This window comes from Paenibacillus sp. GM2FR (assembly GCF_002803325.1).
GTDB classification, from domain to species: domain Bacteria; phylum Bacillota; class Bacilli; order Paenibacillales; family Paenibacillaceae; genus Paenibacillus_AQ; species Paenibacillus_AQ lautus.
Genome location: NZ_MKZM01000011.1, coordinates 403701 through 519043 on the forward strand (window position 1 = coordinate 403701; position 115343 = coordinate 519043).

Here is a 115343-nt window from a genome sequence, read left to right on the forward strand (position 1 = left end):
GTCTGCACCGGATGGATGATATAACGAAAATTCTCCATGGCCTTCGCCGGCGCCTCCGAAACACGGTTCCAATGATGATAGAAACTATATGGGAATTTAAAGAGATGGCCGAAGTCCCAGTCGATTACAGCCCCGTCGATACCTGATGCCCAGTACTCCGGCTGATCTGGCAAATAAGACGATCTTGCAGCCTCCACGAGAGGCAGCCGATCCACGGGCGATACGATTCGAATCGGCTCTTCTGGGTCCAGCTGGCGGCTGGCACGGAGCACCTTCGCGATTTTGAGTACACCCGGCATGCCTCTGCGAAAATAAGCATGGTGGCCAAGATCATACAATATGTTTAAGGCATGGGAGTAGGTCAGCATATGCCCCATCAAATCATGATGGGCTTCCGCTCGGTAGATTACCGAATAAGTGGCCAGTTCATTCAAAATAAAGGCCGACAGCTGATCGCCGTCCGTTATTTCAGGCATCCCGTCATGTTCATCCAGGGTCAACCGTTTAACCTCGGCTGCAGAATATCCGATCCAGGACCTTCCCGGAATTGTCTTCGCGAAAGAGGAGACCAATTCCGCAATATCGGCTGCTTCATGGCGGAGACCACCTCCAAGCTCGTGGAGTGCAGCCAGACTTATTGCGGCATAGATCACATTGTGCCCGACCCAGTGCAAACCATCGATCGTACCGTCAAGGGCTGCAAGAATCCGTGATTCGGCGCTGTCTACGCTCAGGCTTTCCTCTGGCACCGTTCCCGGCTGCAAATACTTGCCGATCATCCTCCGATTCTCCGCTGCCACAGCCTCTTCAACCTTCCCGGACAAATGGTTTTCTTTTATAAAAAAATAACCCGCGATCGCTGCCGCTCCGTAATGGGCCTGCCAAATATCTCCCGTTTGCCGTCTACTCTGCGACAGTATGGATAATCCGTCAACGAGAATCGCCGTATTCTTATCTCTCATCACGAGTCCTCCCCACACCCCTCTTGACATTCACTTAACACCTATGTAATGATACTCTTCAACTCATCTTGTTCTCTCTTCAGATTCGAAAAGAGCTGCGCAGATGAATTTAAGAACAACATACCACACGGCGATGAGAAGAAATAGTAGCTTATCTCTCGGGGTCCAAGCGAACCGGCGAATGGTGCGAGGCCCGGTACTCCGGAATAAGTGAATGGATCTTCTCGCTTCAACCCGAACCTCCGAGCTGTGCCGGAGCAGTAGGCCTTGACGGCTCTCCACCGTTACTTTGGGAGATATGGCAGGAATCATGGTGCATTTCACCATTTCCACGTCATGCTAAAGAGCGACCGTACAGTCGAATTCGGGTGGTACCGCGAAGTTACACTTCGTCCCATAGAGGGATGAGGTGTTTTTGTGTTGTTCGCAAACTATCAGGGAGGTGTTTTTTATGCAACGATTATTGTCAGGCATCAAGCCGAGCGGGGATTTGAATATTGGCGGATATGGAGGTGCCCTCCGTCAATATGTGAAGCTGCAGCATGAGTATGAATCCTATTTCTTCGTGCCGGATCTGCATGCGATCACGGTCTATCAGGATCCCATGGAGCTGCACCAGCGCACGCGGGACATTGCCGCGCTGTACATTGCGTCGGGCATTGACCCCGATAAAGCGACGATCTTTCTGCAATCGCAGGTCCCCGCACATGTAGAGCTCGGGTGGTTGCTGGAGACGCAGGCGCATTTTGGTGAATTAAAGCGCATGACCCAATTCAAGGAGAAATCGGACGGAAAAGATGCCGTGAGCTCCGCGTTGTTTACGTATCCGGTCCTGATGGCTGCCGATGTGCTGCTCTACCAGGCAACGCATGTGCCTGTCGGTGACGACCAGAAGCAGCATCTTGAATTGACACGCGATCTGGCCGAGCGCTTCAATAACCGGTATGGCCGCACGTTTACGGTGCCTGAGCCGATCATCCAGGATATTGGCTCCCGCGTCATGGGGCTTGACGATCCGTCCAAGAAGATGAGCAAAAGCAACCCGAATAAGAACAGCTGCGTCCACATGATGGATACGCCGGAGGATATCCGCAAGAAGTTCTCCAGGGCCGTTACCGACTCCGATGGCCAGGTCCGGCATGACTGGGAGCAGAAGCCGGCGGTCAGCAATCTGATCGAGATTTATTCCGTATTCTCCGAGGAAGCCATCTCCGTCATCGAGAAACGGTATGAAGGCCAAGGATACGGTGCGTTCAAGAAGGAATTAGCCGAAGTGGTCATCGAGAAACTTCAACCGATCCAGGAGAGGTTCCATCAAATCGTGAATTCCTCCGAGCTTGATCGCATTTTGATGGACGGAGCGAAGCGGGCTTCCGAAACCGCAGTCCCGACACTGCTCGCCGCCAAGAAAGCGATGGGATTGGTCATGTTCTGAAAGAACCGAGAGGGCGTCCCCTTGATTACTGTTCCTTATCGGGAATCAGAACAAGGGACGCCCTGCCTATTTTTGTCGGCTGGCCTTGTTATGTTGCACACAAGCGTCTACACCGCTTTAGTCTGTCCTGCCTCGCTATACCCCATGGTTCTTCTGATTCCCGACTTATTTATTGAGATGCCTGCCATGTCGCTGTCGCCCCCTTGACATCATCTCCCTATCGTAACCGTAATCTTATTCCCTTGATCAGGAATGGTGATCGCCAAGAGGCCGCTCTTCGAATCCGGGAAAGGGCGCAGCTCGATTTGATAGGCGTCCGTACCGGCAACCGCCACGTCGCTTCTGGATATCGACTCCAAATGGGGGTGGTAAATCAATGTCTCTCCAACGGACGAAACGAAATCTATACTTAAGCTGCCGTTTTCATGATCATAACGGTATGCTGAGAGCACGCCGGCTGTCGCTTGCGGATACGCGCGATTCAACGCCTTGGCATATGGGGCTTCCTTGAAGCCGTCACACCAGCACCAGTATGTATTGCTCCAAAGATACCGCTCGAATATCGCAATGATCTGCCTGGAAAGCTGAAAGGTTGCCGGATGATTGGAGAATGCTCCCCATTCCCCGACCAGGACCGGGACGTTCAACCGTTCCTGCACCTTGCGATGGGTAGCAAAAATCAGCTGGACGCGATCCTGATTGTAAATGTCATAATGCTCCGTATCGACCACCAGATCATAGCCGTGCGGTGCGAACACCTGATGGTGTAAGGTTTGACCGGCTGGATCCTGCACAAGCTGCAAGCCGGACTCGATCCCCATGTTCGAAAAATAGCTCGTTTCCAGCATCAAAAATCCGTCCGGGGAAACGGAGCGAATGGCTGCCGCCGTCTTGCTGAAAAAGGGCGCGAGAACCTCCCTTTCGAAGATTTGCGATACTTCTCTGGCGCTGTCGACGAGTATGCGGTACGTATCCATCTCCGCCATCCCGGCAAGAACCTCCAGCCTCTTTTCCTCGTCAAACCAGAGTCCGGCAAGCTGCTCCATGTTCGGGTCGGCTATTCGCATCACATGCCCCGCATATGCGGCAATGATGGTGCCGAGCACCTCCTGTCCGCTTGTTCCGGGGTACGGCTCGTTCATCATGTCATAACCGATAATATTCGGACAATCAGCCATAAACTGTGCGGCATGCTTCCACATCGCTGCATAGTGATCCTGCAGGCCGATCCCGTCGGAAGCGGACGTATTCCGCCAGAAGTGATCCAGAGCGCGGTTCACAGCCGGACTTTCCAGGTAGGCGTCACTCCAAATATGTCCGGTAACATGAGGAAGATCATCGGAGAGGGTCGCCCACGCTGGTGCCCCGTCGCCGTAGTGCACGCTGTACAAATCCTGATGCATATCCAGAAAAACATAGAGATCATTCTGCTCAGCCCATACAACCTGCTGCTTGATTCTGCTCAGATACGCATCGTCGTAGACCCCAGGCTCCGGCTCGACGCCATCCCATATTAAACCTAGACGGATAACGTTAAAGCCTTGTTCGCGAAACCAGGCGAACAGAGCTGCATCACAGGGCTCAACATATCCTTTTGCCTTGTCCTTGCATACGAGATTGATGCCGTTCAGGATCACTTGAGCGCCGTCTTCATTTAAGAATCGTTGTCCGTCGACCACTAATTTTTTCATGTCTGCTTCCCCCTACCGTTCTTCTACCGGAATGTAAATTTCAATGTAATGATTGTCGTACTGGTTATAAAGATTGACTTCAAGAGAATGGCCTGCGATCTGTAGTCCGCGATTGCGAATGAAAGCTTTCATCTGATCGTAGTGATCATCCATCTTGGCATAGTCGTCCCTGCCGATAATCACGCATTTTCTGGCACAGTAGCGAGGCTCTAGTCTCTGAAAGACGGAAGAGTCATCCTCCATCGGGAAGGTGGACAGAATGCCATTGTACAGGTAATTGTGATAACGGCCTGCGTTAAGGTTATCTTGCGACACGATCGATATGGTATGGCAGAATGCAAGCCATTCCCTGGCATTGATTCTGCGAACCTGTTCCTGTACTTTTCCCCCGAGTCCTTGATCGGCGCTCTCCATGATAGAATCGGTAAGAAGCACCCAGCACGGGTGGCTTAGTACAAGCTCAATGACCTCCGTGTTATCGAACCGTTGCAGCTGAACATCCAACACGTCCAGCTTGTGATACAAATGCTTCAAATAAGTCCGTTGGCGATCGATGTCTTGCCGCTTGTCGGAGAGCAGTCTGCGCATAGCGTTTAGGCTGTTGTCCCGAAGCAGCGCTTGGATTCGCTCGATCGACACATCCATGGCCCGCAGCATTCGAATCGTGATGAGTGAATCGAACTGTTCAAGATCATAATAGCGGTACTTGTTCGCGTCCCGATTGCGGGAATGAAGGAGTCCGATCTTATCGTAATAACGCAAGGTATCGATCGGGATATCCAAAATTTTGGACACTTCGCCAATCGTAAAATTCAAATTTAACGCCGATTGCTTCACATCTTCACCCCCCCTCTTCTGGCATTATTGCTGAACGCGGAGATGTCATCCTCTTTTTTCTTATCAAAAGGGTACAATGCCAGCGGAATTAATCCGAGGAGAAAAGCGGCCAGCGGAATCAACCCGGTTGCTACCCGAATGCCTAGCATGGCGGACTCGGACTGTTCCGCCGCAAGACCGTCATATCCGTATGCCCCGATGACATTAATGAAGATAACCGTTTGCAGGCTGGAGAAGGCAACCGTGAATAACGAGAACAATCCGTTGAACAGCCCGGTTTTCCGCACGCCGGTCGTGCGTTCATTTTCGTCGATGAGCAGCGCCCCTACAGGAGATATTGCCGTTCGAAGATAGTTCACAGCAAAAACGATTAGGACGTAGGATGCCGCCGCGCTCCATATGCCGTCAGCAAGAAAAATCCCGCCGTATCCGAGCACCACGAAGATGGTCCCCAGGTATACACTCTTCTTCGTTCCATTTTCCTTGACGATGGATCCCATGACCGGCAAGAACAGGAGCGCGATCACATGCGTACTCACATCGATGACGGTAGCTTCGATACCCGTTGATTGCACTACGCTGTCCATGTAGTAGAGAAACGGCGTAAAGTAGAAAAACACGGGGCCGGTGACGATGGTAAATGTAATAAAGGTGAGGAAAGGCCTGGATTTGATGATCTGCCAGGCTTCTTTGTAAACCTCTTTTGTATCGATATGCTGCTTATCCAGTGATTCGTACATTTGGGCATCTTCTCTCAGTCCCCTCAGGGCCCAGGTAAAGAATATCGCTTCTGCCACAATTACGGCAGAGAAGATCGGGATGATAACCTCCTGCTTTCCGTCCCCAACGAGCAGCAGCGTCGGAATCAAGGTGATCAGAAATGACATCGCCTGGGATACGTAGTTCTGGATCACACCAACATCGATGCGCTCCTCCTTGGTTGGCGCTGCGATCAGCACAAACGATTGATAGGCTATGCTGTAAGCGGTTGCAGCCGTGTCGTAAATAAATAGCAACCCGGTATACAGCAGAAAGATCAACCACTGATCCCAAGCCGGATTCGACAGCATCATGAGGAAGGAGGCAACGATCATGAACGGCACCGTCACTCTCATGATATAGACGTATTTCCCACGGTGCGCGCGATGCCTCATTCGGTCAATCCATACGCCCAGCACCGGGTCGTTAATCGCGTTCCAGATGTTATAGATAATGTACACCCATGCGACATACTTCGGACTAAGACCGATGATATCCGTGTAATACTTCAAGAACACATTGTGGATGAGCACTCCTCCGACTGACAGGATCGGACCAGGAAGAGCCAGACGCCATTTCTCCCCTAGAGTCAGTCCGGCAGCAGTGAAGCGAAAGGCTTGCCGCAAGGCACTTCGCGCTTTACCTAACATTTACCATCCCCCGATCGTTCAACGATTCAACCAGATCCTGGATCCTGAACTCATTGTAAACCATGGAGTAACTCCAGATGAAATAGCTTTGTTCATTTTTTTCTAATCGTTTTTTCCCCGAAAGAGCGGATTTGATTGTGTCATATTTCTGGTCTATTTGGATCACCAGAGACTTCTGGAATTCACTTGAATAGCGATGCTTGGGGCCTGCGAAAATATTGCGAACCCGAGAAAATTATGTTTCTTGCTATCCAAATCGGGACGCGACTATCATTGGAGATGCGGAAGCGGGCCCGAAATAACCGAAATCGCCAAATGGAAGGGGAAGATCATGAAAACAATCGATCCACCCAGAAAACGCCGATCATTTCACATCCGTGATAATGTTCAGCTTTACCTGATAATGCTTCCCGTTCTGCTTCAAATTTTTATTTTCAGCTATATACCCATGTATGGCCTTGTTATTGCGTTTCAGGATTATTTCCCAGGAAAACCGTTCTTCTCATTTACGGAAACGAACTGGGTTGGATTTAAGCATTTCATCAATTTTTTCAATGGGCCTTATTTTGGAAGGTTGATGCGGAACACGTTTTTACTTAGTTTCTTTATTCTGGTGTTTGGCTTTTGGGTGCCTATTTTATTCTCATTATTGGTAAACGAACTGAGAAATGGCTTCTTTAAAAAGTTTGTGCAAACAGCTAGTTACTTACCGCATTTTATTTCGAACGTCGTTGTAGCGGGTATGGTGTTGTCCTTTATCAATGTTGATGGCATCGTTAACGTTATTATCAAAATGTTTGGTGGCACAGCAATTGCGTTAAACACGGAACCGGCTTATTTCCCGGCCATTTATACCATCTCGAGCATATGGAAGTCATTCGGCTGGAGCAGTATTTTGTATCTGGCGGCCATGTCTTCCGTTGATCCTCATTTATATGAAGCAGCCAAAATGGACGGGGCCAACCGCTTTAAACAAATGCTGCATATTTCGCTGCCATCCATTCGTCCGACCATCTTTATTCTGCTTATTTTCGCGGTTGGCGGTCTGTTTTCGGCAAATACCGAGTTTATTCTGTTGATTTACAATCCAATTGTGTATGAAACAGCGGATGTTATTGGCACCTATTTGTACCGCGATGGCCTGCTTGGCGGCAATTTCAGCATGGGAACAGCAGTCGGGCTATTCATATCGATTCTTAACTTCACGCTGCTGTATATCGCAAACTCGCTAAGTCGAAAATTTGCAGATTTCGGCTTGTGGTAAGGGGGAGTATCATGGCCTTGGTCCGTAGAAAACCGAACAAGATCAAGGAAGGCTCTGTCGTGGTCGACATCATCCTTCTAGTGATTGCATTAATTCTCTGTATAATCACACTATATCCGTTTTATTTTGTCATTATCATGTCCATCAGTTCGCCTTCAGAAGTAGCGGCAATGAATGTCTTTTGGTTCCCTAAAGGCTTCAACCTCAGCTCTTATGAAGTGATTGTGAAAGATCTGAAAATGTGGTGGGCATATTCCAATACGTTGATTTACGTTGGAGTCGGTACCATATTGAACTGCTTGATGGCTGTGTTGGGGGCCTACCCGTTAACGGTGCGAAATCTAAAGGGGAGAAAATGGGTGGTCGCGTTTCTACTGATCCCTATGTATTTCGGAGGTGGCTTGATTCCTTCCTTCCTGCTGGTGAATAAACTAGGGTTGTACAATACGATGTTGGCGATCATTATACCTGGGATGGTCAGCATATGGAATATCATTTTGGTAAGAACGTTTTTCACCACCATTCCGGATGGACTAAAGGAATCCGCTTTTATCGATGGCGCTTCCCATCTGCAGCTGCTGTTTAGGATCATCATACCGATTTCCAAACCTATTCTTGCGGTTATCGCTATTTATTCGATTGTCGGCATTTGGAACAGCTGGTTCGATGCGCTCGTATATTTGCCGAATGAGAAGCTTCATCCGCTGCAAATGTATTTATACCGAGTCATCGTGCAGCAGTCCGTGGATCTGAAGATGCTCTCGATGGAGGATACCAAAAATGCGGTAGCGAACATGCTGTCCAACATTCAACTAAAATATACAATCATCGTCTTTACAACGTTACCGGTCATTTTTACGTATCCATTCTTCCAAAAGTATTTCATCAAAGGAGCGCTTCTCGGTTCTTTGAAGGAATAGATCTGAGGATAAAGCTAGCTTACATTTTTGTGAAAGCGATTACTTAATGAGATTATTCAAAAGTGCTGAAAACCACCCTTTCTGAACACGCACTTGTCTAACGAAGGAAACTGTATCAAAAGTATCTGGTAGCGTTATTACATTTTAAGGGGGAAGCTTAGAATATGAAACGTTGGAAAAGATCATTGATGTCCATCATGGTGGCAGTTCTTGTCATCGGGACCTTCACTGCATGCGGAAGCTCAGGCTCCAGTAATGGAAACGGTAATAAGGAGGAAGCTGGTGGCTCTGCTTCCGGGACAACAGCAAGCAAACTTAAATTGCTGGGTCCAACCGGTAGCAACAAATACATCAAATTCGAAGACAGAGATAAATACCCTGTATGGAAAGAAATGGAGAAGATGATCCAGGATGCCAATTTGGATCTGGAATATGAACTGGTTCCAAATGAGCAATACAATGTGGTCATCCAGACGAGAATGGCGTCAGGTTCATCTCTACCTGGTATAGTCAACATTTCGGCTTTGGATAACACGACCGTGCTGAATTTGGCAAAGCAGGGGGTTCTGCTTGATCTGAAGCCACTGATTGAGAAGTATAGCAACGGCAACATTAAAAAAATGTATGATGAAGAATTCCCTTATGCTAAGAAAACGACAACATCCCCTGACGGTAAGATGTACTGGTTCAGTAATCTGCATAAAAAAACATATCAGGACAAAGATCCGGCTCCGGTAGCCCGGACCGTGTTGATCCGCAAAGATTGGCTTGATAAGCTGAGTCTTCCGGTACCGACAAATGCTCAGGAATATTTAGAAACGTTAAAAGCGTTCAGAGATCAGGATGCGAACGGCAACGGTAATAAAGACGAAGTTCTGGTTTACGATACAGGTAAATTTGAGGACGCTATAGCTCAATGGTTCGGACTTGGTACAGACATCACAGCGGTGGATGTAGAAAATAAAAAAGTCGTTTCCCCATGGTACCAGGAAGGGATCAAGGATTACTTTCAATATATGCAGCAGCTTGTAAAAGAGGGGATCCTCGATACGAGCCTAGTTGGTGCGACCATAGAGCAAAGACAACAGAAAATGACGGAAAACAAAGTCGGTTCTGTAACCGACTACAATTTGGAAACATTTTTAGAGCCGACCATCAATGGCGGAGGAGAGTTTCTCCCATTGATGCCACTCAGTGCAGTTGACAATATTACTCCAGCCGTACAGGTCGAACCGCCATTCCTGGTATGGCAGAAATATGCAATTACGAAAGACTGCAAAGACGTGGAAGCAGCCATCAGATTTTTCGATATGATTTATTCGGACAAATATGCTGATCTTCTTTATTGGGGAATCGAAGGGCAAACTTATAAAAAGGATAGCAATGGGGCGAAAGTATTTATCAACAGTACATCGGATGCAGAAAAGGCCGAAACAGGCCAAACTGCCGGACGTCTGTTATTTGGGGATACGGTGTTCCCTCGCGTTCAATTTGCTAACCTGGAATTCGAGTTGTCCGATGTGTCTAAAGAAAAAGCCGACCATGAGATGAATATACTGAAATACAAACCATATTTCGTCAATATGAACGGTAACTATCTGGCAATTCCGGATGAAAAGCAGCTTGAAGCGAAAACAAAAATCTTAACGAACCTCAGGACTTATTCGGAAGAGCTTGCAACCAAGCTTATTCTAGGTCAAAAATCGCTCGACAATTGGGATGAATATATCTCCGAAATGAAAAAGCTAGGACTTGATGATTTAATTGCAATTGATCAGCAACTGCTTGACAGATATAACAGCATCCAGTAACGCATGCATTTGGGAAAATGGACGTTCTCTCCGACAGCAAGGGGAGTTCGCCATTTTCCCCTTCTGCTTCATGATGGAGTGGAATTCAACCTGAGGAGGGGTGCCTTTGAGACATGGAAACTTTGGAAGTGGCACGCTTAGAAAGACCTTTTTGTCTTACACCGCAATCTTGCTGATTCCAATCATCGTGTTCAGCACCTTGAATGTACAGCGGAACATCAAGGAGGAACGGCAGCAGTTACATGACAAGCACACCTCGGATGCCAACCGGATTGCAGCGGTCGTCGATAACAAAGTAAACGAGCTTAAAAATATGGGCAATCTGTTGAGCAGTGAATCATGGGTTAAGAAGATGATGCAAAATACGAATGTGTATGATAATGAGTTTGATTTGATAAGAATGCTAGAAATCCGCAAGAATTTCGAAAATTCAGTCAGCTCTTTGAACATTCTGTCTTTCGGGATGATTATGTTTCCGGAGAAAAAGCAGATTTTTTCTTCATGGGGGGCCTTTGCGGAAGATGACTTTTTCTCTAGCATCGCAGTATTTGATAACGACATACGGCGAATGATCCAAAATACGACTCTTGAGCAACAATATTTCAAGATTATGCCGCCGACAGCGGTGAAGTTGTGGGGAAACAACAAACGTGTGATCCCGATCTTTCAAAGCTTGGAGGTTGTAAATCATCCGCGGGGAGTGCTTGTTCTTTTTATTGATAGCGCTTACTTCACGGATTATATGCACCGTTTCGGAGGGATTGAATTCAAAGAAATTCTAATTACAACCCATGGAGAACCGATTTACAGCCAGACCCGGGGTGTAGCCGTGGAGGGAGGTGAGGACCGTCAAAGTTATGAGTTTGTAGTGCCTTCGAAAGAAAGCGATCTGGAATATAAAATATCCTATATTAATACTAGTGTGATCGGTATTAATAATCTCTTCAGTTCGCTGCTGGCCATTTTAATTTCTGTCGCTATTGGTACCTTAATGGCCTTTTTGTTGGCCAAAATCAGTTATCGTCCGCTGGGGGCTTTGTTGAGTAAGCTTTCTGCATCGATCCGTTATGATGACGTCAAAGACAGCACGACCTTCTATTCCGAATACAATTACATCGAAAAGTCGTTTGACCGGCTGCTCCATGAAAATGAAAAGCTTCAGCGATCGATGCAGGATTATGAAAAGGCCGCTAAATCCAACTTGTTCCATCGCCTGCTCAAAGGTTATTTTACAGATGATCAGCAGATCAATGGATTAGAAAAATTCGGCATCGGTTATAACGATGAAATGTATTATTGCACATTGCTGATCAGCTTCCACGCCATTCGCGATATCTCTAATTACGATAGCTTACGCAAAATCGAAATGATGACGATTGTGATTGTCGAAAAAGTTATGAACCGGTACGGGTTCGATTATGAACTATTTGAAGTGACCAATGCGGATAAAGCGCTGATTTTATCCTCCGAGAGCAACTTCGGGCAGGAAGGCATAATGGAGAAAGTGGCCGTCAGCATTACGGCGGAGCTCGAACAGACCTGCGGATTTCATCCTTATGTATTGTCAGGAACCGTTGAGAAAGGGCTTGTCGGTATCAGTAAATCGTATTATGCGGCCAATGAAAACCTGCAGTATATTTTGTTTTCGCGAGATCGTCTTCCCGTATCACAGGAGGAAGCTGTCCAATCCATTGTCGACTATTATTATCCGACAGATTGGGAGGTGCAGTTAATTAATAATCTGAAGATCGGGAACTTGGATACATCGATGCAAATCCTGCACGAAATCAGTACTGAAAACGGAAAACGCAATTTGTCCAAAGCAAGTATGAACAATCTGGTTTCATTGTTAATGGAAACGATGCTGAGAGTATTATATGAGCTTAACCTCGATATAGGCATTTACTCCAAACAGTTTGCTAATAGAGTTAAAGGAGAAGATATCGGGGAGATGTGGAGCTATGTATATGAATTGGGAACATTGATTTGCGAGCGGAACCGGTATTCCAACACATCATTGACAATGGAAGCAGGCAGCCAATTACTGCAGTATGTCAACGAAAATTACACCAGCGCCGACATTTCATTAAAGCAGCTCGCTGAAATATTCCAAATGTCGGTATCCAAGGTATCCAAAATCTTTAAAGAAGTTTCCGGAATCAATTTTTATGATTATTTATGCCGGCTTCGTATGGAAATGGCTAAGGAGTTGTTGAGAGAAAGAAAATGCGGCATCGATGACATCGCCCGCCGTGTAGGCTATGAAAATGTATATTCCTTCAAACGCGCATTTGCCCGTTATGAAGGCATCAAGCCGGATGAATATATGGATTCGGCGATGTGATCATATCCAATCTGAGGAGGAATCATAATGAAATTTAGGCGAATCGGAAGCTATCTTCTATCTGCATTGCTGTTGACGGGCATTCTGCCGCCCGTCGCTCAAGCTGATTCATCGCATCCGCAGTTAACATCGACCGGCAATAATGGAGATGGAGGTTACGAAATGAATGTAGCGCTAGGCAAGCCTTATACTGTCTCGGAGCCGGCGAATGATCCGTACCCCGATACGGGCGGCGAATTGACCGACGGCGTACTGGCAAGCGACGACCCTGCCGACGAGGCATGGACCGGATTCTACAAGGGTTCCAGCCGAGTCATCACGATTGACCTTGGCAGCGATCAATCGGTCTCGTCCATTCGCGCGAACTTCTTGCAGATCCCATCCGCAAAGATCCAATATCCGAACGCGGTGTCGATCTATACCTCGAAAAACGGGAAAGACTGGACGGCGCTGAAGCATGCCGGACCACCTGTGGCATTCTGGATCGGTGTTAACCCTCCCCAATACACCTTCGAATGGGACGCTGTGAAAGACGGCGTTCCGGGGGGAGGAGATAAGTCGTCGTCAGCGGTCTTCTCCCGTTATGTTAAAGTCCGGTTTACGACCAAGGATTGGGTGCTTCTTGACGAAATTCAGGTCATGGGCCAGGATGGACATATCAAAGGGGCAACGGTTCCCAATGAGAAGGAACTATATCTGCAGCCTGGCGCCCAGACCGGCGGTATCTCCAATTTGGCTCTTTTGTATAATGGACATTACAATAAGGGATTAGGGGACTGGACAACGGAGAAATTGATTCCTTATCTCGCGCATGTAGATCAGAACGGAACGCCGAGTGATTGGTTATTCGATGGCATTCTCTATTTGGGTCTCGGTTCGCCTGCTGGCCGTTCATTCGCCATGTCCTTTAACGGGTCCAATTGGGACGATTGGAAATGGTATCTGGATAAGACATTCGCCACCGACGGAGATCTGGATGCCTTGAACGTTGCAGTGGGAGAAGTAATGAAGGAGCTCGGCAAGCCCGGCGGTAAATCCACCGACAAATACCCGGTGGTTCTTATGGTTCCCTACCCGGCTGAACCACAGACTAATTTTGGAGACGTAGATGGTGACGGTATTACGGAGAACTTTAACGCCGCTCAAGTAGGTGCCGATGCTTCGCTCGCAAGCAAGAAGAAAGCGGTCGACTGGTATATCGATCAGTTGATCCAGCGCTGGGACGCGAAGGGTTACAATAATCTTAACCTTGCCGGATTATATTGGCTAAACGAAGAAGTAGCGCCGGACGGTACGAATGATGCAAAGTTGATAAAACACGCGTCTAACATCGTTCATGACAACGACTTGTTATTCTACTGGATTCCACATCTGCGTGGCTATCAATTCTTCACCTGGAAAGAATTAGGTTTTGATGCCGTGGCCTATCAGCCAAACTATTTCTTCCAAGCGGATAGTCCGCTGGATCGTGTACGGGATGCGGCTGATTGGGCTAAATCACTCGGGATGGGGATGGAGATGGAGTTCGATGAGCGTATCCTGACAGATGCCAACTTCCGGCAGAAATATTATGACTATCTTAACGGTGCTATCCAACTCGGTTATGCAAAGGATACTTTTAGAGCCTACTATCAAGGGAATGACACATTGCTCCAAGCGGCACGATCTGATGAACCGGCAGTTCGCGCCACCTATGATGACATGTATAGGCTCATAAAGGGCAAGTACAGGCCATAAATAGCCCGGGCCATTCATACCATTTTGAGTTATACACAGGCCATCCCGATTGGGACGGCCTTGCTTTATTTAATTTAATACTTCAAGAACACATCAAGCCCCTGATCGCTTATAGTCGGCCATCCTATGTGCAGTACAAGGAGACCCCACCATTAAATTTTTAAATATAGCTCTGTGTATCTCTATTTCTTGCGAACTTGTAGGTAGCAACCAGCGATAAGGCCAAGGCAAAAGCCAGCAGAATCGCCACATTTAGCATAATATCGCTTAGCCCGCTTCCTTGCTGAAGCTTGCCGAACGTATCGAGCAGCCAGTACTGCGGCAGGAAGTCGGCGATTCGCTGAATCGCTTCCGGCATCACGGAGATCGGGAATAAACACCCTGCCAGCAGCGAAGTTGGCATAATCACCATCGTCTGGATTCCGTTCGCCATCATGGTGCTGTCCGAGAATGCAACAATGACCTGCGATAAACTGACCGCGACCAGAGCGAACAGCGACAGAATCAGAAACATCTGCCATAACGGGATGCCTGGCTCGATATGAAAGAACCGGGTCAAAACAAACAAGGTGGCCGCAATCTGAATCATCATCAGAACGAGGTTCACGATGGCATTAGAGAAGACGTAGCTGCGGGCCGTAATTGGTGACGATAATAGCCTATAGTACGTACGATTCTCGCGATCCCGGATCGTCAATGCCGATAGATTCACGGCGGAGAATAACATGAACACAACCAAGTAACCGATCGTCCGGTTGGTGACATCATGATTGGCCGATTGATCCGCAACCGTAGCCGTAGACAAATGAAACGTTGAATTCTGGTAACCGCTGTATAGGTCGTTAAACGCGGCGGCATCGCCACCCGCTATCCTCCCCATGGATGAAATATTCTGGACGTATGCGTTCAGATATGACTTTACATACCCCGTAACCTGAGCTCCCTTAATCGATTCGATCCGAACCGGCTCGGGTGTCCCTAGCATTACGCCTCGCGCAAACCCCTCCGGGAAGACCAGCACCGCGTCGAGCTCACCCGACAGAATCAAGTCATCCGCTTCCGATTCCCTAATGATCGAAGTCTCGGTATGTTCTAATTGAGCCATAAAATCGATCGTATCTTGCGTGACCTTCTGTTCAACATCGTGATTCACGATGCCAATGGTGACGGAAATCACTCCGGAACCCTTGTAGATTAAAGTGGATAGCAGAATGCCGACAATAGGAAGCGCGATCACAAGCAGCAGATTTTTATAATCCTTCGACGAGGTCAATATCGTTTTACGAATGAGCCAGAGCATATCCTTCATCATTACAGCCCCTCCCTTCTTCGCATTGAAATCATGGCTACAGCTAATAGCAGGATGGAAAAACCGACGTTTAGCATCATCGCATTCATGGCTGCCGACCCGTTACCGGAATAGATCAACTGCAGCAGAGCTTCATTGGACCAATGCAGGGGAGAATACGTTGCGGCCTCCCTCATGAATCCCGTTGTGCTCGCAACCGGCGTATACCCTCCGCCAAAGAACGCAGCCAGTTGAATAATGACCATGATGACAGCCCCGGCGGCATTTCCCTTCAGCACGTAACTGATCCCGAGCCCGAGACTGAGCGCAAACAGAATCTCGCTCAACAATACTAGGAACACCATGACCGGATGATCCCCCCAGTAAGCATTGAACATATATTTGCTGATCAGCACAACGATAATGACAAATACGGCATTGATTGCGAGCGTGCCCAATATTTTTCCGACAAAAATCTCGGCTTTCGTTACCGGTGAGGCCAATAGGCGCTGCGCGGTATTTCGCTTTCGCTCACTATCGATTAATCCGCCTGCCGTCAAGGCGCTATACAGAATGATCATCGTAGTCACCGCAATCGCAAAATAATCAAGTGAACCCGGCTGCCTCGCTCCCTGAATGGAAGACTCAACCACATAGCTCTCTCCATCATTAACAAGCAGCTTGTTCTTATATTCCGGATCCATCTTCGCGGCTTCGGCTGACAGCCGGTACCGGTCGGCAAATGCGGACAGCATCGCCTGCACAATCCCGTTCTCCATACTGTTGCGGCTGTTTCCATCATACCGGATCCCTTGGCCGTCCATTTCCACGTAACCGGTGTACCGGTTGTTTCTCACTTCCTGCCCTCCGTCCATGCCTTCCCTGACTTGCTCAAAGACGATGCCCGATGAGCGCTCCGCTTCCTGCATGAATGCCTGCCATTGTTCCGTAAGCGCGGGTTCCGTTCCGCTGTTATGGTATAACACCCGGATGTCTCCAATCGCCGTACTCCCGTTAAAAGCATTCGAAAGCGCCGTCCCTAGGATCAGAATGAGCAGCACCGGGGTTGCCAGCATAAATACCAGCATCCGCGGCTCCCGGACGATCTTCATCTCCTTCAGCGCGATTCTTAGTACGTTCATGTCCTTCCACCTCCCCCTTCCCTGGTCTGTTAATCCCGGAGGCTCCTGCCGGTCAGCGTCAGGAACACCGTTTCCAAATTCGGCTCGGAGGCTTGAACGGAACGAATTTCAATGCCTTGCGCCGTGAATTGTTGAATGATTTTATTCAGGTTATTAACCTCTGCATCGGAGCTGATGTGCACGATATTTTCCTTCACTTCTACCGTTTTGACGCCTGCAATCTCCTCCAACTTACTCACTTCGAGATGGGCAGCCGATTGCACTTCAATTCCGATATCCTTTTGGTCCGTGATGATAGCCTTCAGCTGTGCCTTCGTGCCCTCCGCTATGATCTTGCCGTGATCGATAATGGCAATCCGGGTGCAGAGCTCCTCCACCTCTTCCATATAATGGCTCGTGTACAGGATCGTGCTGCCCATCTCGTTCAGCTTCCTGACCGAGTTCAGAATATAGTTCCTCGATTGGGGATCGATGCCGACGGTCGGCTCATCCATGATGATCAGCTTCGGTCTGTGGGCAATCGCGCAGGCGATATTCAGTCGTCTCTTCATGCCTCCGGAGAAGCTCTTCGGGTACATCTTGTGTTTGTCGCTAAGTCCGACGAAGGCAAGCGCCTCTTCGGCCCTGCTCCTAAGCTCCGACCCTCTCAGTCCATACAATCCGGCAAAAAAATGAACATTCTCATAGGCGGTCAGATCCTCATATATCGCGACCTCTTGTGGAACCATGCCGATCTGCTGCTTCGCGAACTTTCGATGCTTTATCAGATTCTTGCCCAGGACATGAACCTCTCCCTTGGTCATGGGCATGAGCGACGATATGATATTGATGGTTGTGCTCTTGCCTGCTCCGTTCGCGCCGAGGAAGCCGAAGATCTCGCCTTCCCGTATATTCAACGACAACTGGTCTACCGCTATGAAATCCCCAAACTTCTTCGTGAGCCCTTTGATCTCCAGCACGTTCATACGTTTTTCGCCTCCATATTCATCCACGCATCAACCGGTGGACTTGATCTGTATGTATCGTACGAAAAAAGGATGCCCTTGCGATAGTGCACAAGTTCATCCTTATCCATGAGAATCTTCATGTTGTTGAGGACCCAAATCCTCACCCTTTTGGGGAGAGGAAATTCCCTCGGCCCAATCTCCATAGTCCGCCAAATCAAGCCTACCGGGTGTTAGCTGTAAGGAATCAAAGTGGTCACCGAGAAGCCGCTGGAGCCATCTACGATCACGGTTCCATTCACGACCGCGGCGCGCTCCTCCATGCCTACGATCCCAAGACCCTTGATGACCTTCTGCATGCCCTTGCCATTGTCGCTGACCTTGGCCTTGATCATGGTACCCAGAACCTCAATATGTAACGAGACTGCCGTTGCATGAGCATATTTCATCGTGTTGGTTAACGCTTCCTGAGTGTTATCCTGAATGATTTTCCACTGCAGCGGCGTGATTCGATCGACATTACCCTCATGCGTCAATACGGTCTTGATCGAATGCTGAGCGGAGAACTCCTCCAGAAATAAACGCATCCGGTTGATGCCGAGCTGTTCCGTAGGCGGCTTCACATTCTTCAGGACCAGCCTGATGCTCTCAATGCCTTCTTTGGAGATCGAGATGGCATTCTGCAGCAGCTCGGCGGACTTGTCCGGATTCGCTGCCATCAAGCGCTTGGCCGCTTCCATCTGAATCAATGCACCCGTCATGGAATGCCCGATTTTATCATGAATCTCCTGAGACAGCCGGTTTCGCTCTTCCAGCTTGAACATGTATTCAAACTGCCGGATGTACTCATTATTTTCGCTCAGCCGCTCGGTCAGCCGATCCAGTTCAAGATGCATGTGCTCATTCTGCTCCTGATAGGATGCGACTCGGCTTACAAAAGTTCTTAGCATCGTGAGATAGATATAGGATAGAACGGATATAAAGACATAGGTAATGACAAGTTCGTGAGGCACCATAAGCGCTGGAACCAACAGGGGGACCAGGATCATCCAGCTCCTGCGAAGGTATAAAGACAGCAGCTCATACAGGTTCGCCGGAAGCAGCATGAACAACAGCGGATGGATGTAGAATGAGGAAGCCGCAACAACAAGAACAGCCAGTACCATGAAGAACGGCTGTACATTCCGGCTCTTGAAAATATAGACGGATACATTCACGGACAGGTAGAGCAGAATGACAAGGATATACCACGGCGTTATCGCAAGATCAGAGGCATAAGATTGGCCGATCACATACAGGAATAGAATCGTTTTAAAGCCGATGATCCACGATTCGGCATAATTTCGGCGTTCGCTCACTTATTCACTTCCCCCGTCAGATAAAAAATCGCAATCTGGGTTCGATGCTCAAGACCTGTCTTGCTGAGAACCGAAGTGATGTGATTGGCAATGGTGCCTTCGGAAATAAACAGCTTCTTCGAAATTTCCTTGTTGGCCAGCCCTTTGGCGATAAGCGCCATAATATCCAGTTCCCGTTCGGTGAACAGACTCCGGTCGAACTTGGTACCGCTGTCTTCCTTGTCCGGCTTCAGCCCGGATTTGATTTTATCCAGCACGACGTCCTGCAGCACATGATGGCCGTGGTACACGGTTTTGATCGCATCGCGAATCCGTTCCGGATCGTTATTCTTCAGCAGATAACCCTTGGCGCCGTTTAGGATCGCGTCGGTAATGTATTCATCGTCGTCGAAGGTCGTCAAGATCAGCGTTTTGGTCTTGGTACGCTCCGTGAGCTGTTTCGTGGCCTCAACGCCGTTTAGATTCGGCATCCGGACATCCATCAGTGCCACATCCACTTCATGGGCTTCGCAATAGGCCACCGCTTCCTGGCCGTCTTCAACCGTTGCTACCACGTCGAACTCATCAAACGTGGCCAGAATGATTTTCATGCCTTCCCTGATAAAAGAGTTATCGTCCGCTATGATCACTTTAATCTTCAACTTACGCTCACGCTCCCTTATTCAGGATTATACAGGCTGTCATCATGAAGAACGATAGTATTTTATTCACCTGAAGAAAAGGGTGACCGTCACGTTGCTAACCTTTGCCATGTCATGTACCCAGCCGCAGGGACCAACCTTCTTAAGCAAAGTAAAAAGCAGTGCGGGTGCACACCCCACACTGCCCATTCACTAGCTATTCTATTAAGAAGCGATCATCGACTTTCTTTTATCGGAAGGGCTCCCCTTCTTCAGCACCGAGGCAAGCAGCAGAACAAGGAAACCTCCGGCAATAGACCATAGTACGGCAGCATTCGCGGAAGATGCGGAAACTCCATCAAAATACATCACATCTCTTAGAGCCGAAGCAGCAAAGCGGAGCGGCGTCCACGAGTACAGCCAATCCTGCGTTGCCTGCGGCAGAAACTCCGGTGCCATATTGAGAAGCGGCATCGAGAAGAACATCAGGAGCACCAGAATCCCCATTGCCGGGATTCCCATCCAGTTGAGCAGGGTCGACTGAAGGAGGAAAAAGGCGGAACCCGCCAGCCACAGCATCAACCATACACCGCCCTCGTCCGCGAGCTCCATGCCATACCAGGAGGATGCCATCCACACCAGAAAACTGGAAGCCAGACCGGCCAGCAGCAAACCTGCAGCGCCCTGCAGCACGATCGAGGTTCCCCTGCTGCTGCCATCGGCCACTGCCTTCTGCAGCGCCTGGAACAAGAATACGCTAATGATCAGACACCCGATCCATAAAATCTGTACCAGCATGCCCGGCGCATTGCCGCTTGCATGGTTAACCCCGACAGGGTGAACAACCTCCTCATGAACCTCAAACGGGGCAAGGAGAGCCTGTGCTGTTGTTACCGGCAGCATATCCGTCTGCACGCTGATCATGGTCAGTGCCTGCTTGGAGAGCTGCGCTCCCGCCATCTTCATCGCTTGCCCGAGCATCTGTTTCACTGCAGCGGATGCCTGCGTGCTCATCCCCTCGTTCACCAGCACTTGAACCACAGCGGGCTTCGGAGCAGGCGACTGCAGCGACAAGATGCCCGCGCTTAAGTCCTCAGGCAGTACGAGGGCTCCATAATACTTCTGGCTGTCGAGCCCTTCCCGTGCCTCCGCTTCCGAATTCACGATCTCCCACTGAATGGGCATCTGCGAGTTTCCCTGCAGCATCCCCTTTATCATGTCGCCAACAGCAAGGGGTTCGCCGTTCGGTAACTCCGCTGGTTGATCCAAGACGACCAGTGCAACGGGCAGGGACTTCGGCTTCGCTCCCACGATCGATCCCATCATGGCTACGCCGAAGATTGACAGCACCAGAATGACAACCAATGCGCCGATCCACAGCGCTTTTTGTCTTAAGAAACCCATATCTACCACTCCTCGTTGTTAATGAACAAACTGTTGATTAATGATCACAGCGTTAATTATAATGAAGAGAGAAATATGTTCAATCATCAGCTTTCAGCGGAGTGTTCATTACTCATCAGTGTACGAGCCTTCTGTTGATTAAGTGTTCAAATTGTACTGGAGGGGAATTCCTTGACCAAGAAGGCGGATCGCCGGCAAATCCGGACGAATCAGCTGCTGCGGCAAACCTTGTTTGAGCTCATGGGCGAAAAAAACATAAGTGCGATTACCGTCACCGATATCGCCAATCGCGCAAATATCAACAGGGGTACCTTCTATCTGCATTATCGGGATGTGCCGGATATGCTGGATAAAATCAAAGAAGAGGTGCTTCAGAAAATTGAGAACATCGTGATCCATATCGATCCCAGGGATTCCAGAGACTATGCGGTAAAGGGGGAGCCTTATCCGGCGTCAGAACAAATATTCGAGGAGCTCATCCGGCATGCCGCCTTCTTCCGGGCCATCGTCGGCCCGAATGGTGACATATCCTTCGTTCGCCAATTCAGGGAGTTCATGAAGGAGCATATGTTTGCTAAGCATGCGTTCAGAATGCCAGCAGGCGAGAATCAAATCATTCCGAGCGATTACCTGATTGCTTATATGACCTCGGCCAATATCGGCTTAGTTATACACTGGATCGAGTCCGGCATGAATAAATCCGCAAGAGAAATGGCGATCATGATGACGCAGCTGCTCAACTACGGCCCGTTGATTACTTCAGGGATTATCCCAAAACCGTAAAGAAACGCAAAAAAGAGAAGCGGGGATCCCCTCGCTTCTCTTCGTTCTTAATGAGATCTATTCGCTTTGCTGCAAACGCTAATTGATCAATTGCTTCACTAATTCGCGATTGCGCTCCTTGAACATCTCGTTATGCGAAGAGACCATCGCGTACTTTTTGGCATCCGGTTCAATGAACTGCTTCGCGCTGTTCACCGCGTTCGCGGCATCCTGGAAGGCGCCTGCAATCAGGTGCAGCTTCCCGTCAAAATGCAGGATATCGCCGGCAGCATACAGTCCCGGTATGGAAGAATTGCAGCTTGCGTTGCCCGCGATATAGTAGTCATCCACCCGGTGAATATCAAGCTCGCTGTTCTCCAGCAGCGACATATCCCGTTCATAGCCATGGTTAATAATGACTTCGTCAACCGCCAGATAGGAAATTTCCCCTGTCGCATTATTGGTCAATTCTACCCGCTCAATTACCTCATGATTATCCGAAGCAATGAGCTTCGTAATCGATGTATTAAGTTGGCACGTGGCCGTGCTGTTCATCAGCTGCTCGACTTGGGCTTCATGGCCTGACAATTCGTCCTTGCGGTAGGCCAAGTATACCTTCTTCGCTACAGGCTCCAGCTCATTCGCCCAATCCACGGCTGAATTCCCTCCACCGGACACAATGACGGTTTTGCCCTTAAAATGCTGGAGGGACTTCACCGTATAGTTCAGATTCGAAACCTCAAACCGCTCGGCTCCTTCAATCTCCAGCTTCTGCGGATTCAGGATGCCTCCTCCAACCGCCACGATAACCGTTTTAGACAAATGCACGCCGGAGCTCGCCGTATGTAATTCGAACAGCCCTTCCTCATTGCGGGCGATCGATTCAACCTTCTCGTTCAACAGCACTTCGGGATTAAACGTCAGACCTTGCTGAACCATCTGTTCGATCAGCTTCGCGCCCGGAACGGGCGTCAGTCCGCCGACATCCCATATCATTTTCTCCGGATAGACGTGAACCTTCCCGCCAAGCATGGGTTGATATTCTATAATCTTGGTCTTCATTCCGCGCAGTCCACTATAAAAAGCAGAATATAATCCTGCTGGTCCTCCACCAATAACCGTTACATCAAATATCTCTTTCCCACTCATGCATTTCACTCCCGGTCTATAGATTAAAAGGCTGCTTGTGATCACCTTGTAACGTAAATGATTATCATTATCAATTAGTATACGTTGCCTTCAACCTTTTTACAATCAAACATTTAGAAAAAATTCATATTGTCACAATTTCGCCTATATATAGGCATGTAACACCCAGCCAATCTATATATGGATATAATTCGGTTGAAACATGAATATTATTTAAAATTTCCATTAAGATATTTATTGACAATGACGCGGCCCCCCATTATATTTATGGATGAAATTGAGAATCATTATCGTTTGATAGCTAACTACTCTGGAGGTGAAATGATGATTCGCCTAAGTACAGATCGAATAAGCGTCGGTTACGGCGAGAATCTGATATTGAATCGTCTTAACGTAGATATTCCCGATAAAAGAATCACAACCATTATTGGGCCTAACGGCTGCGGCAAATCCACTCTTTTGAAAGCTGTTACCCGCATTATTCCTTACCAGTCCGGTGCTGCCATTCTCGATGGGGAAGAAATCGCCAAGATGAACACTAAGCTGCTGGCGAAAAAGCTGGCCATTCTGCCCCAGACTCCGGAAGGACCGGGCGGATTGACGGTTGGCGAGCTTGTCTCCTATGGCCGATATCCTCATCAACGCGGTTTTGGCCGCTTGACCAAGCAGGATATGGAAGTAATTGACTGGGCGCTGGAGGTTACCGGAACCCAGGATTACAAATATCGTTCGGTGGATGCTCTGTCCGGTGGGCAAAGACAGCGGGTATGGATTGCGATGGCACTGGCTCAGGAGACCGAAATGATCTTCCTTGACGAACCGACCACGTATCTGGACATGGCGCATCAGCTTGAGATCCTGGAACTGCTGGAGAGGCTTAACATCGAGCAGGAGCGTACCATTGTTATGGTTCTGCATGATTTAAACCAAGCCGCCAGATTCGCGGATTACATTATCGCGATGAAGGATGGAGATATCATTCAGGCCGGAGATCCGGAAGCCGTCATCTCACATGACGTATTAAAGAAAGTATTCCATATCGATGCCGAGATCGGCCGCGATCCGCGCACGGCAAAACCGATCTGTATCACATACAATCTTTTAAAAGGGGAAAAAGAGGATGTACTCAAAACACAGCAAAACGACACCTACGAAGAAACTACTCATCCCATTTATAGCGCTGCTGCTCATTCTTAGTGCTTGCAGCAGCAAGCCTGCGGAGACAAGCAGCAACCATACAGGTACGGCCGAAACACCTAAAACGGAACAAAGCGAAGCCCCATCCGGGACCATTACATACGAGTCCGAGAACGGACCCGTTGAGGTGCCTGCCAATCCGCAGCGCGTCATTGTGTTGTCCTCCTACGTAGGCGACCTGCTTGCACTCGGCGTCAACATGGTGGGCGTGGATTCCTGGTCCAAGGCCAATCCCGCATTTGCGGACAAAATCAAGGATGCCGAAGAAGTAACGGATGAAAGCCTGGAAAAAATCATCGAACTGGATCCCGACCTCATCATCGGCCTGTCCAATATCAAGAACGTGGATAAGCTGAAAGAGATTGCCCCAACCGTTACCTTCACCTACGGTAAAGTTGATTATCTGAAGCAGCATCTTGAAATCGGCAAGCTGGTGAACAAAGAAAAAGAAGCCCAAGCCTGGATCGACGATTTCAAGCAGCGGGCGCAAAAAGCCGGCGATGAAATTCGCGCGAAGATCGGCGAAGACGCAACCGTGTCCGTGATCGAGAGCTTTGATAAGCAGCTTTATGTATACGGCGATAACTGGGGGCGCGGTACGGAAATCCTGTATCAGGAAATGAAGCTGAAAATGCCGGAAAAAGTGAAAGAAATGGCATTGAAGGACGGCTATTATGCCCTTTCTGCGGAAGTGCTGCCGGAATATGCCGGCGACTATGTCATTCTCAGCAAATTTGCCGATGCCGCTACGTCTTTCCAGCAAACCGAGACGTATAAGCAAATCCCGGCGGTGAAAAATGGCCGCGTGTTCGAAGCAGACGGAAACCGTATTTATTTTAATGATGCAACCACGCTGGAGTACCAGCTTGAGTTCATTACGGAACACTTTTTGGGCAACTAGGACATAGGCTGCCATTACTCCGATTTATTTAGATTGAATACTCCAACTTTAAGATGAAAAGATGATTCCATGACAATGCCTACGAAACGGTCCATTCCTTTTTCCGTCAAATTGATTGCGGGCATCATCGTATTTATGGGCATGTTTGTCGTTGCGATGGTGTTCGGCGCAGCTGAAACCAGCATCCAGGATGTATGGTTTGCCCTTACCACCTCGATGGAGGGCGAGAAATTATCCGTTCTTCGCGAAATTCGCCTGCCCCGCGAGGTTGCCGCCATTCTGGTCGGAGCCGCGCTCGCGGTCTCCGGTGCTATCATGCAGGGCATTACCCGTAATCCGCTGGCGGATCCCGGCCTGCTCGGCCTTACCAGCGGGGCGAATGCAGCGCTGGCCTTCACACTGGCTTTTCTGCCGGCTGCCAATTATTTTGGCATGATGGTGGCCTGCTTCATCGGAGCAGCGGTCGGTGCTGTGATGGTCTTCGGCATCGGAGCCATGCGAAAAGGCGGCTTCTCTCCCTTGCAGATGGTGCTGGCTGGTTCAGCTGTATCCGCATTCCTGTACGCCATCGCCGAAGGAATCGGCATTTATTTTAAAATATCCAAGGATGTGTCCATGTGGACAGCAGGCGGTGTGATCGGCACTTCATGGGGGCAGCTGCAGACGATATTCCCGTTTATTCTTATTGGAATTATGATTGCCATCGTGTTATCAAGACAGCTGACCATCCTTAGCCTGAGTGAAGAAGTCGCCGCCGGTTTGGGACAGAACATTGCTGCTATCAAAGGCATCCTGTTTGTCGTGATTGTCCTCCTGGCAGGAACCTCTGTGGCCTTGGTGGGGAATTTGGCCTTCCTCGGCCTGATGATTCCCCATATCGTCCGCGGTATCGTCGGAACCGACTACCGCCATGTCATTCCGATGTCCGCCATGGTGGGCGCCATCTTCATGCTGTTTGCCGACACGGTCGGACGAACGCTGCATGCTCCTTACGAAACGCCCGTAGCCGCTCTGATCGCCATCATGGGGTTGCCCTTCTTCCTGTTTATCGTACGCAAAGGAGGCCGGGGACTGTCATGATTCATCCGTCGTTATTAAGAAAACAGCGTATTACGTTTCTGGTCTTGTTGATCCTTACAGTGGTGACTATCCTCGTTGGTCTGGGTCTCGGTTATTCGTCCGTAAGTTATGATCGGATTATTCCAACCCTGCTGGGCCAAGGCAGCTTCAAAGAGAAATTCATTATCTTCGATGTGCGCCTGCCACGCATGCTCATTACTTTGCTGGCCGGAATGGCGCTCGCCTTATCAGGTGCCATTCTACAGAGCATTACCCGAAATGATCTCGCGGATCCAGGCATTATCGGAATAAACTCGGGGGCCGGGGTCGGCGTGGCCGTATTTTTCCTGTTCTTCCCGATCGAAGCCGGCTCCTTTATCTACATGCTGCCCTTGGCGGCATTTATCGGGGCTGTGCTAACGGCCGTGGGCATCTACCTGTTCTCTTTCCGGAAAGGCGAAGGCCTGCAGCCCGTTAAATTGGTGCTTACCGGTGTCGGGTTCTCCATGGCACTCTCGGGCGTCATGATTGTGCTCACGTCGTCTGCTGAGCGGACCAAGGTCGATTTTATCGCCAAGTGGCTGGCGGGCGGGATATGGGGCACCGATTGGCCCTTCATTGTGGCTCTGCTGCCCTGGCTGATCATCCTGGTCCTGTTCACCCTGTACAAAGCGCAGCGCATGAATCTGCTGGGGTTAAGCGATCCTGTAGGCATCGGTGTCGGCGTCTCGATTGAGAAGGAACGCATTGTGCTGCTTCTGGCCGCCGTCGCGCTTGCAGCATCCGCGGTGTCGGTTACGGGCGGCATTACGTTTATCGGACTCATGGGCCCTCATATTGCCAAAGCGCTGGTTGGCCCGCGGAATCAGATGTACATTCCGATTGCTATATTGATCGGGGGCTGGCTGCTGCTGCTCGCAGATACGATCGGACGCAACATCGTGGATCCCGACGGTATCGCAGCAGGCATTATGGTTGCTATCATCGGCGCGCCGTATTTTGTGTATTTGCTGCTTAAGAAAAAATAATGGTTATTCTCTTTTCAACTGAACGCTTAAAGCCCTCATTGCACTCTTTCAGGTGTAATAAGGGCTTTTTTTTATATACAGTGAATGGCTTCATCTCATACATAGAGTTCATAAATAAGGTAATATAAGGATAATTAACTCGGTAAGCAAAAGGGAGGTACTATGGCAAAATCAAAGGAAGTGATCGATTCAGCTGCAAAGCGATGGATGTTAACATTTCCTCTATGGATCATCGTGACGATCAGTTTACTATGCATATTCTGGATATTCGGCCTCTTGATCGACCTCGGGCTGCCTCGACAGAATGCAGGCTGGATCAACATCGCCATCGTAGGAACGTACCTCATAGGTTACCTTGCCGGCGAGTTGTATGTCGATCTGGATCGAACAGATGTAGTTGGAGAGCAAGCCTACACCCCCGGTGACGACATAAAGTCCGGATCCTTAAAGAAACGAATCCTCCATCCCTCGGGCTATCCTCATGGGATGCCTATTACCTGCATATGTCCTTCCTGTTCTTGTATTGGTTTGGCTATGGTTGCCGTCTTGTCCGAGCTTATCTCCTAAAAAAATAAAAGGGCACCACATGGATGCCCTCTATGTCGCGCAGGTAATAAAAAAACGTTCCGCCTCGCCCTTATCTTCACTTCCTGTCCCGGTTGGCCGCTTCCTCCAGACGGCGGAACCGTTTTAGATCGGCCTTCCGAATCGGAATCGGCTCGCGTCTCAGCAGCTTCACCACGGCAATGATCAACAACAGCAGCAGCACCGTGAATGGCAAGGCCGCGATCAACGAAGCCGTCTGCAATGCCTCCAGTCCGCCTGCAAACAGCAGGACGCCGGCAATGGCTGCCATGAGCGTGCCCCACACGATTTTTGCCATTTGAGGAGGGTTCAGGCTGCCGTAGGTGGTCATGCTGGATAAGATGTAGGTTGCTGAGTCGGCCGATGTCACCAAGAACGTCAGAATGAGTATAATCGCCAGCACGTTCATGACGGATGAAAACGGCAATTGGTTGAACAATTGGAACAGTGCCGACGTGACATCCGCATTAACGGCTGCCGCAATCCCGGTGTTCTCATGAAGATCAAACCAGATGGCGGTCCCGCCAAACACAGCGATCCACAGACAAGCAATGACCGGCGGCACGACCATCACGCCCACAATGAATTCGCGAACCGTTCTTCCCCTGGATACCCTCGCCACGAAAGCTCCTACATACGGCGACCAAGCAATCGCCCAAGCCCAGTAAAAGATCGTCCATTCCCGTACCCATGTGCCTTCGGCGTAGGGTTGAAGCCGCAGGCTGTACGATACGAAGTTCGTAATGTAGTCGCCCAGTGCCAATGTAAAGGTCTCCAGAATAAAAACGGAGGGGCCACTAACAAACACAAACAATAAAAAAATGAGCGCCATCGCGAGGTTCAGGTTGCTTAAGTATTTAATCCCTTTATCCAGCCCCGTTGTCGACGAGATCATATAAGCAACGAAAATAAGCCCCAGCATCATTAACTGCAACCCGACACCGTTGTTCACCCCCATAATGGTGTTCAAACCACCGCTCATCTGCAGAACGCCAAGTCCTATGGAGGTCGCGATGCCCATGACAGTTGCAATCACCGCGAGGATATCAATCGTATTCTTCACACTACGCTTCGAGCCGGTGACAGGCTCAAGCGCTGTAGACACCAGCCCATCCTTCTGCTTACGGAACTGAAGAAACGCGATCACAAGTCCGACAAGGGCAAACACAGACCACTGACTAATGCCCCAATGAAAAAAGGAATAGCCCATAGCCACACGTGCCGCGTCCACACCTTGTGCTTCGACGCCGCCGAAGGGTGTCTTAAAAAAATGGCTCATAGGTTCAGCCACGCCCCAAAATACCAGCCCTACACCAAACCCCGCAGAGAACAGCATTCCGATCCAGGTGAAGAACGGATACTCGGGCTTCTCCTTATCTCCGCCAAGACGAATCGTGCCGTATTTACTGGCTGCCACCCAGATCAGAAAAATAATAATCACAAAGATCGAGAGCAGATAGAACCAGCCGAACGTATTCGTTGTGAACCTGTACAAATACCCTGCCACTTCACCGAAAGCTCCGGGCATAGCAGCCCCTAGAATAGCAAGAATGGCAATGATAACGGCCGAAACCGTAAACACAATGTTCTTGAATAAACTCCCTTTCATAATGCTCCACCTCAGGCTATTAAGTCATCCATTCCTATACAGTATTTGTATTTAAACCAGAATTGATGTACTTAATCGGTAAGTGTGTGCAGCATGGGGTAATTCTTGATCAAGGCTATCTTGAAGTACTATTCGTTATTTGGGACTTGTTGAGAATCAATATACAATTGGCCTAGATTGACCATTTGCTCAAGCACTGCTTTAAAATGGGTACCGAACTCCGTTATCGAGTACTCCACCTTGGGAGGTACCTCTTGATACACCGTCCGTTTTACGATGCCGCTCTCCTCTAACTCCCGCAATTGCACAGTAAGCACATGCCTTGATACTTCAGGTATTCTCCGATGCAGCTCACCAAAACGCAGGGTTTCCTGAAACAGTTCATACAGTACTCGGGGCTTCCACTTCCCACTAATCATGTGCAAGCCCACTTCAGCCGGGCACCCATACCTCTCATCCTGATATGGCATATGTATTGCTTAACCCCCTTGGTCATTGTCATAAATAGATGACTATGTCATAAAATTGTGCGTACTTATCACAGCTTTCATTTTCAGATAGGCTATTGCTATCATCATACAGAAAGAGGAGATTCAATGAAACCATCCATTCCCGCAATCCGAGTCTGGAAGCCCGAGGATATGAATGCTGCATTTGCTGACGCGTATAACTCAGGGGACATCGATCAGGTGTTGGCGTTGTATGAACCGGACAGTATTCATGTCCACAGCAATGGAAGCTTGGAGATCGGAATTCATTCCTTTCGTCATACTTTGGAGGAACTGCTGCATCTGAAGGGTACGATGATCTCCACCAATTTATACTGTATCCCGTTTGAAAATATCGCTATGATGCGTGCTCGGTTCACCCTGCAGACGACAGACCCGGATGGCCAACCGCTGGTGCTGCAAGGACATACCTCCGAGATCGTGAGACAGCAACCTGACGGAAGCTGGCTGTATATCGTGGATCATCCGTTTGGTTCGGATGAAGTGAAATGAATAGTAAGAGCCATTATTTCAGCGATACAAAAAAAGCAATCCGCCCTTGTCGTAAACAAGCGGATTGCTTCTTGAGATTCATTACATTATTCCTTCACGAATTCCTTCGTGCTGCGAACGGTATCGATTGGACGCACCATACGCTCGATCTGCTCGCGCTTTGGCTCCAGGAACGGAGGCAGGGACAACTTCTCGCCCAGCGTTTCATATGGCTCGTCACCCATAAAGCCCGGACCGTCGGTTGCGAACTCAAACAGAATTTGCGGTGCAACTCGCGCATACAGGGACTGGAAGAAATAGCGGTCTACAAAGCCTGACGTATGGAACTGGAAGTCGTCCAGACGCTTGATCCAATGTTCCAGCACCGAGCGATCCTCGACCCGGAAGGCCGCGTGGTGTACAGTGCCGAAGCCCTGCTGGGCTCTAGGAAGCACGGCGTTGTACTCGACAACCACCTGTGCGCCATTGCCCCCTTCACCCACCTCAAACAGATGAAGCGAACCTTCCTTGCCGATTTCAGTAAATTGGAGTACTTTCTCCATCATTTCCTTGAAATGATCGAAGTTGGACACCCGTACAAACACCGGGCCGAGTCCTGTAATCGCATGCTCCAGCGGAATTGGTCCCTTCTGCCAAGGAGTTCCTGAAGCCACACCCTCGTTGTTCTCATCGGAGATGAGCTGATACTGCTGATCGTCAAAATCCACAAAGGCGAGTGTCTTTTTGCCAAACAACTCTTGAATGCCTTGATGCTTCACATCCATCCGGTCAAATCGCTTGACCCAATATTCGAGCGCTGCATCGTTAGGGACACGAAACGAGGTTTTGTAAATCTCGTCTGTACCATGTCTGCCCTGCGGGATCCCCGGAAAATCGAAGAAGGTCATATCTGTGCCGGCACTGCCCTTGTCATCTGCAAAGAACAGGTGGTATGTCTGAATATCGTCCTGATTAACCGTCTTCTTCACGAGCCGCATTCCAAGCACATAGGTGAAAAACTCGTAGTTCTTCTCGGCACTGCTCGTAATGGCTGTTACGTGGTGAATTCCTTTTAATCCGTTCATGATTAAATTCCTCCGTCTCTTCTATTTAGAAAGTGTTTGCCCAACCTTCATGAATTATTATTTTGATTTAAAACATCTTTAATTTAAGATAATAATATCACGACAATTCTGTTCCGTCAACCTTCTAAATTTATGACCCCAGTATAGCCGTGCATGATATACAAAAACGGCCGGATATAAAAACAACCGGCCGTTCTATTTTTTCTCATAAGAGAGTCTACATGTCCGTTATGTCCCTGTATTGGATAACCCAATGACAGGAAACAGCTCGATACGTTGATGGGTCTCCTCATGATACAACCATCCATCCCGTACATGGTCCACAAACAATATGCCGTTCAGGTGATCAATCTCGTGCTGCATACATCTGGCCAGATAATCTTCGCCTTCCAGAATCACCGTCTCGCCTTGACGATTCCATGTCTTTACCTTAACCTTATTGGCTCTCTTCACATATCCATAATACCCTGGATAAGAGAGACAAGCTTCGGGGCCTATCTGTTCCCCGTCCATCTCTACGATTTCTGGATTAATCAGCTCGATCAATCCTTCTCCGCAGTCCATGACAATAAGTCTTCGTAATATACCGACTTGTGGTGCGGCAAGACCAGCGCGCCCTTCGCTGTCATACAGCGTCTCAGCCATATCATCCAGAATCTTCAATGCTCTGGCATTTACGGTATCGACTGGCCGGGCGATCTTTCGCAAGATCGGATCACCGAATGGCACAATAGCTTTTACCGTCATTTCCTTAAGCCCCCTTAGTTCTAGAAGGAGGTGTATGCACCCATAAGTCACCTGGAGTACACTCTAAGGTTGTGCAAAGGGCATCTAACGTCTCTGCCTTCATCTGCCTGGGCTGGTTCGTCAGCAAGGCACTAATGGAAGCAGCTGACAGGCTGTAATTCGCCTTTTCTTTCATCAGCCGCGCCAAAGCCGCTCCCGACCATATCCCTCTCTCCGCCATCACATTACGTAGCATCCATTCGAGCAAAGGGTCCCCCTCCCGTTCCATTCAAATATTAGCTCACACCTTATTTTATTAGGTACTGCCTAATATCTCAAGCCTATTTTTTAGGGGTCTAACGAAAGTAGTTCTCTACAAATCTTGATGACCCTTCGGGACACTTAAGCAGGTTTGGATTCGTTCCGTTCGAGCGATTTCCGCCTAGCGCTCTTGGCTCTCCCTGCAAGGCTGGTTCCGATCACGCCGATAATGACGAGCGCTGCCCCGATGACATGATAATAAGCCAGCTCTTCATTCAAGAAGGCGACACCTCCAAAGATCGTGACCACGGTGGCCAGATTGTTAAAGATGCCCATCCGGGATGCCTCCATCTGGGACAATGCGTAATTTGACAGTAGCGATGTTCCAAGGGAGGACAACACGCCAAGATACAGAACGGCCCATACGAAGGACGGATGCAAAAACGGATCAAAATAATGTACGATCGTCCCCTGCGCAGCATGTTGAGCGGCCGACATCAGGTTAAACAGCACGAATCCGATCAGTGACATGATGAACGTAATATCCAGTACCGACTGCTTCTGCGTCAACTTGCGGGCCATCACGCTGTATATCGCGTTGGAAAGCGCCGACAGCAGAATTAATACAATCCCGAGCGTACTTGATGTCTCGAAGGAAACGCCCTTCAGCACGAATATAGAGATGATCCCTGTCACTGACAACACGGTAAACAGCTTTTGTGCCCAGCTGGAGCGTTCCTTCAAAAACAGTGACGCCAAGAGCAACGTAAAGATCGGTACGGTAGCGTGTATGATCCCGGCCTCGGCCGAGGAGGTGTAAACCAAACCGAAGGTTTGCAGCGTAAAGAACAGGAACGGATAGAATATGGCCAGCGGCACGATGGTCAGCAGCCGTTTCAGATCCAGCTTGACCTTTCTACGGGCCATGAGGAGCGCAATCGATGCAACAATGAACGAAATGGTGAACCGGTGTGCCAGCGTATCCAGCGGGTTAGCAACGATCAGCGCCAACTTCACAAACATAAACGAAAAACCAATGATAGCCGTATATCCTAACGCAGCGGCATAGGCACGGCTTGTATGCGGTGTATTCATGATATGTGTTCTCCTTCATCTTCTCTTTTGCATGACAACCAGAAGGCTGATGCATTTGCTACTTATCTTACGGCAGGAAGAACTCCGTTACGATTTGAAATAATACCAATTGTACCGGTACAGTTAAATCCGATGAAGGAAGTATAATGACAAAAAGGCTGTTTCCATCATCCCAAGATGATAGGAAACAGCCCCCTACTTTAACTTGTATACGTTTCGTAACAGGCATACCTAGGCATGCCCGTTACCAATAACCATCATCATTAATCACGTTGAACCGAAATCCAGCCGTCGCCCTCCAGATGAAGCGTTGCACCGAGCGCTTCTGCCATAAACCGGAGCGGAACGTAGGTAGATCCATTGCTATGAACGAATGGAGCTTCCTGCAGCGTCACATTTTTACCGCCGACGCTGGCTGTTTTGGAGCCTACGGTCAATACGATTTCTTCCCCTGTCAGATCATTGATGACTGTAATTTTCTTCGAGCCTTTGACCCACTTTACTTCGGCATCCAACTGATCTGCCAGGTAACGAAGCGGAACGAAGCTCTGATTGTTCTTCTTGATGACACCATATCCATAATCATCGCTCGAGGGGCTGAGGAACATCATTTTTTGCGTAATCTTCAGGTCATCCTTCAACACGTTATAGATGATGGAATCCTTCTCGAAGTTCCGCAGCACTTGGCCTGGCGTCACCGTTCCGTTCAGGACGTCCAGCACGCCTTTGGACGTGTCTACCTGATTCGCTTTTACCGCACCGCCGATGTTCCATGCTTCACTCTCAGAATAAACCTTGAAGGACTTCAATGGCAGTTCCTCGGAAGCCGGAAGTGCAACGTTCAGCTCCAGCGCACTCTTGCGTGTGTTCAGCTGGTCATCGAAGAAATAGTCCAGTTTGAGGATGGTATCCTTGCCAAATACGGTTTCGGATCCCGGAAGCTCCTCCAATAACTGTTTCTTCTGTTCATCATAGTTCTCCGTGAATTCGATCAGTCCGCCATGCACGATATCGTAGAGCGACGCAACGACCTCTTCCTTGGATTCCTGCGGCAGGAGCTCTACGTCTTCGCCGTAGGCCTCGCCGATGCTGGTCATCATCGGATAAATGGCATCATAAGCATCGCCGATCACCTGCTTCAAACCGGCTTCGTCTTTAAGCAGACTTTCGGCGAAAGGTTTAACCATGTTCAAGATCTCTTCGCCCGTCAGCTCCATATGGAGATGCGTCAGGTTCAAGCTTTCCCCGTTCACCTTCTCCTGAGCGGACTTCACCGTGATTGTCGATGGATTCGGGAAATGCTTCAGCACAAGCCCTGCCGCCTTCTTCACGACATCTTGAATCGCCTGCTCATACTGACTGGTATCAGGCAGCCCGGGAACGGTCGTATCCATCGATAGATAGAACGGCTGCTTGGCGCCTTCCAATTGAATCGCCATTCCTTTGGAATCCATAGATATATGAAGTGGAATCTTCTTGTCCGAATATTGGACACTGCCCTGAATGGACACCGTTTTGCTATCCTGTACGATGGCATGATCCATATTCAGGGATAACGAATTGATGAGATCAATCGCTTCTTTATCTTCAGTCGATAGGGCCTTGTCTGATGGCACCACCTCGAATCGAATACTTGCCTTGGATTCACTGGATTTAACATCAAGACTTGTAAGCAGCGCCTTGTTGATATCCAGTCCCCCGACTGCCTGACATCCTGTCATGACAACCAGCACAGCTGCAACGAGTACAGTCAACCATTTGAACTTCTTATACATAACGATATTTTTCCCCTCCCAGGTCATAGGCTCATTTCTATTATGGGAAGGGAGGAAATGTTTGTAAATAGGTATTTAAGCCTCGTCCTATGCGCACAGCGGAAGGGTGCCCACTGATAGCACATATCGACATTTTGCTATACACTGGGAATGAAATGCTGATCCTAAAGTGCAAGTTCAACAGTCAACTTTTCAGCCGGGAAGGTTTGCAAAGTGGCTTTGAACAACCTGAACAACCTTATAAAGCGTGGTGAATCTCTTGTTTAAAATTATGTTAATCGAAGACGACGTGACCCTATTCCATGAAGTGCAGGAGCGCCTTGCGCAATGGTCGTATGACGTTTACGGCGTCCGCGATTTCAGCGCCGTACTTCAGGAATTTACAGCGGTTCAACCCGACCTGGTCATTATCGACATCCAGCTGCCGAAGTTTGACGGGTTCCATTGGTGCCGAATGATTCGCTCCCACTCGAACGTGCCGATTATCTTCTTGTCTTCCCGCGATCATCCGACCGATATGGTTATGTCCATGCAGCTTGGAGCCGATGATTTCATTCAGAAGCCGTTCCACTTTGATGTCCTGATTGCCAAGATCCAGGCCACGCTGCGCCGGGTATACAATTACAACACCGAACGGACCGAGCTAAGAACATGGCGTGGAGCCACCGTCGAATTCGGTAAAAATACGATTAGCAGCCCTCAGGGGACCGCTGAACTGACTAAGAATGAAATGTTCATTCTGAAAATCCTTATGGAGCGAAAGAATCAAATCGTCAGCCGGGAAGATCTGATCAAAAGCTTATGGGACAACGAGCATTTTGTCAGCGATAATACCTTAACGGTCAACGTCAATCGGCTGCGCAAGAAGCTGGAGCCCCTCGGTCTTGATCCTTACATCGAAACGAAGGTGGGACAAGGTTATATCGCCACGGAAGAGGCCCATGCATGATGATGGCCTACATCCGGGAAAGACTAAGCTGGATTCTGTTCTTCCTGTTTCTGAAGCTGCTGTTTCTGTTCATAGCCGCCGTGGACTCCCAGATCCCTTTTCTGTCCATCCTCTATATCGTTTTTTTGTCGACATTGTTCTTCATCGTGTTTCTGGTCGTCAGATACAACCGGGAAACCAAGTTCTACAAAAGCCTCCGGGCGTGGGATGACACCTACGATTTAGCCGCCATCAGCGAACCGGAGCGTCCCTTTGAAGCGATTGCCATGGATATTCTCTCCCTTCAGACCGAGCGCTTCAAGAAGGAATCCTCCACGCGTCTGACGGAGATGCAAGGGGAGAAGGACGAGCTGTTATCCTGGATTCACGAAGTGAAAACGCCGCTCACCACCATGCAGCTGATGATCGAACGCATGGAAGATGAGACGTTAAAAGCGCAGCTCCAGTATGAGTGGCTCCGCATCCATCTGCTGCTTGACCAGCAGCTGCACCAGAAGCGCATCCCCTTTATCCGGAATGATCTGTTGATCGAGGTAGCCGCGCTGGAGCCGATCATCTTCCAGGAAATACGTGCGCTCAAGTCCTGGTGCATGCAGAAGGGCATCGGATTTGACGTTTCCCTTGAGGTAACGGAAGTGCTCAGCGATGCGAAATGGCTGGGCTTTATCGTCCGCCAGCTGTTGACCAACGCGGTCAAATACAGCAACGCTTCGGACATCATCATCGAGAGCGATCTCAAGGATGATCATGTCAGGCTCACCATCCAGGATTCCGGACGCGGCATAGATCCGAAGGACATGCCCCGGATTTTCGACAAAGGCTTCACGTCAACCACCTCGCATCAGGACAGCGCCGCAACCGGCATGGGGCTCTATCTGACGCAAAAAGTAGCCGATGCCCTGCTGATTCGCATCCAGGTGGAATCGAAGCCGGGGATCGGCACCACCTTCACCTTGATCTTTCCGAAACGGAATGATGTCGTAAGCATTACCGGCATGTGACAACAATGTCACATGCTTTTGAGCTTTGTTCGGCGAATCGAAGGAAAAGGCCCCTCGACTCCTTTATGATAAGGACAGATAACAAAGGAGTGAGTGAAATTGGCAATTCTTGAAGCAAACCAAATTCATAAAAGCTACGGCAACAAATTCAATAAACAGGAAGTGCTGAAGGGCATCGACATCCGCGTGGACAAAGGCGAGTTCGTCAGCATCATGGGCGCTTCGGGCTCAGGGAAAACCACGCTGCTGAACGTGCTCTCCTCGATCGATAAAGTAAGCCTCGGCAGCATCAAAATTGAGGGTAAAGAGTTTACGGGCCTCAAGGAGAAGGAGCTGGCGGAGTTCCGGAAGCACCATCTGGGATTTATTTTTCAAGAGTACAATCTGCTGGATACACTAACTGTCAAGGAAAATGTACTGCTGCCGCTCTCCATTAAGAAGGTATCCAAAAAGGAAGCCGATCAGAAGTTCCAAAGAATCGCGACCGAGCTTGGCATCTATGAGCTCAAGGATAAATATCCCAACCAGATCTCGGGAGGACAGAAGCAGCGGACCTCCGCGGCCCGTGCATTCATCCATGATCCGAGCATTATTTTTGCGGATGAGCCGACGGGAGCGCTGGACTCGAAGTCTGCATCCGATCTGTTGAATAAGCTAAGCGAATTAAATCAGAAGATCGACTCCACGATCATCATGGTTACCCATGATCCCGTGGCCGCCAGCTATTGCACTAGGGTGGTCTTCATTAAGGACGGACAGATCTACACCCAGCTGAACAAGGGCGAGCAATCCCGGCAGGCCTTCTTCAATGACATCATCAAGACTCAAGGCGTGCTAGGCGGTGTTCAGCATGAACATTAATTATCTGATCTACCGGAATTTGAAGAAAAATATCAAGAATTATTATCTGTATGTATTTGCGCTCATCTTCAGCGTGGGTCTGTACTTCGCGTTTGTCACGCTGCAATATGATCCGGCGATGGATGAAGCGAAAGGCTCCGTTAAGGGGGCGGCTGCGCTCGGCGCCGCCTCCGTGCTGTTAGTAGTCATCGTGGCGATATTCCTGCTGTATGCCAACACGATTTTCATTAAGCGGCGCAGTAAAGAGATCGGACTGTTTCAGCTCATCGGACTGACCAAAGGCAAGATATTCCGAATCCTTAGTGCAGAGAACCTGATTCTGTATTTCGGCTCGATGGTCATCGGCATCTTTGCCGGCTTCGCGGCTTCACGGTTAATCTTGATGATTCTGTTCAAGGTCACCGGCGTTGATACCGAGGCGGCTCTATCCTTCTCCAGCGAGGCGATGATCCAAACCGTCATTGTGTTTGCCGTCATCTACGTGCTGATTATGATCATGAATTATACGTTCATCAAAAGACAGAGCATTCTGTCCCTCTTCCACGCGGTATCGACAACCGAGAACCAAATTAAGAAAATGTCCTTCGCCGAAATGTTGTTCGGATTGCTCGGCATCGGACTCATACTTCTCGGTTATTATGTGTCGACCAAGCTGTTCAGTGGTGATTTCACCACCATGAACGAGCTGTTCATGGCTATGATCCTAATCTTGGGATCGGTTATCATCGGGACTTATCTGTTCTATAAAGGGTCGGTCAGCTTTCTATTCAACGCCATCCGAAAGAGCAAGGGCGGTTATTTGTCCCTGAACGATGTGCTGTCCCTCTCCTCCATCATGTTCCGCATGAAATCGAATGCGCTGCTGCTGACCATCATTACGACCGTATCCGCACTCGCGATCGGACTACTGTCACTCAGCTATATTTCTTACTATTCTGCGGAGAAATCGGCCGAGCAAAGCGTACCCAACCATTTTGCGGTAGCGGACCAGAAGGATTTTTCTGCCTTTATCCAGGCACTTACGGATGAAGATATCGAATTTAAGAAGACCGAACGGGACGTAATCCAGGTAAATGCGGACCTATCCGACATTATCGGGGCCAGCCTGGAGATATCTGGGCAAGTGGATTCCAGTTCCATGATCATCCCGGTAATCAGTGATGCCAGCGTGAAGGGCAAGGATGTTTCCCCCGGAGAGACGCTGTTCACGGGATATAGTGACGCGATCCAGCAATTTATGGCGATTCAGACCACAGGAGAAATTGAACTTATAAGTCCTAAACAAAGCTTTAAGCAGAAGCTGATCGGCTTGGACAAGGAAGCCTACGTATCCTATTATTATGCAAGCGGCGGGCTTCCGACAGCGATTGTGGATCAGACCGTATTTGATAAGCTGGCTCAGGATTTGGATCCGAAGATCCAGAAGAAGACTAATGTCTATCTCGGCATTGATATTGTGGATCCAAACGCTGTAGATCAGGCCAATCAGATCTTTAAGAGCCTCGGCATTAGCGAGGAAACAGGGAACCTCTCTCAGACTGAAATGGCCTTCAACCAGAAAAGCAATATGGGCTTGATGATGTTCATCGTGGGATTCCTGGGACTTACCTTCCTGATTACTTCAGGATGCATCCTGTACTTTAAGCAGATGGATGAAGGTGAAGAGGAGAAGCCGAATTATACCATTCTCCGGAAACTGGGCTTTACTCAAGGAAACCTGCTGAAGGGGATTCAGATCAAGCAGCTGTTCAATTTCGGCATTCCGCTGATCGTCGGGTTGTCCCACAGTTACTTTGCCGTTAAATCCGGCTGGTTCTTCTTCGGAACCGAGCTGTGGCTGCCCATGGTCATGGTTATGCTGCTGTATACGGCGCTGTATTCCATATTCGGATTGTTATCGGTCATGTTCTATAAACGGGTAATTAAAGAAGCGTTGTAAGCGAGGTGCATGGTTGGGCCCAGAGATGATTCGGGTTCCATCCATGCATTTTTCGTGTGCAGGTGTAAAAAACCATAGATTACCATTCCAAAGCTTTACAGCTCTTCTGCAGCTTCCGGATATATACAATCTGACCGATATGATAGGCATTGTGTGTAGCAGCATTGCTCACGATCTCCCACCACTTGGCCGGCTCCGGAAACCCGTTCACTACCTGCTCCAGCTTGCTCTCTGTCAGCAGCTCCTGCCACTGTAATAAGACCGCTATCAACCGGTCTCTCAACTCTGTAAAGGTTGCGTTATCCGGAATGATAAAGCTTTGATGATTGTCTCCAATCGAGGGCACGGCATCGATCCGCGATTCGCGGTACCGGGACTGCCACGTTTCATTCCAATACAGCAGATGCTGTATGATCTCGACAATGCTGTGACTATCGTTGGCAGGTGTCCAAAACGCTTCATCCTCGGTCAGATGTTCCACGGATTGCTGGAATGGGATATGCCAGCTGGGATCATTCGCATTCGCTAACAGTTGATTCATTAGAACATCATTTGCATGCGCCATAGGTCATTCACTCCTTCATAGCCTTGTAACAAGCAGCATCACAAATCATGACTAATTTTACTATAGGTTGAAGCTCTGTGATTCGCAGAAAATGATTAAAATCATTCTTTCTGGGCTAGTCATGTCAGCAGAAGGAGTCTACCTTACATGGAACAAGTCCAAATAATACTGCGCCGTTGGCGTATCATTCTTGAAACGCAGCTCGATCTTCTCCCCGCTTCCCTTGCATAGGCCCACCGTAATCTCAAAATAGCTAGCCCCGTGCATCGCATCAACCGGACTTGCATGATGGTCATCCTCCGTCACCGTTGTCCGCTCGTTGATGGATAGAATCCGTTCGCAGCCAAAAGAAGGATAGGTCTCGTGCAATATATCCTGAAGTGCTGATCGGATAACCGGGTATAACTGCTGCAGCATGGCCTTCTCGAGCTGCTCCTCTCTAGGCTTTCCTTCTGGTTGTGCATGCGCTGGGCTTTCCGAGGCTGAGATGAGGAGGCCGCATAGAAGGAGCAGACAGAAGGTTAAACTTGACTTCACGTGCATTCACCTTTTTCGTTTTCTACTTAGGATTTCCTTCCTCATCTTATTTAGTCCACCTTGCCTATCTGTTCATGACTACACAAAAAAGACTGCCGCAAAGGCAGTCTTTCCTCCGTTTATATGGTTGATGATTGCACGACAGCATGCCCATCGTTTCCGTCTTTTTCTGTTTTCCCAACTAAGAAGTGATACAGTACAATACCCGCAGCGAGTAGGATCGCCATCGCGATGTACATGCCCCGGAAACCGACAAGCGGCGTCAGGAAGCCGAGAATAAAGGGACCGAACCCGATGCCTACATCTACGAAAATATAAAAGGTCGACGTCGCAAGTCCGATCCGGTGAGCCGGTGAACGCTTGATGGCTAGGGCCTGAGCGCTGGACTGCGTCGTACCGTAGCCCAGACCGACGAATACGGCCGAGAGCAGCAAGGTCGGACCATGATGGGCTTGACTGAGCAGCACCATGCCAATCGCGAACGAAAGAATCGCGGGGTACATCACCACGTTGGCCCCTCTCTGGTCAAACCACCGGCCCGTGAACGGTCTCGACAGAATGACCACAATGGCATAGACAATAAAGAAATAACTGGCTACTTGAGCCAAACTGATCTGCCCGGCAAAGATCATGAGGTACGTTAAAATGCTGGAATATCCGAAACCCATGACGAAGCTGACCAGCGAAATCGGCAGTGCTTTCGGTTCAATAAAGTTGGATAGCTTCAAGCCTTGCAGATCCTTCTTTTGTTCAGCGGTCAGCATCAGTTTCGGTATATTGATAAAGAATGCGGACAGCAAAGAGAGAACACCCAGTACCGCGCACAGCGTGAAGTTAGCCGTCATCGAAGCATGTTCGTTAATCATCAGGCCAATAAAAGGGCCTATGGCCGATGCGATAATGATACTCACCCCATAATACCCCGTGCCTTCCCCCCTTCTGGAGTTCGGTATCAGGCTGGCGGCAATCGTGCCTGTAGCCGTTGAAGCGAGTGCAAAGGCCATACCGTGGAAGAACCGGACAATGAGCAGCACGCTCAAGCTGTTTACGATGAAATATAACCCGATAAGAACGCTGAAGGCGATCAGACCGGTAAAGAGAAGTTTTTTGCGCCCGACCCTCTCAATGATGCTGCCCCCGATCAACCGTCCAATCAATGCGCCCACGACAAAAATGCTGGAAGCCAGGCCAGCCATTCCTGTTGATGCATGAAACTCATTTTTCGCATACGAGGACATAATCACCACTAATAAATAAAAACATAAAAAGAGCAGGAAGTTGACGCCAAACACAATCAAAAAATCCTTGCTCCACAATCGTTCTCGCGAGTCTGCTTGCTCCAAGTTAATCACCTTTTCTAATAATGTTGTCTCTGACCGTCTCCATCACACGGATAACCGTGGCCTGATCCTCCGTAGAGACGCCTTCCATAATCTCCTGTTCATATTGGTCGAACACCTTGCGGACTTGCTGGACAACGCCAACTCCCGTCTTGGATAACTGAATGCGCTTCTCCCGTTTATCACGCACCGGAATTTGCTCCACATAGTCGAGTTTGATCAGCGCGTTCACGGTTCTGGTAACCGTGGGCTTCTCCACGTACAGCATTTTGGATAGCTCCACCAAAGTCATCGACTGGTAAACATCCAGATAGTACATAATGGACCACTGGGCATAATACAGGTTATAGTCTTCAAGCTTACGGTTCAGCTCATTGACGAAAGGGCGATACAGCGTAAAGTATTTATGGAAAAAATGTCTGTGGGCGTCCATACGAGACCTCCGTTCAAAATGGTTACCTTCGGTAACTATTTATTGATTATAAAGAAGATCTTTTGCCTTGTCCATCCCAATTGATTTCCAATTACAAGTGCTAGCTGCTTGCGAATCAGCATAACGACGCTTATTCTCCCTGTTTCAGAAGTGATCTATTCGCTTCTTGCCGCCTTTCGGGAGCGAACATCGAACAACAAAAAAATCGCCCTTGGGCGATGGAAAACAAGCCAGCCATCTAAGGACGATTTTATGCAAGTGGATTGATAAGGTTCTAGCCAATATCACTGACCGAATCGGAGACAGTCCCCGACACATCGAACAGCCTGCCCATATAATCACTCAGCAGAATACCATCCGGGTCCAGCTCTTCCCGAACCGCACGGAATGCTTCCCACATCGGATACAGCTCCCTCAGGTGGGCAGCCTCAAGATGATGCATTTTTCCCCAATGCGGCCGGCCGCCATACCGGAGAAAGATGCGCTCCATCGCATGGAAGTAGTCTTCATACGGCATGCCTTTGTACATATGAATCGCAATGTAGGCGGAATCCCGGCCATAAGCGGGGCTTAACCAAATATCATCGCTCTTGGCATAGCGGCATTCCACAGGAAAATGCACGTGAAACTTGCCACGCGACAGTTCTGTACGCATGTCTTCAATAACCGCATTCATCGACTCTGCCGGAATGTTATACTCCATCTCGTTGAAACGGACGAGCCGCTGGGTCGCAAACAAACGATGGCTGTAATTCACTTTACGCCCGAGCGGAACCTGTGACGCCGAGAAACGGCTGACATACGGGCTTACCTTCGGTACCATCCGGCAAAGCTCCGAGATTAGACCGAAAAGGGTATTCTCCACCAACACTTCACTGATATAATCCCTGACCCGATGTTCCGTCACTTCTTGATCCGTCTTATTCATCAGCTTGATCTGGCACGGCTCCGCATAAGGGAACCAATAAAACTCGAAATGACGGTTCTCCTCCGCTAATCGAGCCTGCTGTTTCAAACACTCGTCGAAGGTTACTCTCCGGCTTTCATATTCGATTTTGTAAGCCGGCTCCAGCCTCAACGTCACTTGCACGATAATGCCGAGTGACCCAAGGGAAACCTGCAGCGCCTTGAACTTATCGGGGTGCGACTCCCTACTGCACTCCAGCACCTCGCCTGTACCGGTCACCACCATAAGTCCGACAACCTGCGTTGATATATTCCCGAATTCCCGGCCCGTACCGTGCGTCCCCGTACTAATAGCCCCCGCAATGGATTGCACATCAATATCGCCGAGATTCTCCTGTGCCAGCCCATGCTGGAACAGCAGCTCGCCGAGCAGCTTCAGCTTCGTCCCCGCCCACACGGTGGCTGTTCCGGCTTCAGCGTCGACATGGACCAGTCCCTGCATGGCGTCCAGGGAGACCAGGCAGTCTTCGGATGCAGCAATGGGAGTAAAAGAATGTCCTGAGCCGGCCACTCGCAGCCGCCTGCCCTCCTGCCGGCACATCTGGACCATTTTCACGACTTCCGGAATGGATGCAGGATACAGCACCGTTCTTGGATTGGTTCGTACCGACCCTGACCAATTGGACCATTGGACCTGCTTCATAGAAAACACTCCCCCATTCCACGGTAGGTGGCATATTCACCCACGATACGACCTTGCGACACCGCATACAGCAGCTTGAATCGTTCGCACAGTTCCCCGGCCTTCGCATGACGGAAGAACACCGGATCTCCCAGGCCGAGCTTCACATGGGCAGGCAAGCGCAGCGGCGTTTGCACCTCACCGGCGCCCTCCAGCGAGAACAGCTCCAGTCCTTCAGGCAAATAAGGCTTCGCCAGCTTATCCTTATCCGCTGTTCCCGATGCTGTGTATCCCCCGCCCATACAGGTCACGATCCCTGCCTTCGGTATGCGTACCACCTCTATGGCATAAGCTGCTGCCGGCTTATAACGGAATGACGCGTAATGGTCGAACAACCCCGGCGCATAGAAGCCCGATCCGGCCGTAATCTCGGTTACCCACGCTTCCTTCCGGGAGCTGTCCAAACTTCCGGTTCCCCCTGCATTGACGAAACGGAGCCGGATTCCCATGGCGTTAAGCCGCTCCACAACTTCCTGCCTCCGCTTGGCAACCTCGACGATGGACCGGCTCTTCAGCCACCGGACCATCGTATTCTTTACATATTTTCCGGCGGCATGATCACCCACGCCCGCTACCTGAGCCTCGTAACCCATGATGCCGTCCAGACGAAGCCAAGGGGAGCGGATAATCCGTTCTACAATGGGATACATGCTCTCCCACGAATCGACGGGCGATCGCCATACACCGAAGTGGAGGCCGGGATAATGAACCGACATATCCAGATCGATGCATAGCGGAGTAACGGTTCTCTGTTGTTTGGCGAACTGTTCGATGTGCTCAACATGCTCCACACTGTCCACCATGAAGGTAATCGAGCGGCCTTCGCTGACCAGATCCACGATGGATCGAATGGCTGCCGGCTGCCACTGCGGATAGCCAAGCAGCAAATCATCGAAGCCCTGCCCTGACAGAAATACGGCTTCCGCTGCGGTATAACACATAATCCCTTGAAACATGGAATCCGAATTCAGGATACGATGCAGCACGTCCACGGAGCGGATCGATTTGCTGGCCAGCCGTACCTTCTTGCCCCCAGCAGCCTGCGCAATCGCCCGTACATTGTCATCCAGCATGTCCAGATCCACCAAGGCGAACGGCCTCGGGATTTCCGCGAATATCTTTTTATAATACTCGTATGTCGACATCCCTCTATCAACACCTTCCCGTTTCCCCTCACGCCTATGCCACATGATATTCTCGAAGGTTGCGGATTATCCTTCTGCGTACAACCATCCATACAAATAAAAAAGAGCCCAGCCGGTGGTTGGCTGAACTCCCCTTCTAATCTACTGCACCCTGTCTCAAAATCCTTGAGCTGCTTCTGCAGCTTGCCGCAGTCCCTGCTCGATAATCTCCTCACTCCGGTCGCGGAATTGATTATGCCCTTCAATCACAAGGGTCGTCACATTCGTGATGCCGAATACATTCAGGTGATTCTTAACGAAGCTTACCGCCATCTCGGATGTGTCTCCTTCCGCATATACGCCGCCTCTAGCATTCAACAATGCCGCCTTTTTATCGGATAAGAGCCCCACCAAGCCTTGTTCCGTATACTTGAAGGTTTTGCGCGGATGGTGCATGTAGTCCAAGTACGAATGCAGAACGGCGGGAACGGTCAGATTCCATAGCGGAAATGCAAACACGACCTTGTCTGCGGCTATGAACTGCTCCAGATGTTTTGTGACAATATCACTCATCGCCTTTTCTTCGGGTGTAAGGTCCATTCCCATAGCAGACTTGAAATTCCCGTTTATCATCACATCATCCAAGTACGGGATATGCTCTTTATACAGATCCACTTCAATTACCGTATCCTTCGGATGGGCCGCCTGATAGCTCTCCAGGAATGCGTCGTATAGTCTCCCCGTTACGGACCCTTGGCGGTTATTGGCTTTGATAAATAAGGTCGTTGTCATGTAAATCTCCTCCATAATGTATGATAATGTTGCATGAAATGCTTAATTTGGACTTTCCAATCCAATCCCCTTGGACTCTCTTTGACCGAACTGAACATAATAGAACAGCATGATGGCTATCAGCAGCACAGCCAAAGCGAGGTATATGTTGCTATAGAGATTCCCTTCCGTGTAGAGATGGACGGGATTCCAGTGGATGCCGGACTTGATATCCAGCATCTTGCCGTACACGACTGAGGCCATGCCTGCCGATATAAAATTCAGCATCTGCATCAGTCCCATCCCGACTCCCGCTTGTTCCTTGTGCAGGCTGAGCGAAACGGAATTGGATAACGCAATCATCGCAAACGTCTGCCCCACATGTCCGAAGATTAGGAAGATCGCGATCAGAACAGGCGATATGCCAATGAAGGAAGACAGCAGCGCAAAGCATGCCAGCAATAATCCGACGGCCACAAGGAAGAGATACGTGTCCCCCCTCCCGTCCGCAAGTCTTCCGCCTGCCTTACCCAGCAAGGCTGATGCGATTGCAGCCGGTACCATGACAAATCCGATCCACCCCGGTGAAAGCCCCTGCACCTCCGACAATAACAACGGACTTAGAAAATGCAGAGAGAACCCGATGCCACTGACGATAAACATCACGATTAAGCGGATGGTATAGCTTTTGTTCCGGAATAAGCCTGGATCTACAAACGGTGCGGCAGCCGTGCGAATGCGTATGATCAACAGCCCTATAGCCAGCACCCCAAGAAGAGGCTGCCACCAGGATCCGTTCGTGACGCCAAGCAGGAGAAAGGTGACCGCCGCCGCTAACAATCCGCCTCCTAACCAATCGAATGGGCCGGAGGACTGAAGTTCTTCTTCCTTCAAATATTTCCGATATAAAGGAATCGTAATTAAGATCAGCAGCGGAATACTGAATAACCAGCGCCAGTCCGCAATACTGGCTACAAGCGAAGACACAATGGGACCCAGCGCACTGCCGATGGACAATCCCACGAATGCCGTAGCCATAGCCGAGCCCCTTCGCTCGGGTGCAATGTAGCGTACCGGAATTAACATCGCCGTTGCCGGAATCGCCGCAGCTCCAACGGCCTGCAGACTTCTGCTGACCAACACCATCCAGAACACCTGCGAGAACAGGCCGACCAGCGATCCGACCGCGAACAAGAGCAGACCGATCGTAATCAGATTTCGAAGTTGAATCCGCTCCGTGAGCTTCCCATAGAGGACCGTTCCAACACCATAGATCAAGGAGTATGAAGAACTGACCCAGCTGACTTGAGCTGTCGTCAGGCCGAATTCCTCCCGCATGTCCGGGAGCACGAAGTTAAACATCAATCCGCTCATGGCGGACAGACATAATGTGAACATCACGACGCGCATTAATCTCTGTGTTTCCATCTCCTGAACCACCTCTCATTACCTTGTTATGAATTCGATAGGCAACCATATTGACTGTCAGTACTTACTGACATAACGCTTGAAAAAAATACTAGGGGGTTAACGCCCTAGCAAAAATCCGTACACTTTCCTCGATAAAGGCATCCAGCGTCACGGAAGAGAAGAGTTCCTCCGAGTCGAGCTCATTCATAAACGCCCCGAAGTTCATCATCATGAACGAAATGGCCCGCAGCTCCGGATCCCCTGCGATCACTTTGCCCTTCTCCGTCATCACGGTAAAATACTTCGTCAATACATCCATGTATTGTTTGGGATGTTTACTGGTAATCTCCCGCAAGCCCGGTAAATTATCGTTCTCCTTCACGCTGATCGTGATCAGCTTCCGATTCCGAATCATCAGCTCGTGATACGTCCGGCTGATAAGCAGCAGGTCTTCGCTTAAGTCTCCTACCAGCTTCTCTTCAAACAGCTTTGTCATTTCTTGACCATAATGATAGCGTTCAAAAGCCGTTTCCAGGAGGTTCTGCTTGCTGCCGAATTTACGAAACAAGGTTTTCTCGCTTAAGCCGGCAGCCGTAGCGATTTCCATCGTGGTTACCCCGTTGTAGCCCTTCCGAGAGATGAGGTCGATCGCGGCCAGCAGCAGCTTATCATCCGTGGTCAGGTTGTCACTATGCTCCATGAAGGCCCTCCCTCTTTCTACAGGAATGTCAGTACTTACTGTCATTTGATGAGCTTATCATATTCCTCTTGGGTATGCTCTGTCAAGCATTTAACAAAAAATAGGCCCCTTTCCCCCGGCATCTTCTTCTCGTTGCTCTTATCATGGCAGTTGATCGTATAATGAGAAGGACATTTGTCCAGAAGAGAAAGGAGCAACCCAACGACATAGAGGCGGCTTCGAATGGTATCCGCTATAAAGAAGATCGCCCGGCTAAAACTTTTTTCTCAAGTTCTTGTAACGAATCGGCCACGGCCCGGTCATATAGGCAAGGAGGTGAACAGGTGGCGGATTTGCACCAGATATACCATCAACACTTTCAAGATGTGTATCTGTTCCTGCTGTCGCTTAGCAGAGATGAACATGTTGCGGAAGAACTCACACAGGAGACGTTTTTCAAAGCGCTGAAGCATATCGATTCGTTTCAAGGTACGTGCAAACTAAGCGTTTGGCTCTGCCAAATCGCTAAACATACATACTTCTCCTATCTTGATAAGCAAAAGCGATATGAGCCGGCACCGCAGGTCGAGCACAGCAGCGATTTGGATATCGCATGGCAAACCGTCGATAAAGCAGAGGCTTTCCGAATCCACCAGATTCTGCACTTGATGGACGAGCCGTATAAAGAGGTGTTCACGCTGCGGGTATTCGGGGAGTTGTCTTTTGGCGAAATCAGTCAGCTGTTCGAAAAAACCGAGAGCTGGGCAAGAGTCACCTTCTTTCGAGCCAAGCAAAAAATTCAAAGCCTGTACAAGGAGGAGAACCGACCGTGAGCCGAGTTTCGTGTGATATTATTCAGGATTTGCTGCCCTTGTACTATGATGATGTGTGCAGCGCGGACACCAAAGCCCTGGTAGAAGGGCATCTAGCGGATTGCCCGGATTGCCGTGAGGTGCTGAGCCATATGAGTTCCCCTATGCCCTTGCCGGCCCAAACAATCGAGCAAAACAAACAGGAGGGAGCCGGTTTGCAGCAAGTTGCCGCCCAGTGGTCGCGCACCAAGTGGATCTCGTTTTCCAAGGGTTTATTGATTACTTGCCTAGCGGTTGGACTCCTGTTCCTCGTGTATGTCGGTCTGTTCAAATGGAACATTACGAGCGTGCCTACCCGCGTTATGCAAGTATCCGATATCAGCCAGCTGAAGGATGGGCGCATTGTCTATCATGTGAAGATGACCGACGGCTACAACGTCAATCAAGCTAGCATCGACTCGGATGCCGACGGAAACTTGTATATGACACCCAAGCGTCCCATCATCAAGTCGAAAAAGTTCGCGAATATGGGATTATCCAACATGTACTATTTCAATGATATTAAAGAGCGGAATGCCTATGAGAAGAGCTTTGGCGAAGGCGTTCAGATCAAGGCCCTTTATCTGGGGACGCCGGATGACCGGATTCTCATCTGGGAACAAGGCATGGAGCTGCCTGCGGCAAGCGAGTCCGTCGAGATGCAGTTTAATAGCGAGGAGAATGACAGCAAGAGACCGCCAGGGTAGCCCTTTGGGCCCCGAAGCGGTCTCTTGTTGAACCTCAAACCGTCGTAACAAATCTATGCAATAATCTCCACTCGATCCAAGCGTAGACCGAGCCGACCACCCCGAACAGAATAACTGCGGTGCTGACATGGAGCTCATATTCCTGTATGAATCGAACCTGATAGAATTCGTAAAACAGGAAAGCCCCAGCCCCGGCCCATAGCACGGCATACAGCAGAGCATACAGGATGAGTGAAGTCCTAACCCGTCGAATCATGCCGATTAGCCACGACAACGGGAGCACGATCACCGGATATAGGATCGATGATAAGAAGATCGGGATGATCACCAACACCAAACCCATATTACGAAGGCCGTAATATTCCGTCGTTGCAATCTTATATCCTTCGATATACTCCAAGCCTACGATCGCACCGGTAAACATCCATATAAATACGAACCACAGCACAAAATATTTGGCCACCCGCAAGATGTACACCACCTTGTCCGTTTAATTCATAAACGGTAGGGTCCGAAAAAAAGTTACGTTTATTTCCGTTTCATCGCAATAAAAGTGCTGCCAGCTTATTCCGCAGGTTCACCAGCCGCTTCCCAGCGGTCGATTTCCTTGCGCACCCGAGGGGCGACTTCGGTTCCCAGCAGTTCAATGGCTCGCATGACTTCATCATGAGGCATCGTTCCGACGGGCACGTGCAGCATAAAGCGGGTAATGCCCACATGCTTGCGCAGGTGAATGATTTTTTGGGCGACCGTCTCCGGGTCCCCCACATAGAGCGCACCTTCGAAGCTTCGTGCCGCATCGAATCTTGCGCGGTCATAGTATCCCCAGCCCCGCTCCCGTCCCAATACATTCATGCTGGCTTGGGTGGATGGGAAGAACTTGTCCGCTGCCAGCTCGGTTTCTTCCGCAATGAATCCATGGGAATGCGAGCCGATCGGCAGCTTCGATACATCGTGCCCGGCATGAGCTGCCGCTTCTTTATACAGCTTGACCAGCGGCGCGAACTGCAGGGGACTGCCGCCGATAATCGCCAGCACCAGCGGCAAACCGAGCAGGCCTGCCCTTACGGCCGATTCCGAATTGCCTCCGCTGCCAATCCACACCGGCAGCGGATTCTGAACCGGCCGCGGGTAGACGCCTAAGTTATGAATCGCAGGGCGATGCCCCCCCTGCCAGGTTACTTTTTCCGACTCGCGGATTTTGAGCAGCAGCTCCAGCTTCTCCTCGAACAGCTCATCATAATGGCTCAGATCATAGCCGAATAACGGGAACGATTCGATGAACGAACCTCTGCCCGCCATAATCTCGGCACGGCCGTTCGAGATGGCATCCAAGGTGGCGAAATCCTGAAACACCCGCACCGGATCAGCGGAGGACAGCACCGTCACCGCACTGGTCAGCCGAATCCACTTCGTCTGCGACGCAGCCGCAGCGAGCACAACCGCAGGCGAAGATGCCGCATAATCCTTACGGTGATGCTCGCCTACCCCATACACATCCAATCCCACCTGATCAGCCAGCACGATTTCCTCAACAACCTCGCGCAGCCGCTGTGCATGGCTCATCACTTCGCCTGTCGTCACATCCGGCCAAGTCTCTACGAACGAGCTAACTCCAATCTCCATCATGATTTCCTCCTATTATGCTTTGCCGCAGGGTTAGAACCGCAGGCAAAAGGTTATCGTTGTTTCATGCCTTAGGACAGTCAACATCGTTATCTATCATTCAATTATCTTTATATTGAACTTTTAACAGGGATTTTTCAAGTTACAAGTTAACTGATAACGAGAATCCTGTGGATTCGATGCATAAGAAATTCAAAAATGGCCGGCATCCATGCGGATTCCGGCCATTTCATGTTTCCTTTTAACCCTGTATTTGAGCTTGGCTTATTGCTTTGTTGCCAAGTATTCCTCCAGGCGATCCCAAGTTTGGGTAATGCCTTCTTCCATTCCCATATCCAGCACGGTTTTGAGAGCCTCCGGAGAATCGTACACTGCCCGGTTGATCAGCTTGGTCTTCCCATCCTGCTCTACAAAGGTCATCGTAGAGATAGGGGCAGGCATTCCCTCAGCAATGGTGCCTTCCGCATCGGAAAAATAATCGATAAGAACAATTTTCTCCGGCTCTTCGATCTCCTGGTACACCGATTTGCCCCAGGATTCCATGCCGTAGAAATCCCCCTGGTTCTTATCCAAACACTTCATGCAGTAATGCCACGAGCCGCCCGGACGGAAATCCATATTGGATACGGTAACCTCCCATCCACGAGGCCCCCACCACTGCTTAAGATGCTCTCCATCCGTAAACACCTTGAATACCAGCTCCCTAGGTGCATTAAACTCACGCTCCAATACAAGTACTTCCCCTTCAACCCGCGTAATCATTTGGTTTGTCATTATCCATTCCTCCTCATATTAGGTGTTAATCCTGTTTCTTACCTGTTCCTTCCGATTGCAGTTTCTCTAAGTAGTTATCCAAGTTGTCAAAGCGCTCGTTCCATATGCTTCGGTAATTATGGAGCCAATGGTCCAGTTCTACAAACGGCTCCGACCGCAGCATGTAGTTCCGCCGGTTCGCCTCCGCCCTTACCTCCACCAGCCCGGCTTCCAGCAGCACCTTCAGATGCTTGGATGCTTGTGGCTGCCGAATATCAAGACGTTCAGCGATTTCTCCAACCGTTAAAGGCCCCTTCAGCAAGAGATCCACAATACGAAAACGGTTCGGTTCGGCTAAAGCGTTAAATGTTGTTAGTTCCATCTTGTTGTGATGACTGGTACAGACCCGCTGCTATAGCGTTTACGGTGATGGTCTGTTCTCTCTGTCCATGTCACCATCATCACCTCTTTTTTTTGCTGATTTAATGGTGCCGTACTTCCTGATAACAATATACCACGATAGGAATATTCCTGTAAAGGAATATTTAAATATTTCTTTAATTTTTTTTCACAACACAAAAAAAGCAATAAACGCGGGGCTTTACTCGGGCCACGTCTATTGCTTCTTGTTTTTTTATCCTTCGTATTCCTTACTTAAAAAACACCTTGTCTACATTATATTTGGCCTTGAATTCATTAATGATATAGGTTTCATAGATCTCTCGATGAACGGCGTCTTCAATGACGCAGACCTCGATTCTTGTCACCTCATCCCGATGCTCCTTCATCGGAGAGACGTTATCTTCAAAATGCTTCTTGATCCGCGGTCTTAGCTTTCTTGCTTTGCCAACAAACAGGAGTTCCTCCTTGCTGTTGTAGAACATGAAAATCCCGCCCCGATCTCTTGGAATCAGGTGAAAATCCGTAAATCCGTAAATGTGGCTCAACTCCGGAGCAGCCTGCTTGGTAATGGTAATGTCCACCTTGGGAATGGTTATATTGATCACGACTAACGCTCACTTCCTCAATTCATATATTGATCTAAATCGTATCACTAATCTGCTTATTTGCCCATGCGGGAAATTTAAGAGCACCCCTCTCTAGGCATCCGCATAGGATGGAAACTAGGTATGACTAATAACGATGGGGGTCTTTTTCAATATGAGCATTCAATATCCCGGACACCAGGAACAAACCTTGTATCAAGCTGAACCCAACATGATGCACAACATCAAATCGGTTCGCGATCATATTCACCGTCTTTGCAAGCAGCATGCGAATCAGATGGTTCGCGTCGAAACGCTCGACGGTGATGTTTTTGAAGGGACGATCATGCATTGCGAGAAGGGGATTCTGTATTTGAGTCTGTCCGGCTACGAAAACCAGCGCGGCTTCGGCCCCGGTTACTACAATAATGTCATCCTGCCCCTTGTCCTCTTCGAATTGCTTGTCATCACGCTGCTGTACACCTAAACCCATATAACCCGATTAAGGAGTGAACCCAATATGGCATTTATGCCGCCGCAAGGACCTCAGGGACCACTGCAAGGGCCCTTATCCCCGCCTCCAACCACGATCCCCCAACAACCTATGGCGAGTGCCTTTGCTGTTGACCCGGGAGCGATCAGAGGATGTTTGTTTCGCATCACCTATATTTGGCCGAGATTCGGGCCCGGCTTCTGGTTTTTTCCGACCTTCGTCGGCCGCACCTCGGTCGCCGGTTTTCGATGGACAGGAAGAAGATGGGTCTACTCGGGGTTCGATTTAAGAAGAATCCAGTCCTTCACCTGTTTTTAACCCTAATATTCAAGGGACGGAGTCGGCAGGTACAATGGCCCCAATGATCTGCCCGCTCATCACGAGAGTGCCCCTGCGGCGCTCTCGAGTTCTTGCATAATGGACAAGCTTTCCTCAGTAGAGGCTTCCCTTTTCAGGGTATCCATTTTCCCCAAAAAATAAAGTTCTTGATTATCCTCCGACAACATTAAATAATATGTAACAGTCCCTCTTTAAAACCGATAATGGAGATTGGGATTATAACTATAACCAACACAGCAGAAAGGTTGACTTGAACACCATGGATCTATCGCAACACGCTACTGGGAAAAAAGGCGCCAGAGAGCCCTTTCCCATCTCTATACTGTCTCTCACCGTTGGCGCTTTTGCCATTGGCATGACGGAGTTCGTTATCATGGGAATACTCCCTAATGTCGCGGATGATCTGAATGTCAGCATTGCATCGGCTGGGCAGCTGATTACGATGTACGCCCTCGGGGTAGCCGTAGGGGCCCCTATTCTAACGGTTCTAACCCACCAAATACCGCAGAAAAAACTGCTCCTGCTGCTCATGGGCCTGTTTATTCTGGGTAACGGCATTTCGGTCTTCGCTCCGAGCTATGCCGTTCTGATGGGTGCCCGAATGCTGACCGCGCTGACGCACGGTACTTTCTTCGGTGTGGGAGCTGTCATCGCTTCGAACCTGGTGCGGCCGCACAAGCGTGCCGGGGCGGTGTCCATCATGATGGCCGGATTAACGATAGCCAATATCATCGGGGTTCCGATCGGCACCTTCATCGGCCAGACGATGGGCTGGCGCGCTTCATTCGGCGCGATTGCCGTTATGGGGGTGTTGGCATTGATCGGCATCCTGATCTTTATTCCGAAGCTACGGCAGGAACAAGCTTCAAGCATCGCTCAGCAAATTACAGCCCTTATCAGACCACAACTCCTTCTCTTCCTGCTGATCGGAGCGCTTGGTAACGCCGGCCTGTTCGCCGTCTTCACTTATATTGCGCCGCTGCTGATTGAGATCACCGGCTTTGCCGAACCCAGCGTCACCTGGATTCTGATCCTGTTTGGTATCGGCGTAACCGTCGGTAATATCGTGGGCGGAAGACTGGCCGACTGGAAGCTGCTGCCCTCCATTCTCGGCGTTTACTTTGCGACGGCCGTCATTCTGACCATCCTTACCGTGACGATCCATAACCCGGTCACGGCTGTACTGACCATCGTGTTGTGGGGTGCTGCTTCTTTCGCCGTTATGCCGGGAATGCAGGTGCGTGTAATGAGTCTGGCCCAGTCCGCTCCCGCTCTTGCCTCCACCGCAACCCACTCTGCGGGCAATCTCGGAAATGCGGCGGGGGCTTTTATCGGTGGGTTGGTCATTACCCATCTAAGCTTAACGGCCCTGCCTTGGGTGGGCGCTGGATTGGTGGGACTCGCCTTCATTCTGGGAGCAGCCTGCTATATGTATGAGCGCAAGGCCGTAACGGCTAATGCTTAATTTCCAATAGCTGCAAAACTCTCGTTGCCATACGGAGCACGAACCATGTTGAAAAGGCGTAACCGGACATTGCACCCCGGTTACGCCTTTATTTATATATTCATTTATCCCTCTGCGATTACAGAGCTTTGATCTCCAGCAGCTCGTACTTGACGATACCCATCGGCGCTTCCACGTTGACTTGATCGCCTACCGCTTTGCCCATTAGTGCTTTGCCAAGCGGACTTTCATAGGAGACCTTATTGTTCAATACGTCTGCCTCGGCGGGTCCTACGACCTGATATTCAAGCTTCTCTGCAAACTCGATGTCGTTCAGGACGACATTCGAACCAACATTCACCGTTTTCGAGCTTACATGCTTGGCGTCGACAATCCGGGCGCTGTTGAGTGTTTTTTCCAGGATGATGATGCGCGTTTCCATAAACGCTTGGTCGTTCTTGGCCGAGTGGTACTCGCTGTTCTCTTTCAAGTCACCATAGCTGATCGCGAGCTTGATCCGTTCCGCTAACTCTTTGCGTTTTACATACTTGAGGTCATCAAGTTCTTCCTGGAGTTTATCATAGCCCTCCTGGGTCAAGATCAGTTCTTCTGCCATGTTCATCACATCCACTTTTTAATTTCTTATTTCTAGTGTACTCTTTATTTCGAAAATAAGCGAAAACTTTCTGAAAATCGATGGATGGAATATTTGGGATTTAATTACAATGACAGGATTGCCTCTGCCAAGATTAAACCACTTGGACAGCTACATGAAGGATTATTTTGAACAAATCAGGATCGTTGTATACCCCGAGTTAGAACCATAATAGCCCCTGATTTCTCTGCAAGGAGAACCAGGGGCTATATAAGATAGATTGAATGCCGTGGCCTATCGGCACGTGCATCTTACGAACTCGCTTCGATATCAGCCTTCAACGCTTCATACTGCTCCATCAGCTCACCCAGAATGGGATGCTCACCGGCAATGCCGGTATATTGGGAAGCCGTGTCGCTTGCACCGATATCCCGGACCGATGCTTGCAGCTCCACGCTTTCGGGATCTTCCGGAACATCGAACATCAGAGCCGCTGCCATGGATTTCGCCAAGCTCTTGTACGCTAGCCCGCTTTCGAATGCCAGCATCGCTGGCGACACCAGGCGGTCGCCCGGGGACAGCTTCCGGATCGGAGAGCGGCCTACGCGGGACACCTCGTCAGTTAGTGCCGGGTTGCGGAACCGCTCCAGGATGGTATCGATATAAGCTCCATGCTCGGAAGAGTTGAAGCCGTGTTTATGCACGAGCGCAGCCCCCGTCTCCTCCAGCACAGCACGGACATGACTCGCTACCTCTTCATCCTTCATGGCGTCCTGGATGGTCTCGTAGCCTTTTAGAAACCCTACATACGCGGCCGAGCAGTGTCCGGTATTCACCGTAAACAGCTTGCGCTCGATGTACGGCTCTAGACGGTCCACGTAGTGAATGCCTTCCACAGGGACATAATGCTCAAACATCTGCGAGCGATCCACCGCCCATTCATAGAACGGCTCCACCACGACCTTCAGACGGTCCTCATGCTGCTGCAGCGGCACAATCCGGTCTACGGCCGCATCCGGGAAAGCCACGCGCTGGTCGGCCTTCTGCTTCGTCTCGTCATCAAGCTTCCCGTAGACGTGCTCTTTCAGCTGCGTACTGCCGCCGATGGCATTCTCGCATGCAATAATATGAAGGGGGGCAGCAGACTCCGCTTGCAGCCGAAGCTTCAGCCCCTCGGCAATAGTGCCGGCGATAAACTTCAGAATGTTCACGCCTACCGCAGTCGTCACGAGATCCGCTTCCGCTACTGCACGTGCGGCAGCTTCGGGCTCCGAGGCGCTGTTGAGTGCGGTGATGCCTTTAACGATCGTGGTCTCCTGCCCTTCGCTGGCCAAGGTGACGGGATACTCCCCGCGTGCTTTCAGCTCCGATACCAGCTCTTCGTTCACATCGATAAAACAAACCTCATAACCGGCTTGTGACAGCAAGAGCCCTATAAAACCGCGCCCGATGTTACCTGCTCCGAAATGGACTGCTTTCATGCGCCCATTCCTCCTTCGAAGATCGCCAGAATCTCCTCTTCGCTGGAAGCGTTCATCACCTTCTCAATGCTTTCGTCATCCGTGAAGATCATCGCCACATTCGTCAGAATCTCCATGTGATCACCGCCGGCAGCCGCAATACCAATAACAATAAACGCCGGCTCATCCCCTCCGAAATCTACGCCTTCCGGGAAGCGGACGATCGACAATCCCGTGGAGAGGACCATGCCTTTCGCCTCTTTCGTGCCATGGGGAATCGCGAGTCCTCCGCCCATATAAGTGGACGCAATCTCTTCGCGTTCCAGCATTTTATCCACGTAATCCTCGGATACATGGCCTGCCTGTACAAGCAGATTTCCCGCCATGCGGATGGCTTCGCTCTTGCTGTCAGCCTTTGCGTTCAGTATGACTTTATCTTTGGACAGTATGTTATTCATGTTGATCTCCCTCTTTCTATGGTCTGTGATTGAAAAAATGCTGAAGCTCTTCCGCCAAATAGGATCGGATTTCTTCCTCGCTACCCCGCTCCATCAGCTCAATCAGCTCGGAGTGAAGCAGCATTGCGCTGATTTCACTGAGCACCTCCAAGCTCTCCTTCGGAAGCTGCTTCGGTGCCAGCATCAGCAGAATGACACCCGCCTCCGCCCCGTCCTCCAGCGGCGCTCGGTGCGCCAGCCGGAACAAGGTTAGAGACGGCCAGGAAATATAGCGGCTGCGCGTATGGAACAAGGCCAGCGTCGTATCCGGAATGAGCTGGGTGCCCATCCGTTCGCGCTCAAGCAAACGCTCCTTCACCTTCTCCGCATCACGGACAGCCCCGCGTTCAACCACCTTAGCCAAGGCTTCGTTCAATGTGCCCTGCAAATCATCCTGCCGATTATCCAGGTGGTATACATGGAAGCCACCCAAAAGCGTTACGATCTCGTTCATCAGGGCAGCCTGCATGCGTAGACGCTCGAATGATGCGACCCTATGCTCTACCTCGATTCGCTTATCTGCAGCCATGCCTCCGGCCGGTGTCAAGGATGTGCTCTGGATGAATTGCAGCAGCGCCTCTTTATCATCCGCCGTGAGCAGCGGACTTAATCTCACATACCGATCCTTCGGCAGCGGAAGATCAATGGTCGAAATAATGAGATCATATTGCTCCTTCGGTATCCGGGCCGCTTCATACCACGAGACGTTGCCGAGCACCTCAATCTGCGGCATCTCCTTATTCAGTCGTGTCCCGAGAAGCCTTGAGGAGCTAAGGCCGCTGGAACATACCAGAATGGCCTTCAAATGGTGCCCCAGCTGGTTCAGACGTTCGCTGGAAGCACCGAAATGCATAACCAGAAACCCGATTTCTTCATCCGGGATGGTCAAACCCAGCTTCAGCTCGTCAACCGAACGACGGACGATTCCAAACAGCTCCTCATAATCCTTCCGAATCGGGCTCAGCAAGGGATTCCGGATCCGGGTCCCTTCCCGAATCCGTTTCATGGCAGCCCCGATGTGTTCCACCAGACCTGCCCGCAGCGTGCGGTCCTCCTGATACGGAATGCCGGTGCGCCCCTGAACCCGTTCGATAAGACGTTGGGCGATTTCCACCATCTCCACATCCGTGTGAGCCAGTTCGCTGACCTCGGACATGTCCTTCGCAGATTCGAACAAATGAGCGATATATTTCATTTCAGGATCGTGAAAGTCAATCTTCAAGGTTTGACCAAGGCGACTCGCGAAAGCCTTTGCCTCCTCCGCTGAAGCGGAGGATTTGCCATATCCCGCAATATCCCTTGTCTCTATGCTCCGCCCCTGCTTGATCCTGTTTACGGAAACCGATAACGCTATGAGCATGGCAGTATAGGCACTTTCGCTAAGCCCCTCGGTCCAATCCCAGTTCATATCCCATAAACATTTCTCTACATCCAGCAGCACCGGTTTATCAATCATGGAGAGCAGACGGGCGGTCACAGGCTCGCTTTGATCACGATATCCATCCCCGACAAGATCGGAATAATCCAGATATTCCTCAACAAGCCGACAAATCGCCGATCGCCTTACACCTTCCGAGCCTTCAATCTCGATACCATAGCCTCTGCGGCGAATAAGGTTAAGATTAAACCGCTTCATCCATGGCTCCAGCTCATCCAGGTCATTACTGACGGTCGGCACGGTGACCTTTAAACTATGAGCCAAAGCAAACAGTTTGATGGGTTCATTCGCCTCAAGCAGGGCGCACAGCATAAGGATTTTGCGCTCTTCCACGGAATAATCGGCCGGCTTTCCTGCAAGCAGGCGCTTCCGCAGCTGAGCCATCTCCCCAAGCGTCTCCTCTTCCAGCCGGATACCCGTTCCCGACTTTTTATGAAGCAGAACGCCCGTACCCTGCAATTCCTTCTCAATCTCCTCCATTTCCCGGTGAACCGTCCTGACGCTGACCCCGACCTCAGCGGCTATTTCTGCAGCCGTCATGCCCTCGTTCCTGCTCATCAGGAGCAGAAGGATTTGTCGCTGGCGGGCAGTGATGTGTCCCAGACGCATGGCCCCCTTCTTCATGAAATGAAAGACAACGCCGGCGTAATACGCCAGCGTGTCATATGGTTTTAGGCTTATGTTAGTCTTTGAGTCGTTCCACCAGCTCATCATATCTCGGACTCTTCAGGAAGTTGTCGATGGAGATATGCTCCGCATTCGGATTCTTCGCGATGGCCCGCTCGGTGAGTGTCTTCTGGGTAATGACGATATCCGCATCATCCGGTATTTCACTGACCGCCGAGTTCACAACCGTAATGTCGACGCCCGCTTGCTGCAGTTTCTTTCTTAATACCGAGGCGCCCATTGCGCTGGAGCCCATGCCGGCATCGCAAGCAAACACGATTTTATTCACATTCTCTTTGTCCAGATTAGCTACAGCCGCCGAAGCAGGGGCGACTTGGTCGTTCATGCCGCCGGTTTTCATTTCTCTCATCTTGGCGGATGCTTCTTCCAAATTCGGCTCTTCTTCGGTCTGTTTGCCTGTTTTTAGCAGTAATGCCGCTACAGCAAAGGAGACCACCGTTGCAACAATAACACCGGCCAGGACCGCAATCAGACCACCTTTAGGCGCCATGGCGAAGTAAGCAATGATGCTGCCCGGCGACGCAGGGCCCACCAATCCGGCTCCAAGAATCTGGAAGGTGAAGGTGCCGGCAACACCACCTGCAATAGCAGCCAGGATCAGAACCGGCTTCATCAGAATATACGGGAAGTAAATCTCATGAATACCGCCCAGGAAGTGAATGACAACCGCCCCCGGCGCGGAAGACTTGGCAGATCCACGTCCGAAGAACCAATAGGCAAGAAGAATGCCTAGGCCCGGACCGGGATTCGACTCCAGCATATACAGAACCGATTGGCCGATACGTGCTGATTCCTCTGTGGCGATCGGACTGAAAATCCCGTGGTTGATCGCATTGTTGAGGAACAATACCTTCGCCGGCTCAACGATAATGTTGACCAGCGGAAGCAGGTTGGCATTGACCAATACGTCAACACCGGCTGACAGCGCTTGGGTAATGCCCTGTACAAGCGGCCCGATTCCGGTGTACGCCACCAATGTGAGCGCGCCGCCAATAATGCCGAGCGAGAAGTTATTCACCAGCATTTCGAAGCCGGATTTGATTTTGCCTTCAATCAGCTTATCGAACTGCTTCAATACCCATGCAGCCAGCGGACCGACAATCATAGCCCCGAGGAACATCGGAATCTCCGCTCCGACGATAACCCCGACCGTGGCAACCGCGCCGATAACCGCACCGCGTTTGCCGTGGATCATCTGCCCGCCCGTGTAACCGATCAAGAGCGGGAGCAAGTACTTGATCATCGGGTCAACCAGCGATCCCAGATTCTCGTTCGGGAACCAGCCGGTCGGGATGAACAGAGCCGTAATCAGACCCCAAGCAATAAACGCGCCGATATTCGGCATCACCATACCGCTAAGGAGACGGCCGAGCTGTTGTACCCTTACGCGAATGCCTTTGGAAGCGTTTGTATTTGTCTCGTTGGACATCGTATAGACCTCCTAGTCATATTTGAAAATAAATCGGAATGTTGTTGTGTCGCTATCATCTGACATCTCTATGTTAAGTCAGCCCGGCAAAAGGCTCAACGAAAGGAAAAGCGAGTTTCGTCAAGAATATTGTTGACAACTTTTAAAAGGATCATGTCGTTTTTTTGAAAATACCGCTGCACCGCGGTTTCATTCGTAGAGCAAGCCCGTCCCTTGATTCTGTAATTTCCAAGCTTTCACGCCTAAGCCACGTAATTTCACGGATTGCGTACATCCCCGTCATAAGTTCACAACATTCCTTCGGTAAACTGAACCTCATAACGGATAACAGCGTGAATCCGAACTTACAACGATGGAGGTTTTCCCGCAAAATGAACACCCCAGCAAGAAATCACATCGGCCTATCGATGTTTACTATCATTCTGTTGGCTTTGCTCGGTGTGCCCCGCGTGATTGCCCATGATTTGCAATGGGTCGATCCCCATGGGTTCATCAACCGGCTGCTTGTCTTTATTCCCCCGATCATCTGGATTCTTTATGTACTCGGGAAGCGGCATAGCGTAAAACATCCTTTTGTACCCTTAATGGTCATCGGCGCAGTCTATGGATTGCTCTTGGGCATTACCCATCAGCTATTGTGGAATATGGCATTCGAAACGCCGCCGGCCCTGGGCGACAACCTGGCTGATCTACCGGCAGCAGCTAACAGCTTTCTGACCAGAGCCTTTGCCTTCATCAGCAGCATGGTGACAGGTACAGTGGTCGGCATCGTCTCAGGTATGGTAGCCACGGTGCTTCATCCGCTGGTGAAGGGGCGATCAAGACGCTAACCATGAACGGGTCGATACAAAAAAAGAAGCGTCGAGAATCTCTCGGCGTTTCTTTTTCTTTAGCATGCTTTATGCTTCTACACAAAATGAGATAACACGAACACAGCCGGCGAATTCCAATAGATGGCCACCTCGTTGGTAGAATAGCTGTCCATCACATCGGCAAAGGAGGCTGCGGGTGCCTTGCCGGCCAAGTGCTCACGCGCGTAATCGTCATGAAGTCCCTTGTTCGGACCGCCAGAGAGTAGACCCGGGACTGGATCTTCCACGCCATCGCCTTCGGAAGGACGATGATGCGGGTGCAGGATTGGCTTAGCCCCATACCCTGTTACGTAGCTCATCCCCACCACGTTGGCCCCGAACACATAGTGTATGTGCTCGTGCACATGACGCTCATAGTCTTCAGAGCCAGACAGTCTTCCCGCCACCAGCAGGAGCATCGCATGATTCAATACCACCATATTGCTGCCCCAAATATATTGATCCGGCAGCAGCGAGATCCCATAACCGTCCCGAGCACTGACAGCGGCAAGCGCATCCGCACGCTGAAGCAGGCCCGTCATCAGTTCCTGCGCGAGCTCGGGCTCTTCTTCCCGCTCCGACATCAGATAGGCGAAGGTTCCATAGCCGCCCATGTCCGCCCATCCCAATTCGTATTTTTCGAAAGAGTCCTGCTTGGCTAAAGCTTGAAAAGCCTCATGATACCTCGCCTCCCCCGTTGTACGGTATAGCTCTGCCGCGGCCCAGTACCGTTCATCCTCATCCTGGGCGTCACCGTACTCACCTGTAGCGATATCAGCCGGATTGCGGAAGCCCGGCGCGTTCGGATGTTCCTCCAGCCATGCCCAAGCGCGCTCCGCTGCTCTCAGACAGCTCCCAGAGAAGGTTTCGTCGTAGGGAGAATATACCCGCGCCGACATCGCCATGGCTCCGGCAAAACAACCGGTTGCCGTTGCGGAGATTGGCGACAGGTACAGCGGGGCCGTATCGTCTTCCGGCATCACGTCTCCCGCCGGAAACCGCAAGGTGGTGAGTTTATGGAACACGCCTCCCGATGCCTCATCCTGCATGCGCTGCATCCATTCCAGCTCATACCGGCATTCATGAAGCACGTCCGGCAGGCGGCCGTCGCTTTCCGGCAGTGGGAGCGGCTGAGCAAACGCCTCCGGGTAAAACTCGAAAGCCAGCAGCAGGTCGGCTACCGCTTTGGCACCAGGCACGACATACTTGCCATAGTCGCCGGCATCATGCCATCCACCCCAGGCATCCACCTGTCGCGATTCGTCTCCATGAACGAAGGCAGGCGTAAGATGACATGCTCCGTGATGCCAGAGTCCGGCATGCAGCTCATCGAGTTTCGTCCCGCAGCGGAAATAATAAAACGCTTTCAATAACGCGCGGTGCGCATCCTCGTATACCTCGTCGGCTATTACAAAAGGAACGGACGCTTGCCCATTCTCCGCCTCGATCCGATAAGTGCCTGGCATTGCCCATGCGGTGAAATCGCCCCGGCTTACGATCTGCCCGCTGGCAGCATCCTCGATGGCCGGAGAGGTTTGCCCCTGCCAAACCACCTCGCCATTCAGGGAATCGACGACGTGAAACCGACCGCCCTGACCGGCAATAACGGCAATCTTTGCGTCCCGGCTCCGATAACCCAACTGGTTAACGGCAATGCCGTTTTGCTGTACGTGCTCCTTGTTCATCTCCTCTGCTCATCCCTTCCGATTGTCAATTCGAAATTCCCATGCTTTACAACTTCGATAGCTATGGTCATTTCCCTCTTATCCGCTGATAAATAGAACTGGAATGAAAGCAAGCCCTTCCTGCCGGTGAGGAAGAGCTTGTCTCTCATGTTATCATCTTGAGTTCATCGTGTACTTACGATCACGTTTGTCCATCCGCTTGTGTTTGCAAAATATAACCCTTTCCCCGGATGCTTTCAATGTCCAGAATGCCTCGCGTCTTCTTACGCACCCGATAGATCAGCGCATTCAGCTCCTCGGAGCTGACATCGGGCACTTCATCCGTTCCGCAGCTTCGCTCGGGCCAAATGTATACCTTAAGCTGATCCTTGGACACGAACTGCCCCTGGTGGTTGACCAGCAGCTCCATGCATTTGTACTCTTTTTCCGAAAACGCGTACACATCCTCGCCGTATACCAGCTCCTGCTTGAAAGGATTCAGCCTAAGCCCGCCGGAGGCCTCAACCGCCGCGAACTGCTTGATCAGCGGGGTAATGTCCATCGTCTCATCCATGCTGAGGATGGAGAAGGACAACACGATCAGATCTCCAGCGAGTACAATGGTATCTCCATGCTGAAGGGGAATTTCATCATGGGGATCCAGCCGTTTCTGATTGACGAAGGTACCATGCTTGCTGTTTAGATCCTTGATGCTGAACTTCCCGTTTCGATACAGCAGCGCTGCATGCCGCCGGGATACAAAAATGTTATCAAACGCGATATCCGGATCAAAATGCTGGCCCTTGCGGCCAAGCACTGTTATGGGTTTGGTCAAAGCTATGACGTCTCCACGTTCATAGGGGTTCCCCCGCTCCACCATCAAAAAGGAGGATTTGTCCATCATGCTCCCTCCCGTTCTTATTATAACTGCTCATTGTGTTTATCAGTTCGCTATTATGCAATTGTTATGGTCCAGCTATTGAGTATGCGCCCAAAATCACTAAGATTTAGGAAAGAAGGATTTAACTAGAGAACTTAAATAGAGATATAGATAGAGATAAATATAATCTACTACTGCATATTGTATACGATTTTGGGGGATTGGATCATGCGAAAACTAAAAAGATGGAAGAAGATCATACTGTTTGTTCTTGTGCTGTTTGTATTTCTGTTTGTAAATAATACATCCCTGTTCACCAAAGACCGGGACGCCCAGCCGCTGCTGCTGGCGCACCGCGGGCTTGGCCAGACCTTCTCGATGGAAGGCATTCAAGCTGACACTTGCACCGCCTCCCGCATCTATGTGCCGGAGCATGCTTACCTGGAGAATACCATTCCGTCCATGAAAGCCGCATTCGAAGCAGGCGCCGATATCGTGGAACTGGACATCAAACCAACCAAGGACGGCCAGTTCGCCGTCTTCCATGATTGGACCCTGGAATGCCGCACCAACGTGGAGGGCTCGGTCAAGGATTATACCATGGAGCAGCTAAAAAACATAGACATCGGGTATGGCTACACGGCCGATCAGGGAGCAACTTATCCTTTTCGGGGAAAGGGATTCGGGCTGATTCCGTCGTTAGACGAGGTATTAGAGGCATTCCCTGACGGCTCCTTCCTGATCCATATCAAAAGCACCGACCCCGAAGAGGGAAAACTCCTGGCAGAGTATCTCTCCGGACTGCCGGTGAAGCGTCTCAGCCAGCTGACCGTTTACGGAGACGATGAGCCGATTCGTGCTTTAAAATCACAGCTTCCCTCCCTGCGCGTCATGTCGATGGGTACGCTGAAGAGCTGTCTCGTATCCTACGCCGGAGCCGGCTGGAGCGGCTACCTTCCATCGGTTTGCCGAAACACCCAGCTGCATATACCGGAAAAATATGCCCGTTACTTGTGGGGATGGCCGGATAAATTTCTGAACCGGATGGACAGCATCAATACACGCGTCATCCTCGTCGCCGGGGACGGCGGCTGGTCGGAAGGCTTTGACTCCGCAGCGGATTTGGAGCGACTGCCGGAAGACTACAGCGGCGGGATTTGGACGAATCGGGTTGACGTTATCACCCCCGAGCTGACCATCAAGAAGAATGAATAATCGAAGGGTCCCCTATGTCATTCAACTCATCCATACGGGCGTGTTGATAACCCGCGTAAACCGGAATATCCGCCCGCTAAAAAGCTCCTGCCCCGCTGCGGGGCTTTTTTTATTTTCACGGGGTGAAAGGCAAAGTTTTTGGGACGTTTTTACCGATTACTATTAATAGGGGTCTTTTAGCCTAATTACATACTAGAATCATTGAATATATAGGAGTTGATATTTTGGCCAGGGAAACAGAGAAAAAAGGAATGGCGTGGTTTAAGAGTGCCCGCTCGAATCAGAACCAGCCCGAGAAGAACAGTACCGAACAAGAGGATATTGCCGTAGCGGCAGAAGAAGAGGCGGCTTATTCCGCGGAGCCTGAACTGCCCGCTGCAGAAGGAAACAAACAGCTATTCTCCAAGGATAACCAGGACAAGATCGGCCTCGATGTCATTGTTTCGATCGAGAACATGCTGAAGGAACGGCAACTGTTGACCTATAAGAATAGAGGCCTGGAGGATCAGCTCTTTACCGCGAACGAAACGATCAACCGGTATAAGCATGAGCAGATCAAGAGAGATCAGCTGGTTCAGGAGAAGAACAAGGAAATCCGCGAACTCGAGAACGTGCTGACTAACAAACAGATGACCTACGACCAGCTGCTGGAGGATTACAAGGAATACCAGCTAACGTCGAACCTGGCGTATGAGAAGCTCTCCAACCAGTTGGAAACCGAGACCGCCAAGTACAACAAGCTCTATGAGGAGTCTAACAATACGCAATATCAGAGCATGCTCAAGATCAACTCCCTTGAAGAGAAGGTCCGGGAGCTGGAGATTGCCAACCAGAAGTACGCGGAGCAATACCAGAACATTCTGGATGATAAAGCCAAGCTTATGCAGACCATCAATGATTTTACCGAGAAGATGTCCTTCTCCTTCTCACCGAAAACCACGGCTTCCAATACACCATCGGAATAATCATATCCGCATGAACAGCTAGAGAAAGGGGGGCCATCATGTCAGAATCCTATGGCAAAATCATAGAGCTGCTGGCGATCGAGAGGGATACCGAAGCATTCGGTCTACGAATCAACCTATCCCTTATAGAATCGGCGGAGCTAATATGGTTAACCGATAACGAAACCATAGCGAATATAACAGCCGTGTCGGAGTTCGACGGGGTTCATAAATACCGATTATCCTTGCATACCGCATGGGATGCAAACAAACAGCAGTACATAGGTTCCATTACGCGTACATATCGTGATCATAGTGAGCGGTTTTCATTTGCCTGCTCCGTTCATTTCAGGAACGAATTAGAGTCCATCAAGAAGATCCGACATGTAGATGACTTGCACACGCTGCCCTTCCTGTCCACGCATCGATCCGAAGCGGATCAGCCCGAGGAGATGCAAGCCGAAGAGCACATAAAGACCTCTCGTTTCGCAAGGAAACGGCGCCATCTTCCGCTTAAGCTGGTAAGCGCCGTCATGATGAGCTTGATTTTTGTTGTATTATTAAGTTCATTTAACTACTCATATCCCGGTGACATACGTCCTCACCCTGCAGTAACGGCCACTGCGGAAGCAGAGACCGTCATCCAATTGCTTGCCGAGAACCGGAGCGCCCTCATCGCGAAACCCGTGGCAGCCTTAAGGGCGAAAGAAGCGGAGAGCAAACCGAAGGATATCAACCCCTCTGCCTCCCTTCCGCAGCTGGAGCTGGAGGATTTCATCTCGTTCGGCCTGCCCAAAGGCTATGTAGCCCTTACTTTCGATGATGGGCCATCCAAGCACTCCATCGATATTATGAACGTCTTAAAAAAATACAAGGTTGGCGGAACGTTCTTCTTCGTTGGCACCAACGTGAAAAAGCATCCCGACTATGTCAGGGCCATCCATGCGAACGGATACTCCGTCGGCAGTCATTCCATGACCCATAGCCAGATGCCAAGCCTTGCCTATGAACAGCAGCAGGCAGAGTTGACCCGCGTGGCCAACCTCATCGAGCATATTACCGACGAGAAGCTGGTCCTCTTTCGCCCGCCCTACGGGGCCTTTGACGATCGGACCGAGGCGTTAAGCCGGCAGCAAGGCAGTAAAATGGTGCTCTGGAACCGGGACCCCGAGGATTGGCTGACCCGCGACGAGGATAAAATCCTCGATTATGTCCAGCATATCGAGGCTTCCGGCTCCATCATACTCCTGCATGAATCGCAGGCTGTTGTGGACGCCTTGCCGAAGATTATTAAGCACCTGCAGGATCAGGGGCTCACTATCGTCAGTTTGCAATAATCAACCTATGCCTTAAGAAAAAACGTCTATCGGCTAACTTTCTCAGCAGACAGACCGCATTTAGTGGAAGTTTTTCTTGCGAGATAAGAATGGTTAGCCTCTGAAGTTTAAGAAAAGGCCGTACCCGTTGTTCTGTAAACATCGGGTACGGCCTTTTATTATGGATAAACAAACGATGGTCCGAGAAGCTATAATTATTCGTCCCCCGGCCTTCTTAAAGGCTTTAGGAACAAAAGCGTAGAATAAGTATGTTCGAGGTGAACCTATGACAACCTGGATTTCTGACCGCAAGAAAGCCATTCTTGCTATCATCGCCGTTCTAGCTTTTACCGGCATCGTCTTCATAGCCTACTCTATCATCCACAGCAAGGAGAATCCCGACGTGACAGCAGCGTTCATTGAAGAGCATATGACCAACGATAATGGTACCATTGCCACCTATCTCAAGCCCGCTTCCTCCGAGCACCCGGACATCGTTGCCGGAAGGGAAGCTTTATCCGAGTCACTTGGGCTTTGGATGCTGTACGCCGTCATATCCGGTGATCGATCACGGTTCGACGATAGCGTCCAGCTTCTCACCACCTATTTTCTCCATCAGGAGCCGGAACCCTATATCCGGTGGAAGCTTACGCCGGACGGTGAATCCGAGGTAACGACCAATGCGCTGGGTGATGATCTTCGAATTCTCGACGCCCTGCTGAAGGCGTTCAAGCGCTGGAGCGATGAAGAATACCTTCAATTGGCGCAGGAGATCGGCTCCACATTGCAGGCCTCCGCTCAAACCCAAGGATATTTAGTAGATTATCATGATTTTAAGCGAAATGAATCGGCAGCCGTGTTGAGCCTGGTCTACGCGGACATATCGGCACTGCGCGAAATGCAGAATAACGGAATCCTGTCCCGCCAAGAGTATGAGCAGTATCAGGATCTGCTCTCCCACATGCCTTCCGACGGTGTATTCTATCCCAAAACCTATCAGATCGGCTCCGGTCGATATGAGTATGACGCATCGGTCAATCTGATTGACCAGCTGATCGTTGGCATCCATCTGGCGGAGATGGATCAGCCGCCCAAGGAGCTCATGCAATTCCTGAAGGGAGAATTCCAGCAGAATCAGCAGCTGGTAGGCCGCTACAACCGGAAGACACGAAAGCCCGACGCGGCATATGAATCGCCTGGCGTTTACGGCCTGGCTATTATCCTGGCGTTGAAATCCAATGACCTCCCTTGGGCCCGGCAATTGCATGATCGAATGATCCAATTCCGAGGCCAAGATCCCTCATATCCGGGAGGGTATGTGTTTGATGGGAATACGCATGCTTTTGATAATCTGTTTCCTCTGCTCGCGGAGACGCTGTTAGAACCAACCGTGAAATAATCGCTCGTCGCTGGAACCTCTAGCGTCTTAACAGACTTCCGATGAGCATATACACACCCGTAAAGATTACAATGATACAGGTGAATATTTGGACTGCGTTCTGGTTATTTATATCTTTTTAACAAATTCCGATTTCAATTTCATAGCCCCGAATCCATCGATTTTGCAATCGATATCGTGATCGCCATCGACCAAACGTATATTTTTCACTTTCGTGCCTATTTTCAACACAGAGGAGCTGCCTTTTACTTTAAGATCTTTGATGACCGTTACGGAATCGCCGTCAGCCAAGACATTTCCGTTCGCGTCTTTGATGACCTTCGTATCTTCATCATGCTCCGCTTCGGACCCCAAGGCCCATTCATGAGCGCATTCCGGGCAAACCAGGAGGTTCCCATCCTCATATGTATATTCAGAATTACATTTCGGGCAATTCGGCAAAGTAGACATCGTTTCGTATTCTCCATTCGTTTTATACTAACTATACCCTATATTAGAAACCTATGCTGGCCAAGTACTTGTCTTACACGAGGACTATTTCTTCCCGCAGACACCGTAGAAGAACATATGAACGATTCCCTCCAGGAAGCCGTCCATATCATCACTTTGCTGGGCCATAGCCAGAATCGATTCATATTGATTCATGAACAGCTGAATAAAAGCCAGGACTTGGTCCGTCGACACCTCCGGTGAAATCTCACCGCTGTCCTTGCCCTCCTCAATAATCTGGATGGTGAGCGGAATGGCTTTGTTCCTGTACTGCTCCTCCATATAACGGGCCAATTCTTCGTCATCGATTAACAACTCTTTGATCAATCCGGGCGGGAAATCACTGTAGGACTCCTTCTCCAGAAAAATAATGTGCTCGATCTTCTCCTTCAAGGAATGGCCTTCGCTCATATATTCCTCAAAATCCCGGATCGCCTTATCAAAATAGTTGCGAAATACCTCGCGCAGCAGCTCCTCCTTGCTGCCGAAGTAATTATAAATCGTCACCTGTGATACCTTGGCTGCCTTGGATATATCGGCAATCCGAATCCGCTTCAGCTCCGAGGTTCGGACCAGTTCCAAGGTGGTTCTCATAATCTTCTCTTTGATCAGATTCGCTCTTTTCTCAAAACCGTTCATTTCCCTTCATCCTAACTCCTAAGATTAATTATGTAATTAATGAAATTTATACGTAAATTAATTTCATGAAATCATTGACGATACCACAAGCCAGGTATATTATAACATATGAAATATCCGATCTATAATATTTCATTTTTTATTTTCCGGAGGTGGCGGCATGTTAACCGTTCAACATTTGACGAAGACATTTTCCAACGGAAGGGGCATCTTCGATGTATCATTTTCGGTCGAGCCGGGCGAGGTTTTTGGTTTTTTAGGGCCGAATGGCGCCGGAAAATCAACGACGATTCGGCACATCATGGGTTTTATGAAGCCGGATCAGGGATACGTCAAGGTGAATGGACTGGATACCTGGAGGGAACAAGGGAAGTTTCAATCGGATGTAGGATATCTGCCAGGAGAAATTTCCTTTATCGAAGGGATGACCGGAAAGACCTTTCTGGATTTCATGGCCGATATGCAGGGGATCCGGGACTTGTCCAAGCGGAATCAATTGATCGATCGTCTACAATTCGATGTTCAGACCCCGATTCGTAAAATGTCCAAAGGAATGAAACAAAAGGTCGGGATCGTCGCTGCCTTCATGCATAATCCCAAGGTCATTATCCTGGATGAGCCCACTTCGGGACTCGATCCGCTGATGCAGAAGGTGTTTATTGAGATCGTTCTTGAGGAGAAAGCCCGCGGTACAACATTCTTGATGTCATCCCACAGCTTTCAGGAAATCGAGAGAACCTGTGACCGAGCCGCCATTATCAAGGACGGGGGCATCATAGCCGTTAAGGACATCCATGAGCTGCAATCCATGCAGCGGAAGCTGTTCGAAGTCAACTTCGTGCATCCAAGCGATGCCGAGGCCTTCCGGAGCTCGGGGCTGCTTATCGAATCTTATGAAGGCAATCGGGTGAGGGTAGCCGTCCAGGGCAACTACGATCAGTTTATCCAAGAGACGGGCAAATACCCTGTGCGCAGTATCGACGTCTTCACCCAGAACCTCGAGGATATTTTCATGAACTATTATGATCGGAAGGGGATATCGGAATGAATGTCACCTTATATAAACAGATGATGAAAGTCTATATGAAAAGCTTGATGAACTACGCTTTCGGGTCCGCTTTCTATATCCTCCTGATGTTCTGGTTATATCCCAGCATTGCCAAGAACACAGGAGCCATCGATGATCTGGTCGCGTCGATGCCGGAAGGCGTCGGAAAAGCCTTCGGCCTCAATGGCTTCGGTACAGCGGAAGCTTTTATCTCCGGGGAATATTACGGATTAATTCTGGTTCTTATCCTGGCTATCGTCTGCGTGCAGCTGACGACCCAGCTTATGGCCAAATTGGTCGATCAGGGCTCGATGGCCTATTTGCTGTCCGCCCCGACGACAAGAGGGAAAGTGGCGCTCACGCAGGCCATGGTTATGACGAGTGGGCTCTTCCTTATCTTGGCTGTCACGACGTTGGCCGGATTCGCCGGAAGCGCTTGGCTGCTGGGGGATTCCTACGAATTTAATACCGCCCGATTCATCCAGATGAACGCAGCGGCGTTCCTGCTCTTTTTTGCCATCTCCAGCATCTGTTTTCTCGTGTCCTCGCTCTGTAATGACGAGAAGAAGGCACGAAGCATTTCCGGGTTGATTACGTTTGGGTTCTTCAGTCTGGATGTGATCAGTAAATTCAGCGAGAAGATCGAATGGATGCGCAACCTTACCCTCTTCTCTCTCTATCAGCCTGGTGATATCGTAAACGGGACGGGGGATTCCACGGTAACCTCCCTCGTGTTAGCCGCCATCGGCCTCATCGCATTCGGTTTGGCCGTCGTGTTATTTCGAAAACGTGATCTGCCGCTGTAATCCAGCATATGTATTTGTACTGAAAGACAAGAAGGGCACCCTAATTGGATGCCCTCTCTATATTTATTCTGCTAGTATTCTATTATTCGCTTCCCCCGTGATAATGGACTTTGCCTGCTCCAATGCCGAAACGACCTTATCGCACCATAGATCAAACTCTTCGTCTTCCCTCTGATGCTCCGGATGCGCTAATATATAGTCCACCGTCTGCTTGATTCCTTGATCGGCGCGAGTGGTTGCTACGAAATCGGGCACCAGCCGCTTCAGCTTGCTGTTATCGAACACAACGGTATTCGCTTTGTCTCCCAATAACGAGCCGCGGAAGTCCTGCGTGCTCGTGGCATCCAGGAACTCGGAAGACACATGGACCGCGTTCAACTGCACGCCAAGGGCATCGGCAATCATTTGGTATATTTGATTCCAGGTGAGCGACTCATCCGATGTGATCTGCACCGACTCCCCAATGGCATGGATATTGCCCAGTAAACCAATGAAGCCTTTTGCAAAATCCGTGTTGTGCGTCAACGTCCACAGCGACGTTCCATCCCCATGAATGAGGACGGGTTTATTCTCCAGCATCCGCTTCACGACCTGCCAGCTTCCTTGGCTGCCGTGCACGCCGAGTGGAATGGACCGCTCATCATACGTATGGCTAGGCCTTACGATCGTTACCGGGAAGCCATGTTCCCGATACTGCTTCATCAGATAGTCTTCGCAAGCGATTTTATTCCTGGAATAGGCCCAGTATGGATTGGATAAAGGCGTGCCTTCCGTAATGCGATAATCGGATAGTGGCGTCTGATAGGCGGAAGCGGAGCTGATAAAGATGAATTGCTTGGTTTTGCCCGCAAACAGACGGTAATCTCTTTCCAGATCGGCCGGTTCAAAGGCAATGAAATCAGCCACCACATCAAATTCAAGATCCTGAATCAGCTGTGCTACACGACCCTCGTCATGGATATCGGCTTGCAAAATATGTGCACCTTCCGGCAGAACGTCATTTCGATTTCCCCGATTCAACAGGTAAAGCTCGCACCCCTGTTCCAGCAGTTGCCTCGTAATCGCCGAGCTGATCGTTCCCGTTCCTCCAATAAACAGCGCTTTCATAACCTGCACCTCCGGTAGCAATAATGAGAAGACTGCAACTTGACCTTCTATCCCTTACGATAGCATGGGCACGGGTGCATTACAATTTCCAAAAGGTTTGGACCGTACAGGATTTTTGCGCAGAGGGTGGAGTAGGAAGCATTGCAGAGGTCGTGCGTGAACCAGCATGAAGGCGAATGTATAAGCTGTTGTGACGTGCAGAAAGACTCCCGTCTGTTCGCGGCAGGAGGAAGTCTTTTCGTTTTCATAATATCGCATTCATTCTTATGTTATTTCACCCACTTATGCAGCAGTGGACCTTCCTCTCCAAAGACAGGATCCGTATCCGGCACAGGCACGCTTCGGATTTCGTTGATCGCCTGGGCCCGGTCCGTCGGGTTCCGCTCCCTCATATTCGGCGTATTCCCTTCGGGATAGGCACCGATCACTTCGAAGTCGGGCGTACTGGTAAGCTTCATATGTGCAGTGCCCGCCGGCAGGACGATCACGTCACCTGTAGCAAGCTCCAGCCGCTCCCCTGCATCGCCGCCCACAAGGACCGTCGCGCTTCCGGATCGCACGCCCAGGACTTCGTGCGTATTGCTGTGATAATGATGGTAATCGTATACGCCGCCTGACCAGCTGCCGCTCCAGTGATGCCGGTTAAAGGCTGCCTCCAGCCCGCTCGGGTCATCCGCGAATACCCCATTGTACACAATGACGGGCAGATCGGGATTGTTGGGAACCTCTCCATCATCATTCACGAAAAATGATCTGACATGTACCTCCACGACTATCCGCTCCTTTCGACTCATTGTTCACTCGTGTACCAGTACCCGGGCCGAGCGGGTCTCAAACCATATTCTTGCAAGAAAATTCCCGTATACGCCCCCATAAATGGGAAGGAATCGTCCCCGATTCTCTGTATTAGATTCACTAGTGCTTTAGTCTGGAAAAAGTGATTGCCAACCCAGAACCTGGAACTATATTATAGAATCACGAATCCAGCGAAACAGCTGGATTACAGTATTCATCAAAACAAGGGGGAACATGCTTGAAACACAAATTAATCGTAAAAATGATGACCACAGCGGCATTGCTGAGTGCTTGCGCCTTCCCAGCGTACGGAGCTCCGACATCGCTTAAGGACATCTCCAATTCCTATGCAAAGGATGCCATTCTGGAGCTGGTCGACAAAGGAATCATCAACGGGAAAGGCAATGGCACGTTTGATCCTACCGGTAAGATTCACAGACAGGACTTTGCCATTATCCTGGCCAAGGCGTTGTCCCTGGATGTATCATCGGTTCCTCCGTCACCAACATTCAGCGACATTCCGGCCACTCATTATTCTTACACATTCGTGGAGGCTGCAGCCAAAGCCGGCTTAATCAAAGGCCAGGGAAATGGGGAATTTGGCTTTGGTGAGAACCTGTCACGCCAGGATATGGCCGTCCTGTTCATCCGGGCTCTCGGCGTAGATGCAAGCGGAAAGGCTGCCGAGCTGGGTAATTTGAATTTCAACGATGCAGCCTCGATCTCAAACTACGCCAAGGATGCCGTTGCTGCGGCTATCGAGCTGCAGTTAATCAATGGCCGCACGGACGGCTCGTTTAATCCTGCAGGCAGTGCGGACAGGCAATCCGTGGCCTTAGTGACAAGCCGTTTCCTAAAAGCCAAGGAAGAGCTCCCTCAAACTCCCGATCCGGCCCCGAAGCCAGGCAATCCAACACCTCCTCCATCCACTGAAAAGCCTGTGCCACCACCATCTACCAACAACAATTCCGGCGGCGGCGTTCCTACCGCTCCAAGCAATCCGGGCACGCCCAGCCAATCCGATACGACACCGCCTACGGTGACCATGGTTTCAACCTCTCCGGTCATGACTGATCTGCACGTCGTCGTTAAAAGCTCCGAATCAGGCACCGTGTATCTCGTTCCCGCTTCACAGACGGCCAATACCAAAGCCCAACTGGAATCCTTGGTTGCCCAGAAGCTCGCTAACAAGGCAACCGTCATATCCGCCAATGCGGAAACCGCCATAGCTACCACCCATTTGGCCGTGGGCGACTATAAAGTCTACGCAGTGGATTCTGCAGGCAACGTATCTGCGGCTACCTCTACAATCGTGCTGCAGGCACGGGTTATGGAACAGCCTACCCTTTATTTTTCCGATCAACGCACCCTTGTATTTGCCTATAACGAAAACCTGAATCCTCTGTTCGTTCCTGCGGTTGAAGACTTTTCCGTCTATACCGAGGATGGAATTCTAAAATTCCCGAAAGCCATAGAACGTGTACGCATCATAGAGAATAAGGTGGAAGTCACGCTTGCGGAGACGTTGCCGCTGGGGAGATCCGTTAAGGCAGCTTTTAACCCTCTTGATTCTGGTGCATCAGTCCGCAGCCTCACGGGGAAAATTTCCCCCGTCGTAGGTCCCGCATCCGTTACCTATTTGCCGGACAACGTAAAGGAAATGCTGGACGATCTGATTGAGGAAGCCACGACACTCATGGAAAGCGCCGAGATCGGAAACACGTTGGGCAAATATCCGCAACATGCGGTCGAAAGCCTTAACGGGGCGATTCAATTCGCTTCTTCCGCAGCTGAGAATCCGGATGCAACGCCCCAGAGTCTCGCTGAAGGTTATAACGGTCTTTCTTCCTTTATGGGAGTTTTCCGGAGCCTTCAGGTTAAGCCGTTAACGGTATCGCTTGCCCAAGACGCATCCTTTGTTCTCAACCCCAAAATACAAGGCACCCATACCGTTATTTCCGGTTATACAAGCGTGGATGATACCTATAATAAACGGAGCATCCAGAAACTGATCCAGGTCAAACGTGACGGAAGCAACGCACAGATCGATTATCAATACAACCAAGGCAAATTAGAAATGAACATACTTCAAGACAATGAAGTTGTCGGCCATATCGAGATCGAGTCTTCGGATCCGTCCCTTGTACAGGTATCGGGCGAGTCTCCAAACGGTATAACGGTTAAACCGATCTTTGGCGCTCAGGAGAACTCCACGGCATCGCTTCGCTTTAAAATCATCGAGAGCGGCAAGGAAACCGGCAGCGTCGAATTGCCTGTTACATTCGACTTTACGCCACCAACGGTGACCCAAGCCACCTATGACAGCAGCCAGGGAACATTCACCCTCATGTCAAATGAACTTGTCTACTCATACAGTGACACGATTCCTTTGTCGATTCTTGTTGACTACTCAGGAAATAATGATTTTAGCAGCAACTCAATCGATATTTTCCCATTAATCCTTGAGGAAGATTTCATGTACAACATCATCAACGACAGAAGTGGAATCAGCATATCCCTTACCCCGAAAGGAGTAGCGAAACTGTCCACTCAGCTCCCAGGAGGAACGTTCCGACTTACCATCAATGGGATGAGTGATTTGGCAATGAATTGGCAGATGAGGATCGTACACGTTCCTGCTCGATAATTGCCTGCACCGGGTATCCATGTATGGAACGGGTCCTTTGTTATCCTGGGAGAACTGCCGCGGATCCAGCGTCTGGAGCCGCCCGGCGGTTACCTGGCTATTCCACCAAAAAAGTCTTCTCCCAGCGTCACGTCCTGATATTCCACAGCCATAGCCTGATATGTCATCATACACGCTGCTGCTCTAAAGTCTGTTTTAACCGATTCAGCTGCCGAAAATGATGACGGTAGTGCATCTCGATGAGCAAAAACCACTCTTGGGCATGCAATCCTCCGAACCTCGGATGGGGGACGGTATGCTGCAGGGATGCTTCACCTAGCTTCGGCTCGGTTTGTCTCATTCGTTGGATGACGGTATCCAAACCTTGCATCAACTGCTCTTTGGTTGCAGGCTGCTCCGGCGTATATTGAGGAGACGGCGGAACCTGAATGCGGATGGGTGGGAAACTGCCCTGTTCGAATATCGCCATACCTTGTTCCGTTTTTCCCGTTGGAGAGGCGGGTGCATCCCCGGTCGGGTTTAAACATAACTCAATATTTCGCAGATGCATGGACAGCGCAGATTGAATCAAGTGCTGATACATTTGCCCGATCGACCACTCGTCCGCTGCCTGTCTGTACTTTAGCTCCTCCATGCTGAAGCCATCCAGCTCCTGCAGATAAACCTGCACCGTCTCTTCAAACCGCTGCAAAACTTCCGTTGTATTCATATCAACCACTCCCTTAATCGTCTTTGTACCCAATATATAAAAACGCTACTGACAACGTCATGTCAGTAGCGTTTTAACATCTTTTCCGCTTCGTTGCGGATCCGGTCACGGAAGGATTCCGGCTCAAGGACAACGACATTCGATCCCCAGCCGAGCACCCACTGCATGATCTCCTCCGGCCGGCGAATGCGAAAGCTCACAAGCAGCCCGTCCTCGCATTCTTCCACTGTCTCCATGTAATAATTGCCTGCTTCCTTAACTCGATCCGCAATCTCGGGATTTACCAGAATCCGAACCCACAGGTTACGGTCATCTGGAGGTCGATAGTCCTCCAAGTTAAAATGCGGCGGCATCTCAAAACGCTCCTCAAGGACCCTTAGTTCCTTCATACGGGACAGCCGAAAATGACGAATGCCTTGCCGGAGGTCACACCAGGCAACTAATGTCCATGAACCTTGAAGAAATGCCAGCCCATAAGGAGCTGCCGACCGAAAGCTCTTTCGGTCGCCTTTGGAATCGGGCGTTTTCTTCACATAATGGAATTCAACCTTACGCTCTTCCAGTATGGCGCGGCGAACCATTCCAACATAATCCTTCTCTTCCCCTGAAGTTGCCTTGTTACCGGGAGTAATCAGCCGCATGGTCTTCCGAACCCGGGAGGCATCTGCACGGACAGGCTCCGGCAGAATAGACTCTATCTTTTTGCGGGAAGCCTGAGCTTTCAAACCATATCCTGCGTCAAAGCGTTGTTCGATGAAATCCGTTCCGATGAGGAGTGCCACCGCTTCCTCCGCCGTGAACATGACCGGCGGCAGAAAATACCCCGCCATTAACGAGTATCCTTGCCCGGGAGCTCCCATCACCGGTACGCCCGCTTCGCTAAGGGCCTGGATATCCCGGTAGATGGTCCGGACGCTCGTCTCGAATATGGACGCCAAATCTTCAGCCCGCACAACCTTACGCTGCTGAAGCTCAAGCACGATAGCCAGCATCCGATCTGTTTTGTTCATGCTGCTGAACCTCCCGTTCCATGATGAAAGCCTGTAGTCTAGTTCGTTTCCGTTCCGGCGGAAGTTCTGCCAGAATAGAAGGTGTGGCTTAAACCTTTCCCCAGTACACCTTCGTCTCGTAATCAAAAAACACGCAGCCATCCTGCTCATTCCGTTCAAATATCGTGCGCAGTTCGTTCAACATCGGATCGTAGCTCGGATGCCCCGGCAGCGGAGCGTAAGAGGACGAGTGCAAACGGCCGCATAATCCCTCATAATCAAACGTCTGCCGATTGAAGAATTTTGCCTCCTTCATGTCCCCTGCCCGGAAAAAAGCAGCCAGCGTTTCGTGCGCAATGTTCTTCTGATCCACTTCTTTATAATCGGTGCCATAGGTTAGGAGCAGCTGCTCATACGCTTCCAGGAACGGCATTCCCTGCGTGAGCCTGGAATTCCATATCAGGGCAACCTTCCCGCCCGGTCTCAGGATCCGCCGGAACTCCGATTGGGCCGCGTCACGGTCAAACCAATGAAAAGCCTGGGCGCTCACGATATGATCCACCGATTGATCAGGCAGCCCCGTCGCTTCGGCTGAACCCGAGACCATTCGAAAGCCGGGCTCGCCTCCAAGGTCCGATTCGGCAGCTTCCCGCATCGCCTGATTGGGCTCCACGGCCGTAACGCGGCTCCCCCGTTTCAGCAGCAGCTTCGTGAATATCCCCGTCCCGGCACCCACATCGGCAATCCTGCCGTCCAATCCTACCGTATCGTACAAATAATCCATGACCTCTTGCGGATAACTCGGGCGATACTTCGTGTACGAATCGACGCGATTCGAAAACCGTTCCTTGCTGTTCATCCTAAACCACGCTCCCATCCAAGTTATAAGCGAAATCCAGACCATCATTATCACAGTTCCATTAGATGAAACTCGATTTCATTTTCAATTCCATTTTATAATAACACTCGCTTAGTAGCCAGCATTTATTGTTGGGCAAGGCTTCCGCCAATTCATGTCATCCTGCACCAGCAACAAAAAAGCCCGATATCATCTGGTTACAGACTCAGGGCTCATACTCGCTCAGCTTCCCTTCATAGATCAGCTGCAGGCGCTCGCTTTGGCGGAAATCGTCCGGCGTCACCAAGGCGGGCAGCTTATCCCATAGTCTGACTCCGGACCGCTGCAGAATCTCCGCCACGAATTGCGAACAGAAGTAGGAATTGCTGAATTCGATCGGTTCCTTTAGCGCGATGCCCAGGACGCCCAATATATTATAAAAATATTTTTTGTCCTTTCGGATAAAAGCCTGCAGAACCCGCTTCATTTTCGCGATGTCGCGTTCCGATACCTGAAGCTCATAGATGACGCACGTCGTGTTGGGATATTTGCTGAACGTTCCCGTCTTCAAATCCTCCTTTACAAACCCGCCGTTCAGAGGGTTGTTCGGATTCTTTCTCCCGAAGCTATATAACTCCGACAGCTCCCGGTTAAAGGATATCGAAGCATGGTTGTAAGGTGCTCTCGTGTAGCCCTGAATGACTTTCGTAAAGAGCGTTCCGGTATTGGTAAGCAGTATAAAGACCGATTGATCGTCTACCATTTACGAAATTTCCCCTTATTCATATTGAATTATTCCTTCATAATAACATATGATTCCTTTAGTAGAACAAGAATGATACCCGTGACAAGTTGGTGATGATAGGCATATGGACAGCTCGCTTTTAACCTTAATCCTGATATTCTCCGTCTTATCGGTCATCCAGCTCCTCTATTACGTGATGAGCAAGACGCAGCCGAATATCGACTATACCGAAGTCGGATTTCGCATCAAAACCTGGTGGGGCATGCTGGTCATCTTCTGCTTGGCGACGCTTCTGAATCCGGTGGTTTCCCTGCTATCCCTTATGGTGTTAACCTTCTTTACGCTCAAAGAATATTTCTCGATGATCAAAACACGAAAAGCCGATCGTCGCTTATTTCTGTGGGCGTATTTAACCATACCGGTCCAATTCTATTGGATCTACATCGAATGGTACGGGATGTTTATCGTGTTTATTCCGATCTATGTATTCCTGGTGCTGCCGCTTCCGCGATTGATCAATAAAGGCACTGTGGGATTTATGCGCAGCGTCAGCTCAACCCAATGGGGCCTGATGCTCATGGTGTTCGGTCTCAGCCACCTGGCCTATTTCCAGTTTGCCACGCCCCAGTATGGAGCAGGGCTGGTGCTGTTTCTCGTCGTCTTAACGCAGCTGAACGATGTGGTGCACACGATCGCCTCCCTTTATTTCGGCAAACGAAGAATCGTGCCGACCTCGAACCCGAATCTGACTTGGGAAGGCTTTGCCTGCGCGTTTATCGTAACCACCGCGAGCTCCTATCTCATCTATCCCTATCTGACGCCGCTCAGCCCGACATTTGGCCTTCTGTCCGGCATGCTGATCAGCCTCGGCGGCTTCTTCGGCAGCTTGACGGTTTCGGTGCTGAAGCGCGATTTGTTAATCGGGGATGACGGGCGATTCGATGCCTTGAAAAAAAGCTATTTGAGCCGGGTCGACAGCCTGACCTATACCTCACCGATCTTTTTTCATTTCATCCGTTACTTTTACGACTTTATGTAGTTACGTGCCAGACAACCTCTCTCTCAGGTGCAGCACGAGGCGCTGCAACCTTTAGAAGCCATAACCATGCGAGCTTAGGCTCAACTTGGTTATGGCTTTTTTCAATGCACGAAATCCTCCTATTAGTACGATACCCTTGAATCCTTGTTCTCCATGGGCTACCATGCCAAATCGCTTTAGCCTCCTAAAATATAGAAAGACGAACCAAAACAGAGACTGCTCTCGAAAAGCATCTATGTATTCGTTTTCTTGCTCCATAGAGCGGTTTTACATTTATGAGCCAATTACGATAGTTTATTACATAGAGTGTCATATGGATTTATATGTAATTAAAGGTTTTAAATGGATGATATTACCCCTTTAAACCTGAATTTTATCCCTTGACATTGCTTGCTATAGAAACAGCGCATACCTAATCCAAGTCCCATAGAGTAGGCGCACCATACTGGTCTTCATTACAAAGAGAGACAGAGAAGAGAGGAGTGAGGAGTTTGCAGTACTTTTTTTATGGATTAGCCGGCGTATTTCTCGTGTTTCAAACCCTGTATACGTTCATCCCGCTGTTATGCAGCAAGGTGAAGAAGCTGAATCCCGATCTCGCCGAAAAATCAATCTCTGTGCTCGTCCCCGCTTACAACGAGGAGCTGACGATCCGGAATTGCATCGATGCCATGGCCGGCTTGCATTACAGCAACTATGAAATCATGATCATCAACGACGGCTCCAAGGACGGGACGTTATCCGCGCTTGACGAACTCCTGGATTTGGAGCCGGATGCCAGGATGGCAGACCGTAAACTGACTTACAAGCCCATAAAAGGATTCTATCGCTCGAGTCGATACCGCCATATTTACGTTATTGATAAGGTCAATGGCGGGAAAGCGGACTCGCTGAATGCGGGCATCGATTATGCCGCCTCCGATATCGTGATCACCTTGGATGCGGACAGCATGCTGGAAGCCGATTCGCTCATGTACGTGAATCAATATTTTCACGATGACGACATCATTGCGCTGGGCGGTACCGTCAAAATTGTACAAGGTGCCGTACGGAACAAGAACGGTGCCATCGTTGAAAAGTTTCGCGGAAGAGGGCTCATTAAGAGCCAGATCATCAATTATACGCACGGCTTCTACGTCCGCAAGCTCACGCAATCGTATTTTAATTCCATCGTGGTGATTTCAGGCGCCTTTGGCGCCTTTTATAAAGACGTTCTCGTTCATGTTAACGGCTTCCGCAGCACGGTGGGGGAGGATATCGACATTACGCTGAAAATTCACGAGTACATCAAAGCCAATCAGTTGAAGAAAAAACTCGTCTACGCCCCCGAAGCGGTATGCTATACCGAATGTCCGGAGAATCTTCCGAATTTCTATAAGCAGCGCATTCGCTGGCAGAAGGCGTTCATTGACTGCATTCTCATCTATTGGTCCAGGCTGTCCCGGAAATTCAGCGTCAGCGTGAGCCTGTTCTTTGCGATTGACGGATTTATGCTGGGGACGCTCTCGGCGTTTACCACGATATTTTATCTGGGGCAGACCCTGATCGTTGGCGGGAACATCCTGCATGCGATCATCTTCCTGCTGATGAGCGTGCTGCTGAATGCCGCACAGATCATCATCGCCCTGTACTTATGCCGTAAATATGGCAGCACCTATACATTCTCCGATTATGTGAAGATGTTCTTGTTCAGCCAAGCGGAGCTGTTAACCTATCGAAATTTGCTGCTGTACATTAACATTGCGGGGACGTTCAAATATTTTGACAATGATGAGGGCTGGGGCTTCGTGGAGCGCAAAGGCGTAGCTGCCATCAGCCAGAACATTGCCGCAGGATCGAATTAACTTATGGTGAAGGAGGCTGCCTGAAACAGCATGGTTCCCAATAAAAGAATTATCTATGTCGATATTCTAAGAATTCTATCCATTGTTGCCGTCATTATCCTGCACTACACAGCGGAGGTGCTCACCAGCACGAATGATTTCCATTCCTCCTCCTGGTGGATCAGCAACGGGTTCAACTCCATATCCCGCTTTGCCGTTCCGGTCTTCTTCATGATTAGCGGAGCAATGATCCTGCGCACAAAGATTACATCCTACCGGGAGTTCTATACCAAACGCGTCGTACCGCTGCTCATTCCCCTTCTGACCTGGTCGCTTATTTATGGCTTGTACAATCAATACTATCTGATGCGAAGCAAGCTGAATGCCTATGAGTTCGTTGTTGACTTCGGCTATCGGCTGCTGACCGACCGGAATTATGTGCATCTGTGGTTCCTGTACGCCATTATTGCCATCTATATGACGGTGCCGCTGATGAGCAAATTCATCAAATCCTGCAGCGAAAAGGATCTGCGGTATTATCTGCTCCTCTGGTTCATCGTCAGTATCGCCTATCGCTTCATCTCGGATGCCGTATTCCGTGCAACGGATCAATACATCAACATTCCGATCATGAACATCCCGTTCTTCATGGGTTTCCTCGGCTATTTTATCCTGGGATACTATCTCTTCCATTTTGAGCTGCCGCTCAAAGCCAAAAACATCCTATACAATCTGGGCATCATCTCGTTTTTTATCACGCCGGTGGCCACCTATTTTGTCTCGCTGCGCAGCGGTGTCCTGGACGAGATGTTCTACGGGAACTATTCCGTCACCACTTTCTTCATGGCTGTCGGGTTGTTTATCTTCTTCAAGGAGAAGGAAGCGGCGATCAGCGATCACGTGAACCATAAAATCCAGAAATTGATCAGCTCGGTCTCCCGGGCCAGCTTCAGCATCTATCTGATTCACCTGCTGGTCGAGATGATGTTATCCGGCCGAACCGAGGTCGAGGCCACGTTCCTGGAAGCCTCCCTCAGTCTGATCGTGAATATCTCCATTATCTTCGCCATCAGCTACATCACCGTCAAGGTGCTGAACCTAAGCAAAACGGCAACCTACATTCTATTCGGCGGGCGGGGTTAAAGGACGATGCGAATAACGATATATACGAAAATATTCATTGTGGTGCTGCTTGCAGGTATGGGTCTCTATTTCTATCAGATCTCCGCGGCGGAAGACCGGAAAATCACGGCAGTATATGTGGAGGCCTGGCAGGATTACCGAAACATCAAACTATCGGAGAAAGGCGTGGATATCGCGTTTATCGCTTTTGCCAAGATCAAAGGAACGGATCTCTACTTCCATGAAGACAGTACAACCAACAACCAGATCAAAGAAAACGTCAAGCAGTTGAAAGCGGCGAATCCGAAGACCCAGATGGTCCTGGCCGTAGGCGGTTACGGGGCAGACGGCTTCTCCGACGCTTCGCTGGACGGCAACCGGTACCTCTTCACCGAGAGCATTATCAACCTGGTCAAGGAACTGGACCTGGACGGCGTGGATATCGACTGGGAGTATCCGGCGTTCCATGCCTGGAATACGCAGAAAGCGCGCCCGGAGGATACGAAGAATTTCACCAGTCTGATGAAGGAACTGCGGGAGAAGCTCTACAGGCTGCCTCACAAGAACAAGAAATATCTGCTGACCTTTGCTTCCGGAACGCAGGACTGGTACTTCCAGAACGTCGAGGTCAAAAAAGTGGAGAAATACGTGGATTACATCAACGTCATGACCTACGACCTGACAGGCAAGTGGTCCGACACCACAGGCTTTAACTCCAATCTGTATGGGGACAGTCAAAGGAAATCCAAACACTCCATTGATGGCATCATCTCGATGTATCTGGACCATGATATCGACAGCAAGAAGCTGCTGCTCGGCGTGCCTGCTTATTCGTACGGCTGGAAAAGCGTCAAAGAAGCCAAGGGTACCAAGGACGGCCTCTTCGCTCCCGGAACGCCTATCGACATCGACAAGGTGAACCTCAACTACAAGCAGATCGAGAAAGCCTACCTGAACAAAAATGGCTTCACGCGTTATTTCGACAACAAAGCCAAAGCCGCCTACCTCTATGATGGCCATACCTTCATCAGCTACGAGGATAAAGAAGCCTTGAAGGAGAAGGTGTCCTACATCCAGAGTAAGAATCTCGGAGGCGCGATGGTCTGGCAGTACTCCCAAGACGCGGAGGACGGCATCGTGAAGTATCTGGCGGAGCATTTGAACGAGAGGCAGCAAGCCGCCAAACGGTAACATACGGTGCCTGCCATTAAGCTCGGTCGCCCCCGTTGGAGGAGTGTAAATCCTGCAGCAACCCCTCCATACGTGAAAAAAGCCGGTGATCATCGCCATCGTATGCGGATCATCGGCTTTTTTATATGCAGCAAGACTCCCGCGGTGCTTACCCCCGGTCGTATCAAGGGGAGGGGTTGCCTTCGAACAGCATTAACGCCTGTTCAGGATCCCCAAATACTCGATCCAAGGCCCCACGTCATTCCGGTAGCGTTCGGCCAAAACCCGGACGATTTGAGACGTATGCGTTAAATCGTGCACCACCCAAGTCGACAGCAGCTCTCTCAGTTTCACCACACCGAATGCCGGGTGCAGGCCGGTCTGCTCGAGGCTAGGCTCGAATTCCATTAGTACCTTGAGCTTAGCCAGATTGTCAGCACGGATGGCCTTGAATGCCTGCAGCTTATCATCGATGGATCGCTCCGTATCCTCGTTTAAGTGAGCGTAACGGTCAAAGGGCGGGAACGGTTTGCCCTCGCCTTCCTGCAGCATGAATTCGAGCCGTGGTATCCAATTGGTCCGCTCTCCTTCAATGAGATGCTCGATCACTTCCATGGCATTCCAGGTGCCTTCCCCTTCATGGCTCTTAAGCCATCCTTCTGATAAACCGGATAACATGTGCTCCAGGGTGACAGGCGTTCGCTCCAGAATCTCAACGGCTTCCTTGATGTCAAAATTCATAAATCCTCAGCTCCCTTTCCATCCATTTCATATTCACCGTGCCACATCCAATGGAAACTCGAATCGTCTCGAATTAATAACGTAATCGATCTATTCTTAGTTCCACATGAATCCGTATCCTATATTTCCGTTTATCACACTTCACCAGTGATTCTTACAGCCTCTATGTGACTATATCGATTAAAATAAAGGGCTTTGTCCTTTTTGATCCATCTGATCACGATATGACAGAAGATAAAGAACCATAACAGACCTGTAAGAAAAACCACTCCAATTATAAAGAGGTTAGCTAGAAGATCTTCACCCATTTGATTAGAAAATATCTTCGACAATGCCGAACATAATAAAGGCATATAAACAATGCTGTAACGTCGGCTGAAGCTTCCTAACCCATTCCCCTTTTTCGGAAGTAATCTCATGCGAACGATCTTAGAGCCCACCGTATTTCCTTTCCAAATCACAGGGATAACGACCATAACCACAAAGAAAACAATGGCAAAGATGATCTCGTCAACAAGTACTCCTGGTCTCTTTAGCAGCCCGAATATAAAACTGGTTATCACTCTGGCAAAAATAATATTTAGAAGAACCTCCATGAGTTGGGCACCAAAGGTTGCTTTTCTCTGATTGTTAAAGAAATGGCTTTGTTCACTAAGGGTTTCCCTCGATGGAATTAACGCCAACAACATGGGAGCGAGTATAAAGCCAACGACAGTCCCCACCGTATTCGTCAACAAATCATCTACATCAAATATACGATAGGGGCATTCAAAATAGCCAAACAAAGCGGTTCGTTGAGTTATTTCAAAGAAAAGTGAAACACCAAATCCAATAAGCGCAGCATGAAACCATTTCGCTTTCCCCATAAACAAATACCTCAGAAAGACACCTAAAGGAAACAAGAGCAAAACATTAAAAAACATTTGATAAAAGGCCCGCGTTGTTAACAAATCGATATAACTTGAAGGGACCGTCCAATGAAATCCACTTTCACGTTGAATATCCCGTATAAATTGAAAAGGGCGATTTTGAATGAAAATCGTGCCGGGATCGATCGAAGTACAATTGCTCCGAGCACTGGGTATTGGAAAAATCACTAAGAAGAAAGCACTTAATCCATAAAAGATAAAACTTAAGATAAGTAATGTTTTCCAAAAGCTAAAGTACCCATGTTTACGATATTGATAAACAGCCCAAGGGAGCGTCAGAAAGAACGCTAATAAAAAACATATGGAGAGTGCAATGAAAACAGGCAATACATAGGCTTGCATTTCTTTCTCCCTTTCTAAAAGCAACTCTTCTCTTTTTATAAGTATTTCCAAAAGATTGAGCTGGCAATACCTTACGATCTATTTCACCAATGGGCACGAGAGCGTAAAATTCGATATTGACTTGGTGTTAACACCAAGTTGTACGATATTATGGCAACGGATTCCCTGTTGCAGAAAAGAGGTGAACGTATGGGAGACACATTCTCTATCAAACAAGTGTCTGAACGAACCGGATTGACCGAGGATGCCATTCGCTATTACGAGAAAATCGGGCTCCTCCCCTCTCCCAAAAGGAAAGATAACGGCCATCGTGTCTATCACATAGAGGATGCCGAAATGATGGAGTTGATCACGTGCCTGAAGAAGACCGGCATGTCGCTGGAGGATATGAAAGCCTATGTGCATCTTCCCTTTAAGGAAAATATTCAATCCGTTCCGGAACTGAACGCCATGCTCCAGAGTTACCGTCAGAAAATTACCGATCAGATTTCGGACCTGCAGCGCATACTGCAGTTCATCGACGACAAGTTGAACCATAATCAGTCCCTGCTTAAACCCGATAGGGCAACCAGCGAAGAATCTTAAGTAAAGGAGATATACACATGACACCTAAAAGAAATAATAGCGTCGCCCTAATCACGGGCGCAAGCTCCGGCATTGGCTTGGAGCTAACCAAGCGATTGTTATCCGAAGGCTGGCAGGTCCTCGCTTTGATCCGTTCTGCCTTTCCATCTGACGATTCCCTTGTACAAGAGGGCCTTAGATCACAGCAGCTGAGAGTATACACGGCCGATTTGTCGGATTTCATGGATCTCCAAGCCTCGCTGGATCAGATCAAGAAACACGAGGATCATATCGACCTGCTGTTTAATAACGCAGGTGTCTCCTTTGGCGAGTTATCCTACTCTAAACAAGGGCGCGAGATGCATTTTGAGGTAAACTCCGTGGTGCCATATGTCATCTTGATGGAAATGAAAGAGCTTCTAGAGAAGGGCAGCCTCAAGACGGTAATCAATACGTCTTCGAATGCGTTGTTGTATCTCAAACGGTTCGATCACCATACATTGGCGTCCCCTGCCGGGTTCAAGAAGCTGACTGGGCCTTATGCGGCGAGCAAATTAGCCCTATCGTTGTGGACTCAGGAGATCGCCACTGCCGTACAGAAGGATGGCATTACGATCCGGAGCGTCTGTCCGGGAGGGAATAAAACAACCATGACCAAAAACGCCGGGATGCCAAAATTTATGATCCCGATCCGTAACCTGTTCTTCTCCCATCCCAGTCAAGGAGCTTCACGGCTGTATGAAGCAGCGCTGGGCAGCTCCCAACAATCGACGGGAGTTTTCCTCAACAAGGGTAAAGCAACGCCTTTGAAATTCTCGAGCCAAGGTTCGGAGCTGCTTAGCACGATAGAGCTAATCTATAAGCAGGCGTTTGCAGCCATATCTTAAACCCATGCAGCAGAGTTAATGATGTTTTCAGCCCATCTCATGAAGGCCTGTTATCGGGTTTGCTGCCATTCCTCCATGAATCGCAGCGTGTTGCGTGCGTGATAATCGGCTAAATTTCGAGCAAATGCCTGATCCGGGAATCCACGGTGAAGCAGCTTCAGGCCGCCCGAGGTTAATGAGATATAGTGATGCAGACGGTAAAATAACATCCGATTCGGATCAAGTCCATCATGTCGCAAATACCGGTAATGCTCCCCGAATCGAAGCTCAAGAAAGGTATGCTCATGCTCGATGTCGAAGAACTGCGCACCTTCAATATCAATCAGATAGGGCTCTAAACGGTCTGTCACCAGGATATGATCAGGTCCCAGCTCGCCGTGGATAAAGCCATATCGCTTGCGGGAATCTATCCTGGATTCCAGCTCATGCAATACAGAGAGCAGCCTGTCGTGATTCTTCCGGATACTCTCGTTATGCAGGACGATGTAGGACAGCTGTTCCTTCGCATTTTCCAACTGCACATGATGGCATCGCTCCCGTTGATTCCCGCTTTGATCGGGTTTTCCATAGTTCTGTCTGTGGTTTGCATGCATGCGTTCGATCATGTGACCCAACCGTTCGAAGACCTCATCCTGAACCCGTTGATCCGGGTGCTGAAAGTAAGCTTCCGCCTTCTGTCCTTCTATATATTCAACAAGAGCATAGTCAAACGGGTAACGGTCCTGTTCCGTGTGAAGATCATATAGAGCAGGCGTAGAAATACCATGATCCCTTAACCATCGGTTATTGCTTTCGAACGAATGGCCCCCAAAGGACCGTTCCTGCATACTCTCGTTCGCTATTTCTTCCTGAAAATAATTCTTCGTCAAATCCCACACATACAACACGCATGGGAATCCATTTTGACATTGGATCTTATAGACAACCTTTTGCGCCCCGCCATGCATCTTCGTTACATCCGCCACCACATAACCGGTACCCAAAACCTTCCCGACATACTCCTGTACATCTGTTTCATCGAGGTGACAAGTCCAACTCATGAAACCACGCTCCATTTCATTTGTTTTTGCCGGCTCCCCCACTCTATGGCATTTCCGGGCAAAAATATAGACTGTTTCTTTCGGTTCTGCTATGATGTTGAATAAGGTCTCGAAAAAAATAGCCACGCGATTTATAGCCCTTGGACACCGGTCCAAGGGCTTTTTTGATGCATCTCGACTCATGAATGATGAAAAAGGCCAAGCAAGGTAATTCTTGCTTGGCCTCGTTGAGGTTCTTGGAGTATCCCTGTACCCTTACGTCCCGCAAAAGGTTCGGTAAGGACGGGACAGCTCAGGCACGATCGCATATTCCGTCTGTTCCGGGGAATGCGCATATGGATCGGACAGCGCGTGGAGCAGCTGCTCCATCACACTGTAGTCCCCTTCCTGCTCCGCTGCTTCCAGCGCTTCCTCCACCCGATGGTTCCGCGGAATGACCGCAGGATTGCTGCTGCGCATTAATTGATGAGATTGTTCCTTCGATTCCTGCTGGCTGTCAAGTCTCGCCTGCCAGCGCTCATACCAGGAAGCCAATTCCGGCGTGCCGTTTAGAGGCGTATCCTCCAGCTTGTCAAACGTTAACGCACGGAAGGTATTGGTATAGTCCGCCTGATGATCTTTCATCATCTTAAGGAGATCTTCGATTAGAGATTCGTCATCCTCCTCTTCATGGAAGATTCCCAGCTTGGCTCTCATGCCTGCAAGCCACTGCTCGTGATACAGATCGGTAAAGGCTCCGATCGCACCCTCGGCCAGCTTGACGGCCTGCTCCTCTTCTTCATGCAGCAGCGGCAGCAGGGATTCGGCCAATCTTGCGAGATTCCAAGCCGCAATATACGGCTGGTTGACATAAGCATAGCGGCCTTGGGAATCGATGGAGCTGAATACCGTATTCGGGTCAAAGGTATCCATGAAGGCACAAGGGCCATAATCAATCGTTTCGCCGCTGAGGGTCATATTATCGGTGTTCATCACACCATGGATAAATCCAACGAGCTGCCACTTGGCGATTAGAGCGGCCTGACGCTTGATGACCTCCTGAAGCAAGACCAGATAACGGTTGGCGCCGTCACTAAAGTCAGCCTCCGGGTAATGCCGCTGCAGAGTGTAGTCCGCCAGAATCCGCAAATCCTCGGTTGTGCCCGCTCCCCTTATATATTGAAACGTCCCCACTCTCACATGACTTGAGGCCACACGGGTCAGAATCGCACCCGGCAGCTCTCTCTCACGAGTGACAGGCTGGCCGGTGGATACCACCGCCAGGCTGCGGGTGGTCGGAATCCCCAGCGCATGCATCGCCTCGCTGATGATATATTCGCGCAGCATCGGACCCAGAACCGCTCGACCATCGCCTCCACGGGAGTACGGCGTCCGGCCTGAGCCCTTAAGCTGAATATCCATACGCTCACCCTGCGGCGTGATTTGTTCACCCAACAGAACCGCACGGCCGTCGCCCAGCATCGTAAAATACCCGAATTGGTGCCCGGCATATGCCTGGGCGAGCGGCTCGGCCCCTTCGGGTATCTCGTTGCCCCCGAGCATCGCTGCACCCTCTGGGCTCTTCAGCCCCTCGGCGTTCAAACCTAAAGATGCCGCCAGCGGCTCATTAAGGATTACCAACTCCGGTGAGCGCACAGGCGTGGGATCTTGTTTGGTAAAAAAGGACTCCGGCAGCTCGGCATAACTGTTGTCAAAATTCCATCCTATATCGATCATGGCTTTCTTATGGGTCATGGGATCTCCTTCTTCAAGCAGGTTGATGATGACAGTATCTACTTATTATTTAAACACAAGTCGCTCTTTGTAGGGTTTACTGAAGGAAATTTATTATTCTGCTGGTTTAAAGCTACGTTTCATACCATAAGAAAAACGTCCATCGACGTACTTTCTCAGTAGTCAGACCGCATGTAGCGGTAGTTTTTCTTGCGAGATAAGGATGCTAAGCCTCGGATGTTTATACTTTCTTATCTCTTAAGAAAAACGTCCATCGACGTACTTTCTCAGTAGTCAGACCGCATGTAGCGGTAGTTTTTCTTGAGATAAGGATGCTAAGCCTCGGATGTTTATACTTTCTTATCTCTTAAGAAAAACGTCTATCGACATACTCTCCAAGCAGAAGGACCGCGTTTAGCGGTAGTTTTTCTTGCGATATCAGGCAGCAGATCCTCCGAAATTTATACGTTCTGATATCTTAAAAAAAATCGCTGTCGAGAATGCCTCGACAGCGATTTTGCTCCTACCAATCCGGATATTAATCCCGATTCGCCAGCTTCGCCAGCAACCGGATAATTTCGATATATAACCATACGAGCGTAACCAACAAACCGAAAGAGCCGTACCATTCCATATATTTGGGTGCACCTTGCTGTGCTCCCTCTTCTATAAAGTTAAAATCGAGTATGAAATTCAGGGCAGCAATGATGATGATTACAACCGAAATTCCGATGCCGATCGGGGTGCTGTCATGCAGGTAAGGCACCGCCACACCGAAAAGGCCGAGAACCATACTAAACAAATATACAAGCGCAACGCCGATCGTTGCTGCAATGATCCCCTTTTTGAAGCCTGCGGTCGCCCGGATCAGACCTGTTTTATAAGCTAGCAGCATACCCAGGAATATGCACATCGTCAGTAAAGCCGCTTGCAATGTGATTCCATAATACAGATACTCATAGTGTGCGGATAATGCCCCGAGGAAGAATCCCTCCACAATCGCATAGATCGGTGCCAAGTAAGGCGCTGCCTTCGGCACAAAACTGATGATCAGCGCCAGAACAAAGCCGCCTATTGCTCCCCCGATCATGAACGGGAATACATCATACCCATTAAAATACATAACCCATGAAATGACCGCCGCCCCGATCAGCAGCGCGAGCAGCATGAACGATTTGTTCACCGTTCCGCCAATCGTCATCGTTTCCTGGCCGTTGTAATACCCACTCTTCTCAAATGTTTCTTCGTTTAGTGTCGGATTTCCACTGCGCCCTATCAATTAAATGCCTCCCTAACTTTCTTTTTTGTAACCATTTTAGCACAGGTTGGAATATTTTAGGATACGAAAAATATTGCATTACGGATGATCCGAATATGGGACCAATCCAAGGAGGAACTCTATGGATGAAGCCGATAAAATCCGTAGATCTGAAAGTCATGACGATCTTCTTCTGCAACCCACACCATTAGTCTTTTTTTTGCAACACATCGAACTTGCCTTTTGTTCCCGCAAACATCCATAAATGCAAGGATGGCTTCGTCCACTAGGTAATTTACTTTAACGATAAACAAATTGATGTGAAGGCTCCCAACGATGTTATTCATCAGACGATAAATCTCTTCACGAAGCTTTTTATTGACCTCTTCAGCTTCACGCTGAATAGCTGTAAGCAATACATAATCGATTCTTAAGCGCTCCCCATAGAAATATGCCTGATTCTCATCATCCAAAGGTTCTAACAACACATTCAGATATTGCATTCTTTGTGCACCTTATCCTTTAGCTAAAGTTAAATTAGAGATACTTGGATGTATAAGATCATTTTAGTGTATATAAGCACTTTTTACAATGAAATATCGAATATTATATTCTGTTTGTTCCCATACTACTTCTTTAATCTGGAATAGAGGTGGTAAAAGATGCTCCTGAAAATGATAGGTGAACGAATCAAGCAGCTTAGAAAAAAACAGGGAATGACACAGGAGGAATTAGCAGAGAAGGCTGGGATTAACGCCTCTTACATAGGAACGGTAGAACGTGGGGAACGAAATATATCCATTGAAACACTGGAAAAGATCATCGAGGGACTAGGAGTATCGTCAGCAGCTATGTTCCAGTTCCATGAGATAGAGAGTCTGGATACCGCAAGTGAGAAGGCAGCGGTCCTAGAATCCATTAGCTCGCTGCTTTATTCTCGTACATTGGCTGAAAATAAGCTGCTCTTTCGTGTACTTAAAGATATCGTGGATACGATGGATCATCGGGAGAACTAATATAAGCCCCTGCTTTACATATAATAGAAAAAGCATCTCCTACTCAGGAGATGCTTCATTCTTTTTACGAATCCATTAGAAGTGTGAAAAGTGGAAAACCCATGCTTATGTTATTTTTGCAATCCGCCAATAAATGCCTCAAAGTTCGTAGCAAGACGGGTAATCTTGTAATTATTAGCCTTGTCCACATGGATAACCTCGGGCTCCCCGTCATTTCCGGATGAACGGTAATCGAGCATCACAACCTCGGACTGGGAAGGACAATCGCAAATGACCACGCCAATCTCAGGGTATCCGCCATTCTCGATCATAAAGCGGCTGCCCAAGCTTCCGCACAATGATTTTTTCTTCTCTCGTCCGATGCCCAAAATGCCTGTGATTTCAATATAATCCTGCGCTCCACCCCCGATAGGGAATTTCCGGTTCCGGGGAATCCCGCCATTATGTAATTTCATCGCTTGAATATAAGATGCTGGCAGCTTGAAGACCAGTGTTTCCTCCACAGATTCAATCAATTCATCCGTAGGCGGAGCCAACACGTATTGGTCTGCCTCAAGCGCGCTATCATCCCAGAAATCCAGCACGTCGGGGTCTGTATAAGACACCGCAGTGGACTCCTTAACAGGTTTCGGAGCCGTTTTGTTCCGAATCCATTCCAGAAACTCCAGCGTATCCTCATCGCCGGGATCCAGGTGATCGGCCACTTCAAACGCTTTCCGAGCATCTTCATACCGCTCCAAATAGTAATAAGCAAGGCCAATGCGGTAATGCCACAAGGGATCATCCTTGCCCTCTTCTTGAATGGATAGGAATTGCTCAACCGCCTCTTCATAACGTTCGAGATTGTTCAGCGCCCTGCCCAAGTGACTGATCAGCTCATAATCCCGCTCTTCCTCAGGAATCTCCGTAATCGCATCCACGATTTCTTCAAACTCGTCCTCTTCGTGCCACTCTTCCAGCTGCTCCAAAAGCTCCTCATTCATCGTTCATGCCTCCCACTCTAATCATCCTTTCTGAGATTATACCATTCCAGCATGGCCCTCTCCAGCATGGAAGCCAGAGAACTGATCAAGTATATGCTAGCAAGCGCATACCTGCGGTTTATTACGTTCAATGCAAATACAGAGGGCACCATATGGTGTCCTCTGTATTCGTGCTAATCTTTATTTGGATTGACCTAACATGTTCATCAGAACGATTACGGCCTCTGCTCTCGTGGTTTGAGCGCTTGGATTAAAATCGCCTGCGCCTATTCCCTTAACAATACCAAGTTTCTTCAGCGCTTCAACAGAGCTTTTCGCCCAAGCAGGAATAGCCTTGTCATCTGAAAAAGAGGTTGTGGGGATGTCCTTGGTGGATAGCTCGAGCGCATTCGCAATCATTGCTGCCATCTCTGCGCGCGTCATTTTTGCATTTGGACGGAAAGAGCCATCCTGATAGCCTCGAATAATGCCAGCCTGGACGGCCTGCGAAACTGCCTTCTTAGCCCAATCCCCGATCCACGCTGTATCTGTGAATATTAACTCCGCTCCTGCATCTGTCGACTTCAGCGCATTCATCAGCATGACGGAAAATTCTGCACGCGTCACGGTGTTGCCTGGCTTGAACGTTTCATCCGGATATCCCGTCACGATACGCTCACGTACCGCTTCCTTAATGCTGACTTCGGCCCAGTGTCCCGAAATATCGGTAAAGGAAATTTCCGTTGTCGGGTCTGTTGTTCTGTCGACTACGGGCATTCCGTTTGCTTTATTTACTACGAGTGCTGCATACTTCGAAAAGTGATTGACCTCTACGGATATATCATTCGCCTGTATCATGCCGCCCTCGACTTTCACCCATGCCTTTTTCACTCCATCAAAATAAAAGACGGCCGCTGTTTGATCGCTCTTTAAGCTTGCAGCGTCGTAAGCTAAAGTCAGTTTGACGGGTTTGCTAAAGTTCCCCGAGACGTTTGTTAGAACGTCAAACACCGGGCTTGCCAAAACCTCGTTATTCTTTAAGAGAGCTTCGGTATTTCGTATTTTCTCTATCGATAATTTTAGCTCCTGAGATGTGGCGCCTGCCGGAATGGAGATGATGATTTCTTTCCCCAGGCTAACCAACCCAGGTCTTCCTGTTGGCAGCGTGATTTTTCCATCGGATGAGGTTACTGTATTGTCCATGGGTGCCGTTGGCGTAGACGAACCGCCATCGGTGGATGTACCTCCCCCATTAGAAGAACCACCACCGGTAGAAGAACTATTCTCACGGGTCACAGTGATTGTATAGGTTCTCGTCGATTGATCGCTTGCCGTTACAACAATCGCTATTGTATTCGATCCTACGTTCAGCAGTATATTGGAACTTGCTTGCCCGCTTATTACTAAATTACCGTTAACCGTAATCGTGGCATGACTATCGAGTGCAGTCGCGGTCACGGTCAGCGTGGAAACGGAATTAGGCACGCTTGACGTGTACACTTCAGTTCCAGAAGCAAAGACAGGACTTAGGGTCCCGTTTGATAACGTCATGCTGCTCAAATCCGCAGAGGCTGCCACCGTGAAGACTGCGTACGAATTGGATTCCGTCGTGCCCAACCCTGCATTCCCTGCGTAATCGGTCACCCCTGAGTTATCAAGCGTGATGGTATTCGTCGCCGCGTTTACATTGGAATTCGGCGTGAGCGTTGCTGTCCATGTCATATTGTCAGATGAGCTAACGCTGCTTAAGACACCGTTTGCCACCGTCAGGTCCCCATTGGTGAACCCACTCACCGCTTCCGAGAACGTTATGGTCACCAATGAAGTTTCTCCGATCGATAACGCCGTGTCGGCAACTACAATGGTGGCGGTCGGTCTCTGTGTATCGATTGCGTAATTGTTCGAATCGGTGGTACCCTTACCCGCATGTCCTGCCGCATTCTGGACGCCCGTGTTGTCGAGTGTAATGACATTGGTTGCAGCTGTGATGCCGGTGAATGGCGTCAACGTCGCCGTATACGTGATATTGTCGGACGTGCTCAAACCGCTTAATGTGCCATTCGCTACTGTCAGATCTGCTAGCGTAAAGCCTGTTACCGCTTCTGAGAACGTAATTGTTACCTGCGAGGTTTCGCCCATCGATAACGCCGTGTCGGCAACCACGATCGTGGCCGTCAGCTGCGTCGTATCAATCGCGTAATTGTTGGAACTAGTGATACCTGCTCCCGCATTTCCCGCCATATCGGCCACGCCCGAATTATCGAGCGTGATCACATTGGTTGCATCTACGATGCCAGAAGTTGGCGTCAACGTCGCCGTCCAGGTGATCCCGCCATCGGAGGAGTTCACGGCACTCAGCGTACCGTATGCCACCGTCAGATCTGCATTCGTGAAGCCACTTACCGCTTCCGAGAACGTAATGGTCACCAATGAAGTTTCGCCGTTGGATAACGCCGTGTCTGAAACTACAATAGCAGCCGTTGGTCTCTGTGTATCGATTGCGTAATTGTTCGAATCGGTGGTACCCACTCCCGCATGTCCTGTCGCATTCTGGACTCCCGTGTTGTCGAGCGTAATAACATTGGTTGCATCTGTGATGCCGGTGACTGGCGTCAACGTCGTCGTATACGTGATATTGTCGGACGTGCTCAAAACGCTCAATGTGCCATTCGACACCGTCAGATCTGTATTAGTGAAGTCTGTTACCGCTTCCGAGAACGTGATGGTTACCTGTGAGGTTTCGCCAATCGATAGTGTGCTATCGGCAACCAAGATCGTAGCTGTCAGCAGAGTCGTATCGATCGCATAATTGTTGGAGCTGGTGGTACCCGTTCCCGCATTGCCCGCCATATCGGCCACGCCCGAATTATCCAGCGTGATGATATTGGTTGCATCTCTGATGCCAGAAGTTGGCGTCAACGTCGCCGTCCATGTGATTCCGCCATCGGACGAGCTCAAGGCACTCAGCGTACCATTTGCAACCGTCAGATCTGCATTAGTGAAGCCTAATACCGCTTCCGAAAACGTAATAATCACCAATGAAGTTTCGCCGATGGATAACGCCGTGTCTGAAACTACAATAGTAGCCGTTGGTCTCTGTGTATCGATTGCGTAATTGTTCGAATCGGTAGTACCCGCTCCCAGATTGCCAGCCGCATTCTGCACGCCCGTGTTGTCGAGCGTAATAACATTGGTTGCATCTGCGATGCCGGTGACTGGCGTCAACGTCGCCGTCCATGTGACCCCGCCATCGGACGAGCTCATGGCATTAAGCGTACCGTTTGCCACCGTCAGATCTGCTAGCGTAAGGCCTGTTACCGCTTCCGAGAACGTGATCGTTACGTTTGAAGTTTCGCCAATCGATAGCACGCTATCGGCAACCACGATCGTGGATGTCGGAGACGATGCATAGACTATGCCGGTCGGCTTGAGAAACACCAGCCCCGCTACAATAGATACGATTAGAGATAACAGCCCTATTTTCTTGGCAAAATACATAATATTCCTCCCCTAATGTGTGGTTTTGTTTCTTGATCTATCAAATGATGTACATACCGGATATATCGCGGTTCACGCCATATTCCATAGGATGTGAACTACCTGTATCGACAAAATCTAACCGTCCTTCTAAATGTATATCGTCCATTTCTTTCAAAATCGTGACTCCTGTCATGAACATCGTCATTTTACATACCCATATCATTAAAATGACAGCTCCTATCGCTGTTAACGGAATATTCCCACGCTTAAAAACCAAAACACTGACATACTGCCGTCAGTCATCGCAGCTCATAATAGCTATAAAACCAACCATAACGGGTTATAGGAGGAAAATAAATGATGAGTACACACCCAACATTGCGAGGATTTGCGACCATCAGTTACTGGGCGGACGATATGGAAGCGGCAAAGGCTTGGTATTCGGATCTGCTGGGTATAACACCTTATTTCGAACGTTCGGGACCCGATGGTCAACTGGCCTATGCCGAATTTCGGATTGGAGACTACCAGCACGAGCTGGGTCTCATCGATCGCCGTTTTGCCCCTGCACAACCAACGTCCGGCCCCGGCGGTGCGATCATGTACTGGCATGTCGATGAGATAGAAGCCACCCTCAGCCAATTAAAATACATGGGTGCTGTAGAGTACGAACCTCTCGTACACCGGGGAGAAGGATTCATCACGGCATCTGTCACGGATCCATTCGGCAACGTGCTGGGAATTATGTACAATGCTCATTATTTAGAGATAGTGAATTCACGAAGCCGGGGGTGACCCAAAAACATGGAAATCGATAAGACGGTACACGTGCAGACTCGGCAGGATTGGCGGAAGTGGTTAAGCGATCACACGATATGAGGACCGAATCTTTTATACGTTGTGTATTCATCAACCGATTTACGGTTATAGTTATCTAAGGGCTTTTTCGTTCATGAATGTACCGATCCATATCTTTGGATTCAGATTATAATGGATGAGTATATGATAGATGTACGGTGGGAGTCTGTATATATAGATATTCGAATATATCGTAGAAGAGGTTAAAGATGAGTGAGAAGCATTTTACAGATTATCCTTTAAGTGAAGAGATTGTGAGAGCGCTCCATAGTTTGGGCTATGAGACACCAACAGAGGTTCAGACAAAAGTCATTCCTGTCGTGCTTAAGAAGAAGGATCTTGTTGTTAAATCGCAAACCGGCAGCGGCAAAACAGCTGCCTATGGAATTCCGCTCTGTGAGCTAGTGGATTGGAACGAGAATAAGCCGCAGGCATTAATCTTAGCGCCAACCCGCGAACTTGCGTTACAAGTCAGCGAAGACATTACGAATATTGGGCGCTTTAAGCGGATTAAGGCGACCCCTCTTTTTGGGAAGCATCCTTTTCATATCCAAAAGGCCGAGTTAAAACAAAGAACGCATATCGTTGTAGGTACACCTGGGCGTGTGCTGGACCATATTGAACGTGGCACGCTATCGCTAGAGCGGATGGCCTATCTCGTTATTGATGAAGCCGATGAGATGTTAAATATGGGCTTTATTGAGCAAGTTCAGTCGATCATTCAAGCCCTGCCTCGTGACAGGGTTACGCTGTTATTCTCCGCTACGTTTCCTGAGGATGTGGCCAAGCTGGCACGCAAATATATGGACAATCCTGCCCAAATAGAGATCGAGGCGAGCGGTATTACAACGGCAACGATTGAACACGCTCTTATTCAGGTGAAGGAGGCGGACAAGCTGGCATTGCTTCAGGATCTACTCATTGTTGAGAGTCCTGACAGCTGCATTGTTTTCTGCCGTACACAGGAGCATGTGGACAACCTATTCAGAGAAATGGCTAATCTCGGTTACTCATGTGATCGTATTCATGGTGGGATGGAGCAGGAAGAGCGATTCGAGGTCATGCATGCGTTCAGAAGGGGACAATTCCGTTACTTGATTGCGACCGATGTAGCCGCCAGGGGTATCGATATCTCGAATATTACCCATGTTATCAATTACGATATTCCACTTGAAAAAGAAAGCTATGTTCATCGGACGGGACGTACAGGTCGTGCAGGCAAGACGGGTAAAGCGATTACCCTCGTCACGCCGAAGGATCTCAAACGATTAGCCGAGATTGAGACGTATATTGGATTCGCGATTCCGAAAATAAAGGCTCCCTCCGAACAGGAAGTGGATCGCCATAGAGAAGATTTTGAACAGAAACTAAAATTTAAGCCTGAACCGAAAAAAGATAAGCGTGAGCAATTAAACAAGCAAATCATGAAGCTTAACTTCAATGGCGGCAAGAAGAAAAAGCTAAGAGCCGTAGACTTTGTTGGGACGATTGCTAAGCTTGACGGGGTAACTGCAGACGACATTGGGATTATTACGATCCTCGATTTTGTGACCGATGTTGAGATTCTGAACGGTAAAGGACCGCTTGTGCTTGAAATGATGCAAAACACGACGGTCAAAGGCAAACTGCTAAAGGTGCGCAAAGGGAATAAATAAAAAAGTTGAATTTGTCATAACAAGGGTGATCTTAACATTGTGCTGAGGTCACCCTTCTGTATGGGACTCGTGTAATCATTTATTTTCACAAATTTTTACAATTGATAGTCATATAGGATTAACAGAAAAATTTAGATACTGCTTTACTCTCCTACCTAAAAATAAGGAGCAGTGATAAGCTGCTCCCCCTTCTATTAATCTCAATTAACTCTGATCAAACAACATACTCCGCCATAATCTGCTCAATATCGTATGGAGTAACCCCATGTTCCACCGAAAAGATCGCTTCTGCCTGATCCGCTGCATCTACCGTCTCTCCTCTTGCTTTGGCATGCAGCATGAATAAATCGTAGAGGTCGGGTTTCCGTAGGGTTGTCATGGCTTTGCCCATCAAAACCATCCCTTTTTGATTCCCCTCTACATTATTGTAGTAGTGAGGATGTCTCGTCAGAGACAGATCGGTCCAGATGACCGTACGCTCCACCAAATCCAGGATGACCGGAATGGCGATCTGTGTATCTGCAGCGACATCGATTTTATTGGCCACCGTCGAAGGCTCGAATATCTCGCCGGAACCGGGTTTCTTGCGCATCATCCAGCCTACGAAGCACTCCGGCAGGTTGCAGTACGGTTGACTTGTATACGAATGAAGGGTCGCCACAATATAACGTCCGCCGTACTGGACGATGGATGGAATATGCAGATCAATGAATTCGCATGCTCCACAAGGAGCCGACACGATATCTCCGCTGTGTACGGCCTGGTATTTAGAAGATCGCAGATTCGTGTAAGAAATATGCTCAACATACTGCCAATCTTGATCATACATGACAGCGGACAGGTCAATATCCACGCGGCCCGTAGGCTCCCCGTCAACGCGTCCTTCCTTCCACCAGCTGAAGAAACGGATGGTATCCCCCTCCGTCATCGGCACGCGGCTTCCCCGAACAATTGTATGCAGCGTTTTGCTTGCCGATCTCTGGGAGAACGGCACGTGATAGTCCTTCAATCGTTCATCGACATAAACCTTCCCCAAGAGCGGCAGTGCGGAGAACCGCTGGATCAACACTTGTTCGCATAGCTGCACGATGTCCCGACATGCTGCTTCATCGATATCCGGGAGCGTATCGGGTACGGCAAAGGCTTTGGCCACGTTTCCTTTCGGAAAAAAGACGCGCAGCTCTTGAGGCTCATGACGGCGGGCAAAATGATTCTTCACTTGCAATAGTACCGGCGTCGATACTTGATTCGCGACCTCGCCAAATGCCAGCACGACATACTCCGTATGTTCGGTTGACCGCAGTAACTGATCCAATCTGCGTGCAAATTCGCCCGGGCGCTGCATCAACAAATCGATCAAATTCCAGGCTTGATTATATTGAAATGCAAGTTCAATACTCCCGTTATACGTGGTAAAGGGCTTGTTATTGCGCAAAATATCAAAAGCTTCTTCACAATGCATATATCGGTGCTTGTATTCGGATGGATGCAGGATTTCGCCTAATCGAATCCAGCGGTCCTTATATCTCAGCATATCCTCGGTTATCGGATGGCATCGCTCCAACAATCCGAGCAGCAGTCGTCTCTCGCGTCGCTTAAATTTGCGGAAACGCGTTGTCTCTGCCAGACTGACATCTCCATCTGACCAAGCCACAGCCAGACGAAGGACATCGGTTGCGGTTTTAAAATAACGTCCGATCCGCTCGATGTTCGCCTTATCATGCTTCAACAACGAAGCTGCCACGAATCCCGCATTCTCTTTGAACGGAATCTCGGACGGGAGAATGGCATCCAGTTCATCGGGATCCGCAAACTCGATAACAGCCTCAATATCATCTTTATCTGTCTGGGAGATGGCCCCCTTGGCTTGGATAAGCTGGCGTATCATGGCATAAAAATCCTCTGTGCTTCCAAGATCTATCACTTTCAGATTGACCTCATCCAGCAACGGAGGTCTTTCGGCAAGCTCATACTCAGGCAATTCCCATGTAAGATAATGATAGATGGCATTCAGATAGAGCTCCGCATCGTCCTCATCCATTACCTGCATTGGGAAAGCAGGATACATCGGTTCATATTTCACGTGTGCACCTACCAGCACCCTTAAATCGTCAATCAGTGGTTGATAAAACGCTTCGAACTGCTCCTTGGACAAGGTGCGCACCGCGTGTAATAGTGGATATGAAAACGCAAATCCAAGGTGTTCCATGTTTTTTATGGCCGCTGCCAAATAAGCTTTCGATAGCCGACCCGAGCCTTGGTCTTCATTTACAATCAATTTGTTCGCTCTTCGCAAATAAATGGTGTTAATCATCATAAAAGAGTCCAGGAAAGCCATATCCCTACTGGTTTAAGGAGTAAGAAGGAAGGAATATGATAGCCTGGACGCCTCCTCTCATAATAGAACTCCCTCAGGAAAGCTGTGACCCTAGGTTCGCCAAATGAAATAGAAGGAAGGATCGCAATAGCCTGAAGGCCAAAGGTTCAAAGTCCACGACCTCAAATCTTTGATGAACCCATCATCCCATACCTGATAGCCCGCCAACAGGGCGAAAGTATTACGACTTTGGAAAATGAGCGCCGAATTTGATCAGGAAAGACTGATCCATCGACTGGATGTCGCTGTATGACTCTGGATGCGAAATAAGATGTTTGATCAGGCCCGGGTGCGCAAAATGATCGTTCAAGCTCTCGTCGGTCATCGGAGGCGAAAGACACTGAGCTAAAATTTGAGGTTGTAGGTGCCCATGTGCCTTGAGATTGAGATTCGGTTACAACTCTCCCTCAAGAAAACGGATGAGGTACGATTCAGGCTGCGCGAGGAACTCGGTAAAGCTGCATAAATCGGCGTACGTCTGATGCTCCACATCGTAACAACCGATCGATCCTTTTTTCTTCGGATTCCATACGAGCTGCAGATCGGAGTAATTGTCAATGTCGGCTGACAGGCGCAGCAGCTTTTGCCGGGCGACTTTCATCTCGACCGTATCCGTCAGTGCAAAGAAGTCGATATACCCGATTTCATATTCATTCTGCGATAGCTCAAGCCGCAGCTGGTCTCCTGCCAGAAAGCGAACGAGTTCATCGGTCAATTTATATTTTTTCAGCGCATACTTCTTGTTCTCTATACTATGAAATTCGGCCGGCTCCAGCGATTTCAAGTAGTCCGCCAGGGCGGTATCTTTATTACTCACAGCAATCGTATAAGACCGTTCCCCATCCTTTTCCGCTATCGTCACGTCCGCGCCTCGCTCAATCAAATACTTAACCATGGCTAGATTCCCCATCCGCACAGCAACGGTTAACGGAGTCGCTCGATAAGGATAGACCATATCGGGCTGATTATAATTGATGTCCGCCCCATGATCGAGTAAATAATCGATGGTCTTATAGTCATGATCCGACACAGCTTGCCGCAGCACGGCGCTCCCATGCAGCTTGAGATCCAATCCCAGCTCTTGAATGAGCGGGATGTTTTTTTTGTTGCCGTAATAGGCCTGTGAATACGCGCCTGACCCGGTCTGATTGAGCTTATCCAATTCGGCGCCTTGCGCTGCGATATACCGAACGATATCTTCCTTTCCATAGCGAACAGCCTTTAAAAAAGCCGGATTATGATGGACATTCAGGTTAACGCCGTGCTCGACCAACAGCTTTACAACATCCATTCGCTGGGAGATCAGCGCCAGATCGAGCGGGCTTAGCGTCGTATATTTGCTTAGTACGATACCTTCTTCTATATTCCAACCAGCGGCGATTGCATCCTGCAATGCCGGAATATTTCCTTTGTAGATGTGCATGGCTATTTCCGGCAGCTCCTCGAATTTGCCGATATCTTTCAGAACGATCATCTATACTCTCCCTCCCTGAGTAACGTGACTACCCCTTATGTATGAAATCATGCCAGGCAGCTCCAGACATAGTTGAGCAACTTCGCCTCATCATCACGATGGAGTAGGGTCTAAGCACCCTTTTGATAATAACCATTGCTCCATAACGGAAAATGCCAGCCCTGCATCCTCTTCATAGAAGACGGCTACCTCTTGCTGATAAGCATAATTGAATCGTACATATCCGCCCAGTTCCCGGTAGAACAAGCTGCATGTATATTCGTTTTCCACAGACAGATCCGACGGAAAGGACGCTTGACACATACCGGCTAGCTCAGGCAATGACAGCCCATCCTGCCCAGGAGGGAAGCGTAAGAAGATATGACTCCGCTTACCCGTCCACGGTTCATAATAAACGGCTTCCTCTTGGCTGCGCCCATACACCTGACGATATATTTCGTCCAGCACTTCTGCGTACAGGCCTTCATCGTCCTGCTCCCGTGACTGCAGCGAAATCGCCTGGACAAGCTCCGCATGCCGAGGCAGCCAGAGCAACTGAGCCGTCTTAGGATGCACGGCCAAAAAATCACCATCCACCGTTGTGCCTATTGCGATACACTCTGCAATCTGCTGCTCGGTAATCGGGCAGTCTTCGCCGTGCTCCCATAACCCGTACTCGGCAAAAGGTTGAAGCACTTCCATATCTGGCAGCTGGACATTCATCCACCCGCGGTAAGTCCCTTCGCCGAATCGCTGCAAAAACTTGGCGTAGCCCGGTGGATAAACAGTTGCTCCCTCTCTTCCAAACACTTGATTTTGGCCATCCGACAGCGGCCTTGGTTCCGATACGATGTACATGATCACTCCTCCTGTTTTCAAGCAGATTTTCTTCCGCCAATGAACCTCGATTCGCATGATCCTAAGCTGATTGGGTGCGGAAGCAACGGCTTCTCCTATTATTCCATAATTTTCAAATGGTGACGATATCCCCTTTTCCGCTCGCCCGATTCCCTTCCCCATATTTATGACACGTGTCATAAGGATCTCTTTACAGGTGTGAATGTTGCGTCAAACGGATCGATTCTACAATGAAACTACAAGAGAACCTAAGATGAAAGAGGGATACGGAGATGGAACAACGAAAGGACAGAATTCGCCTGCTGGACATTTTGCGAGGCTTTGCGATCCTCGGAACGCTCGGGACGAATATTTGGATCTTCGCGCATGCGGGGGATCTTCGCTACATTACCACCTTTGATCATTCCGGTTGGTGGGGAGCGGACGATCTTCTCCGGATGGTCGTCTTGTTCCTGGTGAACGGGAAGCTGCTCGGACTGCTGACGATCATGTTCGGCGTCGGTCTGGAAATGAAGTATCGGCAGGCCAAGCGGAAGGGAAAACCGTGGCCGGGCGTTTATTTGTGGGCGGTCCTGTTTTTGATCCTTGAAGGCCTGCTGCATTTTATATTGGTCATGGAGTATGACATCTTAATGAGTTATGGAGTTACCGCCATCATTGCGGCCTTTATCGTAAAGGGCGGCGACCGGCTCATTGCCCGCACGATGAACGTGATCGGCAGCGTCTTCGTCATTGCGATCCTCGCCCTTGCGGGGCTGATGCTGGCGAGCGGCGCAAAGGTATCGCTGGGCAGTTTTCATGATGTCGCTGTTCTTTATCAGGAAGGCACTTGGTTGGAGCAAGTTCAATATCGGCTGGCGAATTTCCTCCCGCTGCGAGCGGAGGCCATCCTCGTCATCCCGACGAACGTGTTTCTGTTCCTGCTGGGCGTTCGTTTCATGCGCGCAGGCGTATTCGCCCCGGACGAGAACGGCAAAAGACTGCGGAAAAGGCTATTCAAGCTGGGCCTATATGTCGGCGTGCCGCTCAACCTGCTCATATTCGTTCCCGGCGGCGCTTTCGATTTACCGGTGCGCTATTTATTCGCCCCGCTGATGTCCATGGGGTATATAGCAATCATCGCGAGAATGATACAATATGCGAAATGGGAATGGCTGTGGCGCCGTCTGGAAAACGTCGGAAAAATGTCGCTGAGCTGCTACGTGCTCCAGAACATCATCGCATCGGCCGTCTTCTACGGCTGGGGCTTAGGGCTTGCCGGCAAGCTGAATTCGGCCGCGATTATCGCCGTCTGGCTGCTGATCTCCGCACTTCAGCTCGGCATGGCGTCCTTGTGGCTTCGCGGCTTTAAGCTGGGGCCCATGGAGACCGTCCGCAAACAGGCAGTAGGCTTATTCGAATCAAAATAGCCGGATTGGGGGCTAGATATGTTCTATAAGTTGTACCCGAGGGACCAGATCAAAAATTATTTGCTCATCGATGTCGTACTGACCGTATTTTTATGCTACTGTGTGTTTCGTTCAGATACGGCGCTGGGACTGTGGGGCAGCCTCTTGCTGCTCCTACTGTACTTCGTTTCGTTTTATTTCGCGCTGTGGTGCCGCGGCGGCCTGCTGCTGGCAGCCGTGCTGTCCGGTCTGTCGGCGATTGCCGTGTTCGGGGTGTATATCGAGCCGAGCGTCCTAATGTTCGGGATCGTTTTTGCCGACTTGCTGGGCCGGTCCAAATCCAAGGTACACATCGCCATCGGCAGTGGGGCCATTGCCATATCATACCTGCTTGTGTTCCTCATCCGGCAGGAACCGCTGCTCGAAACGTCCAACGCCATTTACCTTCCGGTCATGATCATTCAGACGGTATACCCCATCGTCATCTACATCAAGGAGAAAGCAAAAAGCCTGCAGGGGGAGCTGGACGAAGCCAACGAACAGATCGCAAAGTATATCCAGCAGGAGGAGCGGCAGCGGATCGCCAGGGATCTCCACGATACCTTGGGACAGACCCTCATGATGATCAAAATGAAGAGCGAGCTGGCGACGAAATGGGTGGATAAGGATTCTGCCCTAGCCAAGCGAGAGCTAAGCGAGATTCTGGATACCACCAGAACCGCCCTGAAGCAAGTGAGGGAGCTGGTATCCGATATGAAGTTCGTCTCACTGCCAAGCGAGCTGGAGCATTCGGCCAAGCTGCTGCATACGGCGGGCATTGCCCTGAGTATCGAGGATCTGGAGAAGCCCCCGCTGTTATCCAGCGTGGAAGAAACGATGCTTGCGCTCTGCATCCGGGAAGCCATGACCAATATTATCAAGCATAGCCGGGCTAAGCGGTGCACCATCAGGCTGGAAACGAAGGACCATGTCTACGGAATCCATATCGCGGATGACGGCATTGGGTTTACGGGGCAAGGCGACGGAAACGGTATCCCGTCGATCATGGAGCGGATGAAGACGCTGGGCGGGTCCTCCGCCATCGTCCCGTCACCTGAGGGGGGCACCAGGGTGTCCCTGAAACTCCCGCTTCGCCGGCATGAAAAGGAGGACGCTTCATGATTCGAATCGTCATTGCGGAAGATCAGAAAATGCTTCGCGGCGCATTCGCCTCACTGCTTAATTTCGAAGATGACATCGAGGTCGTGGCCGAGGTGCCCGACGGGCAGCGAGCCTGGGACGCGATCCGGCAGCATCAGCCGGACGTGTGCCTGCTCGACATCGAAATGCCTCATATCAGCGGCCTGGAATTGGCCGAGTCCATACGTCAAGCGGGTCTGCCCTGCAAAATCATGATCGTCACGACCTTCGCCCGCCCGGGTTATTTGCAAAAAGCGATGGATGCGCAGGTAGAAGGCTACCTGTTAAAGGACGAGCCGATCGATTTCTTGATCGAAGCCATCCGGCGGGTCATGAAGGGCGAGCGGGTTGTGAGCACCGATCTGGCGGCTGCGCTCTTCATAAAGGAAGAGAACCCGCTCAGCGAACGGGAAATCGAAATGCTTCGCTTAACCAAAGAAGGCATGACCACCGGCGATATCAGCAAAGCGCTGTTCCTGACGAGAGGAACCGTACGCAACTACCTCTCCTCTGCCATACAGAAGCTGGAGGCCGATTCCCGGCAGCAGGCCGTGGCGATCGCTGAGGATAAAGGATGGCTGTGAACATCTTCGGACGCCAGTGCACCTTGTTTATGACTTGAAGGAGGAGATCGGAATGCACGCTTTGGCCCAAACGGTAACCAGCGTACCGTGGCAGCGGTTGACGACCGCCTATGGAAGAGGAACGGATATTCCACGGCTCTTGGAAACAGGACAATATAAGGAATTGGCCAACCTGATCGAGCACCAAGGGACCCTGTGGCAGACGACGCCGTGGGCCCTGCTTATGCTCCTGCCATTTCGGAGCTGCTGGCACTGCTTGAGCCGGAAGGTGCGGGTATATAGAGGCATACAGTTTCAGTAAAAAGCCCGGGCGTCCGGTACAGACACCGGGGAATCATACTAGAACAGTCCAGATTTAAACCATTTTTAAACGGAACTGCCCGTTCGTTTTAACCTTGATCCGTTACGATAAAAGAAATTGGCAGAATCAAGGGAGCGAACGTATGAGAGTATTGGAAATATTGTTGGTGGCATTCTCCGTTTTGGTGCTGATGGTCTTACTGTTCCGTAACATAATCAACCGGAAGGTTGGTGCTACAGCCAGCATCGCTTGCGGTTTACTGTTGGCCGCGCAGCTGCTGTTTGAAGGGTATAGGTGGCAGATGATTCCGACCTATATCGTCACCGCTTTGCTCCTTGCTGTCTTATTCAGACGCAGAAAAGTCGGGCATCCGCTGCGTTACACGATATTGGCCCTATCTATTGTTTTGCTAAGCTTATCGGTTGCCTTATCGGTGCTGCTGCCCGTCTTTCATTTACCTAAGCCTTCAGGCGAGTTCAGTGTGGGGACGGAAATGTTCCATTTTATCGATGCCGACCGGGAAGAAACGTTCACCGAGCAGAAAGGCGACAAGCGAGAGCTTGTCGTTCAGGTATGGTACCCCGCTGCGGAATCTGGCCGGAGCGGCGAGAAATCTGCAGTGTTCCCTAAGGACAGAGAGCTCTTCCAAGCCTATATGCAAGCTTATTCCGGATATCTGGGACTTCCCGCTCCTGCCCTCGACTATTGGAAATACAGCCGGGCCAATGCATCTATCAATGCCGATCTGCATCCCGCGGACAATCCGTATCCGGTGGTGCTGCTGTCACACGGCATGGGGGTCGGCAGAATTTTACATACGTCGCAGGCTGAACATCTTGCCAGCCACGGCTATATCGTATTCGCCGTCGATCATACTTACAGTACCGTTATGACTTCCTTTCCGGACGGGCACGTGACCGGATTCCTTACGGAACAGTCTCAGGAGCGATTATTTGAAGACAGCCGCGCCATTTTAGATGTGTGGAACAAGGATACAGCATTTATTGTGGATCAGTTAGAGAAGCTGCATTCAGGCGCCATAGCCAGCAAATTCAAGGGAATGCTGGACATGGATAACATCGGCATGTTGGGTCATTCCTTTGGTGGAGCAGCAGCCTTTGAAGCCGTTTATTCCAACCCGCGGATCAAAGCCGGCGTGAATATGGATGGCACGTTGTTCATCACAAAGGACCGGGATGACATGAAGAAACCATTTATGTTCATGGAATCGGAAGATTTTATGCATGTGAACGAGCAGCAGGCGAAGTACCGCAAAACCCCAGCCACAGATGCTGAGCTCAAGGAGCTCCGGTTAACGCGAGAACAATTCGACACCATTCTGGCGAATCGGGAATCGGAACTGAAGCTGATGGACCGCCTATCGCAACAAGGATATGGACGGACCTTTTATATCGAAGGAGCCGGACATTACAATTTCACCGATCTTCAGCTGTACTCCCCCCTTATCCGCCTGACCGGCATGACCGGAAGCATGAATGGAGCAAGGGGAGCGGAGATCGTGAACCGCTACGTGCTGGGATTCTTCAACCAGCATCTGCGTGGAATCGAGAGTAAGCTTCTGATCGGTCCCACTGAGGACTATCCGGAAGTGAAGTATCCGAACTCGGCTTTTCAAGGAGAATAGATCGAATGAGAAACGCTCTTCGTATAACGGAGGGCGTTTCTTTATGGGTTTAGCTTTTAACAACCGCCCTCCCCTCCCATCATTCGTCCGGATTTTCATTTATGTGAGCAATTCATGCAAAATGCAACAGCCAATGTAGAGTTCTTGTAGAGATTTGCGTGATACAATTTCCATCAAATTCAACTCTAGCATAAGGAGGAATTGTAACTATCCAAGAAAAGACTGCTAATTCCTTTAATAGGCTAGAAATCATAAAATGAGAGGATGGGGAAATTGATCAAGCTTTTCAAGAAAAAACAGGCAGCATTATTCCTGAGCAGTATCCTGATCATTGGCGGTTTACCGGCAGGATTAGCTCCGAAAGTCGTGAGTGCTGCTGAACCGGTGGAGGCTTTAATCACCACATCGAGTGAAATCACCAGCTACAATTATATTGAAAATACAACGAAACCACTGGAAGTAGTTATAGATCCGGCAATTACGGTTTATGACTCGACGTACACTTTGGAAGCCGCTACAGTGGTTATTAAGAATTTCCAAAACGGTGATCAATTAGATTTCGATGATACTAATAAGATAACCGGGCTCTATAATGAAAAGAATGGTATTTTGACATTAAGCACCAATGCGTCGGCACAGTCTTCAGTTCAAGAATATACGGAGGCTTTATCTAATGTCAGATTCTCGACAACCTCCAATGTAACGACTGACAGAACAATTCAGTTTACGCTCGGAGATGCTCTTCCTTATGAAGCTAACGGACATTTTTATAAATATGTTAATAAAAAAACGTCAATTACTTGGGATGCGGCAAAGGCCGAGGCCGAGGGAAGTGAACATTTTGGACGGAAAGGGTATTTGGTTACTATAACGAGTGATCAAGAAAATACCTTTGTAAAGGAAAAGACCTTAGGTATCGGTTGGCTTGGTGCAAAAGATATCGAGCGGAATGCGGGTGTCCCTAAAAATACGGGCGACTGGCGTTGGGTAACGGGACCGGAAGGCTTGGAGAATGGCGGGCAAGGTACGCAATTCTATCAAGGTTATACAGGCAGCGGACAAAATATTTTATATACCAACTGGGATGCTGGCGAACCAAATGACTACGGTGGAACAGAATTCGTTGCCCATATCTTCGGACCCGGAACTCAAGCTGGGAAATGGAACGATTACTCCCCAACAAATAATACGGTAACTGGATACATTGTTGAGTACGGCGGCATGCCAGGTGATAACAATGTTCAGATCAGTGCCGAGAAGACCCTCTCTTTTGTAAATGTTACCGAGCTTACAAAAGCAAAAGCGGCAGCTGATCAATTAAAAGAAGAGGACTATGCTGAGACCGAATGGCTTGAATTCGAAAAAGCTTTGGAAGCTGCCAATACGGTCCTTAAAAATCAAAGTAAAACCCAAGGCGAGGTAGACGCAGCCCTGAAAGCGCTGAAAGATGCACAAGAGCAGCTGAAGCCCCGTGTAACAATCACGGAGCCGAGCGGCGATACAGTATATGTGGCAAAGCCTGAGTTTGAGGGGGTAGCCGCACAAGGCGCAAACGTCACAGCAGCTGTTTATGATAAAGACGGCAACCTTATCGGTACTCCTCAGGTCCAAGTAAATCCGGACGGTACATGGAGCTTTGCACCGGATCAAGAGCTGCCTGATGGCGACTATGTGGTTGAAGTGACTGCTGAAAAGGACGGCAAGACAAGCACGGAAAAGAAAAATGTGACGGTAGATACCACAAAACCGAATGTACAGATCACTGAACCAAGCGGTGAGAAAGTCAACGTGGCCAAACCGGAATTCAAAGGTATAGCTGACAAGGATGCCAAGGTCATCGTTGAACTGACAGATGAGAGCGGTAAGGTAATTGAGACCCGCGAAGTGGAAGTAGACAGCAATGGAAATTGGAGCTTCACTCCGTCCGAAGACTTAAAAGACGGAAAATATACCGTCAATGTAACGGCAGAGAAAAATGGCAAGATGTCCAAAGACTCCAAGGTCGTTACGGTAGACGCAACAGATGAGTCACAGTTATCGGGTCTAGAACTAAAACGTGGGGATGGAACACCGATTGCGATCTCTCCAGCCTTTAACGGGGGAGTGACCCATTATCAGGCTTCGGTGACCCAAGATGTTTACAATACAACCGTAACGCTGGCGACTTATGACCCGAACGCCACGATCGAAATCTCGCTTAATGGCGGGGCATGGCAAGGAATTCCTAACGGCTCTGCAAGTGATGAATTGCCGTTAGCATTCGGCACCAATACGATTGTTGTGAAGGTAACGGATTCCCAAGGAAATGTGACGGAATATACGCTGACCATCACCAGAGGGTCCAATGACAATAATAATAATGGAGGCAACAGCGGAGGCAGCACAACTCCTTCTACGCCGCCTACGACTACACCACCTCCTGTAGACTCTGGCGTGAGCACGTCCGTTAACGGTAACGACGGTGGGTTTGCCACAGGGAAAACAACCACTTCGGAAGGTAACAAGCAAACTTCTGTACAGGTAAACAGAGATAAGCTTGGCGATATTTTATCGAATGGAACAGGTCAGAAGCTGTCCATTCAATCTCCGAATGACGGAAATATGCAGGTTGATGGTTTAACGGCTGCGGACATTCGTTTGTTAGCCGATAAGGGAGCAAGCCTTGACATCGGAAATCCGTTAGCCATCTATCCGGTGCCTAGTAAGCAATTGGACTTGAATTCAGTGTCCGGACAGCTGGGAAATGCGGCACTCAACGATATCGCTGTTCATATCGATATTAAGCGCTCCTCGGAGACTGTGAGAAACAATGCCAAGAACAAAGCAACATCGGCAGGCTACCAGCTGCTGGTTGATCCGGTCGACCTGGAAATGACTTTTAGCCAGAATGGTAAGACCGTAAAATCCGGACAATTGAACGGATACGCTCCTAAATATATCGCTCTTCCGGAAGGTATCGACCCGAATCGAATTACGACAGGCGTTGTGGTCAATCCGGATGGATCGGTATATCATCTGCCAACTGTAGTTACTAAGATTGGGGATCGTTATTACGCGCAGATTCATGATTTGCGCAGCAGTGGTTCGTACTCGGTTATCTGGAATCCGCAGGATTTCGATGATGTGAGAACTCACTGGGCTCAAACGGAAGTGAACAACATCTCTGCTCGCCTTGACCTGCAAGGAGATGGTGGCAATACGTTCGCTCCGAATCGAAATGTGACCCGGGCTGAATTTGCGGAGATTGTTGTATTGGGACTTGGCCTAATGCGTCAGGAAGAGCCAAAAACAACATTTGACGACGTTACGGCAACTGCCTGGTACCGCAATGCGATCTCGATTGCCAGTGAATTCGGCATCGTACTCGGTTATAACGACGGCGCGTTCCGTGGTAACCAGACGATTACAAGAGAAGAAGGAATGGCGATGATCGCTCGAGGTTATCAATTGATCAAGCCAGGCCATGCAATTAGCGAAACCGAAATTAGCAGACTGCTCGCAGGCTATGAAGATGCGTTCCAAGTAGCAAGATGGGCCCGACCTTCCGTAGCAACCCTGCTGTCAACAGATATCGTCCAAGGAAGCGGAGATAAGGGCTTGACTCCGAAATCCACGATGACGCGGGCTGAAACGGTAGCCTTGATGCAGCGTCTGCTGCAAGTTACGAATTTAATCGATTAAATCAATAAGTATGAGTCTATGACCGGCAAGAGGCACTTTGAAAAAAGTGACCGCTTGCGGGTCATTTTTTTCAGTAATTAAATGCCCTACTAGGAGGTAGATTATGAACGTTTCACTTGCTATGCTCATTAGGCGTAAGCTAACCGGTACCGACTTCATCGGGTACGTAGTTTCGCAAATGGTCGATGCGATTGCGGGCGCTGCTATTCTGTACGCCATCATCGTCTCAGCGGGTATGCCCACAACGGAGCTTCATG

General features: G+C 49.6%; 104 protein-coding genes, 1 pseudogene and 1 other annotated feature (1 of these 106 only partly in view). Of the genes and pseudogenes, 46 read left to right on the forward strand and 59 right to left on the reverse strand.

What is annotated here, in order from left to right; translation table 11 throughout:
• On the reverse strand, window positions 1-962 hold the 5' portion of the coding sequence (locus tag PAEVO_RS30140; RefSeq protein ID WP_100541153.1) for a hypothetical protein. It extends 13 nt beyond the left edge of the window; 962 of the gene's 975 nt are visible here — the first part of the coding sequence; its start codon is at window positions 960-962; the stop codon falls past the left edge of the window.
• 124 nt (window positions 963-1086) lie between these two features.
• Window positions 1087-1362, forward strand: a binding site (T-box leader).
• A gap of 51 nt (window positions 1363-1413) precedes the next feature.
• Between PAEVO_RS30140 and trpS the strand changes: the two genes are divergently transcribed.
• The gene (gene trpS, locus PAEVO_RS30145) at window positions 1414-2397 is read left to right on the forward strand and encodes a tryptophan--tRNA ligase (protein ID WP_100541154.1); all 984 of its coding nucleotides are present in this window, start codon (window positions 1414-1416) and stop codon (window positions 2395-2397) included.
• Between the two features lie 209 nt (window positions 2398-2606).
• Here the strand turns inward: trpS and PAEVO_RS30150 are convergent, their stop codons facing one another.
• The 3 genes from PAEVO_RS30150 to PAEVO_RS30160 are packed head-to-tail and all read right to left on the reverse strand — an operon-like array spanning window position 2607 to window position 6334.
• Window positions 2607-4088, reverse strand: a complete 1482-nt coding sequence (locus PAEVO_RS30150) for a cellulase family glycosylhydrolase (RefSeq protein WP_100541155.1) — start codon at window positions 4086-4088, stop codon at window positions 2607-2609.
• Window positions 4089-4100: 12 nt separating this feature from the next.
• Window positions 4101-4925: a MerR family DNA-binding transcriptional regulator gene (locus PAEVO_RS30155; RefSeq protein ID WP_100541156.1), complete on the reverse strand. Its 825-nt coding sequence runs from the start codon at window positions 4923-4925 to the stop codon at window positions 4101-4103.
• Window positions 4922-6334, reverse strand: a complete 1413-nt coding sequence (locus PAEVO_RS30160) for an MFS transporter (RefSeq protein ID WP_243390990.1) — start codon at window positions 6332-6334, stop codon at window positions 4922-4924. Before PAEVO_RS30160 ends, PAEVO_RS30155 begins: the two co-directional genes overlap by 4 nt.
• Window positions 6335-6911: 577 nt before the next feature.
• On the opposite strand from PAEVO_RS30160, the gene PAEVO_RS34545 reads away from it, so the two are divergent.
• The 5 genes from PAEVO_RS34545 (at window position 6912) to PAEVO_RS30185 (ending at window position 14410) form a co-directional block, all read left to right on the forward strand.
• Complete coding sequence (locus PAEVO_RS34545) at window positions 6912-7598, forward strand: ABC transporter permease subunit (RefSeq protein ID WP_279300491.1); 687 nt, start codon at window positions 6912-6914, stop codon at window positions 7596-7598.
• 11 nt (window positions 7599-7609) lie between these two features.
• The gene (locus PAEVO_RS30170) at window positions 7610-8518 is read left to right on the forward strand and encodes a carbohydrate ABC transporter permease (RefSeq protein ID WP_100541158.1); all 909 of its coding nucleotides are present in this window, start codon (window positions 7610-7612) and stop codon (window positions 8516-8518) included.
• Window positions 8519-8682: 164 nt separating this feature from the next.
• On the forward strand, window positions 8683-10329 hold the full coding sequence (locus PAEVO_RS30175; protein WP_100541159.1) for an extracellular solute-binding protein: 1647 nt from the start codon (window positions 8683-8685) through the stop codon (window positions 10327-10329).
• Window positions 10330-10429: 100 nt separating this feature from the next.
• The gene (locus PAEVO_RS30180) at window positions 10430-12673 is read left to right on the forward strand and encodes a helix-turn-helix transcriptional regulator (RefSeq protein WP_243390992.1); all 2244 of its coding nucleotides are present in this window, start codon (window positions 10430-10432) and stop codon (window positions 12671-12673) included.
• Between the two features lie 27 nt (window positions 12674-12700).
• Window positions 12701-14410 (forward strand): DUF4855 domain-containing protein, encoded by a 1710-nt coding sequence (locus PAEVO_RS30185; protein WP_100541161.1) that lies wholly within the window; start codon window positions 12701-12703, stop codon window positions 14408-14410.
• A 160-nt stretch (window positions 14411-14570) separates the two neighbouring features.
• On the opposite strand, the gene PAEVO_RS30190 is transcribed toward PAEVO_RS30185, so the two are convergent.
• The 6 genes from PAEVO_RS30190 to PAEVO_RS30220 all read right to left on the reverse strand — a co-directional run bounded on the left by PAEVO_RS30190 (window position 14571) and on the right by PAEVO_RS30220 (window position 21166).
• Window positions 14571-15722, reverse strand: a complete 1152-nt coding sequence (locus PAEVO_RS30190; RefSeq protein ID WP_100541162.1) for an ABC transporter permease — start codon at window positions 15720-15722, stop codon at window positions 14571-14573.
• A complete protein-coding gene (locus PAEVO_RS30195) occupies window positions 15722-16840 on the reverse strand; it encodes an ABC transporter permease (RefSeq protein WP_100541163.1) in 1119 nt (372 codons plus the stop codon). Before PAEVO_RS30195 ends, PAEVO_RS30190 begins: the two co-directional genes overlap by 1 nt.
• A gap of 29 nt (window positions 16841-16869) precedes the next feature.
• Complete coding sequence (locus PAEVO_RS30200) at window positions 16870-17805, reverse strand: ABC transporter ATP-binding protein (RefSeq protein WP_100541164.1); 936 nt, start codon at window positions 17803-17805, stop codon at window positions 16870-16872.
• A gap of 212 nt (window positions 17806-18017) precedes the next feature.
• Complete coding sequence (locus tag PAEVO_RS30210) at window positions 18018-19142, reverse strand: sensor histidine kinase (RefSeq protein WP_100541166.1); 1125 nt, start codon at window positions 19140-19142, stop codon at window positions 18018-18020.
• Entirely contained in the window at window positions 19139-19783 is a 645-nt protein-coding gene (locus PAEVO_RS30215; protein WP_100541167.1) for a response regulator, read from the reverse strand. The genes PAEVO_RS30210 and PAEVO_RS30215 overlap by 4 nt, the downstream gene beginning before the upstream one ends.
• Before the next feature lie 204 nt (window positions 19784-19987).
• A complete protein-coding gene (locus PAEVO_RS30220) occupies window positions 19988-21166 on the reverse strand; it encodes a YhgE/Pip domain-containing protein (protein WP_100541168.1) in 1179 nt (392 codons plus the stop codon).
• A 171-nt stretch (window positions 21167-21337) separates the two neighbouring features.
• Between PAEVO_RS30220 and PAEVO_RS30225 the strand changes: the two genes are divergently transcribed.
• Window positions 21338-21949 carry a TetR/AcrR family transcriptional regulator gene (locus PAEVO_RS30225; protein ID WP_100541169.1) on the forward strand — a complete coding sequence of 204 codons (612 nt, stop codon included), beginning with the start codon at window positions 21338-21340 and terminating at the stop codon, window positions 21947-21949.
• Between the two features lie 78 nt (window positions 21950-22027).
• Here PAEVO_RS30225 and PAEVO_RS30230 read toward each other — a convergent pair whose 3' ends face one another.
• The gene (locus PAEVO_RS30230; protein ID WP_100541170.1) at window positions 22028-23077 is read right to left on the reverse strand and encodes an NAD(P)/FAD-dependent oxidoreductase; all 1050 of its coding nucleotides are present in this window, start codon (window positions 23075-23077) and stop codon (window positions 22028-22030) included.
• Window positions 23078-23401: 324 nt separating this feature from the next.
• On the opposite strand from PAEVO_RS30230, the gene PAEVO_RS30235 reads away from it, so the two are divergent.
• The 5 genes from PAEVO_RS30235 to PAEVO_RS30255 all read left to right on the forward strand — a co-directional run bounded on the left by PAEVO_RS30235 (window position 23402) and on the right by PAEVO_RS30255 (window position 27829).
• Window positions 23402-24274: an ABC transporter ATP-binding protein gene (locus PAEVO_RS30235; RefSeq protein ID WP_100541171.1), complete on the forward strand. Its 873-nt coding sequence runs from the start codon at window positions 23402-23404 to the stop codon at window positions 24272-24274.
• Window positions 24198-25175 carry an iron-hydroxamate ABC transporter substrate-binding protein gene (locus PAEVO_RS30240; protein WP_100541172.1) on the forward strand — a complete coding sequence of 326 codons (978 nt, stop codon included), beginning with the start codon at window positions 24198-24200 and terminating at the stop codon, window positions 25173-25175. Before PAEVO_RS30235 ends, PAEVO_RS30240 begins: the two co-directional genes overlap by 77 nt.
• Before the next feature lie 69 nt (window positions 25176-25244).
• Entirely contained in the window at window positions 25245-26255 is a 1011-nt protein-coding gene (locus tag PAEVO_RS30245; protein ID WP_100541173.1) for a FecCD family ABC transporter permease, read from the forward strand.
• Entirely contained in the window at window positions 26252-27262 is a 1011-nt protein-coding gene (locus PAEVO_RS30250) for a FecCD family ABC transporter permease (protein WP_100541174.1), read from the forward strand. Before PAEVO_RS30245 ends, PAEVO_RS30250 begins: the two co-directional genes overlap by 4 nt.
• Window positions 27263-27424: 162 nt before the next feature.
• Entirely contained in the window at window positions 27425-27829 is a 405-nt protein-coding gene (locus PAEVO_RS30255; protein ID WP_100541175.1) for a hypothetical protein, read from the forward strand.
• A 76-nt stretch (window positions 27830-27905) separates the two neighbouring features.
• On the opposite strand, the gene PAEVO_RS30260 is transcribed toward PAEVO_RS30255, so the two are convergent.
• Together PAEVO_RS30260 and PAEVO_RS30265 are read right to left on the reverse strand one after the other, a co-directional pair.
• Window positions 27906-29456: a BCCT family transporter gene (locus PAEVO_RS30260; RefSeq protein ID WP_100541176.1), complete on the reverse strand. Its 1551-nt coding sequence runs from the start codon at window positions 29454-29456 to the stop codon at window positions 27906-27908.
• 128 nt (window positions 29457-29584) lie between these two features.
• Window positions 29585-29926: a winged helix-turn-helix transcriptional regulator gene (locus PAEVO_RS30265; protein WP_100541177.1), complete on the reverse strand. Its 342-nt coding sequence runs from the start codon at window positions 29924-29926 to the stop codon at window positions 29585-29587.
• Between the two features lie 126 nt (window positions 29927-30052).
• Here PAEVO_RS30265 and PAEVO_RS30270 point away from each other — a divergent pair, with 126 nt between their 5' ends.
• On the forward strand, window positions 30053-30457 hold the full coding sequence (locus tag PAEVO_RS30270) for a YybH family protein (RefSeq protein WP_100541178.1): 405 nt from the start codon (window positions 30053-30055) through the stop codon (window positions 30455-30457).
• A gap of 86 nt (window positions 30458-30543) precedes the next feature.
• Here the strand turns inward: PAEVO_RS30270 and PAEVO_RS30275 are convergent, their stop codons facing one another.
• The 5 genes from PAEVO_RS30275 to PAEVO_RS30295 form a co-directional block, all read right to left on the reverse strand.
• Window positions 30544-31521, reverse strand: a complete 978-nt coding sequence (locus tag PAEVO_RS30275) for a ring-cleaving dioxygenase (protein WP_100541179.1) — start codon at window positions 31519-31521, stop codon at window positions 30544-30546.
• A 228-nt stretch (window positions 31522-31749) separates the two neighbouring features.
• Entirely contained in the window at window positions 31750-32268 is a 519-nt protein-coding gene (gene def, locus PAEVO_RS30280; RefSeq protein ID WP_100541180.1) for a peptide deformylase, read from the reverse strand.
• A 4-nt stretch (window positions 32269-32272) separates the two neighbouring features.
• Entirely contained in the window at window positions 32273-32515 is a 243-nt protein-coding gene (locus tag PAEVO_RS30285) for a helix-turn-helix domain-containing protein (protein WP_071220536.1), read from the reverse strand.
• Window positions 32516-32649: 134 nt separating this feature from the next.
• Entirely contained in the window at window positions 32650-33603 is a 954-nt protein-coding gene (locus PAEVO_RS30290) for a DMT family transporter (RefSeq protein WP_100541181.1), read from the reverse strand.
• Between the two features lie 263 nt (window positions 33604-33866).
• Window positions 33867-35357, reverse strand: coding sequence for a copper amine oxidase N-terminal domain-containing protein (locus PAEVO_RS30295; RefSeq protein WP_243390993.1), 1491 nt, complete (start codon window positions 35355-35357; stop codon window positions 33867-33869).
• 280 nt (window positions 35358-35637) lie between these two features.
• Between PAEVO_RS30295 and PAEVO_RS30300 the strand changes: the two genes are divergently transcribed.
• From PAEVO_RS30300 to PAEVO_RS30315, 4 genes are all read left to right on the forward strand, one after another.
• Window positions 35638-36327, forward strand: a complete 690-nt coding sequence (locus PAEVO_RS30300) for a response regulator transcription factor (RefSeq protein ID WP_100541364.1) — start codon at window positions 35638-35640, stop codon at window positions 36325-36327.
• Window positions 36324-37328, forward strand: coding sequence for a sensor histidine kinase (locus PAEVO_RS30305; protein ID WP_100541183.1), 1005 nt, complete (start codon window positions 36324-36326; stop codon window positions 37326-37328). Before PAEVO_RS30300 ends, PAEVO_RS30305 begins: the two co-directional genes overlap by 4 nt.
• 99 nt (window positions 37329-37427) lie before the next feature.
• Window positions 37428-38189, forward strand: a complete 762-nt coding sequence (locus tag PAEVO_RS30310; RefSeq protein ID WP_100541184.1) for an ABC transporter ATP-binding protein — start codon at window positions 37428-37430, stop codon at window positions 38187-38189.
• Window positions 38179-40128 (forward strand): FtsX-like permease family protein, encoded by a 1950-nt coding sequence (locus PAEVO_RS30315; RefSeq protein WP_100541185.1) that lies wholly within the window; start codon window positions 38179-38181, stop codon window positions 40126-40128. The genes PAEVO_RS30310 and PAEVO_RS30315 overlap by 11 nt, the downstream gene beginning before the upstream one ends.
• A 79-nt stretch (window positions 40129-40207) precedes the next feature.
• On the opposite strand, the gene PAEVO_RS30320 is transcribed toward PAEVO_RS30315, so the two are convergent.
• From PAEVO_RS30320 to PAEVO_RS30360, 9 genes are all read right to left on the reverse strand, one after another.
• Complete coding sequence (locus tag PAEVO_RS30320) at window positions 40208-40693, reverse strand: DinB family protein (protein WP_100541186.1); 486 nt, start codon at window positions 40691-40693, stop codon at window positions 40208-40210.
• A gap of 138 nt (window positions 40694-40831) precedes the next feature.
• Entirely contained in the window at window positions 40832-41230 is a 399-nt protein-coding gene (locus PAEVO_RS30325) for a hypothetical protein (protein ID WP_243390994.1), read from the reverse strand.
• Between the two features lie 119 nt (window positions 41231-41349).
• Window positions 41350-42582 carry an MFS transporter gene (locus PAEVO_RS30330; protein ID WP_100541188.1) on the reverse strand — a complete coding sequence of 411 codons (1233 nt, stop codon included), beginning with the start codon at window positions 42580-42582 and terminating at the stop codon, window positions 41350-41352.
• On the reverse strand, window positions 42575-43003 hold the full coding sequence (locus PAEVO_RS30335) for a MarR family winged helix-turn-helix transcriptional regulator (protein WP_100541189.1): 429 nt from the start codon (window positions 43001-43003) through the stop codon (window positions 42575-42577). Before PAEVO_RS30335 ends, PAEVO_RS30330 begins: the two co-directional genes overlap by 8 nt.
• Before the next feature lie 274 nt (window positions 43004-43277).
• Window positions 43278-44612, reverse strand: a complete 1335-nt coding sequence (locus PAEVO_RS30340; RefSeq protein WP_100541190.1) for a D-arabinono-1,4-lactone oxidase — start codon at window positions 44610-44612, stop codon at window positions 43278-43280.
• A complete protein-coding gene (locus tag PAEVO_RS30345; protein WP_100541191.1) occupies window positions 44609-45796 on the reverse strand; it encodes an amino acid deaminase/aldolase in 1188 nt (395 codons plus the stop codon). The genes PAEVO_RS30340 and PAEVO_RS30345 overlap by 4 nt, the downstream gene beginning before the upstream one ends.
• 156 nt (window positions 45797-45952) lie before the next feature.
• On the reverse strand, window positions 45953-46567 hold the full coding sequence (locus PAEVO_RS30350; RefSeq protein ID WP_100541192.1) for an FMN-dependent NADH-azoreductase: 615 nt from the start codon (window positions 46565-46567) through the stop codon (window positions 45953-45955).
• Window positions 46568-46609: 42 nt separating this feature from the next.
• The gene (locus tag PAEVO_RS30355; protein ID WP_100541193.1) at window positions 46610-47974 is read right to left on the reverse strand and encodes an MFS transporter; all 1365 of its coding nucleotides are present in this window, start codon (window positions 47972-47974) and stop codon (window positions 46610-46612) included.
• A 91-nt stretch (window positions 47975-48065) separates the two neighbouring features.
• A complete protein-coding gene (locus PAEVO_RS30360) occupies window positions 48066-48656 on the reverse strand; it encodes a TetR/AcrR family transcriptional regulator (protein ID WP_100541194.1) in 591 nt (196 codons plus the stop codon).
• Between the two features lie 323 nt (window positions 48657-48979).
• On the opposite strand from PAEVO_RS30360, the gene PAEVO_RS30365 reads away from it, so the two are divergent.
• Both PAEVO_RS30365 and PAEVO_RS30370 read left to right on the forward strand, forming a co-directional pair.
• A complete protein-coding gene (locus PAEVO_RS30365) occupies window positions 48980-49468 on the forward strand; it encodes an RNA polymerase sigma factor (RefSeq protein ID WP_100541195.1) in 489 nt (162 codons plus the stop codon).
• Entirely contained in the window at window positions 49465-50193 is a 729-nt protein-coding gene (locus PAEVO_RS30370; protein ID WP_100541196.1) for a zf-HC2 domain-containing protein, read from the forward strand. Before PAEVO_RS30365 ends, PAEVO_RS30370 begins: the two co-directional genes overlap by 4 nt.
• Before the next feature lie 34 nt (window positions 50194-50227).
• On the opposite strand, the gene PAEVO_RS30375 is transcribed toward PAEVO_RS30370, so the two are convergent.
• The 5 genes from PAEVO_RS30375 to PAEVO_RS30395 all read right to left on the reverse strand — a co-directional run bounded on the left by PAEVO_RS30375 (window position 50228) and on the right by PAEVO_RS30395 (window position 53579).
• Window positions 50228-50656: a phosphoethanolamine transferase CptA gene (locus tag PAEVO_RS30375; protein ID WP_243391005.1), complete on the reverse strand. Its 429-nt coding sequence runs from the start codon at window positions 50654-50656 to the stop codon at window positions 50228-50230.
• A gap of 101 nt (window positions 50657-50757) precedes the next feature.
• The gene (locus tag PAEVO_RS30380) at window positions 50758-51819 is read right to left on the reverse strand and encodes an LLM class flavin-dependent oxidoreductase (RefSeq protein WP_100541197.1); all 1062 of its coding nucleotides are present in this window, start codon (window positions 51817-51819) and stop codon (window positions 50758-50760) included.
• Window positions 51820-52083: 264 nt separating this feature from the next.
• Complete coding sequence (locus PAEVO_RS30385) at window positions 52084-52593, reverse strand: SRPBCC domain-containing protein (protein ID WP_100541198.1); 510 nt, start codon at window positions 52591-52593, stop codon at window positions 52084-52086.
• Window positions 52594-52618: 25 nt separating this feature from the next.
• Entirely contained in the window at window positions 52619-52954 is a 336-nt protein-coding gene (locus tag PAEVO_RS30390; RefSeq protein ID WP_100541199.1) for an ArsR/SmtB family transcription factor, read from the reverse strand.
• 268 nt (window positions 52955-53222) lie between these two features.
• On the reverse strand, window positions 53223-53579 hold the full coding sequence (locus PAEVO_RS30395; RefSeq protein ID WP_100541200.1) for a nucleotide excision repair endonuclease: 357 nt from the start codon (window positions 53577-53579) through the stop codon (window positions 53223-53225).
• 154 nt (window positions 53580-53733) lie between these two features.
• On the opposite strand from PAEVO_RS30395, the gene PAEVO_RS30400 reads away from it, so the two are divergent.
• From PAEVO_RS30400 to PAEVO_RS30410, 3 genes are all read left to right on the forward strand, one after another.
• Entirely contained in the window at window positions 53734-54045 is a 312-nt protein-coding gene (locus tag PAEVO_RS30400) for a hypothetical protein (RefSeq protein ID WP_100541201.1), read from the forward strand.
• Between the two features lie 33 nt (window positions 54046-54078).
• Window positions 54079-54369, forward strand: coding sequence for a transporter (locus tag PAEVO_RS30405; protein WP_100541202.1), 291 nt, complete (start codon window positions 54079-54081; stop codon window positions 54367-54369).
• Between the two features lie 280 nt (window positions 54370-54649).
• Window positions 54650-55855 (forward strand): MFS transporter, encoded by a 1206-nt coding sequence (locus PAEVO_RS30410; RefSeq protein ID WP_100541203.1) that lies wholly within the window; start codon window positions 54650-54652, stop codon window positions 55853-55855.
• A 118-nt stretch (window positions 55856-55973) separates the two neighbouring features.
• On the opposite strand, the gene greA is transcribed toward PAEVO_RS30410, so the two are convergent.
• The 5 genes from greA to PAEVO_RS30435 all read right to left on the reverse strand — a co-directional run bounded on the left by greA (window position 55974) and on the right by PAEVO_RS30435 (window position 61940).
• Entirely contained in the window at window positions 55974-56450 is a 477-nt protein-coding gene (gene greA, locus PAEVO_RS30415) for a transcription elongation factor GreA (RefSeq protein WP_100541204.1), read from the reverse strand.
• A 290-nt stretch (window positions 56451-56740) separates the two neighbouring features.
• Complete coding sequence (locus PAEVO_RS30420; protein ID WP_100541205.1) at window positions 56741-57910, reverse strand: mannitol-1-phosphate 5-dehydrogenase; 1170 nt, start codon at window positions 57908-57910, stop codon at window positions 56741-56743.
• Complete coding sequence (locus PAEVO_RS30425) at window positions 57907-58347, reverse strand: PTS mannitol transporter subunit IIA (protein ID WP_100541206.1); 441 nt, start codon at window positions 58345-58347, stop codon at window positions 57907-57909. The genes PAEVO_RS30420 and PAEVO_RS30425 overlap by 4 nt, the downstream gene beginning before the upstream one ends.
• A gap of 16 nt (window positions 58348-58363) precedes the next feature.
• Window positions 58364-60433 (reverse strand): BglG family transcription antiterminator, encoded by a 2070-nt coding sequence (locus PAEVO_RS30430; protein ID WP_100541366.1) that lies wholly within the window; start codon window positions 60431-60433, stop codon window positions 58364-58366.
• A 73-nt stretch (window positions 60434-60506) separates the two neighbouring features.
• The gene (locus PAEVO_RS30435) at window positions 60507-61940 is read right to left on the reverse strand and encodes a PTS mannitol transporter subunit IIBC (RefSeq protein ID WP_100541207.1); all 1434 of its coding nucleotides are present in this window, start codon (window positions 61938-61940) and stop codon (window positions 60507-60509) included.
• Window positions 61941-62347: 407 nt separating this feature from the next.
• On the opposite strand from PAEVO_RS30435, the gene PAEVO_RS30440 reads away from it, so the two are divergent.
• Window positions 62348-62770 (forward strand): hypothetical protein, encoded by a 423-nt coding sequence (locus tag PAEVO_RS30440; RefSeq protein WP_243390995.1) that lies wholly within the window; start codon window positions 62348-62350, stop codon window positions 62768-62770.
• 77 nt (window positions 62771-62847) lie between these two features.
• Here the strand turns inward: PAEVO_RS30440 and PAEVO_RS30445 are convergent, their stop codons facing one another.
• Genes PAEVO_RS30445 through PAEVO_RS30450 form a run of 3 tightly spaced genes read right to left on the reverse strand, consistent with a single transcriptional unit; the run spans window position 62848 to window position 65356 of the window.
• Window positions 62848-64476 (reverse strand): glycoside hydrolase family 9 protein, encoded by a 1629-nt coding sequence (locus tag PAEVO_RS30445; RefSeq protein ID WP_100541209.1) that lies wholly within the window; start codon window positions 64474-64476, stop codon window positions 62848-62850.
• Entirely contained in the window at window positions 64473-64625 is a 153-nt protein-coding gene (locus tag PAEVO_RS34040) for a hypothetical protein (RefSeq protein WP_165789780.1), read from the reverse strand. Before PAEVO_RS34040 ends, PAEVO_RS30445 begins: the two co-directional genes overlap by 4 nt.
• 32 nt (window positions 64626-64657) lie before the next feature.
• Window positions 64658-65356: an FHA domain-containing protein gene (locus PAEVO_RS30450; RefSeq protein ID WP_100541210.1), complete on the reverse strand. Its 699-nt coding sequence runs from the start codon at window positions 65354-65356 to the stop codon at window positions 64658-64660.
• A 207-nt stretch (window positions 65357-65563) separates the two neighbouring features.
• Here PAEVO_RS30450 and PAEVO_RS30455 point away from each other — a divergent pair, with 207 nt between their 5' ends.
• The 4 genes from PAEVO_RS30455 (at window position 65564) to PAEVO_RS30470 (ending at window position 70209) form a co-directional block, all read left to right on the forward strand.
• The gene (locus PAEVO_RS30455; RefSeq protein ID WP_100541211.1) at window positions 65564-66550 is read left to right on the forward strand and encodes a glycerophosphodiester phosphodiesterase family protein; all 987 of its coding nucleotides are present in this window, start codon (window positions 65564-65566) and stop codon (window positions 66548-66550) included.
• A gap of 224 nt (window positions 66551-66774) precedes the next feature.
• Window positions 66775-67515 carry a hypothetical protein gene (locus tag PAEVO_RS30460; protein WP_100541212.1) on the forward strand — a complete coding sequence of 247 codons (741 nt, stop codon included), beginning with the start codon at window positions 66775-66777 and terminating at the stop codon, window positions 67513-67515.
• Between the two features lie 38 nt (window positions 67516-67553).
• Window positions 67554-68831: a polysaccharide deacetylase family protein gene (locus PAEVO_RS30465; protein ID WP_100541213.1), complete on the forward strand. Its 1278-nt coding sequence runs from the start codon at window positions 67554-67556 to the stop codon at window positions 68829-68831.
• 265 nt (window positions 68832-69096) lie between these two features.
• Window positions 69097-70209 carry a glycosyl hydrolase family 8 gene (locus PAEVO_RS30470; protein ID WP_100541214.1) on the forward strand — a complete coding sequence of 371 codons (1113 nt, stop codon included), beginning with the start codon at window positions 69097-69099 and terminating at the stop codon, window positions 70207-70209.
• A 108-nt stretch (window positions 70210-70317) separates the two neighbouring features.
• On the opposite strand, the gene PAEVO_RS30475 is transcribed toward PAEVO_RS30470, so the two are convergent.
• Window positions 70318-70659 carry a zinc ribbon domain-containing protein YjdM gene (locus PAEVO_RS30475; RefSeq protein WP_100541215.1) on the reverse strand — a complete coding sequence of 114 codons (342 nt, stop codon included), beginning with the start codon at window positions 70657-70659 and terminating at the stop codon, window positions 70318-70320.
• Window positions 70660-70743: 84 nt separating this feature from the next.
• The gene (locus PAEVO_RS30480; protein WP_100541216.1) at window positions 70744-71337 is read right to left on the reverse strand and encodes a TetR/AcrR family transcriptional regulator; all 594 of its coding nucleotides are present in this window, start codon (window positions 71335-71337) and stop codon (window positions 70744-70746) included.
• Window positions 71338-71497: 160 nt separating this feature from the next.
• On the opposite strand from PAEVO_RS30480, the gene PAEVO_RS30485 reads away from it, so the two are divergent.
• Both PAEVO_RS30485 and PAEVO_RS30490 read left to right on the forward strand, forming a co-directional pair.
• Complete coding sequence (locus PAEVO_RS30485; RefSeq protein ID WP_100541217.1) at window positions 71498-72385, forward strand: ABC transporter ATP-binding protein; 888 nt, start codon at window positions 71498-71500, stop codon at window positions 72383-72385.
• A gap of 20 nt (window positions 72386-72405) precedes the next feature.
• Complete coding sequence (locus PAEVO_RS30490; RefSeq protein WP_243390996.1) at window positions 72406-73191, forward strand: ABC transporter permease subunit; 786 nt, start codon at window positions 72406-72408, stop codon at window positions 73189-73191.
• Between the two features lie 63 nt (window positions 73192-73254).
• On the opposite strand, the gene PAEVO_RS30495 is transcribed toward PAEVO_RS30490, so the two are convergent.
• Both PAEVO_RS30495 and PAEVO_RS30500 read right to left on the reverse strand, forming a co-directional pair.
• Window positions 73255-74298, reverse strand: a complete 1044-nt coding sequence (locus PAEVO_RS30495) for an SDR family oxidoreductase (protein ID WP_100541219.1) — start codon at window positions 74296-74298, stop codon at window positions 73255-73257.
• Window positions 74299-74567: 269 nt separating this feature from the next.
• The gene (locus PAEVO_RS30500; RefSeq protein ID WP_100541220.1) at window positions 74568-75068 is read right to left on the reverse strand and encodes a cupin domain-containing protein; all 501 of its coding nucleotides are present in this window, start codon (window positions 75066-75068) and stop codon (window positions 74568-74570) included.
• A 263-nt stretch (window positions 75069-75331) separates the two neighbouring features.
• On the opposite strand from PAEVO_RS30500, the gene PAEVO_RS30505 reads away from it, so the two are divergent.
• Both PAEVO_RS30505 and PAEVO_RS34045 read left to right on the forward strand, forming a co-directional pair.
• Complete coding sequence (locus PAEVO_RS30505; RefSeq protein WP_100541221.1) at window positions 75332-77740, forward strand: S-layer homology domain-containing protein; 2409 nt, start codon at window positions 75332-75334, stop codon at window positions 77738-77740.
• Window positions 77741-77878: a hypothetical protein gene (locus PAEVO_RS34045; RefSeq protein ID WP_165789781.1), complete on the forward strand. Its 138-nt coding sequence runs from the start codon at window positions 77741-77743 to the stop codon at window positions 77876-77878.
• A 28-nt stretch (window positions 77879-77906) separates the two neighbouring features.
• On the opposite strand, the gene PAEVO_RS30510 is transcribed toward PAEVO_RS34045, so the two are convergent.
• The 4 genes from PAEVO_RS30510 to PAEVO_RS30525 form a co-directional block, all read right to left on the reverse strand.
• The gene (locus PAEVO_RS30510; RefSeq protein WP_100541222.1) at window positions 77907-78449 is read right to left on the reverse strand and encodes a DinB family protein; all 543 of its coding nucleotides are present in this window, start codon (window positions 78447-78449) and stop codon (window positions 77907-77909) included.
• A 62-nt stretch (window positions 78450-78511) separates the two neighbouring features.
• Window positions 78512-79459 carry a helix-turn-helix transcriptional regulator gene (locus tag PAEVO_RS30515; protein ID WP_100541223.1) on the reverse strand — a complete coding sequence of 316 codons (948 nt, stop codon included), beginning with the start codon at window positions 79457-79459 and terminating at the stop codon, window positions 78512-78514.
• Window positions 79460-79547: 88 nt separating this feature from the next.
• A complete protein-coding gene (locus tag PAEVO_RS30520) occupies window positions 79548-80297 on the reverse strand; it encodes a class I SAM-dependent methyltransferase (RefSeq protein WP_100541224.1) in 750 nt (249 codons plus the stop codon).
• 205 nt (window positions 80298-80502) lie between these two features.
• Window positions 80503-81039 (reverse strand): hypothetical protein, encoded by a 537-nt coding sequence (locus PAEVO_RS30525; protein WP_009591201.1) that lies wholly within the window; start codon window positions 81037-81039, stop codon window positions 80503-80505.
• A 106-nt stretch (window positions 81040-81145) separates the two neighbouring features.
• Here PAEVO_RS30525 and PAEVO_RS30530 point away from each other — a divergent pair, with 106 nt between their 5' ends.
• The 4 genes from PAEVO_RS30530 to PAEVO_RS30545 all read left to right on the forward strand — a co-directional run bounded on the left by PAEVO_RS30530 (window position 81146) and on the right by PAEVO_RS30545 (window position 86196).
• The gene (locus PAEVO_RS30530; RefSeq protein ID WP_100541225.1) at window positions 81146-82060 is read left to right on the forward strand and encodes a phosphatidate cytidylyltransferase; all 915 of its coding nucleotides are present in this window, start codon (window positions 81146-81148) and stop codon (window positions 82058-82060) included.
• Window positions 82061-82551: 491 nt separating this feature from the next.
• Window positions 82552-83904: a glycosyltransferase family 2 protein gene (locus PAEVO_RS30535; protein WP_100541226.1), complete on the forward strand. Its 1353-nt coding sequence runs from the start codon at window positions 82552-82554 to the stop codon at window positions 83902-83904.
• 30 nt (window positions 83905-83934) lie between these two features.
• Window positions 83935-85026 carry an acyltransferase gene (locus tag PAEVO_RS30540; protein WP_100541227.1) on the forward strand — a complete coding sequence of 364 codons (1092 nt, stop codon included), beginning with the start codon at window positions 83935-83937 and terminating at the stop codon, window positions 85024-85026.
• A gap of 6 nt (window positions 85027-85032) precedes the next feature.
• Window positions 85033-86196, forward strand: coding sequence for a glycoside hydrolase family 18 protein (locus PAEVO_RS30545; protein WP_100541228.1), 1164 nt, complete (start codon window positions 85033-85035; stop codon window positions 86194-86196).
• Between the two features lie 192 nt (window positions 86197-86388).
• Here PAEVO_RS30545 and PAEVO_RS30550 read toward each other — a convergent pair whose 3' ends face one another.
• Window positions 86389-86916, reverse strand: a complete 528-nt coding sequence (locus PAEVO_RS30550) for a DinB family protein (RefSeq protein WP_100541229.1) — start codon at window positions 86914-86916, stop codon at window positions 86389-86391.
• A 134-nt stretch (window positions 86917-87050) separates the two neighbouring features.
• Entirely contained in the window at window positions 87051-88238 is a 1188-nt protein-coding gene (locus PAEVO_RS30555) for a VanZ family protein (RefSeq protein WP_243390997.1), read from the reverse strand.
• A gap of 138 nt (window positions 88239-88376) precedes the next feature.
• On the opposite strand from PAEVO_RS30555, the gene PAEVO_RS30560 reads away from it, so the two are divergent.
• Both PAEVO_RS30560 and PAEVO_RS30565 read left to right on the forward strand, forming a co-directional pair.
• A complete protein-coding gene (locus PAEVO_RS30560) occupies window positions 88377-88772 on the forward strand; it encodes a MerR family transcriptional regulator (RefSeq protein WP_100541231.1) in 396 nt (131 codons plus the stop codon).
• Between the two features lie 17 nt (window positions 88773-88789).
• Window positions 88790-89638 (forward strand): SDR family NAD(P)-dependent oxidoreductase, encoded by an 849-nt coding sequence (locus PAEVO_RS30565; protein WP_100541232.1) that lies wholly within the window; start codon window positions 88790-88792, stop codon window positions 89636-89638.
• Window positions 89639-89688: 50 nt separating this feature from the next.
• On the opposite strand, the gene PAEVO_RS30570 is transcribed toward PAEVO_RS30565, so the two are convergent.
• The 4 genes from PAEVO_RS30570 to PAEVO_RS30585 all read right to left on the reverse strand — a co-directional run bounded on the left by PAEVO_RS30570 (window position 89689) and on the right by PAEVO_RS30585 (window position 94152).
• Window positions 89689-90678 (reverse strand): phosphotransferase family protein, encoded by a 990-nt coding sequence (locus PAEVO_RS30570; protein WP_100541367.1) that lies wholly within the window; start codon window positions 90676-90678, stop codon window positions 89689-89691.
• 255 nt (window positions 90679-90933) lie between these two features.
• Window positions 90934-92412 carry a protein adenylyltransferase SelO gene (locus tag PAEVO_RS30575; protein WP_100541233.1) on the reverse strand — a complete coding sequence of 493 codons (1479 nt, stop codon included), beginning with the start codon at window positions 92410-92412 and terminating at the stop codon, window positions 90934-90936.
• Between the two features lie 517 nt (window positions 92413-92929).
• Entirely contained in the window at window positions 92930-93670 is a 741-nt protein-coding gene (locus PAEVO_RS30580; RefSeq protein ID WP_100541234.1) for a Bax inhibitor-1/YccA family protein, read from the reverse strand.
• Between the two features lie 119 nt (window positions 93671-93789).
• A complete protein-coding gene (locus tag PAEVO_RS30585; RefSeq protein WP_100541235.1) occupies window positions 93790-94152 on the reverse strand; it encodes a hypothetical protein in 363 nt (120 codons plus the stop codon).
• A 159-nt stretch (window positions 94153-94311) separates the two neighbouring features.
• Here PAEVO_RS30585 and PAEVO_RS30590 point away from each other — a divergent pair, with 159 nt between their 5' ends.
• Window positions 94312-94665, forward strand: coding sequence for a helix-turn-helix domain-containing protein (locus PAEVO_RS30590; RefSeq protein WP_100541236.1), 354 nt, complete (start codon window positions 94312-94314; stop codon window positions 94663-94665).
• A 110-nt stretch (window positions 94666-94775) separates the two neighbouring features.
• Here the strand turns inward: PAEVO_RS30590 and PAEVO_RS30595 are convergent, their stop codons facing one another.
• Window positions 94776-95648, reverse strand: a complete 873-nt coding sequence (locus tag PAEVO_RS30595; RefSeq protein WP_100541237.1) for an SMI1/KNR4 family protein — start codon at window positions 95646-95648, stop codon at window positions 94776-94778.
• 180 nt (window positions 95649-95828) lie between these two features.
• On the reverse strand, window positions 95829-99125 hold the full coding sequence (locus PAEVO_RS30600; protein WP_100541238.1) for an Ig-like domain-containing protein: 3297 nt from the start codon (window positions 99123-99125) through the stop codon (window positions 95829-95831).
• 342 nt (window positions 99126-99467) lie between these two features.
• On the opposite strand from PAEVO_RS30600, the gene PAEVO_RS30605 reads away from it, so the two are divergent.
• The gene (locus PAEVO_RS30605) at window positions 99468-99902 is read left to right on the forward strand and encodes a VOC family protein (RefSeq protein WP_100541368.1); all 435 of its coding nucleotides are present in this window, start codon (window positions 99468-99470) and stop codon (window positions 99900-99902) included.
• Window positions 99903-100174: 272 nt separating this feature from the next.
• Window positions 100175-101620, forward strand: coding sequence for a DEAD/DEAH box helicase (locus PAEVO_RS30610; RefSeq protein ID WP_100541239.1), 1446 nt, complete (start codon window positions 100175-100177; stop codon window positions 101618-101620).
• A gap of 214 nt (window positions 101621-101834) precedes the next feature.
• Here the strand turns inward: PAEVO_RS30610 and PAEVO_RS30615 are convergent, their stop codons facing one another.
• The 3 genes from PAEVO_RS30615 to PAEVO_RS30625 all read right to left on the reverse strand — a co-directional run bounded on the left by PAEVO_RS30615 (window position 101835) and on the right by PAEVO_RS30625 (window position 106308).
• Window positions 101835-103937: a TerD family protein gene (locus PAEVO_RS30615; RefSeq protein WP_100541369.1), complete on the reverse strand. Its 2103-nt coding sequence runs from the start codon at window positions 103935-103937 to the stop codon at window positions 101835-101837.
• Window positions 103938-104391: 454 nt separating this feature from the next.
• Window positions 104392-105471 carry an ankyrin repeat domain-containing protein gene (locus PAEVO_RS30620; RefSeq protein ID WP_100541240.1) on the reverse strand — a complete coding sequence of 360 codons (1080 nt, stop codon included), beginning with the start codon at window positions 105469-105471 and terminating at the stop codon, window positions 104392-104394.
• A gap of 93 nt (window positions 105472-105564) precedes the next feature.
• Window positions 105565-106308 (reverse strand): hypothetical protein, encoded by a 744-nt coding sequence (locus PAEVO_RS30625; RefSeq protein ID WP_100541241.1) that lies wholly within the window; start codon window positions 106306-106308, stop codon window positions 105565-105567.
• 272 nt (window positions 106309-106580) lie between these two features.
• On the opposite strand from PAEVO_RS30625, the gene PAEVO_RS30630 reads away from it, so the two are divergent.
• From PAEVO_RS30630 to PAEVO_RS30655, 6 genes and pseudogenes are all read left to right on the forward strand, one after another.
• Window positions 106581-107717, forward strand: coding sequence for a DUF418 domain-containing protein (locus PAEVO_RS30630; RefSeq protein WP_100541242.1), 1137 nt, complete (start codon window positions 106581-106583; stop codon window positions 107715-107717).
• A gap of 18 nt (window positions 107718-107735) precedes the next feature.
• A complete protein-coding gene (locus PAEVO_RS30635; protein WP_100541243.1) occupies window positions 107736-108857 on the forward strand; it encodes a sensor histidine kinase in 1122 nt (373 codons plus the stop codon).
• Window positions 108854-109459: a response regulator transcription factor gene (locus tag PAEVO_RS30640; RefSeq protein ID WP_100541244.1), complete on the forward strand. Its 606-nt coding sequence runs from the start codon at window positions 108854-108856 to the stop codon at window positions 109457-109459. Before PAEVO_RS30635 ends, PAEVO_RS30640 begins: the two co-directional genes overlap by 4 nt.
• Window positions 109460-109511: 52 nt before the next feature.
• Window positions 109512-109691 (forward strand): annotated as a pseudogene (locus tag PAEVO_RS30645) (hypothetical protein); the annotation flags it as partial.
• Window positions 109692-109902: 211 nt separating this feature from the next.
• Window positions 109903-111405: an alpha/beta hydrolase family protein gene (locus tag PAEVO_RS30650; RefSeq protein ID WP_100541245.1), complete on the forward strand. Its 1503-nt coding sequence runs from the start codon at window positions 109903-109905 to the stop codon at window positions 111403-111405.
• A gap of 273 nt (window positions 111406-111678) precedes the next feature.
• Complete coding sequence (locus PAEVO_RS30655) at window positions 111679-115086, forward strand: S-layer homology domain-containing protein (protein ID WP_165789782.1); 3408 nt, start codon at window positions 111679-111681, stop codon at window positions 115084-115086.
• Window positions 115087-115343 lie beyond the last annotated feature (257 nt).

Bases quoted from the DNA above. Each gene is read 5' to 3' on its own strand.
- trpS (WP_100541154.1), top strand. From the start codon at position 1,414: ATGCAACGATTATTGTCAGGCATCAAGCCGAGCGGGGATTTGAATATT.
- PAEVO_RS30150 (WP_100541155.1), bottom strand. From the start codon at position 4,088: ATGAAAAAATTAGTGGTCGACGGACAACGATTCTTAAATGAAGACGGC.
- PAEVO_RS30160 (WP_243390990.1), bottom strand. From the start codon at position 6,334: ATGTTAGGTAAAGCGCGAAGTGCCTTGCGGCAAGCCTTTCGCTTCACT.
- PAEVO_RS34545 (WP_279300491.1), top strand. From the start codon at position 6,912: ATGCGGAACACGTTTTTACTTAGTTTCTTTATTCTGGTGTTTGGCTTT.
- PAEVO_RS30170 (WP_100541158.1), top strand. From the start codon at position 7,610: ATGGCCTTGGTCCGTAGAAAACCGAACAAGATCAAGGAAGGCTCTGTC.
- PAEVO_RS30175 (WP_100541159.1), top strand. From the start codon at position 8,683: ATGAAACGTTGGAAAAGATCATTGATGTCCATCATGGTGGCAGTTCTT.
- PAEVO_RS30185 (WP_100541161.1), top strand. From the start codon at position 12,701: ATGAAATTTAGGCGAATCGGAAGCTATCTTCTATCTGCATTGCTGTTG.
- PAEVO_RS30190 (WP_100541162.1), bottom strand. From the start codon at position 15,722: ATGATGAAGGATATGCTCTGGCTCATTCGTAAAACGATATTGACCTCG.
- PAEVO_RS30195 (WP_100541163.1), bottom strand. From the start codon at position 16,840: ATGAACGTACTAAGAATCGCGCTGAAGGAGATGAAGATCGTCCGGGAG.
- PAEVO_RS30200 (WP_100541164.1), bottom strand. From the start codon at position 17,805: ATGAACGTGCTGGAGATCAAAGGGCTCACGAAGAAGTTTGGGGATTTC.
- PAEVO_RS30220 (WP_100541168.1), bottom strand. From the start codon at position 21,166: ATGGGTTTCTTAAGACAAAAAGCGCTGTGGATCGGCGCATTGGTTGTC.
- PAEVO_RS30230 (WP_100541170.1), bottom strand. From the start codon at position 23,077: ATGAGTGGGAAAGAGATATTTGATGTAACGGTTATTGGTGGAGGACCA.
- PAEVO_RS30235 (WP_100541171.1), top strand. From the start codon at position 23,402: ATGATTCGCCTAAGTACAGATCGAATAAGCGTCGGTTACGGCGAGAAT.
- PAEVO_RS30240 (WP_100541172.1), top strand. From the start codon at position 24,198: ATGTACTCAAAACACAGCAAAACGACACCTACGAAGAAACTACTCATC.
- PAEVO_RS30245 (WP_100541173.1), top strand. From the start codon at position 25,245: ATGACAATGCCTACGAAACGGTCCATTCCTTTTTCCGTCAAATTGATT.
- PAEVO_RS30250 (WP_100541174.1), top strand. From the start codon at position 26,252: ATGATTCATCCGTCGTTATTAAGAAAACAGCGTATTACGTTTCTGGTC.
- PAEVO_RS30255 (WP_100541175.1), top strand. From the start codon at position 27,425: ATGGCAAAATCAAAGGAAGTGATCGATTCAGCTGCAAAGCGATGGATG.
- PAEVO_RS30260 (WP_100541176.1), bottom strand. From the start codon at position 29,456: ATGAAAGGGAGTTTATTCAAGAACATTGTGTTTACGGTTTCGGCCGTT.
- PAEVO_RS30265 (WP_100541177.1), bottom strand. From the start codon at position 29,926: ATGCCATATCAGGATGAGAGGTATGGGTGCCCGGCTGAAGTGGGCTTG.
- PAEVO_RS30270 (WP_100541178.1), top strand. From the start codon at position 30,053: ATGAAACCATCCATTCCCGCAATCCGAGTCTGGAAGCCCGAGGATATG.
- PAEVO_RS30275 (WP_100541179.1), bottom strand. From the start codon at position 31,521: ATGAACGGATTAAAAGGAATTCACCACGTAACAGCCATTACGAGCAGT.
- def (WP_100541180.1), bottom strand. From the start codon at position 32,268: ATGACGGTAAAAGCTATTGTGCCATTCGGTGATCCGATCTTGCGAAAG.
- PAEVO_RS30290 (WP_100541181.1), bottom strand. From the start codon at position 33,603: ATGAATACACCGCATACAAGCCGTGCCTATGCCGCTGCGTTAGGATAT.
- PAEVO_RS30305 (WP_100541183.1), top strand. From the start codon at position 36,324: ATGATGATGGCCTACATCCGGGAAAGACTAAGCTGGATTCTGTTCTTC.
- PAEVO_RS30315 (WP_100541185.1), top strand. From the start codon at position 38,179: ATGAACATTAATTATCTGATCTACCGGAATTTGAAGAAAAATATCAAG.
- PAEVO_RS30320 (WP_100541186.1), bottom strand. From the start codon at position 40,693: ATGGCGCATGCAAATGATGTTCTAATGAATCAACTGTTAGCGAATGCG.
- PAEVO_RS30335 (WP_100541189.1), bottom strand. From the start codon at position 43,003: ATGGACGCCCACAGACATTTTTTCCATAAATACTTTACGCTGTATCGC.
- PAEVO_RS30340 (WP_100541190.1), bottom strand. From the start codon at position 44,612: ATGAAGCAGGTCCAATGGTCCAATTGGTCAGGGTCGGTACGAACCAAT.
- PAEVO_RS30345 (WP_100541191.1), bottom strand. From the start codon at position 45,796: ATGTCGACATACGAGTATTATAAAAAGATATTCGCGGAAATCCCGAGG.
- PAEVO_RS30350 (WP_100541192.1), bottom strand. From the start codon at position 46,567: ATGACAACGACCTTATTTATCAAAGCCAATAACCGCCAAGGGTCCGTA.
- PAEVO_RS30355 (WP_100541193.1), bottom strand. From the start codon at position 47,974: ATGGAAACACAGAGATTAATGCGCGTCGTGATGTTCACATTATGTCTG.
- PAEVO_RS30360 (WP_100541194.1), bottom strand. From the start codon at position 48,656: ATGGAGCATAGTGACAACCTGACCACGGATGATAAGCTGCTGCTGGCC.
- PAEVO_RS30380 (WP_100541197.1), bottom strand. From the start codon at position 51,819: ATGGAGATTGGAGTTAGCTCGTTCGTAGAGACTTGGCCGGATGTGACG.
- PAEVO_RS30385 (WP_100541198.1), bottom strand. From the start codon at position 52,593: ATGACAAACCAAATGATTACGCGGGTTGAAGGGGAAGTACTTGTATTG.
- PAEVO_RS30390 (WP_100541199.1), bottom strand. From the start codon at position 52,954: ATGGAACTAACAACATTTAACGCTTTAGCCGAACCGAACCGTTTTCGT.
- PAEVO_RS30400 (WP_100541201.1), top strand. From the start codon at position 53,734: ATGAGCATTCAATATCCCGGACACCAGGAACAAACCTTGTATCAAGCT.
- PAEVO_RS30405 (WP_100541202.1), top strand. From the start codon at position 54,079: ATGGCATTTATGCCGCCGCAAGGACCTCAGGGACCACTGCAAGGGCCC.
- PAEVO_RS30410 (WP_100541203.1), top strand. From the start codon at position 54,650: ATGGATCTATCGCAACACGCTACTGGGAAAAAAGGCGCCAGAGAGCCC.
- greA (WP_100541204.1), bottom strand. From the start codon at position 56,450: ATGGCAGAAGAACTGATCTTGACCCAGGAGGGCTATGATAAACTCCAG.
- PAEVO_RS30420 (WP_100541205.1), bottom strand. From the start codon at position 57,910: ATGAAAGCAGTCCATTTCGGAGCAGGTAACATCGGGCGCGGTTTTATA.
- PAEVO_RS30425 (WP_100541206.1), bottom strand. From the start codon at position 58,347: ATGAATAACATACTGTCCAAAGATAAAGTCATACTGAACGCAAAGGCT.
- PAEVO_RS30430 (WP_100541366.1), bottom strand. From the start codon at position 60,433: ATGCGTCTGGGACACATCACTGCCCGCCAGCGACAAATCCTTCTGCTC.
- PAEVO_RS30435 (WP_100541207.1), bottom strand. From the start codon at position 61,940: ATGTCCAACGAGACAAATACAAACGCTTCCAAAGGCATTCGCGTAAGG.
- PAEVO_RS30440 (WP_243390995.1), top strand. From the start codon at position 62,348: ATGTTTACTATCATTCTGTTGGCTTTGCTCGGTGTGCCCCGCGTGATT.
- PAEVO_RS30445 (WP_100541209.1), bottom strand. From the start codon at position 64,476: ATGAACAAGGAGCACGTACAGCAAAACGGCATTGCCGTTAACCAGTTG.
- PAEVO_RS34040 (WP_165789780.1), bottom strand. From the start codon at position 64,625: ATGAGAGACAAGCTCTTCCTCACCGGCAGGAAGGGCTTGCTTTCATTC.
- PAEVO_RS30450 (WP_100541210.1), bottom strand. From the start codon at position 65,356: ATGGACAAATCCTCCTTTTTGATGGTGGAGCGGGGGAACCCCTATGAA.
- PAEVO_RS30455 (WP_100541211.1), top strand. From the start codon at position 65,564: ATGCGAAAACTAAAAAGATGGAAGAAGATCATACTGTTTGTTCTTGTG.
- PAEVO_RS30465 (WP_100541213.1), top strand. From the start codon at position 67,554: ATGTCAGAATCCTATGGCAAAATCATAGAGCTGCTGGCGATCGAGAGG.
- PAEVO_RS30470 (WP_100541214.1), top strand. From the start codon at position 69,097: ATGACAACCTGGATTTCTGACCGCAAGAAAGCCATTCTTGCTATCATC.
- PAEVO_RS30475 (WP_100541215.1), bottom strand. From the start codon at position 70,659: ATGTCTACTTTGCCGAATTGCCCGAAATGTAATTCTGAATATACATAT.
- PAEVO_RS30480 (WP_100541216.1), bottom strand. From the start codon at position 71,337: ATGAACGGTTTTGAGAAAAGAGCGAATCTGATCAAAGAGAAGATTATG.
- PAEVO_RS30485 (WP_100541217.1), top strand. From the start codon at position 71,498: ATGTTAACCGTTCAACATTTGACGAAGACATTTTCCAACGGAAGGGGC.
- PAEVO_RS30490 (WP_243390996.1), top strand. From the start codon at position 72,406: ATGATGAAAGTCTATATGAAAAGCTTGATGAACTACGCTTTCGGGTCC.
- PAEVO_RS30495 (WP_100541219.1), bottom strand. From the start codon at position 74,298: ATGAAAGCGCTGTTTATTGGAGGAACGGGAACGATCAGCTCGGCGATT.
- PAEVO_RS30510 (WP_100541222.1), bottom strand. From the start codon at position 78,449: ATGAATACAACGGAAGTTTTGCAGCGGTTTGAAGAGACGGTGCAGGTT.
- PAEVO_RS30515 (WP_100541223.1), bottom strand. From the start codon at position 79,459: ATGAACAAAACAGATCGGATGCTGGCTATCGTGCTTGAGCTTCAGCAG.
- PAEVO_RS30520 (WP_100541224.1), bottom strand. From the start codon at position 80,297: ATGAACAGCAAGGAACGGTTTTCGAATCGCGTCGATTCGTACACGAAG.
- PAEVO_RS30525 (WP_009591201.1), bottom strand. From the start codon at position 81,039: ATGGTAGACGATCAATCGGTCTTTATACTGCTTACCAATACCGGAACG.
- PAEVO_RS30530 (WP_100541225.1), top strand. From the start codon at position 81,146: ATGGACAGCTCGCTTTTAACCTTAATCCTGATATTCTCCGTCTTATCG.
- PAEVO_RS30540 (WP_100541227.1), top strand. From the start codon at position 83,935: ATGGTTCCCAATAAAAGAATTATCTATGTCGATATTCTAAGAATTCTA.
- PAEVO_RS30545 (WP_100541228.1), top strand. From the start codon at position 85,033: ATGCGAATAACGATATATACGAAAATATTCATTGTGGTGCTGCTTGCA.
- PAEVO_RS30550 (WP_100541229.1), bottom strand. From the start codon at position 86,916: ATGAATTTTGACATCAAGGAAGCCGTTGAGATTCTGGAGCGAACGCCT.
- PAEVO_RS30560 (WP_100541231.1), top strand. From the start codon at position 88,377: ATGGGAGACACATTCTCTATCAAACAAGTGTCTGAACGAACCGGATTG.
- PAEVO_RS30565 (WP_100541232.1), top strand. From the start codon at position 88,790: ATGACACCTAAAAGAAATAATAGCGTCGCCCTAATCACGGGCGCAAGC.
- PAEVO_RS30570 (WP_100541367.1), bottom strand. From the start codon at position 90,678: ATGAGTTGGACTTGTCACCTCGATGAAACAGATGTACAGGAGTATGTC.
- PAEVO_RS30575 (WP_100541233.1), bottom strand. From the start codon at position 92,412: ATGACCCATAAGAAAGCCATGATCGATATAGGATGGAATTTTGACAAC.
- PAEVO_RS30585 (WP_100541235.1), bottom strand. From the start codon at position 94,152: ATGCAATATCTGAATGTGTTGTTAGAACCTTTGGATGATGAGAATCAG.
- PAEVO_RS30590 (WP_100541236.1), top strand. From the start codon at position 94,312: ATGCTCCTGAAAATGATAGGTGAACGAATCAAGCAGCTTAGAAAAAAA.
- PAEVO_RS30595 (WP_100541237.1), bottom strand. From the start codon at position 95,648: ATGAATGAGGAGCTTTTGGAGCAGCTGGAAGAGTGGCACGAAGAGGAC.
- PAEVO_RS30600 (WP_100541238.1), bottom strand. From the start codon at position 99,125: ATGTATTTTGCCAAGAAAATAGGGCTGTTATCTCTAATCGTATCTATT.
- PAEVO_RS30605 (WP_100541368.1), top strand. From the start codon at position 99,468: ATGAGTACACACCCAACATTGCGAGGATTTGCGACCATCAGTTACTGG.
- PAEVO_RS30610 (WP_100541239.1), top strand. From the start codon at position 100,175: ATGAGTGAGAAGCATTTTACAGATTATCCTTTAAGTGAAGAGATTGTG.
- PAEVO_RS30615 (WP_100541369.1), bottom strand. From the start codon at position 103,937: ATGATGATTAACACCATTTATTTGCGAAGAGCGAACAAATTGATTGTA.
- PAEVO_RS30620 (WP_100541240.1), bottom strand. From the start codon at position 105,471: ATGATCGTTCTGAAAGATATCGGCAAATTCGAGGAGCTGCCGGAAATA.
- PAEVO_RS30625 (WP_100541241.1), bottom strand. From the start codon at position 106,308: ATGTACATCGTATCGGAACCAAGGCCGCTGTCGGATGGCCAAAATCAA.
- PAEVO_RS30630 (WP_100541242.1), top strand. From the start codon at position 106,581: ATGGAACAACGAAAGGACAGAATTCGCCTGCTGGACATTTTGCGAGGC.
- PAEVO_RS30635 (WP_100541243.1), top strand. From the start codon at position 107,736: ATGTTCTATAAGTTGTACCCGAGGGACCAGATCAAAAATTATTTGCTC.
- PAEVO_RS30640 (WP_100541244.1), top strand. From the start codon at position 108,854: ATGATTCGAATCGTCATTGCGGAAGATCAGAAAATGCTTCGCGGCGCA.
- PAEVO_RS30650 (WP_100541245.1), top strand. From the start codon at position 109,903: ATGAGAGTATTGGAAATATTGTTGGTGGCATTCTCCGTTTTGGTGCTG.